The sequence below is a fragment of the Caballeronia temeraria genome, assembly GCF_001544795.2.
Classification (GTDB): domain Bacteria; phylum Pseudomonadota; class Gammaproteobacteria; order Burkholderiales; family Burkholderiaceae; genus Caballeronia; species Caballeronia temeraria.
Genome location: NZ_FCOI02000017.1, coordinates 1 through 114,503, shown reverse-complemented (window position 1 = coordinate 114,503; position 114,503 = coordinate 1). Strand labels below are relative to the sequence as shown.

The following is a 114,503-nucleotide window of genomic DNA, read 5'->3' as shown; positions in this document are numbered from 1 at the left end:
CGGGGCTGCGCCAATTCCGTGCTCCGAGGCCAAGGACGAGCAGAAGCGCACCGGTGATGATCGCGTAGGTGCCGATCATCCAGACGAGGGCGAGCGCTCCAGCACCCGGGACGGCCAGCACGAAGATGCCAAACAGAACCGACAGGCTACCGATGAACAACAGCAGCCACTGCGTGCGGCCGTGTCTTTTCAGGCGAACCCAGGTGAAGAGGTCGAGCGCTCCGGTGACGATGGCATTCGCGCCCATCACGGTGACCAGCACGAGCGCCGTGACGCCCGGCGCCGCGACGGCGATCACGCCCGAAGCGATCATGCACAGCCCAAGCAGCAACGGGAGCCACCAGTCGGTGCGAATCGAACGATTTCGTATCGCCGCGCTGACCGCAGCGACGCCTCCTATGAGTGCATACGCCGCGAACATCGCGACAAGGAGCAGCAGCGTAAGACCCGGCCAGCAAAGCGCGAGAACGCCGAACAGGATTCCCGCAGCGCCACGCAGCGCGAGCATCCACCATGCGCGACCAAGTAGTTCGTCCATCGTTTGAGCTCCCGAGGCGGATCGCCGATATCCGGCTGGCACAGCGCGTGCAATTTCATTTCATCAAGCGTACGTCCGCGAGGAGCGTTCTTCTTTCGAGTTCCTGCCCAAAGGTGTCGGCTTTCTGCGCTTGTTGCTTGTTCAGCGATCCAGTCGAGAAGGCCTCACGCCGGATCCTAAGGACGGAGATGCGCAAGGCGGAAAGCGCGTGGCGTACACCCTACATATCGATGAAATACCGCGGTGAAATGCTGCTGCGTCTGAAAGCCGACGCGCGCTGCAATATCGATCAGCGGGAGGCTCCCTTTCGAGAGCATCGACTGCGCTAACCTCAACCTTTCGGTTGTCAGGTAGAAGTGAGGCGGATGCCCTGTCGCGTTCTTAAACGCCCGCGCGAAATGCGACGGGCTCATGTGCAGGAGCGCAGCGAGGTCCTCGATCTGAATATTGTCTGCAACGTGCTCGTGTATGAAACGTTCCACGATGCTTAGCTTTGAGTGGGCGAGGCTTGTACCCGTGTCGCGCGTATCAGCCGCGAGTCCATACCGCCGCATGAGATGAAGTGCAAATACGTCGGCGAACGCTGCGACGCATCTAACATCCGGGCTGCTGCTGGCGTGCAACGCGGTAAGGGTGTCGCCCGCTTCGCGCAGGAAAGGATCCCACGCCTTGAACCAGCAAGGGATATCGCAAGGCGTGGTGCCGAGCGCGTTTCGAGCGGTCTCTTTCAGCCTGGCCCAATGGAGCGCGACGACAAGGCCGTGCGGATCGTCGTCATTGACGAGCGTGACACGAGCCCAGCCCGGCACGATAGCGATAAACGGCGCGCTGACGCTTAGATTCTGATAGGGGCGCGCGCTGCTGGGGACGGTGTTCGCGTGCGCGGTGGTCCGATCCGCCGGGATGATACAAAGGATCCATTGCGCCAAATTCCGTTCGGGGTCCGGGCATGACGCCCCGATCCCGTGGCAGGTAAGGTGGTGCAACTGTGGAGAACGCTGTAGCTGCTCCATTGCGCGCGTCCCCCGACGGGAGGCCTCGAAGTATCGGAGGTTGCATAGTAGTCCAGTTTCTGTCGATAGCAGCTTGTTTTGCGAGCTTGTTTCGTTGTTATACGCATGCCTTACGTACGCCACCAAAATGCAATTCTCGCCCGATGCGTGCGACGTGTGCAGGCCTGCTCGACGATCGAGCAAAACTTGCGAGCCTCGATGATCTTCGAGAAAAAGCAGGTAAATCAATCGCGCGTTTCGCGATCCCGCGCGGCGCGCTCTTCAATCGCCGCATCGACGGGATCGTCGCGTTGCCGCATGAGCCAGTAGACGCTGCCAAGCGCCAGCAGCGCGGCCGCGAGTGCGGCAATGCGACCAGGGTCGGTAGTTGGATCAAGGATGATGAACTTGCGTGCTATCGCGAGCATCGCGATAAGGATGACCGTCTTGACCTGCACGATGTGGTCGCGCCTCAACATGACGCGGGTGATCGAATGCTTGAATTCCATTGCGATCAACAACGTCATCACCATGCCGAAAACCGCTTGAAAGATCGCGTGATCCAGCGGATTGAGGGAGCCTGACAGCAATAGCGCCACGACCGCCCGAATCAACTGCCACAGCGATACGACGATGATCACCGAGATCACGACGCTCAGGATGTGGGCGATGATCTGCTCGAAGCGCTCGTAGAAGGTCAGTACGCGCCATTGCAGCCGAAATTCGTCGAGCTTCGCGCGAATTTGGGTTGGCTTGCTCATGGATCGGGTCGCAGGAAGATTTGGGCAGGCAGTGCGGCCGGTCAAGGCGTGGATGCGCCGTGACGGTCGCAACGAAAGCGACCCGCGCCTACAATCTTAGGCCATGCGCGCGGCCTTTTCTTTCGTCTTCCTGCTGTTTCTTTTCTCTTATCTGCTTGCTGAGCGCCCCCATGCAATCCCGTCACGGCTATAAAACAATGAAATCACGAGTGCGATCAACTCGGTGTAGTTCTCCTACGCCAGGACTTCGAGATCGGCGCTGTCCATTGACTTGCCTCCCCGCCATTCACCGCAACAGCGTGATATTTTCCGCAACACCGGCCGGCATGCAGATGTGCTTGATTTCCGTGAAGTCGGCGAGGGCATCGTAGCCGTGCAGGCGGCCGAGACCGCTTTGCCGGTAGCCACCCGTTTCCGCTTCGGCAAAGAGCTTGTTGTGATCGTTGATCCACACCGTGCCGTTGCGCAGCGCGCGCGCGATGCGAAACGCGCGCGCGCCGTCGTTGGTCCACACGCTCGCGGAGAGGCCAAATACGGTGTCGTTGGCTCTGTCGATTGCCTGTGCTTCAGTGTCAAACGTCTCCAGCGTGACCAACGGTCCGAAGATTTCCTCTTGACAGAAGAACGCTTTCGGGTCGCTGTGTTCGACGAGCGTCGGCGAGAGGAACGCGTGTCCTGAGCGCGTGCCGCGCAGCAGTACGCGATCGGCCTGGTCGCACGCGCGGGCAATGGTTCGATCAACCGCGTCACGCGTGTCCGCGTCGATGAGCGGACCGATGTCCATTGCCTCGTTGATGCCTTCGCCCACTTTCAGCGCTTCGAGCGCACGCGTCAGATGCTCACGCATCTCCGCCGCTCGCCGGGCATGTACGAGCACGCGGCGCGCAGCAGTGCATTGCTGACCTGAGATGATCGTCGCGGCTCGCGCGATACGCGGCGCGATCGCGGCGACGTCTGCATCTTCGAAGACGACACAGCACGACTTGCCGCCAAGTTCGAGCGAGAGCTTCTTCATGCTTTCGGCGGCGGCGGCCATGATCTTCTTGCCCGTCGCGGTTGATCCGGTGAAACTCACCACGTCGACGTCATGCGACTCGACCAGCCGTTTGCCCGCCGCATAGCCAATCTCGTTGACGAGATTCACTGCGCCCTTCGGCAGCGCGGTCTGCTCGAAGCAGCGCAGCATGGTTGCGATCACTAGCGGAGTCTGTGGGGCGGATTTGACGATTGCCGTGCAGCCAGCGGCGAGAGCGGGCGCGAGCGAGCGCACGAGCAATACCGCGGGCGCATTCCAGGGCACGAAGATGGCCGCGACGCCAGCGGCCTCACGCAGCATCGTCGAGATCGTTCCTGGTTCCGTTTCCAGCACGTGCCCCGCGATGTGCCGAGCGAGTCCCGCGTAATATCGGACTTCGGAAATCGCGGCTGCGATCTCGCCGCGCGACTGCGCGATTGCCTTGCCGTTTTCGCGCGTAAGCAGGATCGCAAGCGGCTCGCGTTGCGCATCGAGTGCGCCGGCCCACGCAAGCAGCACGTCCTGACGCAGGCGCGCGTCCTGTGCCCACGTCGTGCGGTCGAACACGTTGCGCGCCGCGGCGATGGCCGCATCGGCTTCGGCCGCCCCGCCGTCGGCGAACTGGCCGATGCTTTCGCCGGTAGCCGGATCGATGCTGTCGACCGACGGCACGCCGACCCATGCGCCGGCGATCCAGTGTAGTGCTTTCATGCAGTTTCCTTGGAGAGAAGAGGGGCGTTTGTGCCGGATGCGTTTGACACGCGATGCAGTTCGTCGGAGATGATCTCGATCAGCGCCTCGGCCGCAGCGGACAACGGCCTGCGCGGATGGCTCACGCGCACGATATGCCGCACGATGCGTGGCGCGAGAATCGGATAGGCCCGCAGTGTCCCACGCTGCACGGCCCGGCCAACGGCGATGCGCGGCAGGATCGTCGCAAAGCGGGTGCTCTCTACGAGCTTCACGATTGTGCTGAGCACGTCGATTTCGAAACGCGGCGCAAGCAGCACGTCTTCGTGCTGTGCGGCGGTATCGAGCACACCGCGCAGGCCGTGGCGTTTGGTCGGCAGCACGAGTTCGAGTTCGGGCAACTGCGCAAGCTCGATCGTGTGCGGTAGGTCAGGGCCGTGCTCGGCACTCGTCGCCAGCACCATTTCTTCATCGAGCAGCGTCTGCGAATCCAGCGATAGGCGCGCGCGGGGCTTGTTGATGAGGGCCGCATCGAGTTGGCCACCCGCGACCCAGTCGATGAAGGTCGCGCTGAAGCCGTCCGCCACTGTCACTTCGACATGCGGATAACGCGCATGAAAGCGCGAGAGCGAATCGGCAAGCACGCTCTCCGTCACCGATGCGATGAGCCCAATGCTCACATGCCCCGTCACCACTTCGTCGCGCTGCTGAAGCTGCTGCCGCGCGTGCGCAAGGTCGCGCATGATCGGCAGAAAAAGGCGATACATCAGGCGTCCAGCGGCGGTGGGGGCCATGCCGTGAGCGCCGCGCTCGAACAATTGCTGATGTAACTCTTCCTCCAGCTTCGCGATCTGCATGCTGAGTGCGGGTTGCACGATGTTGAGCCGTTTGGCCGCGCGCGTGACCGATCCGTCCTCGAAGAGCGCGATGAAGTACTGGATTTGCTTGAGGTCCATTTCTTGTTCAGCTCGGTATCAATAAGACTAATGACGTTCTACAACGGTATCAGCCCGATGGCCGCGGTCTGGCTTGCCGGCGGGTCTTGTAATCCCCTGCTGTGCGCCGAAGCGCCAACGGTGTATTGATATCGACTTGAAAGACCGGTGTCATCGGGGCTAACTCTGATATCAGCATTTATGATTCAAAACATCAAAAAACAGTATTAGAACTTATATCGCGACCTCGCTACGCTTCATTTCATCCCATGCCGCGGCGCTCGGCCGCAAACACGCAAGGGGACCGATGGAGACGCAGATGAATATTCGCGACGCCGCGACGCGCGGCACCTTTTCGACCTCAGCTCTTCCGTGGGCCTCGAATCGTTCAGAGACGTCAGCGCTCACGCTGCGCGACTGGCTCGCGCATCTCGCGAAGACCGGCCGCCTCGCAACCATCGAACGGCCGGTTGCGCTCGAGCACGAACTCGCCGCGATCGCCAAACGGCTCGACGGTACGCAGGCTGCTTTCTTCACGCAGCCCGGCGGCAAGGGCGTGCCGGTCGTCTCCGGCTTCATGTCGAAGCGCGGCTGGATCGCGGAGGCGCTGGGCGTCGAGGAGGCGGGCCTGCTCGCGCGCTTTTCGGCGGCGGTCGCGCAGCCGATCCCGTCCAGGGTGGTCGATCGAGCGGACGCGCCCTGTCAGGAGATCGTTCATACGAACGGCATCGATCTGCACGCATTGCTGCCGATTCCCACCCACAGCGAACACGACAACGGCCCGTACATCACCGCCGGCCTCGTGATTGCGCGCAATCCGCGTACCGGCGTGCAGAACGTCTCGATCAACCGCATTCAGGTGCACGGCCCCGATCGCATGGCGATCCTGCTGCTGCCGCGCCATCTCTACGCGTTCCAGCGCGACGCGCAAGCGGCGGGCGATGCGCTCGACGTAGCCATCGTGATTGGCGTCGATCCCCTGACGATGCTCGCGTCGCAAGCGATCACGCCGATCGATCACGACGAACTGGAAATCGCGGGCGCGCTGCACGGTGCGCCGCTGCCTGTCGCGCAATGCGTGACGAACGGCGTACACGTGCCGGCGTTTGCGGAGATCGTCATTGAAGGGCGCATTCTGCCGAACGTGCGCGAGCCGGAAGGTCCGTTCGGCGAATTTCCGAAGTACTACAGCGCGAAGGAAGCACGCGAAGTCATCCAGGTGACGGCCCTCACGCATCGGCGCGATCCGATCTTTCATACGATCGTGCCCGCCGAAATGGAGCATCTGCTGCTCGGCGCGATTCCGCGCGAAGCCACGTTGCTCGCGCATCTTCAGCGCAGCCATCCCGCCGTGAAGGACGTGCATCTGTCTGTGGGGGGCGTGTGCCGCTATCACCTGTGGGTGCAATTCGACAAGAAGCGCGAAGGCGAAGCGAAGAACGTCATCCTCTGCGCGTTTGGCGCGCATTACGACATCAAGCAGGTCGTCGTCGTCGATACCGATGTGGACCTGCACAATCCCGCCGAAATCGAATGGGCGATCGCCACGCGCTTTCAGGCCGATCGCGATCTCGTCGTGATCGAGGGGGCGCAGGGTTCGCCGCTCGATCCCTCCACGACGGTGGGCCAACCGGCGGACGCGCCGCCGCATCTGCAAGGCGTGAGCGCGAAGATGGGTCTCGACGCGACGCGACCCGTGGTCTATCCGGAACATGTGTTCACTCGCGTTCGCATTCCCGGGCAGGAGACGGTAGACCTCGACGCGCTTGTCGCCGGCGACAACGCCGCTTTCGAAGCCTACCTCGGCCGCGACCATGACTGAGCGAAACAAGCCGCGCGTCGTCGTCGGCATTTCGGGCGCAAGCGGCGCGGTGATCGGCGTGCGCCTGCTCGCCGCGTTGCGTCGGCTCGGCACGCACGAGACGCATCTCATCGTGTCGGCGTCGGGCGCGGTGACGGCCGCACAGGAACTCGGCCTCGCGCGCGGTGATCTCGAAGCCGTTGCCGATGTCGTGCACAACGTGCGCGATATCGGCGCGGCCGTGGCGAGCGGATCGTTTCTGACCGAAGGCATGGTGATTGCGCCCTGTTCGATGAAAACGCTTGCGGGCGTCGCGAACGGCTTCGCGGACAACCTGCTTACACGTGCCGCCGATGTGATGCTCAAGGAGCGCCGCCGCCTTGTGCTGGTCGCGCGCGAAACGCCGCTCAATCTCGCGCATCTTCGCAACATGACACTCGCCACCGAAATGGGAGCGATCGTGATGCCGCCGGTGCCCGCGTTCTACGCGCATCCGAAGACGATCGAAGACGTGGTCGATCACACGGTCGGGCGTATTCTCGACTTGTTCGGCATCGAGCATGGCGAGATTGCGCGCCGCTGGAGCGGTCTCGCCGATGAATTCGGCGGCCGCGCCGCAGGTGAGGAGTAAGGTCATGAATCAGCGCGAAACCGCATTTGCCAACATGGACGCGCGCGAAGCGACCGCGCCGCAGCGTCACGTCGGACGCCCGATGCAGCGCCTCGAAGACCCGGCGATCCTGACGGGCCGTGGCCGCTATGGCGATGACATCGCTGTCAAGCCGGGCACGCTGCACGCCGCGATTCTGCGTTCGCCGCACGCGCACGCGGATATCCTGTCGATCGATACGGAGGCCGCATCGAAACTCGCGGGCGTGCGCGCCGTACTCACGCGCGACGATTTGCGTCCGTGGTCGCGACCGTTCGTCGTCGGCGTGAAATCGCCGATGGAACAATGGGCGCTCGCGATGGACCGCGTGCGCTACGTCGGCGAGCCAGTCGCGGTCGTGATGGCCGAATCGCGTGCGCTCGCGGAAGACGCGCTCGATCTGATCAAGGTCGAGTACGCGATGCTCGATCCCGTGACGTCTATTGAACAAGCCGCGAAGGACGACGCCCCGGTGCTGCACGAGCGCGTCGGCAGTAACGTCATCAGCGACCGGCATTTCCGCTACGGCGAGCCGGAAGCGGTCTTCGAGCGCGCCCCGCACCGCGTGAAGCTGGTCGCGCATTATCCGCGCAACACCTGCGCGCCGATCGAGTGCGGCGTGGTCATCGCCGAGTATCTCTCGGGCGATGAAGGCTACGACGTCACGTCGAATTTCATGGGGCCGTTCTCGCTGCACGCCGTGATGGCGATGGCGTTGAACGTGCCTGCCAATCGGCTGCGTCATAAGGCCCCGCGCGATTCCGGCGGCAGCTTCGGCGTGAAGCAGGCCGTGTTTCCGTATGTCGTGCTGATGTGCCTCGCGTCGCGCAAGGCGGGCGCGCCGGTGAAGTGGGTCGAGGATCGTCTCGAACACTTGAGCGCGGCGACATCGGCGACGGCGCGCGTTTCAACGATCGAAGCGGCCGTCGAAGCCGATGGCCGCATCGTCGCGTTGTCCTACGATCAGATGGAAGACGTGGGCGGCTACGTGCGCGCGCCCGAGCCCGCCACGTTCTACCGGATGCACGGCTGTCTGACGGGCGCGTACGCGATCCCGAATCTGCTGGTGCGCAACCGGGTCGTGCTGACGAACAAGACGCCGACGGGGCTCGTGCGCGGCTTCGGCGGACCGCAGGTGTACTTCGCGCTGGAGCGGCTGATTCAGCGCATCGCGATCGAACTGAAGCTCGATGTGCTCGACGTGTATCGACGCAACTTCGTTCCCGCCGATGCGTTCCCGTATCGCGCGGCGGCGGGCGCGCTGCTCGATTCAGGCAATTATCAGGAAGCGCTGCGCCGTTCGCTCGACGAAGGCGGATACCGGGAACTCCTCGCGCGCCGCGACGCCGCGCGCAACGAAGGCCGGCTGTATGGCATCGGCTTCGCGGCGATCGTCGAGCCGTCGGTATCGAACATGGGCTACATCACGACCGTGATGCCCGCCGACGCGCGCAGGAAGGCCGGCCCGAAGAACGGCGCGATCGCAAGCGCGACCGTCAGCGTCGATCTGCTCGGCGGCGTGGTCGTCACGATCGCATCGACACCCGCGGGCCAGGGCCACATGACGGTGTGCGCGCAAGTCGTCGCCGACGTGCTCGGGCTCGATCCGAAGGACATCGTCGTCAACGTCGAATTCGATACGCACAAGGACGCCTGGTCTGTCGCGGCGGGCAATTATTCGAGCCGCTTCGCGGGCGCGGTGGCGGGCACGGTGCATCTCGCCGCGACGCGCGTGCGCGACAAGCTCTCGCGCGTGCTCGCGAAGCAGTTCGACTGCGCGCCCGGCGACGTGCGCTTCGAAGGCGCGCGCATCTTTCCGCACGACGCCGAAGACCGCGCGCTGCCGTTCGCGCGCGCCGCGAGCAATGCGCCGCACTGGGCGCCCGCGCTCCTGCCAGAGGGCGAAGAGCCGGGCCTGCGCGAAACCGTGTTCTGGTCGCCGCCGCACATGGACGCGCCTGACGAACAGGACCGCATCAATACATCGGCGGCGTATGGCTTCGCGTTCGACATGTGCGGCGTCGAAGTGGATCGCACGACGGGGCGCGTGCGCATCGACCGATATGTGACCGTGCACGACGCCGGCACCATCCTCAATCCCGCACTCGCCGATGGCCAGATTCGCGGCGCGTTCGCGCAAGGCGTCGGCGCGGCGCTGATGGAAGAGTTCCGCTACGGCGCGGACGGCAGCTTCCAGTCGGGCACGCTCGCCGACTATCTGATGCCGACGACCTGCGAAGTCCCCGATGCGCTGATCGTGCATCTGGAGACGCCTTCGCCTTTCACGCCGCTTGGCGCGAAAGGTCTCGGCGAGGGCAACAACATGAGCACGCCGGCATGCATCGCGAATGCGGTGGCGGACGCGCTCGGCGTCGAAGACATTCGCCTGCCGCTCACGCCGCCCAAAGTGATGGCGATGATCGGCATTGACGATCCCGAACCGTCGCGGCCGGAATATCGTGAAGCGCCCCCCACGAAGCCCGTGACGCCGGGCGGCGGACGCGCGCTGACGGCGCAAGGGACGGTGGATCTGCCCGCGACGCCCGAAGCTGTATTTGCCGTGCTGCTCGATCCGAAGGCGCTCGCGAACGTCATTCCGGGCTGTCATGCGCTCGAAGAAACCGCACCGAATCAGTATCGCGCGGACGTGACCGTCGGCGTCGGCATGATCAAGGCGCGTTTCGAGGCGCGCATTGGCTTGTCCGAGATCGATGCGCCGCACCGCCTCCGACTCGCTGGCGCGGGGATCTCGCCGCTCGGCAGCGCGCGCGGCAGCGGTCTCGTCGAACTGACGCCGCAAGGCAGCGGCACGCGGCTCACGTACGACTACGAAGCTCAGGTGTCAGGCAAGGTCGCGGCGGTCGGCGGCCGCATGCTCGAAGGCGCGGCGAAGGTCGTGCTGAAGCAGTTGTTCGAATCGCTCGGACGGCAGGCGGCGGGCAAGCCGGTGCAAGCGCACGGATCGTGGATCGCAAGACTCCTTGCACGTTTCAGGAGGCACGCATGAAGCCAGCACCGTTCGATTACCTGCGCGCGATGACCGCGCAGGACGCGCTCGACGCGCTCGCGCAATACGGCGAAGACGCCCGCGTGCTGGCGGGCGGCCAGTCGCTCATGGCCGTGCTCAATATGCGGCTCGCACAGCCGAAGGTGCTCGTCGATATCTCGCGCACCGCCGAACTCGATGCCGTACGCGTGGACAAGCAGGCGGGGCATCTCGTCGTCAACGCCGCAGCGACGCAAGGCAGCGTCGAATGGCGCAGCACGCTCGCCGGCGAGGCGCCGCTGCTCGCGATGACCTTCCCGCATATCTCGCACTTTCAGATTCGTAATCGCGGAACCGTGTGTGGATCGATCGCGCATGCGGATCCGAGCGCGGAGTTGCCGCTCGTGCTTTCGGCGCTCGGCGGAGACGTGATGCTGCGCTCGCGAAAGAGGCGCCGCACACTTGCCGCGCAAGACTTCTTTCAGGGAATGCTGATGACCGCGCGCGAGCCCGACGAACTCGTCGAAGCGGTGCGCTTCCCGCTACGCAAGGCAGGCGAGCGCTACGCGTTCGCGGAATTTTCCGCGCGACACGGCGATTTCGCGATCGCCGCGTGCGCGGCCGTCGTCACCGACGATTCGATCCGTATTGCAGTCGGCGGCGTCGCGGACCGGCCGGTGACGGAGCAATGGCCGCGTCTGCAGGGCGACGACCTGCGCGGCGCATTGAACGATTTGAGCTGGAAACTGAACGCGCAGGACGACGCGCACATCAGCGCGAAGTATCGCCGGAATCTGGTCCGGCAACTCGGATGGCGCGTGATCGAGGAGGCAAAGTGAGCAAGATGTCGGACACCATCATGCGGCACGGCAAAGCGCAGCGCATTGCGCTGACGCTGAACGGCCGCGAACGAAGCGGCTATTGCGAGCCGCGAGAACTGCTGTCGGACTTCATCCGGCACGAGCTCGGCGCGACCGGCACGCACGTCGGCTGCGAACACGGCGTGTGCGGCGCATGTACGGTGCAGGTCGATGGCGTCGCGGCGCGCTCGTGCCTGATGCTCGCGGTGCAGGCCGATGGGCGGCATATCGATACCGTGGAAGGCCTTGCGCCCGATCAGACGCTTGGCGACCTGCAGCAGGCCTTCCAGCGGCATCATGCGCTGCAATGCGGCTTCTGCACGGCGGGCATTCTGATGTCGTGCGCGGATTATCTGCGGCGCGTGCCGGATCCGTCAGAAGAACAAGTGCGCGAGATGCTCTCGGGTCATATCTGCCGCTGTACGGGCTACACGCCCATCGTGGCGGCGGTGCTCGACGTGGCCGCGCGCCGGCGGACCGACGCAAGCACGAAGGAGGTCGAACATGCTTGATCTCGGACGCACCTTTCTGCAAAGCGTCGAGCGTAGTCCGAACGCGCTGGCGCTGGTCGATGGCGATGTGCAACTGACGTACGCGCAGTGGCATCCCATTATCCTGAATGCCGCCGTTGGCCTGCGAGAGCTCGGTCTGCAGCGCGGCGACCGGCTGCTCGTCGTCTTGCAAAACCGCTGGGAAATGGCGACGCTGCATTGGGCCGGACAGTTTGCGGGCATCGTGATCGTCCCGCTCAACTGGCGCGCGAAGCCGGAAGAAGTCGACTACTGCGTGACCGACTCAGGGGCGAAGGCAATCGTCTACGAACCCGTCAGCGCCGATTCCGTCGCGCAGAGCGCCGCTGCGCAAAAAGTGCCGCGCGTCGGACTCGACGATGCGCCCGGGCGCACCAGCACCTTCGATGCGCTCATCGTCGAACGAACGCGCAGCGGCGACGTGACGGACACGATGCACGCCACCGCCGACGACATCTCGCTGATCCTTTACACGTCCGGCACGACGGGCAGGGGCAAGGGCGTGCCGCGCCGGCATCGGCATGAACGCGCGGGGGCGCTCGCGCACGTCGCGCAGAACCTTTACAGGCGTGGCGAGCGGACGCTCGGCGTGATGCCGCTCTATCACACGATGGGCGTGCGCTCGCTGCTCGCGATGGCGCTCGTCGATGGCCTTTTCGTCTGCGTGCGGCGCTGGAATGCGAAGCTCGCGCTCGAATGCATCTCGAGGCACGCGCTCACCTGCCTCTATCTCGTGCCGACGCTCTATCACGATCTGCTCGCCGACAGCGCGTTCGCGAGCACGGACACGTCGTCGGTCAGAAAGCTCGGCTTCGCGGGCGCACCAATGAACGACGGCCTGCTCAAGCGCCTCTCGGCCGCGTTCGAGCCGGAGCTGTTCGTCAATCACTACGGCTCGTCCGAGGTCTACACGTTCAGCATCGACCAGGACGCCACGAAGAAGCCCGGCAGTGCAGGCCGGGCAGGTATCAATACGCGGCTGCGCGTCGTGAAGCTGGATGCGCTCTCGCCCGATGAGATCGCCGCTGTGGGCGAGGAAGGCCAGATCATCGTGGACCTGCTCGGCGACGAAGCCTTCGAAGGCTACTGGAATCGCCCGGACGCCAATGCGAAGTGCCTGCGCGAGGGCTGGTACTTCATCGGGGATACGGGCTATTTCGACCGCGACGGCGATCTGTACGTCACGGGCCGCGTCGACGACATGATCATCAGCGGCGGAGAAAACATCTCGCCGGTGGATATCGAATCGGTGTTGTCGTTGCATCCAGCGGTCGATGAAGTCGCGGTTGCGGGCGTCAAGGACGAGCGCTGGGGCCAGCGCGTGGTTGCATTCATCAAGCGTCGCGAGTACGTCGATTCCGACTCGCTCGATGCATGGTGCCGCCAGTCCGACCTCGTCAATTTCAAGCGCCCGCGCGATTACGTTTTCGTCGACGACATCCCGAAGTCGCCGGTCGGCAAGATCCTGCGCCGCATGCTGCAAGCGGGCGAGTACACGCCCGATTCGAAAGCGCAGGCTGCGCAACCTACAGAAACCACCAAGGAGTAACCCACAATGAGTGATCTCAACCATCGCGGCCGGACGCTGCTGCAAGACCTTGACGGCTTTTCGGTCGAAATCGACGCGCAGCGCGAGCGCGCCGACATCATCCTGCATCGGCCACCGTTCAACGTCATTTCGATGCACGCACGCGATCAGTTGCGCGCCGTGTTCGAAGCCCTCGACGAGGACGACCGCGTGCGCGTGATCGTCGTGCGCGCGAAGGGCGAGCATTTTTCGAGCGGCGGCGACATCAAGGGCTTCCTGGAAGCCTCGCCGGAGCACGTATCGAAGCTCGCGTGGAACATCGCGGCGCCCGCGCGGTGCTCCAAGCCGGTGATCGCGGCCAATCGCGGCTTCTGCTTCGGCGTGGGCTTTGAGTTGTCGCTCGCGTGCGACTTCCGCATCGTCACCGATACGACGTTCTACGCGCTGCCGGAACAGAAGCTCGGCCAGATTCCCGGCTCGGGCGGCTCGGCGCGTTTGCAGTCGATGGTCGGCATCGGCCGCACGAAGGACATCGTGATGCGCTCGCGCCGCATTCCGGGCAAGCAGGCTTACGACTGGGGCATCGCGGTGGATTGCGTCGCGGACGCGGAACTCGAATCGGCAACCGACGCGCTCGTCGACGAACTGCGTGCGTTTTCGCCGCTCGCGCAGCGCACCGCGAAGAAGCTGCTGAACGATACGGAAGACTCGCCGCTCTCGATTGCAATCGAACTTGAAGGGCATTGCTACAGCCGTCTGCGCGCGTCGGACGACTTCCGCGAGGGTGTGGAAGCGTTCCACGGCAAGCGCAAGCCGGTGTTTCGAGGTTCCTGATACGCCGTGCGGCGAACATAAGGGGGAGACAGGTGATGGATCGCTTCGACTACGTGGTCGTGGGCGGTGGCTCGGCGGGATGCGTGCTCGCGCATCGGCTGTCGGCGACGCCGACTGTGCGCGTCGCGCTGATCGAGGCCGGCGCCGACACGCCGCCTGGCGCCGTGCCCGATGCCATTCTCGACAGCTATCCGATGCCGGTCTTCTGCGGCGACACGTACATCTGGCCCGATCTCAAGGCGACGGCCACCAAGGGCGCGGCGCTGCGCGTCTACGAACAGGGCCGCGTGATGGGCGGCGGGTCGAGCATCAACGTGCAGTCGGCCAATCGTGGCCTGCCGCGCGATTACGACGAATGGGCCGCGAGCGGCGCCAAAGGCTGGTCATGGCGCGACGTGCTGCCGTACTTCCGAAAGCTCGAACGCGACGTCGACTTCCCCGGCGGCGAACTGCACGGCAGCGATGGTCCGGTCCCAATCCGCCGCATCATGCCGAAAGATTGGCCCGCGTTCTGTCATGCGTTCGCCAACGGTCTGCGCGCCAATGGCCTCTCCGAATTGCAAGATCAGAACGGTGAGTTCGGCGAAGGCTTTTTTCCCGGCGCGTTCTCCAACATCGACGACAAGCGAGTGTCGACGGCCATCGCCTACCTCGACGCAGCCACGCGCCAACGCCCGAATCTCAGTATCCATTCGAATCTACGCGTGGAACGCATTGTGATGGAGGGCACGACGGCGCGCGGTGTCGTCGCGGTTGCGGCGAACGGCGAGCGCGTGCGTTTCGACGCGGGCGAAGTCGTAGTGAGCGCGGGCGCACTGCAGTCGCCGGCGATGTTGATGCGGGCCGGCATAGGCGATGCGCGCCAACTTGCGGCAATGGGTATCGCATGTACGGTGGATTTACCAGGCGTCGGACGCAATTTGCAGGATCATCCGTCGCTCACGTTCTGCCATTTTCTCGAGCCACGTTTTCGGATGCCGCTTGCACGACGCCGCGCAAGCATGATGGCCGCGCGCATGAGTTCGGGCGTCGCGGGCTGCGACGAGTCCGACCTGTATCTGTCGAGCGCGACGCGCGCGGCGTGGCATGCGCTCGGCAATCGGCTCGGTCTCTTCTTCCTGTGGTGCAACCGGCCGTACTCGCGTGGCCGCGTGCTGTTGGCCTCGCCCGATGCGGCCGTTGCGCCGCTCGTCGATCTGAATCTGCTCGACGACGAGCGCGATCTGCAACGGCTCGCCGCGGGTGTGCGGATGCTGGCCCGCATTGTTGATGCTTCGGGTCTGGGACGCGATGTGCGCGACTTCTTTCCGGCGGCTTTCTCGCCGCGCGTGAAGGCACTGAGCCAGGTCGGCGAAGGCAACGCGCTCCTGACGTCCGCACTCGGCATGCTGCTCGATACGCCGGCGCCGGTGCGCCGCTTCCTGATCGAACGCTTCTTCACGCGCGGTCTGAAGATGAGTGCGCTGCTCGCCGACGAGCGCGCGCTCGCAGATTTCATCCGCGCGAATGTCTTCGGGGTCTGGCATGCGAGCGGTACGTGCCGCATGGGCGACGCGCGCGAGCGCAGCGCCGTGACCGACACCGAGGGCCGAGTGCACGGCACGCGAGGCTTGCGAGTGGTCGATGCGTCGCTGATGCCACGATTGCCTTCGGCGAACACCAATATCCCGACCATCATGATTGCCGAGAAGATCGCCGACGCAATGGTCGCGAGACGCGCGGACAGCGCATCGGCTATGACGCCGCTCGGCGCCGCGCATTAACAAGTTTCTTTAACGGCAATAAGAGCACGCTATAACAACGTGCCTTCAACCCGGGTTCGATCGAGAGATGGCCCGGTGAATTCAAGGAGATGGAAATGTCCGTAGCAGCGCAAAATGGCGCCGCCGCACCCGCTGTCGATCAGCGACAGGTGATGGGCGCAGTGGTAGCTTCGTGTCTCGGCTGGGCACTGGATTTGTTTGACCTGTTTGTGTTGTTATATGTCGCGCCAGTGGTGGGGCGTCTTTTCTTCCCCTCCGAGCACGCGATGCTTTCTCTCGCCGCCGTCTATGCATCATTCGCCGTGACGCTGCTGATGCGCCCGCTCGGCTCCGCGCTCTTCGGTTCTTACGCCGATCGCCGTGGCCGTAAAGGCGCGATGATCATCGCGGTCGTTGGCGTCGGCCTGTCGACGGCCGCATTCGGCTTGCTGCCGACCGTCGCCCAAGTCGGCCTGCTCGCACCGATTCTCTTTCTCATTCTGCGCCTAATCCAGGGCGTGTTTGTCGGCGGCGTGGTTGCTTCCACGCACACCATCGGAACGGAATCCGTCGCGCCGAAATATCGCGGCGCGGTGTCGGGACTGATCGGCGGCGGCGGGGCGGGGCTCGGCGCGCTGCTCGCGTCAGTAACATTCCTCGCGATGTCTGCGCTGTTCCCCGGCGATGCCTTTGACGTGTGGGGCTGGCGCTGCATGTTCTTCACCGGCATCATCAGCTCGGTGCTCGGTCTCTTCGTGTTCAATAGCCTTGAAGAGTCGCCGTTATGGAAGAAGCTCGCCGCCGAAAAGGCCGCGAAGGCCGCCGCGCAGGTCAAGAGCGCGCCCGTCGAAGTCGTGCGCTCGCCCCTGAAGACGCTGTTCTCGCGCGACTATCGCAAGATCCTCTTCGTCAACCTGCTCCTGACGATCGGCGGCGGCAGCGGCTACTACCTGACATCGGGCTACCTGCCGACGTTCCTGAAGGTGGTTAGCCACGCACCCAACGGTGCGGCCGCGGCGATTCTGATGATCTGCAGCATCGCGGTAGTGATCGCATCGATCGCAGCAGGGCACCTCAGTACGTTCATCGGCCGCAAGAGTGCGTTCCTGTGGATCGGGCTGATCCGGCTCGTCGCGTTGCCCGCGCTGTTCCTGCTGCTACCTACCGCGGACAGCATCATGATGGTCGGCGTCTATGCAGTGCTTCTGAGCGCGCTCGGCAGCGCCGGTTATGCGCCGATCCTGATCTTTCTGAACGAACGCTTCCCCACCTCGATCCGCGCGACCGGGACGGGCCTCTCCTGGAATATCGGCTTCGCGATCGGCGGGATGATGCCGACGGCCGTATCGCTGGTGGCGAAGGACGCGAGCCAGTTGCCGATGACGCTAGCAATCTTCGTCGGCGTGATCAGCGTGATCTTCCTCGTGGGCGCATTCGTCGTGCCCGAGACGCTCGGCAAGCTCGAAGGCGGTTCCGCGCGCAGTCCTTCCTGAGTCATTGGGCATGATGGCGGGCGCCAACCGGAGCTCGCCTTACACAGCAGTCGGAGACATCGATGAAATACGACGAAGACGTTCGTGCGCGTTCCTACAAGTTTCGCGATGAGTATGTCAATGCCACGCCATGGTGGTATCGCGGTGAAATGCACCTCGGCTTCACATTGCTTTTCACCGGCGGCGTAATCGTGTATTGCCTGATGCAGCTTCATGCGCCGACGCTCGCCGAATGGCTCGCGGTCATTCCGCTCTTTCTGTTCGGCAACTGGGCGGAATGGGCGGCGCACCGCTATGTGCTGCATCGTCCGACAAAGTATTTCAGCATGATCTACAAGCGCCATTGCGCCGTCCATCACCGGTTCTTCACGCATGTGACGCTTGAATACAAGGGCCACCGTCACTGGCGCGCACTGCTGTTTCCGCCTTTTGCGCCGGTTGCGTTCGTGCTGGCGGCCGTGCCGTTCGCGCTCGTGATCGGGTTCGTATTCTCACGCAACGCAGGCTACATCGCGTTGTTCACGATGGCGGCGTACTTCCTGATGTACGAGGGCCTGCATACGCTCTCACACTTCACCGACAGCCCGTTCCTCGACCGAGTCCCGCTCGTCAACACCGTGCGGCGCTTGCACGCCACGCACCATGATCCCGAAGTGATGGCGACACAGAACTTCAACCTCACGTTCCCGATCTGCGACACGCTGTTCGGCACACGCAGCGACGTCCCGAGTAGTACGCGCGAACCGTTGGAACGCGGCCGCTAAGGCGCTTGTGTTCGCAAAACGCCCGTCGTCACGCGCTTTATCTCATCAGTGATAATCGTGATGAGCGCCTGTGCGGCGGGTCCGATCGGCCGCTTCGGGTGTGTGACCTGGATGATGTGCCGTACGATCGGCGGTGATTTGATCGTGTGAGCGCGCAGCACGCCTTCATCGACCTTGGGCTGGACAACCACGCGCGGCAGGATCGTCGCGATGTTTCCCTGCTCGACGAACTGGACGATTGAGCTGAGCAGATCAATTTCGAACTTCGGCTTGATGATGATATCGGCGGCCATTAGCGCGGCATCGAGCGCGCCGCGCAGGCCGTTGCGGCGCGTCGGCAGCACGAGTTCTATCCTGGACATATTCGCGAGGTCGATCTCCTGCGGCAACTCGACGCCATGTACGGCGCTCGTCACGAGCACCATTTCCTCGATCAGCAATGGCTCGACGTCGAGCGCGAGGCGACCGCGCGGCTTGTTGATGATCGCCGCATCGAGCCGGCCTGCCTCGACCGCATCGATGAGCTGTGCGCTGAAGCCGTCGGCCACCGACACCTCGACCTGGGGAAAGAGCGCGTCAAACCTCGCGAGCGACTCGGGTAAGACGCTTTCTGCTTCCGACGCCACCATGCCCAGCGAAACGCGACCTGTGACGATTACGTCCTGCCGGCTCAACTGCTCGCGAGCGTGCTCAATGTCTCGCATGATCGGCGTGTACAGGCGATACATAAGGCGCGCCGCATCGGTCGGCGCCATGCCGTGCGGACCTCGCTCGAAGAGGGTCTGTCGCAGTTCGGCTTCGAGCTTCGAGATCTGCATGCTGAGAGCGGGCTGCACGATATTGAGCCGCTTGGCCGCGCGCGTGGCGGAGCCATCCTCGAAGAGGGCGATGAAATACTGGATTTGCTTGAGGTCCATGACGCCCGATCGAGGTGGGAAAGCCGGAAACTGCAAGTGTACCCCTAGGTCGAAGCGTGCTTTCAACGCAGCGACGAGCCGCCAAAAACGCTCAAGACACGCCTGCGCCACACGGAAAGCGCCGAACGGATGCACGCACTATCGCCACTGAAGGAGGCTGCTGGAAGACGAGGGGGTGAAAACCGTGGGCGAACACCGATCGCCGTCGTACACGACTTCGCCGCCGTGCCGTGCGCGCTTCCGGCTGTGCGAAGGCCCGGCGTTTGCCAAAAATTTCAGCAGGTCGAGCGACGAGCTTTTGGCGAGAGCCGACGAATCGTCCCGTCCGGCGCTCCTCGCTCGAATCTAAGGGGGTAGTTAAGTGGCCTGATCCGCCTCGACTCAAGTGTTGCCCTTGGTTCACAGCATCTTAAAGGAACGTGCTATGCACTACTCCGGCTCGCAAAGCACGCTGCTTAAAAGCAAGCTGCCCTCGCGTCACCCCATGCGGTCAGAGGACGGTGCCCGCTGTCTCGATGGCTTGGCTTAACTGCTGTACATCGACCGGCTTTGTGAAGTGGAAGTCGAACCCGGCCTCCGCTGTACTTGCCCGATCCTGCGGCTGACCCCATCCGGTGATGGCAATGAGCGTCACGTCATTTGTCGAGGGCGTAGCCCGGACGCGGCGAGCAACATCGATTCCGCTCATTCCGGGCAAACCGAGATCAAGCAATATCACGTTCGCATTGTAGATTGCTAGGAGGTCGACCGCCTCCTCACCGGAATAGACTGTCCGGACTTCGTGCCCTTCCATTTCGAGGAATGCCGTCATTGCGTCAGCTGCATCGACATTGTCATCGACGACTAAGATGCGATGCTTCTGGACCGGCGAGCGACTGGCAGTTGCAGGGCGGGTTGGTGCCGGCGGCGGGAACACTCGCGATGATGCTGGCAGATGAACGGAGAAGCAGCTTCCCCGGTTTCTCCCGGTGCTCGAGGCGGTGAGTCGACCTCCATGTAACTCGATCAGCGATCTCGACAGAGCGAGCCCGATGCCCAGACCACCTTGCCGGTGCTGGTCGCTATTCAGTTGCGAAAACATCGCGAAGATAGCAGAGAGCTTATCGGGCTCAATGCCAATCCCATTGTCCGCGACAGACAGGACGATTTCGTGTTCATCTGCGGTCGCGGTTAGTTCAATGCGCCCACCCGGTGGCGTGTACTTCGCAGCGTTCATCAGCAGGTTGGCTAGCACCTGCGCCAGTCGGAGCCGGTCTGCTTCGATATGCAACGGCCGTGTGGGTGGTTTAACGACAAGCTCCTGAGCTTTGCCTACAAGGATCGGCCTGGCGACCTCGATCGCTTCTTCGACGACCTCTCGAAGTGCAACGGCCTCTTTACGCAGTTTCAGCGCCCCGCGTGTGATGCGCGAAACATCTAGCAAATCGTCAAGTAGAAGCGCCATCGCGGCCGACTGCCGGCGCAGGACGTTGATGCACCAGGCCCTGCGGTCTTCGCTCAAGCCTGGCTGTTCGAGTATCTCGGCGACCTGTCTGATCGGCGCCAACGGATTGCGTAGTTCGTGTGCAAGGGTTGCGAGAAACTCGTCTTTGCGGCGGTCGGCCTCCGAAAGAGCTTGTTCGGCGCGCACGCGCGGCGTTACGTCACCACACCAGGCGACGACCGAACCGCCCAGCGACGCCGCGACGACCTGAAACCACTGCTCGCCGTTTGCACCTTGCACTCGAACATCGAACGCCTCGCGACCTGGGCGTTCAGCAAGCGGCGCGAGTCGCGCGAGCAGCACGTTTGCATCCCAGCCGGTCGGACGCACATACATAGTCGAGCTGCCGATCACGACCGCCGCGGTTTGGTTGAAGAGTTGGGCGGCCGCCTCGTTCAGGTAGTCCCATCTAAGTTCTGCGATGCGGCCTTGGCGCACAACTGGCGTGAGGATGAAAAAAGGCACGCCGGCGCTGTTCAAGGCCACGTCGAACCGGTGCCGGGCGTCGCGCTCGACTTGCAAAAGGCGATCTGCGGCATTCTGTGTAGCCGCTTCGGCTCGTCCGGCGCGCTGGGCCACTTTAGCGAGTTGGTGGCCGGCCGCCACCAGAAATGCGCTGACCACCACGTAGGCCAGCAGCACGATCTGATCGTCTCGCTGCGGAACGGCCAGGCTGCCAACGGGCTGCATCCAAAGCGCGCCGAATATCATGCCGCTTAACAAGAGCAGTAATCCCGACCACGCGCCAAACAGCACGGTGATCAAAGGAAGGGTCGCACTCAAAAAGAGAAACGTCAGCCGTCCGTGTGCAAACAAAGTCAGCGCCTGCTGAGCCAACAATATTATTGCTGTGGACGCGATACCCAATAGCAGGCGTTGTTTCAGTGGATATTGCGCGATGCGAACGATCATGGCGTCGTCGGAGCCTGTCTAATTTCTTTTGTTTGCATGAGGTGTTCCCTCGTACATTTTTGCGACTCGGCCAGCGCTTTGCATGGCACGACTGGGTACGGGTCGGACCAGGAACGCGGTTGAGGACGAACCGCGGCTAGACCTAAGCAGCCAGGCTTCATTTATGAGCTGCCTAGCCGTGGACGTCGCCTATGGGCACTGCCACGTTAGCCGTGTTCCGATATGGCCGGCCATGCTCGTCGGCAATCCAGTGAAGCTCATTGTGCCGGGTGCAGATCGGATGACGCCGCGACCGGTACGCCCCAACGGACAACGGCATGCCACCGCGCGAGAAAACGCCGCCCCGTTCCAGAGCGGCGCTAAAAGGGTCATCACAAGTTGACGAACCTGAGAGTAGTCGGATTGTAATCCCGAGGGGAAAGTCACCTCTAATACTTTGTTCTGATGGCGTCCATCAATCATTCTGATATGTCGGTTTGCCGCAGTCGCCTTCAAATTTCAAATGCGGATACCTGAAATTGCTGGCCGCGTTAAAGCGGCGCGGCAAAGCACGGCGGCCCGCGTCGATAAAAGATGAGCGCATGTCTTGCGCAGTTAGCGTACGAGGCGTGCGGTCTCAGTTGTCGTTACGCTCTAATGATCCATACGTGGGCAGTCAGAGTTTTCGAGACAAAGGCGGATCAAGTATTTAAGACGCGAGCCGTTAAAGTATCAGTGAAACCGACGTATAAACAAAACCTGAACGCGAAGCAATGCAGAGAGTCCCCTCTCAAAGAAGCTGTGGCTTTCGGTCATCCGCAGCCAACGTTGAAGCCTTGCCGGCAAGGCGAGCCCTCGCTCCCAAGCTAGTCTCGACGACGCCCAACTAATCCGGGCTGATGCCAAGCCGTTCTCCAGTCAACTACATCACGAAGGCATGACGAAGCACAACGACAAACAATCCGTCCAGCGACGAGACGTGTCGCGCTTCTCTTGCGAACATGTCCACGCGAGCAGCGACATCGGCGGTTTCCACCTGCTGGACCACATTACAGACGGCGTAATGCTGCTTGACCGACAGTGGAGGTTTCGCAACGTCAACCGCACCGCTGCGCGGTTGTTCAAGCGTCCATCGGCCGAGTTGATCGGTCGCGAAATCTGGGCTGAGTATCCGGACCTCGTCGGGTCGGGCTATGAAAGGGCTTATCGGCAGGCGGCCGAGACTGGCTTGCCTATCACTGTGACCGAGTTTTACGCGCCGCTCGATACGTGGTTCGAAGCTCGGGCGTTCCCCTGTGAGGGCGGCGTCACCGTGCTGGTTCGCGATGTCAGCGAGGCACGCGCCATGTCGGAGCGCTTGTCGGATCAGGCCGCGCATGATGCGCTCACCGGCCTCATTAATCGGCGCGAACTGCTGAACCGCTTGAGCGATCTCGTCGATAGACGGATCGCCAGTTCCGTCGATCTACTCTTTATCGACCTTGACCGCTTCAAGGAGATAAACGATTCCGTTGGCCATGCGGCTGGAGATGAGGTTTTGCGCGTGATCAGCGAGCGTCTTACGGTGTCGATCGGTAAGCGCGCCCATGCTTCGCGCATCGGCGGTGACGAGTTTGTGGTTTTCCTCGTCGATGCGACAGAAGGCGAGGCTGAGCGCGTCGCAAAAGACATCATCGTGCGCATGCGCGAGCGCATTGAGACTCCGTGTGTCCGCGCGTCGGTGAGTGCAAGCATTGGACTGGCCCGCTACCCGGTGTCGGCGGCGAATGCAGACGAGTTGCTGCGCAATGCCGACACCGCGATGTATCACGCGAAGCGCCTCGGCGGATCGCGCGTATGGTCGTTCGGGAAGGAGGACGCACAGCGTCTCTCGAATCGTCTTCGGCTGCGCGCTGATCTGGAGAATGCCAGCGCGACAGGCCAGTTCGAACTGTATTTTCAGCCACAACTGAATTTGGTCACGGGCTATTTCTGTGGAGCGGAAGCGCTTGTGCGATGGAACCATCCCGAATTGGGACTTCTGGCGCCACCCGATTTCCTTGATGTACTGCTCGCGTCGCCAGTGCACGAGGCGACCGGGGAGTGGCTGATTCACCGTGCGTTACGCCAGGCGGCGCAATGGCAGGCGGCGTACCGGATGCGGTTTAAGGTCGCCGTCAATCTCTCCGCGGAAATCATTCAAGACTGCAATCTCGCTCCAATGGTCGAGAAGGCGGCCGAGGCTGCCGGCGTGTGTCCTTCAGCACTTGATATCGAAGTGACTGAGGCGGTGGTCGTAAGTGACTTCCTGGCCGCTTCGCGATCGCTTGAGGCGGTCCGAAAGCTCGGTGCGACTGTCTCTCTCGACGATTTCGGTACAGGCTATTCAAGCCTCTCGTATCTTACTGAGTTGCCGATCGACCGCATAAAGATCGATAAGTCGTTCGTGCAGCAGCTGACCGGTGACGAAACGGGTCGCCGGGCTCGCGCCATGATCGAAGCGATGGTGGCGCTGGCGCGCGCGCTCGGCATGAAAACGGTAGCCGAAGGCGTTGAGAGTGAGGAGCAGCTCGCGCTGGTGCAAAAGCTCGGGTGCGATGCTGCGCAAGGATACTTCATCGGCAGGCCGGTACCGGCTGCCGAGTTGGACCTTACACGCGTCTTCGCCACATGATGCCCTCGCTCTTCCTCGGATCTGATTGCTTTGAACTGACTGACCGTCACATCTTGAACGCGCGCAGGCTCACTCAAACCTGGAGGGCCCGAGGCACCGCGGGCGAGCGTTTATCAGCCTTTGCACTGGTCTGATCGAATGTCTCGTCTGGGACCGCCAAGCGGAGTTGTCGTTTGAGCGATAAGACTGGCGCAGGAATGGCGTCTCCTCTCGACGTGACGGCGTCTCCTTTTTATCGCGAAGTGCCTCCAGGTGGCAAAACAGCGCAACTAACCATCAATGCGGATTTTCTCAGCAATAAAGACCATCGTCCTGTTGGGGCAAATCTGGCGCAAGCAGACTTCCTAGCCGCCTGCGGAAGGTGTTACGAATGCCCGTGTTGCTACAGCTCGAGCGTCCTTGGACGCGGCGAAGCATCGTGACCGTCACCTTTGCTGACAACGTTGGCGCCCGATCTGATTGGGGACACACTTTCCGAGCGAGCGCCACACACCGTGACGTCGTTTGCTTCGCGCCCCGCGGCGTCGGCCCAAGGTCAACACGTTAGCGGCTACGATGAACGCGAGCTTGAGAGCGTGAGATCATATGCGCTATCGTCGTCGCTAGACCGCTTTGCAATGAGGGCGCGTGCGCGTTTGAGCCGATCCAAATCTGGCACTGAGAGACCATGAATAAAGGAAAGTCGAAACTGACCCGTCAGGACGCTGAGCGCCTCTTCGAGGGGTTGCCGCCGGCAAAGGCGAGCGTGTCGAGCCGCCCCGAGAATCCGTTCGGACCAGACGTCTCCGATGTCGGCAAGCGCGTTGAGGACGCATCCGTTCTCTGGAAAGACAACCTGATCACGCTGCCGGTGTCGATCGAACTGCCGCCGGGGTACCTGTCGGTGCCTCGCATGCGCGAAGCGATGACGCGGGCTTTGCGCGTGAAGTGGGTGCGAGAAGGCAAAGACGAGGTTGTCGCGGAGTTTCCTGAAGGGTGGACAGCGGTTCGCCCGGAAAGCGGCCCCACCGAATTGCGAGATGCCGCCGGCGTAATTCGCGGGTTATACGGATGGGCCAAGGATGCTGAACTCAGGCTCCTGCCACGCTACCTTGTCGAATCACAGGCAAACACTTCGAGCGGTCTCGGCAGCGTGCTTGTTCGCGATCGCGGGACGGGTCGAATTCTCGAGCGATCGTCGAACTGGTCGGCGCGAACAGGAACCCACCATCCAGACTGGGCGAAGCTCGCAGCGTGGCTTGATTCACGTTATCCAGACCATCGCGACCCACTGCGGTACTGGAACGATTGTGAGGAAAATCGTCGAATTTGAGCGAACCTTGGCGGTGCTGTTTTCGCAGGTAACTGACGCACTCACCATCGAACCCGTCTGTTGATTTGACCTCTGGGGTCGCCACCAAGCGTCACTCGGTTAAGCATCCACGGATGCAAGGGGTACGCTAGCCCCTTCCTTGCAAGCGAAGCGTCCGGGTCCTGTGATCATGGCGATCGTGGAGGCCGTTATGCTGAACATACCTTATGATGCGAGCCGCGTAGCGCTCGAATCGCCGCACCTGCGGGCCACCGTATTCGTGCCTGGCGCGGAGTACGACGAAGTGGCGTTGTCCGTCGAACTTGCACGACTCGCCTATATTCACTACGAGGATCACGACGCCGGACTTGCACGCCTGAAAGAAGCGCTCGGCCGCGTACGCTTCGATGACGTGACCATCTTCGAGGACGCCGCCACCGGCACGCAAGGCTTCGGCGCATCCCGATCGTCGGACGGCCTGTGCGTGCTCGCATTTCGCGGCACAGAACCGACTGAGCTTACCGACCTCGGTACTGATCTAGCTTTCACGCTGACAGATTGGACCGAAAAGGCGGGCCGGGTGCATAAGGGATTCGCGGGCGCGGCGCGCAGTGTCTTGCCCGAGGTCGAGCGGTGGCTGGAGCACACGCAAGCCGCCCGCAAGCGCTTGATACTGACCGGCCATAGCCTCGGCGCGGCCATCGCGACGCTGTATGCCAGTCTGATCGCGCCGGACAGGCTCATCACCATCGGCTCGCCGCGCGTGGGCGATGCGGCGTTCGTCGCGACGCTTGCCGGTAGCGACATGATGCGGCTGGTCGATTGCTGCGATGTCGTCACCGAATTGCCGCCGGAAGTCGGCGGTTATGTTCACGCCGGCGAGGCAGCTTATTTGACGCGCAAAGGCGTGCGGGCTTCCTCCAGCGATGAAGCCTTCGTACGCGGCGATCGCACCGCCGCGCGCGAGCATTACCTGCTGCATTACGCGTGGAAAGCCGGCAATGTGGTGGTGCGCGATCTCGCCGATCACGCGCCCATCAATTACGTGCGTTGCTTCATGCCATGACGCGTGCTGGCTCGACAGGTCCGAACGAATGCCGTACGCCCACGCCAATCAGAGCCTGATCAAGGTTGCTGGACGGCGAGCTTTGGTTATTGATCGAGGCCACCGCGTCACGGTTGGGGGCTTCGTTCGAACCGTGCAAAAAGTGGCGGTTAGTTCAGAAAATGGCTGAAGCATCACGGACCGGCGTTTTCACAGATTGCCTGACATTCCAACGGTGACGGTGCCTTGCTGGAGTCGGCCCTTACGCCGAGGTCGCCGTACTTAATACGTTCGGTTCAACCGTAAGAGTAGGTGTTTCGACCACGACCGACTCTTTTTGCGCAACACGCTTCGTCGGCGCTCTCCTCACTGTGGCCTCTTTCGCAGCCGTCTTCTTTGTGGCAGGCGTGGCCTTCTTTGCAGCCGAGGATGCTTTGCTCACGGCCTTCTTTGCTGACTTGGCGATTGACCCCTTCTTCACCGTCGCCGTCTTGGTTGCAGTCTTCTTCGCCGCTTTCTTCGCGGGGACCTTCTTCGTCGCTTTTTTGGCAGGTGCCGGTTCAGATTTTGCTGATGCAATCTCCGGCTTTTCGATCAGAAATTGCGTTCTGTCCCTGGCTGTGGCTAACCAGGCCGGCGCACGACCGCGACCGCTCCACGTCTCGCCGCTCATCGGATCTCGATACTTCGGCGCTTGCGGACCGCGAACATAGTTGCCCGCTTTCGGCTTCTTGTCAGCAACTGCCGCCGGGAGACTGTTCGCATTGGCGAGAAACTTGTCGCGATTCTTCGCATTGGCGAGAAACTTGTCGCGATTCTTCGCATTGGCGATCCATGCGGGCGCGCGTCCATGCCCCGTCCATGTCGCTCCGGTCTTCGGATCGACGTACTTGGCCACTCCCCGGATTGTTGATTTCGTTGCGACCGCGGATTGGCGACCTGCGCCCGGCTTACGGAAATGGGCCGCGATATCATCCGGCGTCAGACCGTGCTTCTCCATCAAGTCACGGATCTTGCCGAAAACTGCCGACGACTCTTTCTTCGCGATCGCTTCGGCTTGCGCCTGAAGCTTGGCGATCTTGTCTTGTAGTGCCTTGAGCGTAGGCATGGACTTCCCCTTAGTGGTCATCCGCGCACTATGCCACACCGGGCCTGCAAAATACATGTCGCGGCTCTTGGACTAGCGTCGCTGCCGAATGACTTTCTCATTAAGCCTCCCCACCGCGCGTGCAGGGTTGGTCAGCGCAAAAACGTCCGGTACCTTCTGCAACAACAGCCGACTCCGGTTCTCGTCGGTGCGATCGCTCGGTATGCAGATGGTCACGCCGTCCGGCAGGTCCGAGTACTTCCGGTAACGCTTCGAATACAATCCGACAGGCCTGATCGACGCGCGACCGATGCCGAGCAGCTTGTAGCACGCGAATCGGCGAGGAGAGGAAAGACCCGTGCTGGTAGCTGTTGGCATCGAGGTCGCCGCCGTCAAGGGCCGCGTCGGGTTGAATATAGTCGTTGAACGACACGATCTTGATGCGCAGGCCATAGTCGCGCTCCACGACCCTTTTCGGCGCCTCGAAGATCTCCTCATGAGGTCCGCTCGTCACCCCCGGGTCTTGAGCAACGGCGTTTCGGTACGCGCGGTCGCGCTCACGATCACGGCAAAAAAAGCGTATAGCAGCGCGCGCAGACAGGGACGCGAGAGTCGTTGCACGAACGCGGCGTCCTTATTGTGAGGTTGGCGAACCCGGTCACTCTCTGGACTCGATCCTGTTCCGATAACCAATCCGTTGACATGACTTTATGCGGCCCGCCTTCGCCTTCGGCGCTCGTCACGGCAGGATGTAGAGGTCCGCGAAATTGCCCCTCAGGCCTTCGCCCGTGGATGCATAGTTCTTCAATTTGGTCGATGCGATCGTGATGTTCGGATTCGCGCCGAACTCGATCGATGGAATATCGTCGTGCACGATTTGCAGGAACTGCCGGAACAGTTGGCGGCGCCTGTTTTCGTCCGTTTCGACCGAGGCTGCTTCGAGCAGCCGGTCCACTTCCGGATTCGAATAGTGCGCGGCGTTGGAAAACGGCAGGCCGATCTTGAAGTTCTTCGACCAGAACACCCGCTGCACGCCCACAGTCGGATCGAACACGTTGGAAAGCGCTTCGAGCGTAATGTCGAACGCGCGATCGGTGTAGGCCTTGACGACATAAGCACCGAAGTCGTAGCTCTGCACCTGCGCGTCGATGCCGATGCGGGCCAGCGACTGGCGCACGAAATCGGCGGCGCGCGCGTCCTGGAACGGGTTGTAGAGGAGCCGCAGTGCAAAGCGCTTGCCGTCGGGGCCGCGCTTCAAGCCCAGACTGTCGAGCGTTGCGTTGGCCTGCGCGGGATCGTAGGGAAAGTAGTGAATGTCCGGATCGTGATAGCGCGAATTCGCCACGCCGATCGCAGCGGCGGAGACGGTGCCGTAGCCGTACCAGACGACGCGGTTCAGCGCGTTGACGTCGATGGCCTGCGAGATGACCCGGCGCACGGAGGAAGGAAGCGCACGATGATCCGGTCGACGTAGGGCTTGGGCTTGTCCCAGTAGTCCGGGTTGCGCTCCAGCAGAATGTGGTCACCGCGCACGAACTCCTTGAAGACGAACGGCCCGGTGCCGATCGGCGCGCTGTTGTGCGGGTTCGATACGACGTCCGTGCCTTGATAGAGGTGCTTCGGGACGATCGGCGACTCCGAGCCCGACAGGGCGGTCAGCAGGAACGGCGCCGGCTTCGACAAGTCGATGACCACGGTGTAGCGATCGGGCGTTTTGACATCGGTCACGTTGGCGAAGGTGCTGCGGCCGCGCGGATGGGCCTGCTTCAGCGTCAGAATGGAATAGGCGACGTCATCGGACGTGAAACTCGTGCCGTCATGCCACTTCACGCCGCGACGCAGGGTGAAGCGGTATTGAAGCCCGTCCCGAGGCGAGCGTGCTGAAGCGCAACGGCGTCGTCGCGTGCCAGGGCGACGTCGTCGAACAGCACGTCCTGGCTCGCGCTCGCGCGCATGCCGATCGGGTCCCATGTGCCGACGATGCGCACGCCCGGCGCGTCGCGCGGCACGAGAAAATGCCCGAGGCGCGGCTCGTCCTCGTCGGTGCGCGCGAGCACGTTGATCCATGCGAGCAGCGGCGCGCCGGTCACATAGACCTTATGGCCGGAGATGCTCCAGCCGCCGCGCGTGCGATGCGCGATCGTATCGGGCAATCCGCCGAACGATGGCGAGCCGAGCGCCGGTTCCACCTGCGCCGCGTTGAGCAGCGCGCGGCCTTCGACGGAAGCCCGCCGCAGGCGTCTCGCGAGCGCGGGCGGCCAGTCGTCCGAAGCCGTGCGTTCGGCGCGCGTGATGATTGCGTGCTGGCAATAGTGCATCGACAGAATCAGCGCGACGGACGGATCGCCGCGCGCGATCTCGCTCACGATCGCGCACGACACGGCCAGTCCGGCGCCGTGTCCGCCTTCGTCGGCCGGAATGTTGGCACGCAACAGGCCTGCCCGTTCGAGCGCTTGAACTGCGCGACGGGCGCCGCGCCGGTGCGGTCGTGCTCGGCGGCTTGCGCGGCGAAGGCGCGCCCGAGTTCGCCTGCGGCGTCGATCAGCGTTCGATGTGCGTTCATCGTGTCACCGTATCGTCGTGCGCGCCATGCCGCGCGATGCGGCCAAAAAAAGGATGGCCCGGATCGTTGAATCCCGGCGTCGACGGATGGCCGGTCGCGACGAGCGTATCGACGAAGGCCTCGTCACGCGCATCGAGCCGGAAGTCGAGCGCGGGCGGATAGTCCCGCCACTGCGCTTCGGTGCGCGGCCCCGCGATGGTCGATGTCACGTAACGGCTGTTCAGCACCCACGCGAGCGCGAACTGGCCGGCCGTCACGCCGCGCGACGCGGCATGTTCGTGCACGCGACGCGCGAGTTCGATCGACTCGGGACGCCATTCGGTCTGTTGCAGCCGGCGGTCGTTGCGTCCCGCGCGGGTGTCGGCGGCGGGCGTCGCGCCCGGCTGGTACTTGCCTGTCAGCACGCCGCGCGCGAGCGGGCTATACGAAATCACGCCGAGTCCGTAGCGGTGCGCGGCCGTGAGCTGCTCGGCCTCGGGCCTGACGATTGGCGATGTTGTAGAGCGGCTGGCTGGCGACTGGACGCGGCACGCCGAGCGCATCGGCGACATGCGCGAACTCCGCGATGCGCCATGCGCGATGATTCGACAATCCGTAATAGCGGATCTTGCCCGCCGCGATCAGATCGCCGAGCGCGCGCACGGCTTCCTCGACGGGCGTCGCGTGATCCTCGCGATGCAGATAGAAGAGATCGATGTAATCGGTGCCCAAACGCGCGAGGCTCGCGTCGACCGCTCGCAGCACGTGCTTGCGTGAGGCGCCGGCCGCGTTCACATCTGCATCCGCGTGGCCCGATGGGTCGCGCAGCGGATTGCCGAACTTCGTCGCGAGCACCCAACGATCCCGCTGTCTCGCGATATGGCGTCCGACGACGCGTTCGGATTCGCCGCCGTTGTAGACGTCCGCGGTGTCGATCGAGTTGACGCCCTGTTCCGCCGCCTGATCGATGACGCGCGCTGACGTCGCATCGTCGGTCGCACCGCCGAACATCATCGTGCCGAGCGTAAGAGTGGAGAGTTTCAGGCCGCTTTGGCCGAGCTGGCGATGTTCCATGTCGTTCGTGTCGTTGAAGATAAAGGTGTCAGCGTTGCAGCCAGACATCGGCGAAACTCGCAGCCGTCCCATCGGGCGATATCGTGTGATTGCGCACGCCGCGTGAATAAACCGTCACGTATTGAGGCGAGACCAGGTTGAGATCGGCCAGGTCTTTTTCGAGAATGCGCTGGATCTGCGCGAAATACTGCGTGCGTTTCGTTTCGTCGGTTTCCTGCGCGGCGTCGGCGAACAGCCGGTCAATCTCCGGATTGCTGTAGTGCGAGCCGTTCGTAAACGGCACGCCGGGCCTGAAGTTGTCGGTGGTATAGAGACGGGCCACGCCGACCACCGGATCGAAGAGATTGCTCATGCCGTTGATGCTGAAATCGAAATCGCGATCCGTATAGATTCGCTTGAGATACGCGGGCAGATCCTGCGTGCGGATCGTCACGGTGATGCCCACGCGGTTCAGCGCAGACCTCGCGTACTCCGCTGCGCGCGACGGCAGATCGCCGATTGGGAGCGGATCGGCCGTCAGCGCGAAGCGCGTGCCGTCCGCCCGGCGCGGATACCCAGCCTCGTCGAGCAGCGCGTTGGCGCGCGCGAGGTCGAACGGATTGCCACGGGCCGTACAGCACGTGGCTGGTGGCCGCGAGAATGATGCGCTCAGTACGTGCGGTGAGCGCGGCGAGCGTCATGAAAGAATCGAGCGCCTGGCCATTGAAGACGCCGCCGTAACCGCCTTTGGGCAGCCATTGCGACAGCGCGAACACGAGGTCGAAGCCGAGCGATTCGGCCTTCAGCACAAGATCGGCGTTGTAGTCGAAGGACCAGTCGGTCGTGCGCGGCAGCGTGGATGCGCTCCAGCCGCCTGCCTGGATCGGCAGGAAGAGTCCCAGCATGAGCGGCTGCGCGAACACGCGCGACACCGGACTGTCGGGGAACTGCGCGGGCGAAGGGACATGGACGAATGCGCTGGGACGCGGCTGCGTAGCCCGTGCTTCAGCGTGCGGGGGATGCGTGGTCTCGCTCATGTTGCTTGTCCATAAGATTGGCCTTTCGGCGCTCATGCATCGGAGCGCGAAAGTTAAGCACGCGTGTACGCGAGCGGACAACGAATTATTTGTGGATTGTTTTCGACGCGCGGCATTGCAGTCAGCGTCACATGCTTTCGACGCCGCGCCTCGTCGACGGCGATCTGCCGGATGAAGGAGCTGGTTGAAGGCGGCCGCCATCGGACACTTCGAGATAGCGTGTGTCGCGGAGTTGGCCGGGAATCAGATCACATCGACACTCATCATGCACTCCGAAACAGCATTCGCGCGGAGTCTAGTGTTCGCGCGCGGCGTCGCTTTCACGCCAATGAGCACGTAGGCGCCTATCACCTTGGCCTTGTGATGCAGCGGCTTGTGGCTGAAGTTCGCGCGCAGATTGCGCTAGTGGCCGCGCGCCATGGCGAAAGTGCATGGCGCGGCGCGTCGCCTCACGAATAGAACGACGGCTTCGGAATGCGTCCGTTGAGCGCCCAGTCGCCCAGCTCGCGCACCTTGTAATCGAGTGGATCGTGCAGCGTGTGCACGCGCACATTGCGCCAGAAGCGGTCGAGCCGCAACGCCGCCGTCGTCGAGCGCGCGCCCGTCACTTCGAACATGCGATGCGCGACGTCGAGCCCCGCGCGCGCAGCCGCCACCTTCGCCGTCGCGACTGCGACGGCCACTTCGCCGCGCTCGTTCTCGGTAAGGGCAAGGCCGCGCTCCCACGCGCGATCGAGGGCCTGCATCGAACGCTCGACGAGCAGACGCGCCCCTTCAAGCGCGACCCAGAAGTCGCCGTAGTGCGCGATCACATACGGATCCTCGGCGGGACGCTCGGCCTGCGAGGCAATCCACGGCCGCGTCTGCGCGAGCGTCGCGTCGCGCGCCGCCTGCAATGCGCCTTCGCCGATGCCGAGATAGATATGACACAGGATCGACTGCGCGAGCAGAGGCCGCAGCGTGGCGAGTGGGCTGGAAAGCGGTCCCGGATGAAGCAGCAATTCGTCCGCCGCGATGGGCACGCGCTCGAAGATCACCGTGCCGCTGTCGGTCTGGCGCTGCCCCATGTTGTCCCAGTCGTCGAGCACGGTGATGCCCGCGCGATTCGTCGGTGTGACGCCGATCAGCAGCCGCCCGTCGCCATCGAATGCGGACGCGAGCAACTGGTCCGAATCGCGGGCGCCGGAACAAAAGCTCTTGCGGCCATCGAAGACATACCCGCCGGCGTCGCCTGGCAAGGCGCGCGTGCTCTTGTCGAGCGGATTGAGCGCGTTGCCCCAGAACCAGCCCTGCGCGACGGTCTCACGCGACCAATGGCGAATCTGCGCATCGCTGCCGAAGAGGCGAATCGTCGCGAGTTGCAAATGATGAAACGCGAAAAGATGCGCAAGCGAGCTGTCGACCTGCGCCATGCGTCTGACGACATCGAGCGTTGTCGACCACGGGGCGCCGTCGCCGCCGTGTTCCACCGGCAACGACAGGCGCAGCAGGCCGCTTTCGCGCAACAGGCGGCGCTCGTGAAAGGCGGTGCCGCCGGCCTTGTCGCGCGCCGCGGCGGTTTTCGCCCATTCGCGCAGCACCGCTTCCAGATGCTCGGCCCACGGAGTGTCTTGAGTGCGACTCATTGCAGCGTCTCCTGTCGGTGAGGGGTACTCCGTGTTCGATGGCCGGCTTTGCCGTCAAACCGGAAAACCATAGAAAAATACATTGGTTTGGCTCGGATGGGCCGATTTGTAAGCTTATTGCGCAGCATCGACCATAACCGCTTCGCTGCCTCGCGCGCGCGAAGCAAGAGGAGAACCCAATGAAGAAGTTTCATCCGTTGCGGGCCGGCGTACTGGCTATCGCATTGAGCGCAACGATCGCATCGCTCGCGCAGGCCGCCGATCCGAACAAGCCCGAGATCCGGTTCGGCGCGACGGCCGGACCTTACTCCGACCAGATTCGCTACGGTATCAAGCCACAGCTGGAGAAGGAAGGTTACAAGGTGACGATCGTCGAGTTCAGCGACTACGTGCAGCCGAACCTCGCGCTCGCCGACGGCGCGCTCGACGCCAATGCATTCCAGCACGAGGTGTATCTCAAGAAGTTCTCGGCGGATCACAAACTCGCGCTCTCGGAGCTCGTGAAGGTGCCGACCGCGCCGATCGGACTCTACAGCCACAAGCACAAGCGCCTCGACGAACTGAAGGACGGCGCCACCGTGTCGCTGCCCAACGACGTCACCAATCAGGCGCGCGCGATCATTCTGTTGCAGCAACTCGGCTGGGTGACGCTCAAGCCGGGCGTCGATCCGGTGAAGTCGTCGGAGCGGGATATCGCCTCGAATCCGCACAGGATAAAGCTCGTGCCGCTCGAAGCCGCGCAATTGCCGCGCTCGCTCGATGACGTCGACTATGCCTTCGTGAACGGCAACTTTGCGCTGGCAGCGGGCCTCAAGCTCAATGACGCGCTCCTGCTCGAAAAGATTCCGCCGTACTACCTGAATCTCGTTGCGGTGCGCACGGCCGATCTGAATAAGCCGTATGTGACGGACATCGCGAACGCATACCGGTCGGCGGATTTCGCGCGCGTGATCGAGCAGCGCTTCGCGGGATTCTCGAAACCGGCGCAGTAAGACGGAACGCTGCGGCGCAACGCTCAAGGCTGCAGCCCTTCGACGGCTTCGCGGCGCGACGCCGCATCGTCGCGGCGGCTTCTCGACAGACGCGGATTGAACGCGGCGTGCAGCGCATCGCTCAGCAGATTGAGCGCGAGCACGGTCAGCGCGATGGCCGAGCCGGGCACCGCGATCATGTACCACGCGGTGCGCAGCGCTTCGCGTCCCGTGCCGACCATTGAGCCCCAGCTCACCACGTTCGGATCGCCAAGCCCGAGAAACGACAGCGCCGCTTCTGACAAAATCGCGTTCGCGACGAGCAGCGCGGTCGAAACGAGGATTGGCGTGAGCGCGTTGGGCAGGATCTCGATGAAGATCAGATGCGCATCGCTTGCGCCGAGCGCAATGCTCGCGCGAACGAACTCGCGCTCGCGCAGCACGATGAACTCGCCACGCGTGAGCCGCGCGATGCCCGGCCACGCCGTTACGCCGAGCGCGAACACGATCGTCGAAAGTGACGGCGTGAGAATCGCCACGAGGATGATCGCGAGCAGAAACGGCGGCACGGTCTGGAAGAACTCGGTAATCGCCATGAGCACCCGGTCGACCACGCCGCCGAAGTAACCCGCGAGGCCGCCTATCAGCACGCCCAGCACGAGCGCGATAACGGCGACCGTCCCGCCGACGTACAGCGAAACGCGCGCGCCGTGAAAAAGACCGGCGAGCAGGTCGCGGCCCATCAGGTCGGTGCCGAGCGGATACGCGCGGTCGGCACCGGGCCATTGATAGGGCGCGGCGACCGTGTCGAGCGGATCGCCGGGAAAGAGCCAGTTGGCCGAAAGCGCCGCGAAAAGCGCCAGTGCGAGCAGGATCACGCCGACGAGCGCGGAGGGCTGGCGCAGAAGAGTAAGCGGCTTCATCGGTTCGACCTCGTGCGTGGATCGACGAGTCCGTAGAGCAGATCGACGATCAGATTGAGCAGGACCACGAGACATGCCGAGAGCAGCAGCACCCCGACTAGCAGGTTGACATCGCGGCTTTTGATGGCCTCGAACGACAGTTGCCCGAGCCCCGGCCAGCCGAACACCGTCTCGACGATCACGGAGCCGCCGATCAGCGCGCTGCCCTGCAGGCCGAGCATCGTGAGCACGGGCAGCACCGCATGGCGCAGCGCATGATGCGTCGTCACGTACCACGGCCGGCCGCCTTTCGCGCGCGCGGTGCGGATGAAATCCTCCTGCAGCGTCTCGATCATCGAAGCCCGCGCGAGCCGCGCGAAAATGGCCACGTAGTACAGCACGAGCGTCGCGGCAGGCAGCACGAGATGGCGCAGATGATCGAGCAGGCGCGCCACGCCGCGATGCGCAACGTTGGTATCGGCGACTCCACCGATCGGCAGCCAGTCGAGATGCACGCCGAAGACCACGATCAAGAGCAGCGCGGTCCAGAACATCGGCGCGGAATAGCCGATGGTCGCGAGCGTGGAGACGAGCGTATCGACGACACCGTGCGGGCGCCGCGCGGCGAGCACGCCGAGCACGAGCCCGAGGCTCACGGAGACGACGAGCGCCGTGCCGATCAGCGCGAGCGTGGCGGGCAGGCGCGCGAAGATCAGCGACGCGACCGGTTCGCCGAAGCGAAACGAAAAGCCGAGATCGAGCCGCAGCGCGTGTTCGACGTAATGCAGCAGTTGCCACCCGACGCCGTGATTCAGGCCATACGCTTCGCGCAGCTGCGCGACATATTGCGGCGACACGTTTCCGCTCTCGCTCGCGATGACATCGACGAGATCGCCGGGCATCAGCTTGAGCAGCACGAAGTTGAGCATGGTTGTGCCGAGCAGCACGAGCACGAGCTGAATCAGCCTGTGCCCGATCCTGCGTCCCGCGAGCGCCGATGTGAGCCGCATGACGGTCACGCCTTGTCGAACCAGACGCGCGCGAAGTTGGCGCGCGAATGGCTGGCGGTGTCGGTGACGTTGCGCAAGTCCTTCGCCCATACGCCGAACCAGCGGAACTCGAACAGGTTGATGAGTGACAGGTCGCGCTGCGCGATCTTCTGCAATTCGACGTAGAGATCGCGCCGTTTGGCAGGATCGGTTTCCGTCTGCGCCGCTTCGATCACGCGGTCCATCTCGGGGCTCGCATAGCCGGATGCGTTGAACCACGGCGTGCCGTTCGAGGCCGCCTTCGACCAGTAATGCTGCTCGATGCCGATCTGCGGATCGAGGCCGTCCGTGCCCCAGCTGCTGATGAGCTGAAAGTTGTAATCGGTGAAGACATTCTTGATCCACGTTGGCAAGTCCTGCCCGCGCAGATTCACGTCGATGCCCACGCGTCGCAGCGCCTGACGCACGAATTCGCCGGTACGCCGGTAGTCGTCGCCGTATGGAATGAAATCGTGATCGAGCTTGAACCGCCAGCCGTCCGCCTTCTTCGGGAAGCCGGCCTGGTCGAGCAAGGCCTCGGCGCGCTTCGGATCGTACGGATACTGCTGCGTGTCCGCCGTATAGAACGACTTCACCAGCGACGACTCCGGCCCGGTCGCGGGCACGGCGTAGCCGCCCCAGACGGTCTTGACCAGCACGTCGCGGTTGATTGCGTGCGCGATCGCCTGACGCACTTCGAGCTTGCCGAGGATCGGATCGCGCAGATTCGGTTCCAGCCAGAGCCACGCCGCGTAGCCGTTATAGCCTTCGCGCGAGACGACGAGATTCGGCAGCTTCGCGAGCCGGTCGGCATCGGCGAAAGTCACCGGATTGCGTTCGCCATATTGCGCCGCACCGGTTTCCAGCGCGGTCGCGCGGCCGGAAACGTCGGGCGTGATCTTCCATGTGATGCGGTCGAGATACGGCTGACCCGGCGCCCAATACTTGTCGAAGCGGTCGAGCACGATGCGATCGCCGCGCGCCCATTCCGTGAACTTGAACGGACCCGTGCCGACCGGCTTGTTGTTGTACGGATTGTTGCGGATGTCCGTATTCTCATAGAGATGCTTCGGCAGGATCGGCGTGCCGAGCGAATCGAGAATGCCGAACGTCGCCGGTGTCGATTTCGACAGATGCAGCACGACCGTGTGCGCATCCGGCGTATCGATCTTCGTCAAGTACTGCAACACGCGCCGCGATGCCGGGCTGATCTTCAGCCAGACTTCCTCCGCGGAGAATTTGACGTCGGCGGACGTGAAAGGCTGGCCGTCGTGCCAAAGCGCATTGCGGCGCAGCTTGAAGGTCCATGCAAGGCCGTCGGGCGAGACGGTCCAGCTCTCCGCGAGCTGCGGGCGCGGCTTCAGATCCGGGCCGTATTCGACGAGGCCGTCGAAGATCTTGCTCGCGACCGCGCCGATCATCGTTGCGGAGTTGACGAAGAAGGCGAGCGTTGGCGGTTCCGGATGGATGACCGCTGTTAGCGTGCCGCCGCGCTTCGCGCCGTTCAGCGTGATCGGCGTCGTTTCGGTCGTGGACCAGGCGTTGCCCGTGAACGTGAACGGCGTCGCCGCGCCCGCGACGAGCGCGCCCGCGCCCTTGAGCAACCGGCGCCGCTTCAGATCGGCCACCGCGGCGCCCAGCGGATCATCGCGGAACAGGAGCGTCGAGGTCGAGGTCGGCTGCGGCTTGCGCTTGAAAGTCACGATCAATTTTCCTTGTATCGAATAAGAATGAGGCATGCGATGACGGCACCGCGTCGATCAATGCGCGCGTGTAGGTGTGGTGCGGCGAGGTCCAGATCGAAGCGTGATCTCCGCTCTCGACGATGCGTCCCGCCTGCATCACGAGCACGCGGTCGGCGATGTAGCGAACGACCGACAGGTCGTGCGAAATGAAGAGCAGCGCGAGGCCGAGCTCGTGCTTGAGGTCGGCGAGCAAGTCGAGAATCTGCGCCTGAACGGAGACGTCGAGCGCGGACACGGGTTCGTCGCAGATGACGAGTTCCGGGCGCAGCACGAGCGCCCGCGCGATGCCAATGCGCTGACGCTGCCCGCCGGAGAACTCGTGCGGATAGCGCCGCAGCGCCGATTCCGGCAGGCCGACTGCGTCGACGATGCGGCGAATCCTGTCATGCCGTTCGCGCCGGTTCGAGACGCCGTGAATGGCGAGCGCGTGACCGAGTGTGCCTTCGACGGTATGACGCGGATTGAGCGAGCCGTACGGGTCCTGAAAGATCATCTGCACGCGGCGCCGATAGGGCCGCAACGCACGCCGTCCACGATGCGTGACGTCGTCGCCGTCGAAGACGATGCGCCCGCCCGTGGGCTCCGCGAGCCGCGTCAGCGCCCGCGACAGCGATGACTTGCCGCACCCCGATTCGCCGACGAGGCCCACTGTCTCGCCCGCGCGAATCTCGAAGCTGACGCCGTCCACGGCGCGCACGCCGTCGTAGTCGACGCGCACGTCGCGGGCGTCCAGCAGAATGCGCGCGGGCGTCTCGGCGATGGCGCGCGGCGTAGCATGCGGCGCGTCGGTGAGCCGCGCGTCGCGATAATGCAGTCCCGCGCCGAAATGCAGCGATGCGCCGAGCAGCGCGCGCGTGTACGGTTGCGCGGGCTGCGTGAACAGTTGCCGGTTCGATGCTTCCTCGACCTTCGCGCCGTCCTTCATCACGACCACGCGATCCGCCCAGCGCCCGACCACGCCGAGATCGTGCGTAATGAGCAGCACGGCCATCGACAGTTCGCGCCGCAGGCGGTCGATCAGCGCCAGAATCTGCGCCTGGATGGTGACGTCGAGCGCGGTGGTCGGCTCGTCGGCGATCAGGAGGCCGGGGCGGCACGCGACCGCGATGGCGATCATCACGCGTTGCCGCTGTCCGCCCGACAGTTGATGCGGATAGTGCGCGAAGCGCCGGCGTGGCTCGGGCAGGTGGACGAGTTCGAGCAGCTCGAGCGCTTCCTCGCGCGCGGCCTGAGCGGACAGCGGGCGGTGCAGCGTGAGCGCTTCGGCGACCTGCTTGCCGATGGGCTGAAGCGGGTTCAGCGAGGTCATCGGCTCCTGAAAGATCATGCTGATTCGATTGCCCCGCAGCGCGCTCCATTCACGCTCGCTTTGCGCGAAGAGCGGCTTTTCCTCGAAGCGGACCGCGCCCTGCACCCGGGCACGTTCCGGCAACAGTCCCATCGTCGCGAGGGCGACGGTGGATTTGCCACTGCCCGATTCGCCGACGAGCGCGACGATCTCGCCGCGCGCCATCGTCAGATCGAACGGGCGAACCGCCGCATGGCCGCCGAAGGACACGCTCAATCCGTCGATCTGGAGCAGTGGCGTCGCGGCGTTCATGTCGCCTGCCTGTCGGCCGGCCCGGACAAGCCGCGGAACCCGGCGGCCGTGTGACGCGTGCCGAGCCGTGCGCCGCCGCCGAAGAGCTTCTCGCGCAGCGTGCCTCGGGCATACGCCGTCTTGTAGATGCCGCGCGACTGCAATTCGGGAATGACGAGATCGATGAAGTCCTCGTAGCTTTCCGGCGTCACGGTCCGCGTGAGATTGAAGCCGTCGATGCCGGCTTCGTCGACCCAGGATTGCAGCGCGTCGGCCACCTGAACCGGGTCGCCGACGATGGTCGTGTAGCGGCCGCCCAACTGCATCTGTTCGAGCAGATGCCGCACCGTGACGCCGCGCTTGCCGTCGGTCACGCGCTGCACCGACGATTCGATGCCGCGTCCCTTGTGACCGCCGGGTGGCGCGAGTTCGTCATTGGGCGCGTAAGTCGAGTAGTCGATGCCGCTGCCCGCCGCGAAGTGCGCGAGACCCGCTTCTGGACTCGCATACCGCGCGTACTCGGCGAGCTTCTCTTCGGCTTCGCGCTGCGTGCGGCCGACCACCACGGTGATGCCCATGATGATCTTCAGATCGCCTGCGTCGCGTCCGGCTTCGACGGCTTGCGCGCGCAGCGCGCTCACGAGCTTGCGCGTGCCCTCCTTGCTCTGGCTCGACACGAACACGCACTCGGCATGACGCACGGCGAAAGCCTGGCCGCGCCCCGACGATCCGGCCTGGAACAGCACCGGCGTGCGTTGCGGCGACGGCTCGCACAGGTGATAACCGTCGACGTCGTAATAGCGGCCGCGATGCCGCACCTTGCGCACCTTCGCGGGATCGGCGAACACGCGCGCCTCGCGGTCGCGCGGCACCGCGTCGTCCTGCCAGCTTCCTTCCCACAGCTTGTAGAGCACGTCCAGATACTCGTCGGCGCGATCGTAGCGCTCGTCGTGCGCGATCATCTCGGTTGCGCACATCGCGCGGGCGGCGCTGTCGAGATAGCCGGTCACGATATTCCAGCCGATGCGGCCCTCGGTCAGATGATCGAGCGTCGAGAAGCGCCGCGCGAGCAGATACGGCGCTTCGTAGGTGAGATTGACGGTGATGCCGAAGCCGAGGTTCTGCGTCGCGGCGGCCATCGCCGAGACGAGCATCATCGGATCGTTGACGGGCAACTGCACCGACTCCTTCAGGGTGACATCGACCGATTGCTGATAAACGTCGTACACGCCGACGATATCCGCGATGAACAGCCCGTCGAAGAGGCCGCGCTCCAGTAGCTTCGCCAGATCGGTCCAGTAGGAGAGCTTGCGATAGTCCGTCGAACGGTCGCGCGGATGGGTCCAGAGGCCATGATTGATATGGCCGACGCAGTTCATGTTGAACGCGTTCAGAATGATGTGCTTCTTGCTCATGAAAGGGCGTGGGGCGAACGAAGGAAGAGTCAGGCCACGCCGATGCGCCATTGGCCCGGCGGCAGCGTGCCGTTCACGGCGAAATCGCCGACGATCCGGTCCTTGTAGATGCGCGGATTGTGCGACGCGATGGTGCGCGCGTTGCGCCAGTAGCGGTCGAGTCCGGCGGTGCGCAGCGTCGCGGATGCGCCGAGCGCGTCGAACACGCTCGCGCTCGCGTCGAGAACGAGTTGCGACGCGACCGTCTGCGCCTGCCAGATCTCGATCTCCGTTTCGGCGATGACGGCGAGCGCATCCGGCCGGTCGAACGATGCCACCGCGCGTTCGAGCGCGCGCGCCGCTTGCGCGACGATCGCGCCGGCGGTCCAGGCATGCGCGCGGGCGCGGCCGACCACTTGCAGCAATTGCGGATCGTCCGCGGCGCGCGTGCTGACCGCATGGCTGTAACTGCGCTTGCGCGCGGCGATGGCGGCGGCCGCATCGCTCGCGACGGCGCGGCCGATGCCCGCGAGCGTCGCCAGATGCACGAGTTGATAGAACGCTTCGGAATAGGGAAACGGCGCGCGGCCTGCGACGATCTCGTGTTCGTCGACCTTCACGTTGTTGAAGCGGCTCGTGCCGCTCGCGGTGAGGCGCTGGCCCATGCCGTCCCAGTCGTCGATCACTTCGACGCCGTCCGCGCGACGGTCGACCGTGACGGATAACGCCTCGTCGTCCGCGTCGGTTGCGCCGACGTGGATCCAGTCGGCGAAGATCGAGCCGGTCGTATAGAACTTCGTGCCGTTCAGATGCCAGCCCTTCGCGTCGCGCGTGAGACGCGTCGCGAAATGGCTGCGCGGGGCTTCGCCGGTCTCGGACCACGCCGCCCCGACGATGACGCCCGTCGCGAGCCGGGCGAGCCATCGCTCGCGCCGTTCGACGGGGCTGTCGAGCGCGTGCTCGATGAACCCGAAATGCGCGCGCAGCGCCTGCGTGATGTTGGAATCCGCTTCGGATAACTCGATCAGCAACTCGAACAATTCGACGAGGCGGATGCCCTGGCCGCCGTAGTCGGCCGGCACGCGCAAGGACGTGAAGCCGGCGTCGCGCAGCCAGGCGATTTCGTCGGCGGGGAGACGGCGTTCGAGCTCGCGCTCGACGCTCTGCGCGCGGATGCGCGCGAACACCGGCCGAAAGCGTGCGGCGAGCGCGGCGTACTGCTCCGTGGGGCCGGGGCCCCACGCAGCGCCGACGGCGACGCCGGCAGGCAGGGGAGCATTGCGATCGAAAGGCATGGCGCTCCGATGTAACTCGTGAAAGCGTCGATTATCTGTAACCCGTGCGCCAACGCTAAACGATGAATCATCAGAAGCTAAGCGCGATCGTCGCTATTCGTTATTAGGCGACGCTATCCGACGCCGCGCAGCCTCGGGCATGATCGATCATGCCGCCGCAATGGACGATTTCATGCTGACGCGCCACGCGTGCACAAAGGGGAGAGCGATGAGCGACAGATCGATTGCCCGCGAACGCACCGGCGCAAGCGCGGTGACGGCGACCGACGCGCACCGGCTGTTCGGCACGGAGGACTAGCCGGCGGTCGCGATCGCCTTGCTGGGGTTCGTGCTCGCGTGCGCGCTCTTCGTAGCGGGCAGCTCGCGGGTGATCCCGGCAAGCATACGAACGGCTACGTGGCGCTGTTCATCGCGTTCGTCGCGTGCAATGCATTGCAGAAAAGCTTCGTTGTGGAACCGTTCCCGCGAGCCTAGATTCAGTCTGTCGAACCTAGCCAGCGGGACGTGCAATCATGAGCGATGTCGTGATCGAGCAGCCGGTCGAAGTCGAGGCCGGGCTGAACTACCTCGTGCCTACGGGCGTGAAGCCCGCGTCGTACGCCTACGATCCGCCGCCCGGCGTGCCGCGCCGCACCGGCGAATATCGCACGCGTGCGGTGAAGATTTCGAATGCGCGGCTGCGACCGCCGCCGGGCGGCCTGTCGCTCGACCGGAATGGTTTCGAGTTGCATCGCGAAGCAAGCGTGCTCAGCGATTTCTCCGACGATGCCGCGATTCGTTCGGTCTACTACCCGCGATCCGAGCGACTGCTGAAGCAATGGACGGGGGCGAAGCGCGTCGTCATCTTCGATCACACGCTGCGGGATGGCGCGGCCGCGCGCGCGAACGGCGTTAAGGAGCCGGTGCATCTGATCCACAACGATCAGACCTTCGTTTCCGGGCCGCGCCGCGTGCGCGATCATCTACCCGGCGAGGAAGCCGCGCGACTGCTGCAAGGACGCTTTGCGATCGTCAATCTCTGGCGACCGGTGGGCGAGGTGGTCGAATCGTCACCGCTCGCACTGTGCGATTCGCGCAGCATCGACGAACGCGATGCCGTCGCGCAGGACTTCATCTATCCGACGATGACGGGCGAAACCTATGCGTTCGTGCATAACCCACTACATCGCTGGTACTACTTCCCGCTGATGTCGCCCGACGAGGCGCTGCTCATCAAGATCTACGACTCGGCAGGCGACGGCGTCGCGCGTTTCACCGCGCACACGGCCTTCGACGATCCGACTTCGCCGCCCGATGCACGGCCACGCCGCAGCATCGAGTTGCGCAGCCTGCTGTTCTTCTGAGCAAGCCCAGTACGTGCTGCAAGTACGTACCTGTTGCACACACTCAGGCAGCTACCGCATCGTCGACCCGACGCCGACGTAACGGAGCTCGTTCCATTCAACTACACGCAGCAGCAAGCGGCTGCAGCACAGCACTGCTGGCACAGCGATCCATCGGGCAGTGCTCCCGCGTTCGTCCCTCGATTGCACGAACCCCCATTCGGCAAGCTCAATCTACCGAAGCGAATAACCACGCCTTGAGTGTTAGAGGGTCGATGAACTTTTCCCGTTAAACAGTCAGCGAGGCTCCGAAAAGCCGCCGCCCGACGCGAGACGCCGTTCCAGCATGTCGATATCGTCGCGCAGGAATCGAATCACTTTGGCGACGCTCGGCTCTCGCAACTGCCTTTCGTTTTCCGTTTGCACCGAGTGCAAGGCCATGTCGGCAATCTGCTCCGAGACCTGTTCGAGAGAGCGCGGGCCAGTGGGCGAAAACCACCATGCGCTCCAGTTGCACATGCCGATGATCGAGAACGCCGCGACCTTCGCGTCCAGCTCGCGAAACTCTCCCTGCTCGATGCCGAATTCGATTGCGTGCTCAAACTGTTCGAGCACCGCGCGGCGCGCCTGTTCCGCCAGCTCGCGTTGCTTCGGAGGCAGGTTGCCTTCATTTCTTTCCACGACCCGAAACTGCAGCGGATGCGTGAGGATCAACTGTGCGTGGCGCAGCACCAGATGCCGCAGCATGCCGGCCGGATGTTTCATGTCCTCGGGCACTGCTTCCGAGGCTAGTTGTCCGGCCGCGCGCGTGACCGTCTCCGTCAGCACTTCGAGAATCGCTTCCTTGCTCTTGAAATAGTAGTAGAGCGCGGGCCGGCTCACACCGATCGCGTCGGCGATGTCGTTGAAGCTCGTGCCGTCGAAGCCGCGCTCGATAAAAAGGCGCGTCGCCACTTCGAGGATGTTTTCGCGCAAGGCGTCGCTTTTGGTCTGGGTTCGGGTCATGCGGCGTTTTCGACGAATGTGTCAGAACGACCAACACGATACCTCAAACCGGCGTCGCGTCGGGAGCCCGCGCCCGTGCTGACCGGCCGCGCGGCAAGCCGGGCTGGCCGATAATCGACACATCCGTAAAAACCACTAGCCAAAATCTACTAAAACGTAAAATAATTCGACTAAGATGTAAAAAAAGGAGATGACCTTGATGAATCGCTCTGAACAAATGCGCGCCGGCGCTGACGGCGCCACGGCAGGATTCCTCAACACCGACTGGAATCCCCGCGATCTGCCGGCGGGTGTTAGCACGCGCAATGTCGTGCTGCGCACGCAGGACGGCGCGGCGACGAGCGGCTCGCTCTATTCGCCCGGCGCGTCGGATACGGTCGTGTGCATCATGCATCCGCGCGAATTCATGGCCTGCCATTACCTGATCCCGGATATCGTCGGCACGGGGTACGCGGCGTGGACGCAAGCACCGCGTTCCGTGGGTAACGACATGCGTCTCGAGCACGAGTTTGCGCTCTATGACGTGGCGGCCGGCATGCGTTTTCTGCGCGAAGCCGGGTTCAAGCGCGTGGTGCTGCTCGGCAACTCGGGCGGAAGCGGCCTCTACGCGCTTTATGCACAGCAATCGAATCTCGCGCCGGAAAACCGCATCGAACGTACGCCGGGCGGACGGCCTACGAAACTTGCGACGCTCGACATGCCGCCGGCCGATGGCGTGATCTTCGTCGCACCGCATCCGGGGCAGGGCGCGTTGCTGCAAGGCTGCATCGATCCTTCAGTCACGGACGAAAACGATGCGCTCAGCGTCGACGAGGCGCTCGATCCGTTCGCGCCGTCCAATGGTTTCGACCAGCCGCCCCGTTCGTCCCGCCATGACGCCGCCTTCGTCACACGCTATCGCGCGGCGCAAATCGCGCGCGTGAAACGCCTCGACGCCATCGCGCGCGATCTGATCGCCGAGCGTCTCGACGCCCGCGCGCGCGTCAAGTCCGGCGGCGGCCACGCCGATGCCCGCACGCGCCGCGTGGCCGCGCATACGCCGTTGATGACCGTCTGGCGCACCGATGCCGATCTGCGCTGCTTCGATCTGTCGCTCGATCCGTCCGATCGCCGCTACGGTTCGCTGTGGGGCGCGGACCCGTTCGCTTCGAATTACGGCTCGGTCGGCTTCGCCCGATGCTGCTCGCCGGAAGCGTGGCTGTCGACGTGGTCGGGCGTGTCGTCGAACGCGCTGCTTTCGAAGACTGCATCCGCGATCACGCAACCCTCGCTCGTCGTCGAATACACCGGCGATCAGGCGTGCTTTCCAAGTGTCGTCGCGGACATTTACGCGAGCCTCGGTTCGTCGGCGAAATCGCATCGCCGGGTGCGTGGCGACCATCACGGCCGAGCGCTTGCCGAAGGCGAGGAAGCGGGCCGCTATATCGCCGGCCGCATCGTGCGCGACTGGCTGCGCGAAACCTTTCCTCAATGAATCCGCTTGACCAGACACGGAGTATCGACATGAAGATGAGCGACATGCCCGCCGCGGATCACGCGCTTTGCCTGCGCGGCGTGGATCACACGGCACGCCCGACCTGGAAGCTCAGGGAGACCGTCGAGTTTTATCGCGATGTGCTCGGCCTGCCCTTGATCCATACGATTTCCGCGCGTGGCTGGGGACCCGCCACGCATCCGGATTTCCTTCACTTTTTTTTCGATAGCGGCAACGGCAGCACGATCGCGTTCTTCTATTACCTCGGAAGCGGCGAGCCCGAAACGCTGAAGGGAAGGGCGGCGCATCCGCCGCGTCCCGACGATCACGTTTTCGATGCCACGCACACGGCCTGGCTCGTCGACACGCAAGAGGAATTGCAAGCGTGGAAGTCGCGGCTGGAGTCGCGCGGCGTGGAGGTGTCGGTGGAGACGGCGCACGAGGTGATCGAGTCGATCTATTTTCGCGATCCGAACGGCTATTTCATCGAGATCACGCGCAAGCTGCGCGCGTTGGAGCCGCTCGACGCGCACGACGCCGCCGCGACGCTCGAAGCGGCCATCGAACTGGAGGCGCGCGAGCGCGGCCTTGCCCGCATCGATGACGTCTGGGCGCGCAAGGCCGCACGCATCGTCAAACAATTCGAGGCCGACTCGCCGCAACTGCAGATCTTCGTGCTGAACGTGCCGGAGTTCGCATCGCTGATCGACGCGGCGCGCAAGCTGGCTATCTGCCGCGTTGAGGAACGCGGCGAATACACGGAAATCAGCGCAACCGAGCCGGTTTCATTCGAGCGCCGTGCGCTGGGGCTGAAGCCCGCCGTCTGGTATGGGCTCTTCACCGGCGGACTGAACGGACGGATCGAGTGTTTTGACCGCGATGTCGTGCGCATTGCGCCACGCGGATGACTCAGCACATGGACATGCAGGAGACAGAACACATGAGCGGTATCTTTCATCCGATCGAAGGCGTGGTCTACTGTGCGCCCGGGCTTGCGCAAGGCTATCTCGCATCGGGCGCGTGGGTCGACGTGACGCTCGGCGACGCGCTGCGCGCCACGGCCGCACGGGTGCCCGAGCGGCCCGCCTATATCTCAGACGAGGCGACGATCACGTTCGCCGAATTCGACGAGCGCAGCGAACGGCTCGGCGCCGCGCTGCTCGAAACCGGCCTTCGTCCCGGCGACCGCGCGATCTTCCAGATGGGCACGACGGTCGACACGGCCATCGCGCTCATGGGCGCATACAAGGCGGGCGTCGTGCCCGTGTGCGCGGTGCCGCAGTATCGTGAAGTCGAAATCGGCCAGCTCGCGGCGCAGTCCCAACCGCGCGGCTACTTCGTGCAGGCGGATTTCTCGACATTCGATCTCGTCGGCTTCGCGCGGAAGATGTTCGGGCAGATCGCATCGCTCGAACATGTCGTCGTCGCGGGCGGAGAGAACGGTGCAGGGCATCAGACGGTCGACGCGCTCATCGACGCCATGCCGCTTTCACGTGCGCGCGCCGTGCTGAGTGACATCCGCATCGGCAGCGAGGACGTGCTAAGTTTCCAGCTTTCCGGCGGCACGACCGGCGTGCCGAAGATCATCCCGCGTTTTCACGCGGAGTACATCGGTCACGCGCTCGCCTGGATGCGTCACATCGGCATGACCGAGACAAGCCGCATGATCTGGTCGTTGCCGCTGCTGCACAACGCCGGTCAGTTATACGCGTTCGTCTCGACGGTGGCCGCCGGGGTGACGACCGTGCTGATGCCACGCGTGGACATCGCGCGGATGCTGGAGCTGATCGAGACGCATCGTGTCACGCACGGCCTTTCGATCGGACCGGTCGCGCCGCAGATGATCGCGTATCGGGAGATTGCCCGGCACGATCTGTCGTCGCTGCAACTGTTCGGCACGATGAGCCGCGCCGATTCGCTCGAAGCGCATCTCGGCGTGCCATGCTTCAACCTGTACGGCACGACGGAAGGGCTGCTGATGGGCGCGGGACCGGCGCATTCCGGCCCGTTGCGGCACTTCACGCAAGGTCTCTCGGGCTGCCCGGCGGACGAAATCCGCGTGCTCGTGCCGGGCACCGACGATCCCGCGCCGGAGGGCGAAGCAGGCGAGTTGTGCTTTCGCGGACCATCGAGCCTGCGCGGCTACTTTCGTGCGCCCGAGGCGACCGCTCAGACGCTGACGACCGATGGCTTCGTGCGCACCGGCGACATGGTGACGCGAAGGCTGATCGACGGCGTGCGCTGCTTCGCCTTCGAAGGGCGGCTGCGCGACAACATCAATCGCGGCGGCGAGAAGATCGGCTGCGAGGAAGTCGAGGCGTACGTGAGCCATCATCCGGCGGTCGCGGATGCGAAGCTCGTCGCCATGCCCGATGCGCTGTACGGCGAAAAGGCCTGTGTCTATCTGATCCTGCGCACGGGTCATGCTGCGCCGACCGTGCGGCAGCTTGCCGATTTCCTCGTCGCTCAGGGGCTGGCCAAGTTCAAGTGTCCCGAGCGCATCGAGATAGTCGATGAGTTTCCGGTGACGCGCGTCGGCAAGGTCGACAAGACGGCGCTGCGCCGCGACGTGGCCGCGCGGATGTCGGAAGAGCAAGCCGCGCGTGCCACTACGCCGGGCATCGCGAAGGAGGGCGCATGATCGCCACCGAGTACGTCGCGCTCACGCAGCCATTCGTCGTGCGCCGCCGCGTGCGCTGGGGGGAATGCGATCCGGCGGGCGTCGTCTACACCGCATCGTTTTCCGATTACGTGATCTCGTTCGCCGAGCTCTTCTACGGCTTCCTTTTTGAGGGCACGCCGCAGGCAGTCAAGAACCATCACGGTTTCGGCACGCCGACACGTGCGCTCGGATTCGATTTTCGCCGCTCGCTCAAACCCGACGAAACCTTCGACGCGACCGTGGAAGTCGATTCGATCCGCACACGCACGTTCACGCTCGTCATCACCGCGCGCATGACCGATGGCGAGATCGCCTTCATCGCGCGCCTCACGCCGGTATGCATCCGCCGCGGCGCGCGCGAATCGATCGAGCTGCCCGCTGTGTTGCGCGACGCGCTGGAACAGTATCAGGCGCGCTGCGCCGAACACCCCGACGCAGGAGAAACCGAATGACGCAGGCGACACCCCGCACGTATCGGATCGGCCAGATCGTGCCGAGCTCGAACACGACCATGGAGACCGAAATTCCCGCGATGCTGCGCGCACGCGAGAGCATCCTGCCGGAGCGTTTCACGTTCCATTCGAGCCGCATGCGCATGCATCGCGTCGTCAAGGAAGAGCTGGAGGCGATGAACCGCGAGGGCTTGCGCTGCGCGGCCGAGCTCGCCGATGCGCGCGTCGATGTAATGAGCACCGCGTGCCTCGTCGCCATCATGGCGATGGGGCCGGGCTATCACCGGCAGGTCGAGCAGGACTTGCGGCGCATCGCACGCGAGAACCACTGCGAAGCGCCCGTGATGACGTCGGCGGGTGCGCTCGTCGCCGGTCTGAAGGCGATGGGCGCGCGCAAGATCGCGCTCATGGCGCCTTACATGAAGCCGCTGACGGCCGCCGTCGTCGCGTATATCGAGGCAGAGGGCATCGAAGTGCTGGATGCGCTGTCATTCGAGATTCCTGACAACCTCGAAGTCGGTCGCCGCGATCCGCTGCAACTGCTCGACGATGTCCGACGGCTTCGTCTCGCCGACGCCGATGCGGTCGTGCTGTCGGCCTGCGTGCAGATGCCCTCGCTCGCCGCGATCCAGACCGCGCAGGACCGGCTCGGCGTGCCGGTTACGTCCACGGCCGTCTGCACGGTGCGGCAGATGCTCGATCATCTCGGCCTTGCGCCGGTCGTGCCGGATGCCGGAGCGCTGCTTGGCGAGTCCGCGCGTCATCTCACGGAATGATGAGGATAACTTCATGAAGATCGCGGTGATTGGCGGCGGCCCCGCCGGACTGTATTTCTCGATGCTGATGAAACAGCGTCATCCCAGCGACGAGATCGTCGTATTCGAGCGCAACGATGCAGGTGCGACGTATGGTTGGGGCGTCGTGTTCTCCGACGTCGCGCTGAGCTTTCTGAAGGAAGCGGACGAAGCGTTCTTCCGCAGGTTCACGGCGCATCACGAGCGCTGCGACTATATGGAAATCGTGCATCGCGGCGTGGCGGTGCGTCTGTCGAACAACCATTTCTCGCGTACGTCGCGCATCGATCTGCTGAGCGTGCTGCAGCAGGCGTGCCGCGACACGGGCGTCGACGTGCGCTACAACAGTTGCATGAACGATCCGGCCGCGCTCGAAGACTACGATGTCGTCGTCGCCGCCGACGGCGTGAACAGCGAGGTGCGCACGCGTCTTGCCGAGCACTTCCAGCCGAGCTTCGACGAACGTCGCAACAAGTTCGCGTGGTACGGCACGACGCGTCTGTTTCATCCCGTGTCGCTGATCTTCCGCGAGACGCCGCAGGGCGTGTTCATCGCGCATGCCTACCAGTACAGCAAAACGCATTCGACCTTTCTCGTCGAGGTCGATCCAGAGACATGGCAGCGTTGCGGGCTGGACACGGCCACCGAGAACGAGAGCCGCGCGTTCTGCGAGCAGGTCTTCGCGGAAGACCTGCAGGGCGAGCCGCTCCTGACGAACCGTTCGCAATGGTTTCAGGCGAAAGTGGTGAGCAATGCGCGCTGGTCGCACGACAACGTGGTCCTGCTCGGCGACGCGCTGCGCAGCGTGCATTTCTCGCTCGGCTCGGGCACGCGCATGGCGATGCAGGACGCCATCGCGCTGTGCGAGGCGCTGTCGATTCATCGCGCTGACGTTCCCGCCGCCTTTGCCGCGTTCGAGGCAAGCCGCAAGGAAGCATCGAATCGCTTTCAGGACGCGGCGCGCAAGAGTCTCGACTGGTACGAATCCGTCGATACGCGCATGAATCTCGATCCCGTCAGCTTCGCGTACGACTACATGCGGCGCACCGGGCGCGTCAGTCACGACGACTTGCGCGAGCGCGATCCGGCGTTCATCGAACAGGTGGAAGCCGTCGCCGCTACCAAATCGCAAATCGCGCATATCTGAGCATCACGTTCAAGGAGCCTTCATGGACACCAGCGAATCACGGCGCGAGCCTGTGAATGTGCGCGACATCATCGACGGAGCGCGCGTGTCGCGCTTCCAGATCATGATCGGGCTGCTGTGCTTTCTGATCGTGGCGCTGGATGGATTCGACATCGCCATCATCGGCTTTATCGCGCCGCATGTACGGAGTGACTGGAGCCTGTCGATGATCGCGCTCGGACCGCTGTTCAGCGCCGGCCTGCTCGGTCTGATGATGGGCGCGTTCCTGAGCGGACCGCTGGCGGACCGCATCGGGCGGCGTGGCGTGCTGATCCTGTCGGTCACGTGGTTCGGCGCGGCGTGCCTTGCATCGGCAGCGGCGCCGGATATCGTGTGGCTCGTCGCGCTGCGCTTCCTGACCGGCTTCGGACTGGGCGGCGCGATGCCGAATGCAATCACGCTCACCTCGGAATTCAGTCCGGCGCGGCGGCGCGGCACCTTGCTGACCTTGATGTTCTGCGGCTTCTCGCTGGGCTCCGCGCTCGGCGGCGTGGCCACGGCCTATTTCGTCGCGGAGTTCGGCTGGCGCGGCGTGTTGGTCATCGGCGGATTGCTCCCGCTGATGCTGGTGCCGGTCTTGTGGTTCGCGCTGCCCGAATCGGTTCGCTTTCTCGCGCTCGGTAAGGGAAACGACGCGCGCATCGCGGCGATCCTGACCCGCGTTGCGCCGGATAGCGCGGCCGCCGGGCAACGCTACTTCGCTTCCGACGAGCGGGCCGGCGTGTCCCCGGTCAGGCGCCTGTTCGATTCCGAATACCGGCGTGGCACGCTGCTGCTGTGGCTCGCGTTCTTCATGAGCCTGATGCTGCTGTACATGCTGATCAACTGGCTCCCGATTCTCGGCGCGCGCTCGGGCTTGTCCCTCAAACAGGCGTCGGTGTTCGCGGGCTTGCTGCAGGGCGGCGGCGTGCTCGGTGCAGTCGTGCTGGGCGTGATGATCGACCGGTTCGATGCCTTCAAGGTCGTTAGCGCGGCTTATCTCATCGGCGGAGCGGCCGTCGCATCGCTCGCGCTCGCGGATTCGGCGTGGTGGCTTGCTGCGGGCATCTTCGTGACCGGTTTTTGCGTGAGCGGTTCGCAGGTTTGCGCGAATGTCATCGCGTCGGGTTTCTATCCGACATCGAGCCGGGCGACGGGCGTGGCATGGGCGCTCGGCGTCGGGCGGATCGGTGCGATCGCCGGATCGTTCGGCGGTGCGTTGATGCTGTCCGCGGGCTGGCCCAATGCAGCGCTCTATCTCATCCTCGCAGTCCCCGCGGCACTATCCGGCGCGGGTATCTTCCTCGCCGGCGCCTGTCGAGCGCCGGCAGCGACTGTTTCGTCCGAGGCGGTGCGCCGCCGCTTTTCGTGGCCGTCGAGGGTCGCGCGGAGCTTATTCGCGAGAAGCCAGCGATGAAGGATCACTGGAACGAGGACATCGAGAAGTGGTTCGCGGAAGGCTTCGAGACGCCGCGCATCGTGCTCATCAAAGGTGGGTGAGCAGCGGGTTCACTACTGGGCGGGGGACGAGGATGGCAGGATCGTGCCTGAATAAGCGCTGCCGGCGCGACCGATCTTCCGACGCCCCGGCAGTATCGCGATCGTTACCTGCTGGTCGGTGTTCACGACACGGATGCGGCCGATCGACGGCGAGTTTGCGCGAACACCTTTCGGAAAGACGTGTGTGAGTTCCCATCGAGCAAGGGTGGGCACGACGGGTGCTGCACTGCTTCGGTGTTACTCAGAGGCGCAGGGGTTCACGAATCGCCGCGGCTCGTCGTCGGACATGCCGGATGCAGGACGAGCGGGGGCCACGGACACCGCTCTGCTCGAACGTCGAGCGAGTGTGGCCGGTGCGCCTTGTCAGAAGTGGAGTTCGTGATGAATATTTTCAGCGCACTGGGTCACGCCCTGTGGATGTCGTTCACCATGTTATGGCAAATATTCTGGGGACTTAGCCTGGGCTTCCTGTTTTCTGCCGTAATCGAGGTGACGGTCTCGAAAGCTGAGATGTCGAGGCTGTTACCCGACGCGTCCTTCCGTTCGCTGACGCGAGCGAGTCTCTTCGGTGCGGCGTCATCGTCCTGCTCTTACGCGGCGGTCGCCATGGCGCGCTCCATGGTTCGTAAAGGGGCCGACTTCACGGCAGCGATGGTATTTCAATTCGCCGCCACCAACTTGGTACTTGAGTTGGGCGTGTTGATGTGGGTATTGATTGCCTGGCAATTCGCCGCCGCCGAGTTCCTTGGGGGCGCTATCATGATCTGCGTGCTCGTTTTGCTGTTTCGATTGCTCTTGCGAGACTCGTTGAAAAAACAGGCCATTGACCAGGCGAACCAAGGCATCGCAGGCAGTATGGAGGGGCATGCCGCCATGTCGATGGATGAACAAAGCGGTACGTGGAGAGAGCGACTCGCATCGAGGGACGGCTGGAAGACCATCAGCCATAGCTACGTAATGAACTGGACCATGCTGTGGCGGGATATCGGTGTCGGGCTACTGGTTGCCGGTGCCATGGCCGCGTGGGTGCCGGCCGGCTTTTGGCAAAACTTCTTCATGGTGAATCATCCAACCGTCGCCATGATCTGGGGCGCTTTCATTGGCCCGCTCATTGCGGTCGCCTCATTCACCTGCTCCGTAGGAAACGTGCCATTGGCGGCCGTACTGTGGAAGGGAGGTATCAGCTTCGGAGGCGTTGCCTCGTTCATATTCGGCGACCTCATCATCCTTCCCATCCTGAATATCTACAGGAAGTACTACGGCGGCAAGATGACCGCGTTCATGGCCGCGACTTTTTACGTCGCGATGGTCGCAGCTGCGCTAATCGTCGAGGCGGTGTTTCAGCTAGCGGGCTGGGTTCCGCGTGAACATCGCACGGCTATGGTTGACGCAACGATTTCATTCAACTACACGACGATACTCAACATCATCTTCGGTGCTGTCTTCGCCATACTCACGATCGTCTTCTTTAGAACGGGCGGCCCTGCGATGATGCGAATGATGGAAGGCGAGAAGCGTGACCGTCGCAATCACGAACCTGATGCGAAGGCGCGCCGGCCGGCTTCGAATCATCACGTTCATTGAGTCGTTTCGGCCGGATGCCGAAGCAAGCGCCTGGCACGGCCAATGCGCTACGCGGCTCAGCTTTTCGTGCTGCCACGATCATGTCCCTCCGGAAACAGGCCCGCCTCGGTGGCATGTGCAATGCGGCCCCGATCAGCTTTTGCCCAACGCGGCGCCCGCCGAACGGGAAGCGGGCCGCCGTTCGGGCTGCACAACTCTCGCGTGCTCGACGAGGTGTGTTTGCGCACGGAGATCGAGCGCGTGCGCGCGCAGGGTTGCGCAGGCCGCAACAGCGCGCTGATCGATGGCATGGCGGGCGTGGCGGTGCGCTCAGCGCTTTGAGCGTAGACACGCTGGCGACGCGCCTGGGGCGAAGACCGCCTGCCGACGGTGGTCGAATTCCCGAAGTGCTAGGCGCAGGCCCGCGGCCCGCAAATCAATGCGTTCGATGTCGCCGTGCGCCCTCCGGGTCATGGCTTGACGCGCGCGATGGCGACCAGGCCGCTGTTGGGGCCGCCGGAATGAGCAGCTTAAGGAGGTCGCCCGCACGAGCGACCCCGCGCGCGCCGAGCAACCGGCGTTACTTCCCGTACATGTCGAAATCGAAGTACCGTGCTTCGATCTTGCGATAGGTCCCGTCGCGCAGCATTTCGGCGAGGGCGCCATTCAACGCCTCACGCAGTTCCGGATCCGACTTGCGCACGCCGGCGGCGTCGCCGTCGCCCATGATCTTCGCGTCATAGACGACATCGCCCGCGAATGCGAAACCTTTGCCCGCGGGCGTCGCCAGAAAACCCAGCTTGCCCTGCACGGCATCCATCAGCACCGCATCGACGCGGCCCGCGGTCAGATCGGCATACGCCTGGTCGTAGCTCGGATACGCGACCACTTCGACGCCGGACGATGCCCACTTTTCCCGCGCATACGTTTCCTGCACCGTGCCTTGTTCGACGGCCACCCGCTTGCCGGCGAGCTTCGACGCGTCGGGCAGCAGATGCGCGCTCTCCTTGGCGATCAGGCGCGTCTGGTTGCGGTACAGCCGGTCCGTGAAATCGATCTGCTCGCGGCGCTTCGCGTTCGCGGCCATCGATGACAGGATCACGTCGAACTTGCGCGCCTGCAGGCCGGGAATCAGGCCGTCGAAGCTGCTTTGCACCCAGACGCACTTTGCTTTGAGTTTCGCGCACAGCGCATTGCCGAGATCGACGTCGAAGCCCACGACCTGACCGTCCTTCGCGACCGATTCGAACGGCGGATAGGTCGGGTCGACGCCGACGCGGATCGTGCTCCATTCCTTGGCCGATGCCATCGTGCTGGCGGCCATTAGGGCGAGCGCGGCGGCGGTCAACATCGTCTTTGCGCGTATGGTTTTCATTCGGGGCTCCGTGTGTGGGGTGTCGTTTCGTCTGTGTGGATGGATTCAACTGGGAAATTCGCCGCGTGTGAAGCCGTCGTCGAGCGCGATGGAGTCGGCGATTTCATCGACCGTGACCGGCTTGATCGGCGCGCGGATGCGGTAGTAACCGACATCGGCGACGGCGCGCTCCTGCACCTGCGCGATCAGTTCGCCGACCGTCGTGCCGCACCATCGGCCCTGACACGGGCCCATGCCGCAGCGTGAGAATGCTTTCATCTGGTTGGGTCCCTGGCAGCCCAGCGCGGCGATCGCGCGGATCTCACCCGCGGTGATTTCCTCACACCGGCACACGATCACGTCGTCGGCGGGACGGCGCAGCGCGGCGGGCGGCGTGTAGAGCGCATCGAGCAGCGGACGCACGGCGAGATGGCGTTTCATCGCAAGCCGCGCAGGACGGCTGCGTGCATCGCGCGCTGGCGCATCGAGCGCGCCGAGTTCGCGCGCGATATCGAGCGCCGCAAGCGTGCCCGCGTACGCGGCGGCCCTCGCCCCGCCGATACCCGCGCCATCGCCGGCAATCCACACGTTCTCGACGCTGCTGCGTCCGCGCGCATCGGTGCGAGGCCGCCAGCACGCTGACGACGCATCCCATTCGTGCTCGCAACCGAGCGAGCGGGACAGTTGCGTCGACGGAATCACGCCCTGATGCAGTAGTACGAGCGAGGTGTCGATCGATCGGGACGCCCCGTGTTCATCGACGAAGCGCACGCGTTCGGCGCATCCTTCGCCTTCGATCGAAAACGCGCCAGCGCGGCGATGCACCGGGATGCCCGCGCGCTTGACCGCGCGCATCATGCGCAGACCCTTGAGCAGATAGTCGGCGCCGGCGAGTGCGGGGAGGGCATGAGGCAGCGCGGCGCGCCAGGCATCGCGCGGCGTCGTGTCGACGATGGCCCGCACTCGGCGTCCCGCATTCAGCAATTGCGATGCGAACAGCCACAGGAGCGGTCCGCAGCCGGCGAGCACGGCGTCTTGCGAGGGCGCCAATCCGGACGACTTCAGCAGCGTCTGCGCCGCGCCGATGCCCATCACGCCCGGCAACGTCCAGCCGCGCGCGGGCCACGGACGCTCCTGCGCGCCGGTCGCGACGAGGACCGCGCGCGCCGATACGTCGAGCGTGCCGCTGGCTTCACCGGCGTGCGCGCGGCGCGTCAGCATCGCGACGGCGCGTCGGCTTTCGGACTCGATCTGCCATCCCACGCAGTTCGCGAGATGTGTCGCGCCACTGGCGTCGAAAGCGTCGATCAGCGCGCGTCCCGCGAGATAGTCGTCGCCGAGCACGGATGCATCCGCGAGCGGAGACCGCGACGCGTTGCGATAGATCTGTCCGCCGGGCGCTTCGCCTTCGTCCGCGACGATCACCTCGAGGCCCGCGCGGCGCGCCACGATCGCCGCCGACATGCCCGCCGGACCGGCGCCGATGATCAGCAGATCGCACTTCGACTGTGCCGGATGCCGTGTCATGCGAGTTTCGCCTTGCCGGACATCGGACGCACGCGCATGCCTTCGCACACGCGCGTCATGCACGCCTGTACGTTGAGCACGCCGTCGATTTCGACCAGACAGTCGAAGCACACGCCCATCATGCAGAACGGTCCGCGCGGCGCGCCGCTGACCGGCGTGCTCCGGCACGCGAGCGTGCCGCTTTCGAGCAGCGCCGCCGCGACCGTGTAATGCGGCGGTACGTGCCGATGCGCGCCGTCGATCTCGATGCGTACCAGCGGCGTCGACAGGGTGGCGAGGGATTCGAAGTGCGTGGGCATGTCTAATTCGAGAGGCGCGTGGCGACGAAAGGATGAAGAATCGCGGGCCGTGCGCCGCCCGCGATCCACGGCGCGATGATGTCCGCATGTGCGGCAGCGAGCGTCACCCCGCTATGACAAATGGCGAGAAACGCGCCGGGATGCGCCGCCGATTCCTCGTAGACCGGTAGTCCGTCCGGCGTCATGATGCGCAACGCACCCCATGCCCGCACGATGCGCGCATGCGCGAGTGCCGGAAACGCGGTGCGTGCGCGCCGCGCGATATCGGCCATGACGGCGCGCGTCTGGCCGTCGTCGAAGCCGACTTGCTCGGCCGAGTCGCCGAGGAGCACGGAGCCTTCGCGCGTCTGCCGCACGACCAGCGTCGGATAGTCGAGAAATGGCGCGAGTCGTTCGGTCACCATGATCTGACCGCGCAGAGGCGTGATTGGCGCGTTCATGCCGACCATCGGCGCAAGACGCTTGTTGTCGAGACCGGCGGCGAGCACGACGCGTCCGGCTTCGAGCGGGCCGTGCGTCGTGTCGATTTCGAAGCGGCCCGCGCGAGGGCGAATCTCGCGCACTTCGTTGTGCGGAAGATACGTGCCGCCGTGCGAGGCAAAGGCCTGCTGCATGGCGCGCAGCGTGTAGAGCGGGCTTGCGTGACCATCGTGCGGCGAATAGAGCGCGCCCGCAAGTTTATCCGATGCCGAGGGCACACGCGCCTTCAGTGCGTCGATGTCGAGCACTTCGTAATCGAGCGATGCGTCCTGCGCATGGATCGATTCGAGCAGCTGGCGGCCGGCTTCGAGCTGCTCGGCCGTCTCGCACAACTCGATGCCGCCGGGCCGTTCGAATCCGGCGTCGATGCCCGTTTCGCGCTTCAACTGCGCGGCGAAAGCGCTCCAGCGCTCCGACGACTCGCGCGACCACTGCGCATAGGGGAGGCAACGTCCGCCTTTGCCCTGCACCCAGACGAGGCCGAAATTGCCGCGCGCCGCGCGATGCGCGGAGTCGGCTCCGTCGCACACGGCTACGCGCTGGCCCGCGCGAGCGAGCCCGTAGGCGATGGCCATGCCGACGAGTCCGCCGCCCGCGACCACGATATCGAAGTGCCGGCATGTGTTATGGGCGAGATCGACGTGCATGAATTGCGATTTCTGCCTGCGTTAATGTGTCGAGACGCAACTTTGGGCGGAGAAAAAAAGCCCGTCAAATGCCGAATGATCGATCGTCTATAATCCAATGTTATGGATATGTCCGAGCTCAAAATCCGGCAGATCGAAGCGTTCCGCGCGGTCATGCTTCGACACACCGTCACGCGCGCCGCCGAGTCGCTGCATATCTCGCAGCCTGCGGTGAGCCGTCTTATCGCAGATCTCGAAAGCCGCGTCGGCTTCGTGCTGTTCGAACGGCAGCAGGGGAGGCTTGCGCCCACCGCGGAAGCGCGTGTGCTGTTCGAGGAAGTAGAGCGTGCATTCGTCGGGCTGGACCGTATCACGCAGGCGGCCCACCAGATTCGCGCGATGCGACGCGGTTCGCTGCGCGTGGCAGGGTCGCCCGCCGTCGCGCTCGACCTGCTGCCGGCGGTGATCGCGCGTTTCGTCGAGCAGCATCCGGGCATCGACGTGAGTCTGCTCGCGCACAGTGCGACGACGGTGGTCGATAAGGTGGCGTCCGGTCAGTGCGACGTGGGCCTGACCGCCGAGGCTATCCCGCATCCAGCCGTGAAGAGCGAGCGGCTTCCAAACGCGGTGATGCGATGTATCGTGCCGCGCGGGCATCGCCTGGCGCGCCGTGCGTCGTTGAGTCCGGACGACCTGCGCGGCGAGCCCTTCGTTTCGTTCCCGCAGAGCTTCGACGCCCGCGCTGCGATCGACCGCGTCTTCGTGGAAGCGGGCGTTACACGCAATCTCGTGATCGAAGCACAGTTATCGCAAGCGATCGTGGCGCTGGTCGCAAATCGTGCGGGAGTCGCGCTGATCGACCCCGTGACGGCGGCCTACGCACGGCAACGTGTGGCGGTGAAGCGTTTCGCGCCTGCCGTGCACGATCATTTTTATATCGTGACGAATGCATCCCGGCCCATTCCGGTTGTGGCCGATGCGTTTTGCGGCGCCGTGCGGGAGGCCTTCGGACGGATCGTCGGTGAGGTCTGAGTGCGTGCGGAAGTCGCCTCGGTCCAGGCTGGATCCGGAGGCGGTCAATCGCACGGGGCTCAGCCCATCACAACCTCTTCACGAGCTGCGGCACCGCCTCGAACAGATCGCCTACGAGCCCGTAATCCGCGACGCTGAAGATCGGCGCTTCCGCGTCCTTGTTCACGGCGACGATGACCTTCGCGTCCCTCATGCCGGCCAGATGCTGAATCGCGCCCGATATGCCGACCGCGACATACAACTGCGGCGCGACGATCTTGCCCGTCTGTCCGACCTGCCAGTCGTTGGGCGCGAAACCCGCATCGACCGCTGCGCGCGACGCGCCAACCGCCGCGCCGAGTTTTTGCGCGAGCGGATCGAGCAGCGCGAAGTTCTCCGCGCTTCCCATGCCGCGGCCGCCCGAGACGACGACGCGCGCCGACGTAAGCTCGGGCCGCTCACTCACCGCCACCTCGCGACGTACGAAACGCGCGCGCTGTGTCCCCGCGACGGCCTCTTTCGTGTCGACGGGAGCGCAAGCGTCGGACAACGGCGCGGCATCGAATGCGGTGGCGCGGATCGTCAGGACCTTGATCGCGTCATCGCATTGCACGGTGGCGATGGCGTTGCCCGCATAGATCGGGCGGTCGAAGGTATCGGCGTCGTGAATGGCGATGACATCGGAAATCTGCGAGGCATCGAGCTTAGCGGCGACGCGCGGCGCGACGTTCTTCCCCGACGCCGTCGCCGGAAAGAGCACATGCGTATGTGACGGCGCAAGCATCAGCACCTGTGCGGCGATGTTCTCCGCGAGACCATCGGCGAGATGCGATGCATCGACGAGCACGACGCGATCCACGCCTTCGATACGGCTAGCGGCATCGGCCGCGCGGCGCGCATCGTGACCCGCGATCAGCAGGTGCACAGGCGCGTTCAACTGGCGCGCGGCGCCGATCGTATTGCGCGTGGCCGCGCTGATGCTCGCGCCGTCGTGCTCGGCTAGGACGAGTGTGCTCATTCAGATGACCTTGGCTTCGTTCTTGAGTTTGTCGACGAGCCCGGCGACGTCGCTCACGCGCACGCCCGCTTTGCGCGCCGCCGGTTCGGCAACCTTCAGCGTCTTCAGGCGCGGTGAAGGATCGACGCCGAGATCGGCGGGACTCAGCGTATCGATCGGCTTCTTCTTTGCCTTCATGATGTTGGGCAGCGTCACGTAACGCGGCTCGTTCAGGCGCAAATCCGTCGTCACGATGGCGGGCAACACAACCTGGATGACTTCGAGACCGCCATCCACTTCGCGCGTGACCGTGGCGGTATCCGCGCCCATCTCGATGTGACTCGCGAAGGTCGCCTGCGGCCAGTCGAGCAATGCGGCAAGCAACTGGCCCGTCTGACCGGCGTCGTCGTCGATGGCCTGCTTGCCGAGGATCACGAGTCGCGGCTGTTCGCGCTCGACCGCGGCCTTCAGCAACTTCGCGACGGCCAGCGGCTGCAATTCCGCGTCCGTCTGAATGAGCACGCCGCGATCCGCGCCGATGGCTAGCGCCGTGCGCAGCGTCTCCGTGGTTTGCGCCGGACCGCACGTCACGGCGATCACTTCTCTCGCGTGCCCAGCTTCCTTCAGGCGAGTGGCCGCTTCGACGGCGATCTCGTCGAACGGATTCATCGACATCTTCACGTTGCTCGTTTCAACGCCGCTTTGATCCGCCTTCACGCGGACCTTCACGTTGTAATCGACGACACGTTTCACTGCTGCCATGACCTTCATGGTTGCATTTCCTGGTTCGAATCCGATGAGAAAAGCGCGACGCCGCGGGCATCAGGACACCGCGCCGATGCCGTATTTACCCGTCAACAACGCGCCGGTCGCAAAGCGTTCGACGGAGTACGGCGCGAGCGACACATCGCTCGGCAAGCCGAGCGCGGCCTGCGCGAGCACCTTGCCGACGGTCGGCGACAGCTTGAAGCCGTGGCCCGAAAACCCATAACCGACGACGAGACCTTCTATGCCCGGCAACGCACCGAGCACGGGGTTCCAGTCGGGCGTGACGTCGTACACGCCCGTCCACGACGACGCGATGCCCGCCGCCTCGTATGCCGGAAAGCGTTCGGCGACCTGCGCGCCGACTTCGACGACATAGTCCATCGAGATATCGCCTTGTTCGATGTCCGCTTTGTCGAGCTTCTCGCCGGCGGTTCCTTCGCTGACGAGCATCTGATTGCCGCCGTAGCTGCGGCAATACAGCATGCCCGGCGAAGCGAGGTCCTTGAACACCGGCATTGTGTACGTATAGGCCGCGCCTTCGCACTCGAGCGCGAGCACCGCGTGACGCTCGGGCGACACCGGCAGCGTCGCGCCGGTCCAGCCCGCGAGCTCGGGCGTCCAGATGTTCTGCGTGCTGACGACCATCGATGCCGCGAAATCGCCCGCGCTCGTCGATACGCCAAGCACCCGGCCGTTCTCGATCAGCAAGCGATTCACCGTGACGTTCTCGCGGATCGTCACCCCGCCGCGCCGCGCCGCGCGCGCGAAACTCGTCGCCGTGAGATAGGCATCGGCAAAACCGGCTTCGGGCTCGAAGCCGATCAGTGCGGCATCGTCGAAACGTGCGATCGGCATGAGTTCGTGCGCCTGTTGCGCGCTCAGCAATTCGAGCGCAATGCCCTGGCTCTTCTGCTGTTCGAGCGATGCGCGCAACGGCTCGACCTTGTCGCCATCGGCAGCGACGATCATATAGCCGCTCTTGACGATGCCGCACGATGCTTCGTCATCGCCGAGATAGGCCGCGAAGTCGTTGAACACGGCCCACGACTTGCGCGCGAGTTCGACGTTCTCCTTCACCGAATAATGCGTGCGCAGAATGCCCGACGATTGCGACGTTGTGCCCGCTCCGATAGTCGCGCGATCCAGCACGAGCACGCTTTTCGCGCCCAGCTTCTGAAGATGAAACGCGACGGAACTGCCGACCACGCCGGCCCCGATTACAACCACGTCATAGGTATTCACTGTTGCGCGTCCTTTCTCATGCGGATGATGTGCAGTGTGCCGCTTCGCTGATGCAATGCCGCATCCATAAGCGAAAACGATGCTAGGCAGAAGCGATATCAAGAAGCGCCTTCAAGTCCCTTCATGACTTCGGCCTGCACCGTTTCCCAGATCGATTTCTTCATCTCCAGATACGCGGGCGAGAGCTGCACTTCGGCGCTGCGCGGCAGCGGCAGATCGTTGCGGATATCCTGCACGATGCGCCCCGGCTTCGCACCCATCACGATCATGCGAGTGGAAAGCATCAGCGCTTCGTCGATGGAATGCGTGATGAAGACGATGGTCTTGCCGCTCTTTTCATAGAGCGACAGCAGTTGTTCCTGCAGCACTTGCCGCGTCATCGCGTCAAGCGCGGCGAAGGGTTCGTCGAGCAGCATGACGTCCGGGTCGTTGGCGAGCACGCGCGCAATCGATACGCGCTGCTTCATGCCGCCCGACAACTTGCCGGGATAGCTGTCCTCGAAGCCCTTCAGGCCGACGGCTTCAATATGACGCCGCGCCGCCTCGCGCCTTTCCGCCTTGCCGACGCCGCGCATCTTCAGCCCGAACGCGACGTTCTCGCTCACCGTCTTCCATGGAAAGAGTGCGTATTGCTGAAATACCATGCCGCATGCGGGTTCGACATCCTTCACGGTCTTGCCGTTGACGAGGACGCGGCCCTGCGTCGGATGCTCGAAGCCGGAGATCATGTTGAGCATCGTCGATTTGCCGCAGCCCGACGCGCCGAGCAGCACGACGAACTCGCCCTTAGCGATATCGAGATCGACTTCCTTCAACACCTGCAACGCGCCATAACTCTTCGCGACGCCTTCGAGCCGGATCATCGGATGATTCATCGTTGCCATGACAGCACTCCGCGTTCGATGAGCCGGAACACGGCATCCGTCACGAGCACCGTGATGCTGATGAGCACCATGCCGAGCACGACGGTATCGGTCTGGAAGAACTCGCGTCCGTTCATGATCATGAATCCGAGACCTTGTTGCGCGGCGACGAGTTCGGCCGAGATCACGCAAGTCCACGAGAGTCCGAGAATCACCTTCATGCCCGAGAGAATCTGCGGAATGCAGCCGGGCAGAATGACTTCGAACATGACCTGCCAGCGGTTCGCGCCGAGATTGCGTGCCGCCCGGATGAAGATCGGATCGATGCTGCGCGTCGCGTCGATCACATACAGCAGCGCGGGCGCGAACGAGCCCATGAACACGATGCTGTACTTCTGCGTTTCAGTGATGCCGAACCACAGCAGCGAAAGCGGAATCCAGCTCATCGACGGCAGCGGTCGCAGGAACGACAGCAGCGGATCGAATACCGCGCGCGCCACGCGCGACGTGCCGAGCATGATTCCGAGCGGTATCGATACGACCGCCGCCGCGAGAAAGCCAACCATCACGCGGCGCGTGGACGCGAGCACGTTGTCGACGAGCGAATGCTGATTCCACATGCGGATGCCGCGCGCCAGCACTTGCGATGGCGCGGGCAGAAAGACCGCATCGACGAGACCCGCGCGGCACACGAGTTCCCACAGCAGCAAAAACCCGATTAGCGAGCACGCGCTGACGACGAGCAGGCCACCGCCCGCCCATTTGCGATTCGATGCCATCCGTCGAGGCTCACAGATAAGTTGCGTTGATCCAGTCCGCCACCTTCGGCGACTGATCGATCTGCTTGAGATCGACGAGCATGTCGGAGAGCTTCTGCACGCCATCGACGAACGGTCCCGGCTTGCCGCCGCTGCTCACGAAAAGCGCTTTCTGCTGCGCGTGCGAATACCACTGCGTCTGCTTGAGGATCGCCAGTTGCTCGTCTTCGGACAGATTCGTGAGCGTCATCAGAATGGGCGCCGCCTTTTCGGGGCTTTGCGTCATCATGTCGCTGGCCTGCGCGATGCCTTGCAGAAAGGCCTTCGGCACCTCGGGATGCGCGCTCGCGAACGCCGTGCGCACCAGCAGCACGTCCGGTCCCGGCGTCAATTGATACTGCTTGTAGAGCGAGAACGACGAATCGTCGAGCAGGAGCTTGGTGTCGGGCAGCGCCTTGATGCGGTCGAAGGTCGGCGTCCATGCGGCGGCGGCATCGATCTGATTGCCGCGATAAGCGGTGAGCAGTTCGTTCGCGGGCAGATTGATGATGCTCACGTCCTTGGCCGGGTCCATGTTGGCCTGACGCAGCACGTCGAGCAGCAGCACATGCGAGCTCGATGCATACGTGACGCCGATCTTCTTGCCCTTGAGATCCGCGAGCGATTTCACATTGCTGCGCACGAGCAGCCCTTCGGACTTGCCGAAGTTATTGGGTGTGGAGATGAGTTGAAATTGCTTCGCGCCGTTGGCCATCAGCGCGAGCGCCGAGACGACGCCCGTGCCCGCGATATCGATATTGCCCGCCATCACCGCGCCCATGCGCGCCGAGGACGTCGAGAACGATTGCCAGCGGCAGTCAATGCCGAGCTTCGTGAAGATATCGGTCTTCATCGCGACATACGCCGCGTAGTGCCCGAGCCACGCCGAGCCGCCGTAGTTCAAGGTCGTTGCCGCGCGCGCGAGCGGCGCGAATCCCGCGCTGAAACCCGCCGTGGCCGCAGCCGCGCCGATCCAGGATGCCTGCTTTAGAAATGTACGGCGATTGCTTGTCATCGTTATGCCCTGTCTGAATGAGAGGTGGGGGGCCGGCGGTCTGTTTGCGATGGTAGTAGCGAACGTCGCCCCGTCATTAAGCTATCTGACCAAATCAGAAACTCTTATGTTTTGAAGCAGTTCCGCTAATTTCATGCTGCGCCTTGCGCATCGAAGTCATGCGCGTAGACGTCGAAGAGTTCAGCGGGCATGCCGGGCAGGGCGGCGAGCAATCCCGGCGCGATCACGTCGCGCGCGACCGCGATGGACTCGCGCGACACGGCATCGGCCATCGCGGACCATTCGGAGCGGCGCGTGAGAATGTAGAAGTGTCGATGCCCGATGCGCGTGGCGGGCAGCGGCACGACCGTCACGTCCGGCAGATGCGCGCGCGATTGCCACAGACACAGCGGCGATGTGATCGCGCAGCCGAAACCGGACGCAACGAGGCTGAGCAGCGGATCGGTGTCGTCGAACTCGTAGCGGTTGGGCGCATGGAAGTTCATGTGCTTGACGAGCCGCTCGACCTGTTGGCCGATCAGCGAGCGTCCCGTGTAACGCAACAGCGGCAGTTCGCGCACGACGTCGTGAAAGTCGCACGGCTTGCGGCCCGCGCCGAACGTTTTCGGCGCAACGGCGACGAACGTCTCCGAGAACAGCGGACGCAATTCGACGCGGCGCGGATCGAGCGTCGCTTCGGTGCAGATGGCGAGATCGAGTTCGCGATTGGCAAGTTGTTCGCTGAGCGTCGGCGTGAGGCCGGACCACATCGAAAGCGTCTTCATGCGATCGGACAGGCGCTGCACGAGATGCGGCCCGACGCTCGCCGCGAACGAATCCACGCAGCCGATGCGCAGGCTCGGCACGCCTTCGCTTGTCGCGTTGCGCACGTTATGCGAAACCGCCTGCGCATGTTCGAGCAGCCCGCCCGCCTGTTCGAGCAGAATGCGGCCCGCCGCGTTGGGCCGCACCGGCCTGAACTCGCGATCGAACAGCGCCACCCCCTGTTCGCGTTCAAGTGCCGCGATGAGTTGGCTCACCGCGCTTTGCGTGACGCCCAGCACGCGCGCGGCCTCGGTCATCGAACGCGTTTCGCAGACCGCGACGAACGCCTGCAATGCACGCAGGTCTACCCCGACGAAAGTGTTTCGCATGGTTTCCTCCCGCGCCCATTCTGCCGTATAAGCCTCGCCGCGCTCTGTTCGCATGGGTATTTTCGCGGCGATAATGACGCGCACACGCATTGAACAAGGCGCCTTCGCTTACGCGGAGGTTTTCATCGTCCATCTCACGCGCCGCGCTTTGATCTCTCACTCTCGTTCGTCCGATGCCGGGCCGCGCCGGATCGTGTTTCTGCTCGCGGACGGCTTGTCGATGATGAGCCTCTCGTCCGCCATCGAGCCGCTGCGCTCGGCCAATCGCCTCGCGGGCGACACGCTTTACGACTGGACGCTCGCGAGTCTCGACGGCGAGCCGGTGCATTCGTCGAGCGGCATTGCGCTCGCGGCGCGCACGTTCGACGACGTGTACAAGGACGCCGATTACGTGTTCGTCTGCGGCGGCTTGCGTCTCGCGCCCGCTCTCGAACCGGCCTTCGTCGCGGCGTTGAAGCGCGCGGCGCGTACGCAGGCGGTCATCGGTTCGCTTTCGACGGCGACCTATCTGCTCGCGCTCGCGGGCTTGCTCGGCGGCTACCATTGCACGATCCACTGGGAAAATCTCCCCGCCTTCACGGAGGCGTTTCCCGATCTGCTATGCAGCAGCAAGCTGTTCGAGATCGATCGCGACCGCATGACGTGCTCGGGCGGCATCGCCGCGATGGACATGATGCTGCATCTCATCAAGACGCAGCACGGCAGCGATCTCGCGGTGCGCGTCGCCAATCAGTTTCACCACGAACGCATGCGCGATACCGCCGACGATCAGCGCGGCTGGCGCGATCAGAACCACGCGAGTTTGCCTCGCGGCATCCGCCGGGCCATTGAAATGATGCGCGCGCATGTCGAGACGCCGTTGCAGATCAACGATATCGGCTCGGCCATCGGCATGACGTCGCGGCAGATGGAGCGTCTGTTCCTGCGGCATCTGAATGCGACGCCCGCGCGCTATTACGTGCAGTTGCGGCTGGAGCGCGCGCACGACATGCTGACCTATTCGAGCGTGCCCGTCGCTGATGTCGCCGTGGCGACGGGATTCGCGTCGCCGTCGCATCTGGCGCGCTGGGTGCGCCGCGCGTACGGCATCAGTCCGACGGAGTTGCGCGCGGCGCAGCCGAGATCGTGACGCGCCTATGCGGTTTCGAGCACCGGCGCCGTGGCTCGCAGCGGCAGCCAGCCTTGAAGTTCACGCCAGTCCGGTTCCAGATGCGCGAAGCGCGCAAGCGACAGCGACGAAAGATCGGCGAATCCGCATCGCCCGTCGACGACCAGATCGCGGATCGCGTGCCCGCTCGCCGGCGACAGGCCGAAGCCCACGCTCGATAGCGTCGCGACCGTCACGTTATCTTGCGCAACCGGACGATCGATCACGGGCCGTCCATCCGGCGTGTTCTCGATATAGCCCGCCCAACTGCGGATGACCTTCGCGTGCGCGGCCTTCGGCAGCAGCGCCGCGAGCCGTGCGGCGATGCTGCATTGAAGCGGCGTCGAATGCGCACGCACGTTGCGCACGTCATCGAGTCCGATCCATTCGTGCGGACCGCCGCCGAACGCGAGATTGCCGCGCAGCGTCTGCCGTCCGTAGAGGCCGTTACCGTCGACGCCGCCTAGCGGCATCAGCGGAAGCGGCTCGGTAACGATCATCTCCGCGCGCGCCGCCGCCAGCGGCACGTCGATGCCGAGTTGCGCCGCAAGCACGCCCGTATGCGGCCCGGCCGCGATCACGAGATGATCGCAGGCGAAGTCTCCGTTCGGTGTCTGCACGGCGCTCACGCGCCCGCCTTGCATGACGAAGCCTGTCGCCGGCGTATGTTGCAGGATGCGCGCGCCGTGATCTTCCATGGCCCACGCATAAGCCTGCAACGTGCGATGCGGATTCGCATGTCCGCCGAAGTGATAGAAATATCCCGCATGCACGTTATCGCCCGCGAGCGGCACGAGTTCGCGCACCTGTTTTGCATCGAGGACTTCGGAGCGCAGGCCGTGATGCTCGCCGTTTTCGAGCGCCCGGCGATACAGCCTGAACTGATGCTCGTCGAGCGCAATGCGGATGCGCTCGCGGCAAAACTCCGTCGGATAGCCGAGCAGGTCGTCCATCATCGGCCAGAGTCGTTGCTCTTCCATGAAGAGCGGGCTGTGATGATGCGAGCAGCCGCCGCCGTTACGTCCCGACGCGCCCCAGCCGATCATGCCCGCTTCGAGCACGAGCACGTCGATGCCCTCGCGCGCGAGCCACCATCCCGCGGAGAGCCCCGTCACGCCGCCGCCGACGATGACCACCGATGCGCCCTTGAGTTTGCCTGCTGCCGATGTGTTCATGCTTGCGTGCCTTCGATTGCGTGATTGGCCTGGTTATGTCGACGTAAAAACGATGCCGCTATTCGCTCGCCACCGGTTCTCCGTTCTGCCGCGTGCCCGCTCGATACAGCGGATCGACGCGCCAGAACGGCACCCACTGCGACGCCATGCCGAACCAGCTGTCCCAATGCGGACCCGTCGACGAGGCTTCGGCCACGTCTGCGAGTTGCCGCAGCGCGAGCGGACGCACCGGCGCGCGGAACGTCGCGAGCGGAATGCGCGGCAGCGCGCAGCCGGAGCCGATCGCGAGCAGCGCCGCCACTTGTTCGCGGCATCGACGGCCCTGACACGGACCCATGCAGGCGCGCGTGAGCCGCTTGACCGCATCGGGATTCGGCGGGCCGCTGAGTGCGAGTCCGGCGACGCCGCGCGTGTCATGCGCCGCGTCGGCGGGATGCCAGTCGAGATAACGCGGCGGTCGCACGTCGAGGATTTCGCGCGCGGTGACTTCCTCGCACTGGCACACGAACGGCTCGCCCGCCGCGCCGAGCACGCTCGCGCGCACCCACGCCACGCGCGAAGCGGCGATGTCGTGCGCGGGCGCGTCGGGCTGCGTGACGCGTGCGGTGCCGCAAACGCCCGGAGCGTCGAGCGCCGAACGCGCCGCGCGCCGGCCTTCTTCCCGCGCGACGCCGTCATCGCGGCTCTTCGATGCCCACACGCCCGCGCAGTCGCCCGCCGCATACGCGAACGGCAGCGACGTGCGCTGCATCGCATCGACATTGGCGACGTGACCGCCGCGCGCGGCATCGAATGTCGTGGCGCAACCGGCCGCTTCGAGCAGTTCGATCGCGGGCAGCGCGGCGATGCCGAGAAGCACGGTATCGCATTCGAACGTGACCGATGTGTCCGCATGTGGCGATGCCGCCTCGACCGAGGTGACGCCGTACGCATCGCCGCGCGCGTGCCGCACGACGTGCCGCGTGAGCAAGCGCGCGCCGCCCGCTTCGAGTTGCGACGCCAGCGCGGCGTCGCCGACGATCGCATCGGACTGTTCGATCACCGCTAGGATCCGCACGCCGCGCGCCATCAGATCGACAGCGATGTTCAGCGCGTCCGTGTCGCTGCCGACCAGTACGGCGCGGCGCGCATCGAGTGCGCCGTAGAGCACGGCGAGCCGCCACGCGGCGCTCGCGCCCATCACGCCGGGACGCTGCCAGCCCTCGAAGGCGAGGCCCATGTCGCGCCGTCCGGAGGCGACGATCACCTGTTTGAAGGCGATGAGCCACGTACGCGATGCATCGGCGAGACCGGCAACGTGCGTGTCCATCCACGCGCTCGCCGGGCCGTGCGGAAAGAGGCCCCAGACCGCCGTGCCGAGCTTCACGTCGACGCCCGCTTCCAGCGCATCGCCGAGTTCGGGGCGCGCGTCGAGCATGGCTTCGAGCATCGCGTTTGCGTTGCCGGCCACAGCGCCCATGCGGCCGCCGAAATGCAGCGGCACGTCCTCGCCCATCGTGTCGAGCGGCACCGGGTTTTCATCGACGAGCGTCACGCTGACGCCGCGTCCGGCCGCTTCGAGCGCAGCCGCGATGCCCGCCGGACCCGCGCCGACGATCAGCAGATCGGTCGATTCATCGACGGGCGGCGCCTTGCCCGCGACGGATGCGGGATCGTAGAACGGCGTTTGCATGGCTTCGTTGTCCATCGAGACCCTTATTGCGTAAGGTTGGGCGCGTTCAGCACGAGTTCGCATAGCGTCGATGCGCTCGCGTGAGGTTCCGCGAGCGCATCGACGGCGGCTTCGAGTTCGCTTGCGAAGCGTGCGCCGAAGCGCGCTCCGGTCAACGCGCGGAACTTGCCGCGTTCGGCTTCGGGCGTCATCGGGCGCGCGGGATCGCCGCTCGCCTGCATCGCGCCGGAATCGAGGCGCCGGCCATCGCGCAGTTCGACCGTCACGCGCGCCCAGCGCTCGGCGGGAAACGCCGCGTTGAAGTCCGCGCGCTCGTACGTGACGAGGCGCGGCAGCAGCGCGTGCACCGCCGGATCGATCAGTCCTTCTTCGCCGATGGTGTCCGCATCCACGCGGCCATGCAGCAACGCGGCGGCGACGGGAAACAGCACACCGTATTGCGCTTCCTCGGTGGTGCGCGGCGCGTCGGACCAGAGGCGCTTCGCTTCGTGAAAAGTTTCGATTTCCACACGTTCGATGTTGGTCGCGTCGAAGGCAGCCTGCGCGCGCACCGCGAGCGCAGCCGCAATCGACGGATGCGCCCAGCGGCATACCGGATACGGCTTCACATACTGTTCGAGGATCAGCCAGCGCTCGCCGAGATCGGCAAAGATCGCGGGCGCGTCGCGTTCGACGGTCGTCGCCGGCGCGCCGGTGAAGCCCCGCGAGGCGAGCAGCGCCGCGCTGATGCCCGCGAGCGCGCCCCAGCACGAGCCGTCCTTCAGCATCGTCGGATGATCGATGCAGCGCATCATGTCCGAGCGCGGCCCGTGATACTCCGCGATGCCGAGCGCATGACGTGTCATCGGCACGTCGAAACCGAGCGCGCGGCTCGCGATGGCCGCCGCCGCGAGCGCATTCCACGCGCCCGACGTGTGATATTCGCGGCTCGTCGCATGCAGCGAGATGCCCGCGCGCGTGCCGAGTTCGTAGCCGAGCACCGTCTGCACGATGAACTCGCGCCCGCCCATGCCGGGCACGCGTTCGGTCATCGCGAGCAGCGCGGGTAACACGGTGACGCCCACGTGCCCCTTGGTGAGCGCGTGGCCGTCGTGACCGTCGAAACTGTCGATGGTTGCCGCGCCCGCGAAGGCCGCTCCCGCCGCGCTCGCGATGCGTCCGTCGAACAATATGCGCGCGGGCGTGCGGCCCGCCGCGAAGCAATCGAGCGCGTGCTCGCGCGCAATCGACGACATGCGCGTCGATGTGCCCGCCGCCGCGACGGCGAAGAGGTCGAGGAGACGGCGCTGCGCATCGCGCACGACCGCATCGGGCAGCATGTCGAAGCGCAACGCGTGCGTGAAGCGGCTGGCGTCGTCCTGCAGCGGAGGAGTTGGATTCATCATCGGAAAGCGATTTCGACGTCGGTGGATGGACGGCTGGAGCACGCGAGAATGACGCCCTGCGCTTCCTCGGCGGCCGATAGACCGCCCGCGTGCTGCATCGATACGACGCCGGACACGCGGCGCACCTTGCACGTGCCGCACAAGCCGCTCGCGCAGCCGCACGGAATCACGACTTGCTGACGCGTCGCGGCGGCGAGCAGCGTTTCGCCCGCGCGCACGTCGAAGCGTTTATCGCCCAATGTCGCGTGATAGACGGCATCCGGCGATGGCGCGACATCGTGTTGCGACGCCTCGACGGGCGCGGGCCCGAAATGTTCGATATGAAACGCCGCGCGTCGTGCGCCTTCGGCCGCGTGAATCTGCCGGATGCTCTGCATGAAGCCCGCCGGTCCGCAGCAATACACCGTGCGGCGTCCGAAGTCGGGCGCGACCGCCCAGAGCGTGCCGCGCGCGATGCGTCCGCGCAAGCCGAACCAGCCCGGCGCGGGCGCGCTCAGCCACACGATGACCTTCAGATTCGGCATGCGCGACTGAAGCGCCGCGAGTTCATCGGCGAAAAGAATGTCGGCGGCGTTGCGCGCGCTATGCAGCCACGCGACATCCGCATCCGGCTGACTATGCGCGAGCGTGCGCAACATCGACATCAGCGGCGATGCGCCCGATCCCGCCGATACAAACGCAAGCGGCGCCGCGTTCGCTACGTCGAGCGTGAAGCGGCCGAGCGGATAGCGCGCGTCGATGCGCGTTCCCGGTGACAGACGGTCGTGCAGCCAGCGCGTGACGATGCCGTCCGCTTGCGCCTTGATGGTGAGTTCGAGCACGTCGCGCTCGACGGGCGACGACGCGATCGAAAACGTGCGGTCGTGACGCACGCCGTCGATATCGAGCGTGAGCAGCATCGCCTGACCGGGCGCGAAGCGGCGCGCGCCGTCCGCGTGCGGATCGCGCAGGCGAAACGTCTTGACGCCCGGCGCTTCATCGCGCACGGCAATGCATTCGAGTGTGCGCGCCTGCGCTTCGTCGGACACGATTAGCGTTTGCGCTTCGATCAGCACGTCAGCCATTCGACACCTTCAGTTCGATCGAACGATGCGCATGCGTGCCGTCGAGATATGAGGCGAGCTTGTTCGCATACCAGTTGGTGAAGTTGCGCAGCATGAATTCGGACGGCGCATACGGACCCGGTGTGTAAGCGATGGACCCGACGCCGAGCTGATTGTTTGCCGCGAGCCGCGCGTCCTGCGTGTTGGTCGCGTTCCATACCGAGGTCAGATTGTCGATGTCGTAGTCGACGCCTTCGACCGCGTCCTCATGCACGAGCCAGGTCGTGCGCAGCATCGTGCGCGACGCCGACAGCGGCAGTAGCCGGAAGTGAATGATGTGATCCGCGAGAAAGTGATTCCAGTTGTTCGGCACGCGGAACATGCGCACCGAACCGAGATCGGGGTCGGTGAGATCGCCGAGCAGCTTCGCGCACGCGGGCGATCCGTCCGGCGTGAACGACACCGCGCCGCGATGAAATGGCAGCCGGATGCAGCGGAACTCGTCGCCGCCATCGGCGGGCAGATGCGGCAGGCCGTGACGTTCCCACTTCGCGGCTTGCGCATCCATCAGCAAACGGAAGTCGCGCGAGCCGGCGGGATCGTCGGGCAGGGCGAATTCGATGAGCGTCGCGAGCAGTTCCGGATGATTGCCGGCGCAGTGATAGCACTCGCGATTATTCTCGATGACGAGCTTCCAGTTCGCGTCCTCGATCATCGTCGAGACGGCGGCGACTTTCGTGCGCCACGGCTGATGCGGCGCGATGTACGGCGTCACGGCGTCGCGAAAGCGCGCGATGTCGGGCGGCGTGTCGGCGAGGCAGATATAGACCATGCCGCACACGATTTCGACATGCACGGGCCGCAAGCCATACGCGTCGCGCTCGAAGCCCGCGGGCATCTGCCGCGCATGGAGCAGCGAGCCGTCGAGTTCGTAGACCCACTGGTGATACGCGCATGTCAGGCGATGCGTGTGGCCTTTTTCATCGAGACAAATGCGCGAGCCGCGATGCCGGCACGTGTTGAAGAACGCGCGAATCTCGCCGTCGTGATCGCGCAGCACGATTACCGAAGTCGGACCGATTTCGAGCGTCAGATAATCGCCCGGCTCGCGCAACTCGCAGCCATTGCACGCGAAGAGCCATTCATCGTTGAAGACCGCGTCGATATCGAGCTGGTGAAAGGCGTCGTCGGCATAGAACGGCTGCGGCAGCGAGAAATTGTCGCGGCGTTGCGCGAGGGCGGCACGCACGCGCGTCAGGTCGATCATCGTCATGCTCTCCGTGCGAACGATCAGTTGAATCGATTGTCTGCCGCCGATTTAGCCGGTGCCAACAGGCAGACGACCAACCCGATCACGAAAGCGACACGATGTCGTTTCCGGGCGCACGCTGCGCGAGAATCGTATCGATGGCGCGGGCGTCGCGCACCGTCGGCAGATCGAAACGCGCGTGGCGCACGGCGTCGTAGTCAAGCGATGCAACGACGAGTTCCTCGCGCGGCGACTCGCTTTGCGCGAGGATTTCGCCGCGCGGACCGACGATGCGCGAGCCGCCCCAGAAATGCAGCGCGCCTTCCTGGCCGACGCGATTCGCGAACACGACCGGCAAGCCGTAGACGAGCGCGTGCGCGCGCAACACGGTGTCCCAGCCGCGCGGGTTGTCGAAGTCGGTGCCGACGGCTTCGACGGCGGAACTCACCGGCGCGGCGCACAACGTGGCGCCGTCGCGCGCGAGTCGATGCATCAGCGCGGGACTCCACAAGTCGGCGCAGATCGGCGTTGCGACGCGCCAGCGCGGATCTCCGGGCAACGCGAACTGATCGAGACGTTCTCCGTGTCCGTAGAACTTGCCGTCGTCGAGCCGGCCATATGTCGCCAGCGCAATTTTTCGATGTACGTGCACGACGCGTCCCGCGTGCAGTGTCGCGACGCTGTTGTAGAACAACGCGCCCGGCGCTTCCTCGATGAAGCCGACGACCGCGCACAGCGACGTGCAGTCGCGCGCGAGTTCGAGCAGCGCGCGGTCGTCGCGCGTGATGGCGAGCTTCAGCGCGTGCTCGCCCGCCGCGTGCCCGGCGAGCGACAACTCGGGAAACACGAGCAGACGCACGCCGCGCGCGGCCGCCTTCTCAATCATCCGCCGATGCGATGCGAGGTTCGCCGCGAGATTGCCGGCGACCGTTTCGACCTGCGCCGCCGCGACGAGCAAGGGCTCCAACGCGCGCATCGGTCAGAGCAGGCCGGCGGACTTGAGGAAGGCGCCCGAGACATCGCTGAGCGACTTCTTCTGCACGTCGACTTCGGCGTTCAGGCGCGCCATCGTCGCGTCGTCGAGCTTGGCGGAGAGCGAGTTGAGGATGTCGGCGAGCTTCGGATTGGCGTCGAGCGTCGCCTTGCGCGCGACCGGCGTGAGCGCGTAGGCGGGGAAGAAGTTCTTGTCGTCGCGCAGCACGATGAAGTTGAACGCGGGCACGCGGCCATCGGTCGTGAAGACGAGCGCGGTGTCGACCTGGCGATCCTTCAGCGCCTGATACGTGAGGCCCGAATCCATCCGCTTGATCTGCGACGGCCCGAAGTGAAAGCCGTATTCCTTCTCCAGCGGACGCAGGCCGTCGGGCCGCGCGTAGAACTCGGAATTGCACGCGAAGGTCAGTTCCTTGCCGCTGTTGAGCACCTTCGCGAGATCGCTGAGCGTCGCGATGCCGAGCTTCTGCGCGACGTCGCGGTTCATCGCGAGGCCGTAGGTATCGTTCGCCTTCGAAGGATCGAGCCAGACGAGACCCTTCTGTGCATCGAGTTCCTTCACGCGGGCGTAGGTCTGCTGCGGATCGAGCTTGTCGGTGACCTTGTTGTACGTGATGAGCGACGTGCCGGTATATTCCCAGTACACGTCGACTTGTCCGTTCTCCTGCGCCTGGCGCAGCACCGTGCTGCCCATGCCGTCCTTCTTCACGACATCGAAGCCCTTCGCCTTCAGCAGTTCCGTGGTCATTTCGGCGAGCAGCACCTGCTCCGTGAAGTTCTTCCCGCCGACGGTGATGGTCGATGCCGCCCGCGCGGACTGGCTCGCGCCGAACGCGCCGAGGGCGAGCGCGAAGAGTGTTGCGCCGACGAGGCGCGACCACGGCTTGCGTGGCAAAAGCGGCTTGAACATGGGCTTCGGTTCCGGGAGAAGGATCAACGTTGAGGACTGACGCCGCGCGGCACGAGCCAGTGCTGAAGCTGCGCGATGAACAGGTCGGTGGCGACCGCGAGCAGGGCGGTCGGAATGGCGCCGGCAAGCAGCATCGAAAAATCGTTCAGGTCGATGCCGGTGAAGATGAGTTCGCCGAGCCCGCCCCCGCCGACAAGAAACGCGAGCGGCGCGGTGCCGACGGTGATCGCGAGCGCGGTGCGCACGCCCGCGAGAATCACGAACATCGCGTTGGGCAGTTCGACCTTGCGCAGAATCTGCCATTGCGTCATGCCGATGCCGTTGGCCGCCTCGATCATCGCGGGCGGCACGGCGCGGATGCCTTCGTAGGTGTTCATCGCGATGGGCAGCAGCGTGGCGAGCCACAGCGCGAGAATCGCGGGCTTCGCGCCGATGCCGAGCACGCTCATCGCGAGCGCGAGGATCGCGAGTTTCGGCACGGCCTGGCCCGCATTGAGCGTGAACATCACGAAATGCGCGGCGCGGCCGTTGCCGGGGCGGCTCAGCCAGATGCCCACCGGAACCGCGACGAGAATCGCCGCGACGCCCGCGATCAGCACCATGAGCATTTGCTGGCCCGCCTGATACACGATGTCCGCGCGATACTGTGCGATCGATGCGAACCAGTTGTCCGCACGCGCCGATGCGCTGAACAGCGCGATCGACGCGCCGGCCACGATGCGCGCGCAGCGGGCATTCATCGCGCCGCTCCGGTTGCGAGCTCGGGTGCGTCGGGCGCGGCCGCGATCGCGTGCGGCGACGCCTCGCCCGACGCGCACGCACCGCGCGCCATCGACGCGATGCGTTCGTGCGTCACGTAACCGATGAAGCGTCCGTCCGCGTCGACGCCCGGCAGCCAGCTTGCGCCGTGCGCGAGGAGCATCGACATGACCGAGCGCAGATCGTCGCTCGCGCGCACGACGGCGGGCAGCACGCGCACTTGCGCGGCGTCGAGCGTCGCGCCGCCGGCGGCGAGTTCCATCGGACCGACATGGCCGACGGGCTTGTCCTGCGCATCGAGCACGACGAGCGTATCGGCAAGATGGTTGCGCAACAGCGCACGCGCATCCGCGCTCGGAAAACCGCAGCGGGCGACGCGCGCCGGTTCCAGCGCCGCGTCGGCCGCGCGCATCAGGCGCAGACGCTTCAACGCGCGGTCGGCGCCGACGAAATCCGCGACGAACGCGCTCGCCGGACGCGCGAGCAGTTCGTCCGGACTCGCCATCTGCTCAATCTTGCCGTCGCGGAAAATTGCGACCTTGTCGCCCATTTTCATGGCCTCGTCGATGTCGTGGCTTACGAACATCACGGTCTTCCTGAGGCTCTTCTGAATGTGGCGGAACTCGTCCTGAATCGAGGTGCGGTTGATCGGATCGATCGCGCCGAACGGCTCGTCCATCAGCATGACCGGCGGATCGGCGGCGAGCGCGCGCGCCACGCCGACGCGCTGCTGCTGCCCGCCCGACAGATCGCGCGGATACGCGGGCATGTAGGTCGCCGGATCGAGCGAGACCATCGCGAGCAGCGTTTCCGTGCGCGCACGGATGCGCGGCTTGTCCCAGCCGAGCATCTGCGGCACGAGCCCGATGTTCTCCGCCACCGTCATGTTCGGAAACAGGCCGACCTGCTGGATCGCGTAGCCGATGCGCCGCCGCAGCTCGACGATGTCGAAGCGCGCCGTATCGGCGCCGCCGATCAGGATCTGGCCCGAGGTCGGCTGCACGAGGCGGTTGATCATCTTGAGCGTCGTGGTCTTGCCGCAGCCGGAAGGCCCGAGCAGCACGCACAGTTCGCCTTCCTCGACGGTCATCGAAATATCGTCGACGACCGGCTTCGCGCCGCGCGACTCGAAGCGCTTCGTCAGGTTCCGAAGATCGATCATCGTGCCTCCGCCGATTGGACCGCCGTGCTGGTGAAGGGCGCGCCACGCCGCCAGAGAAAACGCGCGCGGCGCGGCCGCATGCCTTGCGGCGTGAGACGCCATTGCAGCGTGGCGAGGCCGAGATCGGCGAGGATCGCGAGCAGCGCGACGATCACCGCGCCGGCCACGAGCTGACGCGGGTCCGACTGCGAAAGGCCGCGGCTGATGAGCCGCCCGAGCCCGCCCGCGCCGATATACGTCGCGATCGCCGCGATGCCGATGTTCATCACCACGGCCATGCGCACGCCCGCCATGATGATCGGCACGGCGATCGGCATTTCGACGCGATACAGCCGCTGCCACGGCGTCATGCCCATGCCGAGCGCGGCTTCGCGCAGCGCGGGATCGAGATTGCGGATCGCCGCGTAGGTGTTGCGCAGGATCGGCAACTGGGAGTAGAGAAAGAGCGCGATGGCTGCGGGCAGAAAGCCGATGCCCTGGCCGATCAGCGACAGCACCGGAATCAGCAGGCCGAAGAGCGCGATCGACGGAATCGTCATCAGCATCGCGGCGGTATAGAGCACGACGCGCGCGAGCCGCTCGTTGAGCGTGATGACGATGCCGAGTGCGACGCCCGTGACGATCGCGCAGCCGACCCCGGCCAGCACGAGCAGCACGTGATCGACCAGCATGTGCCCGATCGATGCCGCGTTATTCCAGACGAAAACCAGCGTATCCACTGCGGCCTCCCGCGCATACCGATGCCAGCGTTGGTCGAATGTACCGGGCCAAAATCGGTTGAACCAATACAAACTCGACATCTGTTGTCACGAATCCGACGCGGCCAAGATATGTCGGACATCCCGTAACCGTTTTGCATAAGGCAAACTGATGCTCGTTCCCGCCGGTTCGCTGATGAAGCGATCGCGCGCATCCGGTGGATGCATGATGGGCGCCGCCCATGCCCGCCAAGAATAGGCAGAATCACGGAGCTTTGATGAGACGCATCCCAACTCCGCTCGACCTGCGCGCGCTGCAGGCGTTCGTCGCGGTCTGCGAGACCGGCTCGATGACAGCAGCGGCGCGCCGCCTCGGTCTGAGCCAGAGCGCGGTCAGCCAGTCGATCGCGGCGCTGGAGCGCGAGCAGGGCGCGGGCCTTTTCGATCGCGACAGCCGTCCACCGCGTCCGAATCGCGCGGGGCTCGCGCTGCGCGAACTCGCCGGTCCGCTGCTCGATCACGCGCAGCGGGTGAGCGCGCGCATCGGCGATGCGTCGCTCGCGCTCGCGTTGCCCTTGCGGCTCGGCTGCGTGGATTCGTTCGCGGCGACCGTCGGCCCCGAACTGATCCGCGCGATGTCAGGCCCCGCACGTCAGATCGCGTTGTGGTCGGGTCTGACTCCCGGTTTATCGGCGCAGATGCACGCGCGCGAAGTCGATGTCGTCGTGTGTACGCAGACCGCGCTGAACGACTCGCGCATCGTCGAGGTGCCGTTGTTCTCGGAGGCGTTCGTCGCCGTGGTGTCGCGCGGCTGGCTCGAGGAACACGAAGCGCTTTCGCACGATGCCTCGGCGTGGCGCGCGCTCGCCAGTGAACTGCCGCTGATCCGCTATACGGCGCGCTCGGTCATCGGCCAGCAGGTCGATCGCTTCGCGCGGCATCTGGGCATCGACAGTCCGCGCCGATACGAGTTCGATGCTACCGATCCGCTGCTCAGTCTCGTCAGCGCGAAACTCGGCTTCGCCATTTCGACGCCCTTGTGCCTGTGGCAGGCGCGGCATTATCTCGACGAGATCGCCGTCTTGCCGCTGCCCGAAGGGCGCCTCGCGCGGCGCGAGTTCTTCGTGCTGCATCGGCAAGGCGAGTGGAACGATTTCGTCGATGAAACCGTCACGCTCACGCGCCGCGTGCTCGATCACCTGATTCGCCCGGCACTCATGCGCGCCGTGCCGACGCTGCCGGACCATGCGCTGTTATGACTTCCCTTCTTTACTGACGACTTTTCTCATGGACGATCTCTACACGCTACAGCGCGGCGACGCGCCGCTCCTGCTTTCGATCCCGCACCTCGGCACGACGATTCCCGGCGATCTGCGCGGGCAATACACGGATATCGCGCTGACGGTCGCCGATACCGACTGGCATTTGGACCGGCTCTACGCGTTCGCGCGGGAACTTGGCGCCACGATTCTAGGCGCGCGCGTGTCGCGTTATGTGATCGACCTGAACCGGCCATCGTCGGATGAAAGTCTGTATCCGGGACAGACGACGACCGGCCTGTGCCCCGATCTGACGTTTCGCGGCGAGCCGCTGTATCGCGAAGGCTGCGCGCCCGATGCCGCCGAAAAGCAGCGTCGCGTCGCGGCGTACTGGCAGCCATATCACGATGCGATCGCCGCCGAGCTTACGCGTCTGCGCGAGCGGCATGCGAACGTGCTGCTGTGGGAAGCACACTCGATCGCGAGCGTGTTGCCGCGTCTTTTTGACGGCAAGCTGCCAGACCTGAACATCGGCACGCAGGATGGGAGGACGGCGGCGGAATCGGTGACGAAGGCCGTGACGGATGCGGCCGCGCAAAGCGATTACACATGGATCGCGAACGGGCGCTTCAAGGGCGGCTTCATCACGCGCCATTACGGCGCGCCGCAGGACGGGATTCACGCGGTCCAACTGGAAATGTGCCAGTCCGCGTATATGGACGAAACGCCGCCGTTCGCGTATCTGCCGCAAAAAGCCGAGGCTATCGAGCCGACGCTGCGCGCGATGGTCGGCGGCGCGCTCGATGCAGTCGTGGCGTTGAATTGACCGGCCGATCGATCCGAGGCTCAGTGGCCATGGCGCGCGCCGCCGCTCCGGCGCGCGCACGCCCAAGTCGAAGATCCACGCGATCGCGCTGGTCTGCTCGGCACGGTAAAGCTTCCGATCGGCGAGTGCAGGCCGATCGCCCAAGCGTCATATCGTTCGGCCGCGCGCCCGGTGGAATGCTTTGCGACGCTCACGATTCGATGATTTGGTAACGGCCTTCGACAGGCCGCGGCCGATCCGCCGAGACGATCGACCGCATCGAAACGTGTCCGTCGGCTTGTTGGACGGTTCGCGCACGGAGGGCCGTTCCGCCTTTGATGAGGCGGATTGGCTGCTCTCGCATGTGTCGACGAGCATGCTCGAGCGACGTTCAGAGGCCCGGCAGGCGACGCAGCGCATTTGACCGGCCATAGGTGGTCAGCGGACGCTCATCATCGTGCAAGGACTGCGGCATCAGCCGCCAAGACGTCCGTAGCAAATCGCAACGTCAAGAATCTTTACGCTTTACCGTGTCAATGTCCTTCAGAAAAGCCCGAAGCCCCGCCGGACGGGGCTTTGTCGCATATGGCCCGGACCTTGCCTTGATGGCGGCTACACAACCCGGAGCCGCACATGATCGAACGAGGCCGAGCCGCAACGCTCACCCACACCGTCACATCCGCGGACCTCGCAGCCGCCCACGCGCGCGAGGCGGAGGAGCGCTACCCCGATGTACTGTCTACGCCCGCGCTCCTGTCGCTGATTGAGCGCGCTTGCGCCAATGTGCTGCGCGACGCCGTCGGCGACGGGCAACTGTCCGTCGGCGTGACGACACATCTCAGTCATCTCGCGCCGACGCCGCTTGGCGCCGAAGTATCCGCGACCGCGACCTTCCGGGACATCGACGGCGCGCTGTACTGGTTCGACATCGTCGCCACCGATGCGGGCGGGCCGATCGGCACCGCGAGCCACGCGCGGGCGATCGTCGAGCGGTCCGCGATCGAAGCACGCGCCGCGAAACGCCGCCGCGCCCAATAACGCCGACACGACAGAGGACCACACATGAACATAGCAGTTCATTCGCCGACGCACGGCGTCTACTTCGATGAAGCGTTCGAGACGCTGCCGCTCGACGAAGTGCGGCGTCATCAGGATGCGCTATGGGCAGCTCACTGGCCGTATCTGCGCGCGATGTCCGCGTTCTATCGAACGAAACTCGCGCGCTGGGCCGGCCGCGACGACATCACGCTCGACACGCTGCAGGAGATGCCCTTTACCGAGAAGGACGACTTGCGCGTAAGCCAGGAGAACGCGTCGCCATATGGCGATTACGTCGCGTGCACGGAGAGCGGCATCGCGCGGCTGCATCGCACGTCGGGGACGACGGGTCGGCCGCTGATCCTCGCCAACAGCGCGCGCGATGCTGCGGATATCGCCCGCGTCGGCGCGCGATCGATGTGGGCGGCGGGACTGCGCCCGGAGCATCGCGTCGTGCACTGCCTCAACTACTGCATGTGGACGGGCGGCTTCACCGATCACACGATTCTCGAGGCCGCCGGCGCGACCGTCGTGCCGTTCGGCGTCGGCAACACGCGGCTTCTGATCGATTCGATCCTGAATCTCGGCATCGACGCGATTTCATGCACGCCGTCCTATCCGGCGCTGATCGAGCAGGTGCTGCGCGAGAGCGGCGGCCCCGCGCCGCGCGACCTCGGGCTGAAGCTCGGGCTTTTCGGCGGCGAGGCCGGTCTCGACAATCCGGAGTTACGCGCCGCAATGGAGGAGAAGTGGGGCTTCGCGGTGCGCAATGCGAACTTCGGCCTCTCGGAAGTGCTGAGCATTCTCGGCGGCCAGACGGACTGGACGACCGATCTGCTGTATCACGCAGCGGACGTGGTGTTCGCCGAGATCATCGATCCGCATACGCTCGCGCGTCTGCCGATCGAAGCCGGCACGACAGGCGAACTCGTCTGCACGCATTTGCGCAAGCAGTGCCAGCCGCTCGTGCGCTATCGCACACGCGATGTCGTCACGGTGACGGGCACGGATGCCGGCCCCGATGGCCGCAGCGCCTGGCGCTTTCGCGTGACGGGCCGCACCGACGACATGTTCAACGTGCGCGGCGTCAACGTGTTCCCGGGCGCGGTACGGCTCGCGGTCGAGGCGTTGCCGCAATGGGCATCGGGCATGTTCCGCATCGTGCTGAAAGGGCCGGGGCCCTACGACCGCATCGCGATGAGGGTCGAGGCCGCGAACGGCTTGCCCGTCGCACGCTGGAACGATGCCGCCGCGCGTATCGAGGCGGCCGTGCGCGAACGCATCGGCGCGAGCGCGGCTGTGACCATCGTCCCGTTCGAGCACTTTCCGCGCACCGAAGGCAAGACACGCTGGATCGACAGGGAGCCCGCATGAACTACGTCAAGACACACACGGATGGACTGCTTCGGGTGGTGACGCTTGACCGCCCGGAGCGCATGAACGCGATCGGCGGCGCGCTGCTCGACGGTCTGCACGAGGCGCTGCAAGGCGCGAACGACGACGCCTCGTGCCGCGTCATCGTGCTGACGGGCGCGGGCCGTGCGTTCTGCGCGGGCGACGATCTCAAGGAGTTCGGCGAGCAGAGCGCGACCCACGCAAGCATTCGTCTGCATATCGAACGCATCCAGCGCATCACGCGCGATCTGATGTTCAACGCGAAGCCCGTCATTGGCGCTGTGCATGGCTTTGCCGTCGGCGGCGGCTTCGAGTGGATGCTCAATTGCGACATGGTCGTGGCGTCGGACGATCTCGTCGCGTTCTTTCCGGAGATGGCGTGGGGCCAGTTCGTCACGGGCGGCGTCACGCATTTGCTCCCGCAGGCGCTCGGCCATCAACGCGCAATGGAATTGTGGCTGCTCGGCGAGCGGCAAAGCGCGCAATCGCTGATGTCGATGGGACTCGTCAATCGCGTCGTGCCGCGCGACGCGATGCTCGATACGGCGATCGCGCTCGCCGCGCGCATCGCGGAGCAATCGCCCGGTTCGATCGCGCGCCTGAAGCGTCTCGTCACGACGCAATTGAGCGAATCGCTCGCACGGAGTCTCGAACTCGAGTTCGACGCGACGATCGACGCCTTCGCCGATCCCGAGGCCGCCGAACGCGTCAAGCAGTTCGCCACGAGAAAAGAGCGCGCGCAATGAACCCCAAAGCCCTGACTTTCGATTACTTCGGCACGCTCGTCGATGTGGATCACGGCGGCACGCTCGGCATCGCGGAAGTGTTGCGGCGGCTGTCGATCGAGACCGGCGACGCGATGTTCGACATCTATCTCGACTGGGATATCCGCAATGTGCGGCTGTATCGCGGGCAGGCGTACGCTCGTTACCGCGACGTGGCGGGCGAGGCGCTCGCCGCCGTGCTCGATGCGCGCTGGCCCGGCGCGCGCAACGGCCACGCGCTGGACGAGCTGACCGACCTGTTCCTCGCGCATCTCGTCGAGGCCTCGCCCGCGCATGCGGACGCCGAGCCGTTTCTCGACTGGGCGGCGTCGCGCTATCCGCTGATGCCGATCACCAACATGGACAGCGACTTGTGGCGGCGCACGCAGCTCACGCGCTATTTCGAGCATGTGACGACGGCCGAGATGGCGCAGGCGTACAAGCCTTCCGAGGCGATCTTCAAGCTCGCGCTCGACCGCCTCGCGCTGCCGGCGCAAGACGTGTTGCACTGCTCGCTCGCGAGCTGGGCCGACATCGACGGCGCGAAGCCGCTCGGCATGGCGGTCGCATGGATCAATCGCGGCGCGGACACGCTCGGCGCGTGGCAGCCGCGCCCGGATTTCGAGTTCGACACCTTGTCGCCGGTACGGGACCTTCTTGAGAATCTGACACTCATTGCGACGGGAGAATCACGATGAAACCGATGAATACGGCAATCACGTTCATTGCATGCGCGGCGATGCTATGCGGCGCGGCGCGTGCGCAGGAAGTCGTTAAGATCGGCGTGGCCGGCCCGCTGACCGGCAGTGCGGCGTCGAGCGGCAAGGACGACGAGCGCGGCGTGCGGCTCGCCATCGACGAATTGAACGCGAAGGGCTTCGCGATCGCGGGCAAGCCGGTGAAATTCGAGCTGATTTCGATGGACGATCAGGGCGACCCGAAAGTCGGCGTCAACGTCGCGCAGAAGCTCGTCGACGACGGCGTGTCGGCGGTCATCGGTCACTACAACTCGGGCGTGAGCATTCCGGCCGCGCGTATTTACAACGACGCCAAAGTCGTGATGATGACGGGCGCCTCGTCGAACCCGGACCTCACGCATCTCGGCTATCCGTACGTGTTCCGCCTCGCCACCAACGATAACGTGATGGGCGGACGCATGGCGGTCTACGCGACGAAGGTGCTGGGCGCGCAACGCGCCGCCGTCATCGACGACCGCACCGCCTACGGCACGGGCGTCGCGGACGTGTTCATCAAGACCGCGCAGAAGGAAGGCTTGCAGATCGTCGCGCGCGAGTACAGCACGGACAAGGCGACCGACTTCAAGGCCATTCTCACGCAGATCAAATCGCGCAATCCGCAGGTGGTGTTCTACGGCGGCTACTACGCGCAGGCCGCGACGCTCGCGCGGCAAATGGGCGAGCTGGGCCTGAGCGCGACGCTCGTCGGCGGCGACGGCATCTGTTCGCCCGAATTCGACAAGCTCTCGGCAGGCGTCGCAGACAAGCGCATGTTCTGCGCGCAAGGCGGCGCGCCGCTCGACACGCTGCCCGACGGCAAGGCCTTCCGCGCTAAGTTCAGGGATGCGTTCAGCGCCGATGTCGATACCTACGCGCCCGCGTTCTATGCGGCGACGCTCGTCGTCGCGGATGCGATGCGCAAGGCGGGATCGGCGAAACCGGAGATATTCGTGAAGGCGCTGCGCGATCAGTCGTTCGACAGTATTCTCGGCCCCGTCAAGTTCGATTCCAACGGCGACTGGATCGATGCGCCCGTCACGGTGTATCGGCTGAACGGCGGCGCGCTCACGGCGATCGCGCAGAAGGACTGAGCGCGCGGTGCCGCGATGCGCGGGGCGGCGGGATTTTGTCCTGTTACATTCGAAGCCGTTGACCCACCGCATCGCAGGTAGATATGGCCACCGTCGCGCTCGATCCCAACATCGCCACACTCGAGAGCGCGCTCGCGTCGCTCAGATGGCGCGATGCGCGCCGCCTGGCCGCGCGCGAGGCCAGGGCGTGCATCTTCACGCTGGATCGCAGCGGCCATGTGCTCGAACCGCTCGCGCAAATAGGCGATGCCGCGCTCGATTCCTTTTTCGCGCGCTGTCCTTCAGCCGGCCTCGCCGCGCTCGCCGAAGCGGCCACGGTTTCATCGGGCGGCCGCTGCGTGACGCTGGCGCTGCGGGACGCCGGTGCATCGATAGCGCAGGCGTTTGCGCTGCGTGTCGATGCGCATGGCCGCCGGGTGTTTCTCGTCGCGTTGCGCTGGCGGGAGGCGGCGAATGAAGCGGCGAATGACGCGACGCCCGCGCCGTGGATCACGCTGCTCGGCGCGACGCTCGACGTGCTGCTGCAAAGCGCGTTCGACCTGGCCGCCTACGACACGCTCGTCGAGGAACAGCGCGCGATCATCGACCATATTGGCGATGGGCTGATGGTGATTGGACAGGGTCAGGTGTTGCGCCACGTCAATTCGGTCGCGGGACGCATTCTGGGCATCGATCCGCGGACGAGCATCGGCAAGACGCTCAACGAAGTGATCGATTTCGAGCCGATCGTCGGGCCGATCTATCGGACAGGTGTGGGTTACGTCGATCGCGAGCTCATCATCGATTCGCCCGCGCGCCACTTGCACCTGCTCGATACCGCTATCCCGATCAAGAACCGTTGCGGCGAGGTGGTGTCGGTCGTCAACACGTTTCGCGAGATGCGGCGCGTGCGCAAGATGGCGGGGCGCTACGCGGGCAATCACGCACGCTTTACATTCGACAACGTGATCGGCTCCAATACGGGCCTCAAGCGCGCGGTCGATGCGGCGAAAAAGGCGGCCCGCGGCGCGTCGAACGTGTTGTTGTCTGGCGAGAGCGGCGTCGGCAAGGAAGTGTTCGCGCAGGCGATCCACAATGCAAGCGCGCGCGCCACGCTGCCGTTCATCGCGATCAATTGCGCGGCGCTGCCGCATGCGCTGATCGAAAGCGAGCTTTTCGGCCATGCGCCCGGCAGTTTTACCGGGGCGGCGCGGGAAGGCCGTCCGGGCAAGTTCGAATCCGCGGACGGCGGCACGGTGTTTCTGGACGAAATCTCGGAGTTGCCCATCGACGTGCAGGCGAAGCTCTTGCGCGTACTGCAGGAGCGCGAAGTCACGCGCATCGGCGACACGCGCGGCATTCCTGTCGACGTGCGCATCATTTGCGCGAGCAATCGCGATCTCGCTTCGATGGTGCTCGCGAAGACGTTTCGCGAGGATTTGTACTATCGCTGCAACGTGATCGAGATCATGATTGCGCCGCTGCGCGAGCGTCGCGAGGATATCCGCGCGATGGCCGCGTTCTTCCTCGATCGATACTGCGCGCGCATGCACAAGCCGAGGCCCGACATCGCGGAGCGGGCACTGCGGCAACTCGAAGCGCATGACTGGCCGGGTAATGTGCGCGAAATCGAGAATCTCGTAGAGAAGATCGTCAACTTCAACGAAGGCGAGCCTGTGGCGGATGTATCGGCGTTTTTGGGCGGCGCATCGGTTTCGCCGGCGCGGGATGGGCCGGCGGAGCGTCATGGCGAGCCGGTGTCGCTGAAGGAGGCGGAGCGCCTCGCCATCGAAAGTGCGTTGAAGGCGTGCCATCTCAATGTGACGCATTGCGCGAAGCTCCTGCAAGTGTCGAAGCCCGCGCTCTACGCGAAGATGAAGCGGCATGGCATCCGCGTCGAACGGTCGATTCGTCAAGTGGAGTGAGCGGGTAGTCTGGTCGGCTGCGCCGGTTGACTGCGTGTCACCGAGCTGCACACCCGGCGTGCCGAGGACACTGCGCGTGGGATGAGCGCCGGATGTTTGCGTCGGTTCTAATCGTTGCTCCTTACCGGTTGATTGCTAGACTAGCCCGCGCATGCCGAATGCGCCCAGCGCCACACGAATCGATCCGTCCTACCGCGGGCCGACGTGCATCTCTTCCATCCGCCTGCGCAGTTATTGCGTAATGCTGCTTCGCCTTTCGGGATGCGGCTTGTCAAATCATTGCCTGCGCCACACCATCAAATGCTTGCTTCCGGCCGTCGAGTGTCTCGAATCAATTCAGGATGCGTTGCTTGGTCACGCGGCCCGGGCATAGGCGATTCCACCGCACCGCGATCGCACGGTATTCCCGCCTGCGCGCCGGTCCCTTCTCGCGGGGTGGGCACCGTATGGAACCGAAGGCGGGGGCGTTGGGAGATGCGGGAGAGTTCGAAAACGTCGCTAAATGAACGGCGTCGACGCCTTCCCGCTGGCCTAGGATGGAGGTGACGTCGCCATTGCGTCCGAAGTGCTCCTCTCGTAACGTCAGCCCGTCGCTGGACGGCGGCCGTTCTTTTTTCATGCACGATCAGCACTAGAAACAGTTTTCGAACACAACCTGAGCCGTGCAAGCCGCGCCTCTGCATGCTTTTCGAGCAGCCGATCTCGGCGCTCGTGGCGATTTTCAGTGCGGCAAACGTCGCCAGTATTTTTTGGCCGAAAGCTCACCGCCCATCCCGTAAGTCTGCAAGGTGCGGACGCGGTATCGCTGCCTGGCAACCCGGACTCCTGTTTCGCAATCTCGGCGCGTCTTTGCCAAGCTCCATGGTTGCCACTTGCTGACGATTGCTCCGCGATTGATTGATGCGACTACTATCATGCGTACCGTTCAGATCCTGCTTCAAACAACTATCCCGCCGAATGCCGACGACTGGTCGATTGCGCGGTTCAGCCGCTTGGCGGAACTACTGAGGGCCTATCGGGGTCCTCAAGGACACGTGGCCTTCGACGTCGTTGCGCGGGACCGTGAGCCGCTCGGACGGCCAGACTCAACCCTCTCCCGGCTCGATGAAACCGACTTCGACGAGTTGTGGCTGTTCGGCGTCGACGAAGGGGATGGACTGACCGCCGAGGACTGCGCAGGCATCACGCGATTCCGGCAGTCGGGTCGCGGCCTGATGGTCACGAGGGATCACATGGATGTGGGCAGTTCGGTTTGGAGTTTGGACGGAGTGGGGAAGGCGCATCATTTTCATACGCGCAATGTGGATCCCGACCCGTCCCGGTGCGTGTGTGACGACCCGTTCACGCCACACATCTCTTGGCCCAATTTTCACTCCGGCGCAAACGGAGACGCTCAGGAAATCGCGATTGTCGAACCCGCGCATCCGGTACTGGCGGATCATGACTCTTCGACCGGCGCAATCCGGTTCCTGCCGGCACATCCCCATGAGGGTGACGTTGCCGCGCCTGGCGGTGAATATGCTCGAGTGATCGCACAAGGCAGAAGCAAGGCAACAGGGAGGCGTTTCAACCTTGCAGTCGCGTTCGAACCGTCGATCCGAGGAGGGCCTGCAATCGCTCAAAGCACCTTTCACCATTTTGCTGACTACAACTGGGACGCGCGACTTGGTGCTCCCAGCTTCGTTGACGAGCCTCCGGGAAACGGGATGCAGACTGAGCAGCAGGCCCTGCAGAACACTCAGGTCTATTGCGTTAACGTCGCGCTGTGGCTAGCGCGAGTGATGTGACAGATCGTACTCAGAATCGCCTGTTTCGCGCGTTGGAATGCGTCAAGCCCGACACCACGGCGTGACGAAGCTGCGGCTTGTTGCGCGCCTGCCTGGCGCAGGGCACCACCTAACGAGTAACTTGGGCACGCGATGGACGTACTTCAGCACCTGGCGGCGGGTTCAGTGATGGGACGCGCCGCGCCGGCGACGCCCGGGTCGCTGGCACGTTAGACAGTCCTGAACTTTCAGGTGGGTAGACATTCGAATACGCGTGGTGGCGGGATCGATGGCCATCTATCCCAATGGTTGCGTAGGCCAGCGGATGCTGACTCATGTTAGTCTCCGAAGACGAAAGGGAGACTTTCATGCACCGAACGATCGCGTACCGCGGCTTCGACATTCACATCGAACTGACTTCGGCTGCTGACGACAACACCTTCGACGTGACCTTTCAGATAAAAGGCGCCACAAACCTCAAGGTGCTCGGGGCGCGGGGAGGCCGCATCCCGTTGCGCAACGGACCGTTTACCGAGCGATGGGGGTATCTGGTGGGCGAAATCGCCGGCCAAGCCGCAATCCGACCTGTTACTCGGTCCTGTCGACTGATTGCATGTTTCTTTCCCGACCCAATACACTCAGTAATTGCCTGGGACGGCTCCCAACGGGGTTCGGCGGTACGGCTAGGTGACGATCAGCCGCGAACGGCATTGAACGTCGATCAGCGATTTCTGCCGCCAGGTCGAACAAGGGCAGGCTTTGCTCGGCCGATCGTGGACGTTTGATCCGGGAAGTGGCGTGGCGCTGCCACCGAAGCATGTCAGGGTACCGGCGCGACGGCATTCGCCGCGCATGTCGTCGGGATGTCGCAGGGAATCGTCACGCGGACCGCGAAGGCTTCGAGCGGCGTTGTGCGTGATTAAGGCTTGTGTCCTGCGGAAACCGCAATGCCTTCGTCGGGGGCGCGTCGTGGCGAGCCCGTCCCTGACCCAAAACGCATACCCGTGGAACTCCCGATATAGAAGCGCGCAGCCGCTGGCTAAGATGCCTGGCTAATCATCGCTTACACCGCACCGCGTACATGAAGGACGAACGCCTCGTCGAAATGAGGATTTTCAAGGCCGTCGCGGAAACCGGCGGATTCACCGCCGCGGCGCTCATGCTCAACCTCCAGCAGCCGTACGTTAGCCGTGCGGTCTCGGCTCTCGAAAAGCGCCTTGGCGTCGCGCTGCTCAGGCGCTCGACGCGCAGCCTGCAGATCACGGAGGAAGGCAGCGAATATCTCGCGCTGTGCAAGCGCATTCTCGACGACATCGACACCGGCGAAGCGCAACTCGCGCGCGCGGGTCAGCACATGACCGGCAGTATCCGCGTGACGGTGGCGACTTCGTTTGGCATGGACCAGATCGTGCCGCTCATTCCGGGCTTTCTCGAGCGCTATCCCGGCCTGCGGGTGCGCCTGTCGCTGTCGGACACGCTCGCGGACGTCATCGGAGAAGGATTCGATGTCGCGATCCGCATGGGAAGCCTGCAGGACTCGAATCTGGTCAGCCGCAAACTGTGTCATCTGCAACGCGTCGTGACCGCGTCGCCTTCGTATATCGCACGGCACGGCGTGCCCTCGGTGCCGGCGGATCTCGTCAGCCACAATTGCCTGATGTGGGAGCCGCCGATGGATCATCTGAACCATTGGCCATTCGTGGTCAATGGCGAGCGCACGTCCATGCTCATCAACGGCAACTTTCAGACGAGCAGCGGCGTGAGTTCGGTGTATATGTGTCTGGCTGGCGTCGGCATTACGCGCATGGCCGAGCATATGGTGCTTCCCTCGATTCGCAGCAACATGCTCGTACCGCTTTTGACTGACTTCCAGCCGAAGGACGAAACCGCAATCTATGCGCTGTATCCGCGCGATTCGTCACTGCATCCGCGCGTGCGGGCGTTCATCGATCACGTGACGGAAAGGCTCAGGCGGCCGCCGTGGGCCGCCTGAGCGCTCGCTTCACTTGTCGTCGAGCGTCTTCGGCAGAAGCATGGTCATCGCCGCACCGAGCACGAGAAACGCGGAGATCACGTACATACCCACTTCGGCGTGACCGACCATCACATTGAGCATGCCGACGAGATAGGGCGAGACGAATCCGGCGATATTCCCGACGGAATTGATGAACGCGAGTGCCGCAGCGACCGATGCGCCGACGAAGAGGCTTGTCGGCAGCGCCCAGAAGAGCGCGACGCACGAGTAGACGCCCGCCGCCGCGACCGAGAGACATAGCGTCGTCATGATCGGGCCTGCCGAAAGCCACATGCTCGTCGCAAGACCCACCGCGCCGATCAGCATGAAGAGAGCGAAGTGCGCGCGGCGTCCGCCGGTGCGGTCGGCGCTGCGATTCGACACAAACAGCGCGATCGCCGCCACGACGTTCGGCACCGCCGAATATAGGCCGATGGACAACGGATCGGTCACGCCGCTGCGCTTGATGAGCGAGGGCATCCAGAAGCCGAGCGCGTAGAGTCCCATGATCAGGCAGAAGAAGATCGCGCAGAACCACCACAGCTTCCGGTTTGCGAGAAACGCGCGCACGCTCGGATGATCGATCTTGCCCGCGTTCTCCGCGCGGATCTCGGCCAGGACGTTCGAGCGCTCGTCATCGCTGATCCATCTCGAGTGCGCGGGATCGTCATCGAGAAAGGCAAGTACGACGAACGCGAGCACGACGGCCGGGATCGCTTCGATCAGAAAGAGCCATTGCCACGCCGCCATATGCGCGTTGCCGGAGAACGCATGCAGGATGTAGCCGGAGATCGGCCCGCCGACGACGAACGCGAGCGGCGCGCCCATCACGTAGATGGACATCGCGCGGCCGCGATAGCGGGCCGGAAACCAGAGCGTGAGCAGATACATGATCGCGGGTGCGAAACCGGCTTCGGCCGCGCCGAGCAGGAAGCGTGCGACGTAGAACTGCATCGGCGTCTGCACGAAGATCATCGCCGCCGAGATGACGCCCCATGTCAGCATGATGCGGGCAATCCACTTGCGCGCGCCGACACGGCGCATGACGAGATTGCTGGGGACCTCGAAGAAGAAGTAGCCCGCGAAGAATATGCCCGAGCCGAGTCCGTAGATCGCGTCATCGAAACGCAGTGCGTCGAGCATTTGCAGTTTCGCGAAGCCCACGTTGACGCGATCGAGATAAGCGACGAGATAACAGATGAGCAAAAGGGGCAACAGCCGCCAGTAGGCCCGGTAGTAAGTGCGGCTCATGTCCGTCTGTCTGACGGCTTCTTCGCCATATAACGCGTCCATGCGTGTCTCCAATATAGATATTCTTGAGCGCCTTCGCGGCATGCGCGGGTAAGTCGCGACATCGCGCATGCCGCCGCCGTACCTCGAAACACCGATGTATCAGTCGAGGTAATCGGGCTCCTGCTCGTTGATTTCGTAGAGCATGGTCTGGAAGTGCAACCAGCTGATGAACGAATTGCCCAGATGCCGATGCGAATACTCGGCGAATTCCGGATCGATCTCGATCGGGCGCGATTCGGTCGCGTCCATCAGCAACTGCATCTTGCAGCAATGATCGAGTGCGATGAAGGTCCACACGGCATCGTCGATACTGTGACGGCTCGCGGTCAGCAGACCGTGATTCTGATGAATGATGGCCTTGTGATCGTTGAAGGCGCGCGCGATCGGATTGCCCGATTCATTGGCGACCGGGACCTTGCCCGCGCCATCGCGCACGACGGTGTGGCTGCCGTAGAACATGCACGCGTCCTGCGTCACGTAATCGAGCGGCTTGCCCATCGCGGCCCAGGCGTCGCCGTTCACGGTATGAGCATGGCACGAGCCGATGATGTCGGGATTTTCGGCGTGAATCGCCGAGTGCAGCACATAACCCGCGCGATTCACGGCGTACTTGCCTTCGATCACGGTGCCGGAATGATCGACGAGCACCAGTTGCGATGTCTTCGTGCGGGACCACGGCACGCACATCGGATTGGTCCAGAAGAGTTCCGGATGCTCGGGATCGCGCACGGTCAGATGGCCTCCGAAGCCAAAGCTGAAGCCGTGCCGGGCGAAGATCCGGCATGCCGCCGCGAGATGCTCCTTGCGATAGCGGCGTTCCTCGGCCGAGCTCGAAAATGTCGGTTCTTGCGGAAAAATCAGATCGTCCTGTGTCGGGCTGTAGATCGAGTCCTTGGCGTCCATCAACATCGATGTATCTCCTCGTGAAGGTATGGAGTGCCAGTATAGAAGTGGACTTTCAGCGGATTCAGGGGTCGCCCGGAATAGGATTTATGCAGCCGTCAGGACTGCGCGATGCGTCTTCGGGCCGCCGCTTCAACGGCGTCTCTGACGATCGTGCGATTTCGCCCATCGGCGAATTTTGAGCGCTGTTGTCTGATGTGTCGCGCTTGGACGCAAGCGCTCGGTGAAAGACCGGCAAGGAGATTAGCCCCGCAGCGACGCGCCGGGCCAGAAATGGATATCCGCGACCGAGCGCGACGCGGGCCTTAATCGCGCCGCCTGAAGATCTCCTCGAGATCGACCTCTTCTTCGACGACATCGAGATTGAGCGAGCCTTCGATGTGGTCGAGATGATGAAGCATGAGTTCGACCGCGCGTTCGCCTTTACCATCCGCGATCGCGTCCACGACAGCGGCATGCTCGTCCGCCCGGCAACTCGCGCTGATCGGTGCGTCGTAGAGCAGGATCACCAGGCAGGTGAGCGTCGTCAGCTCACGCATGCTGCGCGTGAAGGCTGAATTGCCCGATAACGTCGCGACGAGGTTGTGGAATTCCCCGGAAAGCCGAATGACCGCGCGCTTGTCGGAGCGCTCGCGGGCATCCATCTCGAGGCGTAAGTGGTTGCGCAGTTGCGCGAGCTTGTCCGGCGTCGTCGCACGCGTGAGCCGACGTATGACGGCCGGTTCGATGACTCTGCGCGCCTCGAAGACATCGCGCGCCTGATCGACGGACGGCTTTGCGACGAACCAGCCTTTTTTCGGATAGACCTCGACGATCTGCTCGTAGGCGAGACGACTGAGGGCATCGCGCACGCGCGCGCGATTCACGCCGAAGATGCTTGCAAGCCGCTCTTCGGCGAGTTTCGTGCCGGGCAACAGGCGGTGTTCGAGCAGCGCGACGTAGATCTGCTCGTAGATGTCTTCGCTGGTATTGTCGCCCTCGCGCGTCTTGCGGGGTTTGCCTGTCTGCTTTTCGCCGACTGTTTTTAGCATGTGCTGCACTTCGAGTAATAGCGCATGTCGAGGTCGACATGCCGTTGAGTTGGTGTTCGCGAGCGCTGGTCGGTGTTACGCCATGAACGGGTGTTCCGCGATCCAGTGACGCGCAATGTCGAGACGCCGCGTAATCCATACGTCTTCGTGCTTCATTACGTGGTCGAGGAATCGCTCGAGCCCGGCCGCGCGCGCCGGATGACCGATCAGACGCATATGCAGTCCGACCGACATCATCTTCGGCTGCCTCGCGCCTTCGCGATACAACATGTCGAAAGTATCGCGCATGAATTCGAACCACTGACTGCCGGTGCCGACCGAACCCGCGTACTGTCCATCGTTCGTGGTGAGCGAGTAGGGTATCACCAAATGCGGACGGTTCTCGACGACCTTCCAGAACGGCAGTTCGTCGCCGTAATAGTCGGAATCGTAAAGGAAACCACCTTCTTCGGCGAGCAGGCGGCGCGTGTTTACCGACGGCGAATAACGGCAGTACCAGCCATAAGGGCGTTCGCCGATGGTGCGGGTCAGCGACTCGATGGCGCGGCGAATATGCTCGCGTTCGGTGGCTTCGTCCAGTTCGTAGTGCTTGATCCATCGCCAGCCGTGACTGCATACGTCATGGCGTGCCTGGCGGATCGCTTCGGCGGCTTGCGGATTACGCTCCAGCGCGAGCGCGCAGCCGTAGACGGTGAGCGGCAGGCCGCGCTCTTCGAAAAGCCGCATCAGGCGCCAGAAGCCGACGCGGCTGCCGTATTCGAACAGACCTTCTGCGGCGAGATCGCGGCCGCGCACGCCCGAGTTCAACCCGTGGGATTCCGTGAACCACGTCTCGGTCGCACTTTCGCCATCGGCAATGGAAGGCTCCGAGCCTTCCTCATAGTTCATCACGAAGTTGATCGCGATACGGGCGTTGCCCGGCCATCGCGGATTGGGCGGCGTCGCCCCATAGCCGATGAAGTCGCGCTCCAGTTCCATACGTCGCTCCCGTTCAGTTCAATGAGTCGTTAGAGCATCACGTCGCCGCCGTTGGGCGAGAGCGTCTGGCCGATGAAATATGCGCCGCCCGTCTCGGACGCGAGCAGCAGCGCGGTGGGCGCGATTTCGTCGCTTTCGCCGAAACGGCCGGCGGGAAGTTGCGCGAATTTCATTGCGCGCCAGGCATCCGTGAAGCTCGCCAGCATTGCGGTTTCGACGGGTCCCGGTGCGATCGCGTTGACGGTTACGCCGTGCGGCGCGCCTTCATACGACAGCGCGCGCGTGAACCCGACGACGCCCGCCTTCGATGCGCAGTAGTGCGCCATGTCGTGCGTGCCCTTGTAGGCAAGCTGCGATGCAATGTTGATGATGCGGCCATACTTGCGCGCGATCATGGCGGCGAAGAACTGCTTCGTCACAAGGAACGTGCCGCGCAGGTTCACGGCCATCATGCGGTCCCATTCGTCGATGGACAGGTCCACGAACGATGTCTCGCCGCTGATGCCGGCCGCGTTCACGAGGATATCGACGGCGCCGAGCTTTTCGCGGGCCCATGCGCCGAGGCGCGCGACGGACGCCGCATCCGTCACGTCGCATTCGGTCGTCGCGACACGCGTGCCGTTCGCGCCGAGTTCATCGGCGAGCGCCTGGGCGCCGGCTGCATCGCCGATATGCGAAATGCCGATGCTCGCCCCCTGTGCCGCGAAAAGCCGCACGATGGCACGGCCGATGCCGCTGTTGCCGCCCGTCACGAGCGCGGTACGGCCTTCCAACGAAAACGATTCCATGAACACTCCCTGTCAAGAGGAAACCGGCGCCGCGTCAGCGGGCGGCTGTTTCGGCAAGCCATTGCGCATACGCCCGAATGCCGGTCTCGATGTCGTGGCGCGGGCGAAAACCCAAATCGGTGGCTGCGGCCGAAATGTCGAACTGCTCCTGAAGTTCGTCGAGCGGATCGGGCCCGCGTTCGAGTTCGATATCGGCGTCGGGCATCACACGGCGCACGACCTCCGCGACTTCGCCGAGCGTGAGGCGGGTGCCGCCGGTGATGTTGTAGACGCGTCGGCGAAGCAAGGGCGCGTCGAGGGCCGCAAGCAGCGCGGCGGCGGCGTCATCGACATGGATGTACTGGCGATGAAAGTCCGCGCCGAACGGCACGCGCGTCGGCTGCCCGCGCATTGCGTCGGTGAGCATGCGGCGGATCATGCAGTCGGTGGTGCGATGCGGACCGTAAACCCACGACAGACGCAGACTCACGCCGTCCACGCCGTATTGCTTCGCGTAGGCGCTGACCAGTTGCTCGCCGCAGACCTTGCTCGCACCATAGAGGCTTCCCGGCGCCATCGGCACGTCCTCCTTCACTGGGCCGGGCGGCGTATCGCCGTAAGCGCTTGTCGACGAGCAATAGACGAAGCGCCGCGCGCCATGGATGCGTGCCAGTTCCAGCATGTTCGCAGTACCGCCGATGTTGACATCGAACATGGCGACAGGATCGTCGCGCGCAACCATCGGCCCGGAAAACGCGCCGCAATGAATGACGGCATCCAGCCCGTCGCGCGCGAGCGCATGCAGCCGATGTACGTTGCGCAAGTCGCCTTCCAGTACGGTCATCTGGCCGATGCGCAGTCCGCCCTCGCGATCCACTGGAATCACCGCGTCACCGCGTGCGTGCAGCAAGCGCGACACGGCGCGTCCGAGCAGACCGGCCGCGCCGGTCACCATGATCTTTTGCGGCTGGCTCATTGTCGTGCTCCCGCGACGTCGAGATGATGAACGGTTCTCGCCACTTCCTCGATCGGAAGCTCGGCCTGCAACAGCTTGCGCGTGTATTCCTCGACGGGCCGCTCGAACACGGTGTCGGCGGTGCCCGTCTCGATGATCTTTCCGTGCCGCATCACCGCGACATAGTGCGCGAGCGAGCGCACCGAGTTCAGGTCGTGCGTGATGAAAAGCGCGGACAGCCCCATCTCGCGCTGAAGATTGCGCACGAGGTCGATGATCTGTGCGCGCACGCGAATGTCGAGCGCGGTCGTGCACTCGTCGAAGACGACGAAATCGGGGTTCGCGGCGAGTGCGCGCGCAATGCCCACGCGCTTCTGCTCGCCGGCCGTGAGGTCGTGCGGATACGCGCTCGCGCGGCGCCGCGAAAGATTCACGAGATCGAGCAAATGCAGAATGCGCGCCTCCCGATCGGCGCGGCTCAGCTTGTCGCCGAGTGCGAACGGCTCGGCGATCAGATCGCGCACCTGCCAGCGCGGATTCAGCGACACATACGGTTCCTGAAACACCATCTGCATCCGTCGCCGCACGCTGCGAAACGCACCACGCGTCATGTCGAGCGTGCTCATGCCGTCGAAGCGCACGACGCCCGAGTCCGCGTCGAGCAGACGCAGAAGGCATTGCCCGGTCGTCGTCTTGCCCGAACCGCTTTCGCCGACGAGCGCGAGCGTCTCGCCCCGCCCGATGGAAAACGAGACGTCGTCGATCGCGCGCACCACGGCGTGATTGCGATCGGAAACGAAGGTCTTGACCAGATGCTCGACTTCCAGCAGTGGACGCGGCGTCTGCGCCGCCTCCTCTCCGGCGGCTTGCGCGCCGCGCGGCGCGGGACGCACTTTCGCGGCATCGAGCAATTCGCGGCTGTAAGAGCGGGACGGAGCTCGAATGAACGGGCCGACGTCCGCGAGTTCGATCAGTTGCCCGTCCTTCATGATGGCAACGCGGTCGCAGTAGTTGGCAACGATGCCAAGGTCGTGCGTCACCATCACGACGCTCAGACCCAGTTCGCGCGCCTTGCTCGCGAGCAGGTCGAGCACCTGCAACTGAATGGTCGCGTCGAGGCCGAGCGTCGCGTCGTCGGCGAGGAGAACCCTCGGCTGCGCGATCAGCGCCATCGCGATCACCACGCGCTGCGCCATGCCGCCCGAAAGTTCGTGAGGATACGCGTGGGCTCGCGCTTCCGGATTGACGATGCCCACTTGCCGGAACAGTTCGATGGCTTCGCGCCACGCCGCCTTCCGGCCGATGCGCCTGTGGACGCGCAGTACGCGCACGATCTGCGCACCGACCGTCTCGACGGGATCGAGCAGCATTTTCGCGTTCGTGCCGATCAGCGCGACATCGCCGCCGCGATATCCGCGCTTTTCACGCGCGGACATGTCCAGCACGGACTTGCCGTCGAGCACGATGCGGCCGCCAACGACGCGGCCGCCCTCCGGCAACAGGTCGATGATGGAACGGGCCAGCACCGACTTGCCCGCGCCGGTTTCGCCGACGATGCCGAGAATTTCGCCCTTGCGCAGCGCGAAGCTGACGCCGTCGAGCACGTGCCGAGACGGCGCGTCGTCGAAGGCGACGCAGAGGTCGTGTACTTCGAGCAATGAAGATGAGGGCGCGCTGCTCATGACTTGCCTCGCGTGACGGGATCGGAGAGACGCTTGACGGCATCGCCGAGAATCGCGAAGGTCAGCACCGAGACGATGATGGCGAGGCCCGGAAAGAGCGCTGCCCACCAGACGCCGAGAATCATCTGCTGCGCGCCATTGGCGACCATCAGGCCCCACTCGGGCGTCGGCATGCGTACGCCCGCGCCGACGAACGAGAGCCCCGCCGTCAGCAGAATGGCCATGCCGATGCTAATGGAGATCTGCACGATGGCGGGCGTGATGGCGTTGGGCAAGATGTGACGGAACATGATGGCTGTGTCGGTGGCGCCGCTGCACACCGCCGCGCTGATGAACGGCCGGTCGCGCAACGACAGCACTTCCGCCCGAATCAGGCGCGCGAACATCGGGATGAAGAGGACGGCCAGCACGATCGCCACGTTCCAGATTTCCTGACCCATGACGGATACGAGCGCCATGCCGATGACGAAAACCGGAAACGACTGGATGAAGTCGAACACTCGCATCACGAGCGTGCTCAGCAGGTTCCGGTAGTAGCCGATAAAAAGCCCGATCGGCACGCCGATCGCGAAGGCGATGGCCACAGCCGTTACGCTGATGAGCAAGTTGATGCGGGTCGCGTAGATCACGCGCGAAAGAATGTCCATGCCCGAAACGTCCGTGCCGAACCAGTAATGCCACGACGGCGGCTTCAGGATGTTGGATGGATCGGCGTCGATCGGCGAGTGCGGCGCGATGACGGGCGCGAAGACGATCAGCACGATCTGCAGCGCGAGCAGCGCGAGTCCGACGATGAGCGTTGCATTCGCGCGGCCCCGCAGGGAAAAGAGCGGTTTCATATTTCGATCCTCGGGTCGGCGAGGCCGTAGAGCACGTCCACGGCGGTATAGACGAGCAGGATGAATGCGGCGGCCACGAGCACGAAGCCCTGTAGCGCGGGATAGTCGCTGTTCATCACCGCCTGGACCGCGTACTGGCCGAGCCCGCCCCACGCGAAGATCGTCTCCACCAGTACCGCCGCGCCCAGCAGGAAGCCGAACAGAAAGCCGATCATCGTGATGATCGGAGGCAGGCTGTTGCGCAGCGCACTCAGCACAAGCGTGCGTTCGGATAGACCGGATGCGCGTCCGTGACGGATGAATTCGCTCTTGTAAAGGCCCTCGAACGTGGCGCGCGTCAGCTTCATCAGGCCGCCCATGTTGACGATGGTGAGCGTGAGCACCGGCAGCCAAAGATGCGATACCGACGAGCGCCATGCTTCCCAGTCGCCGGCGATGACGGCGTCGATGGTGTAGAAGCCCGTGACCGTCGGCGGCGGCGTGACGAACGAATCGACTCGTCCGAACGGTGCGGGCGCAATGCCGGCGAGATGAAACAGCGTGTAGATCAGCAGCAGGCCGACCCAGAAATCGGGGATGGCGCCCGCAGCGAGCCCATACACGCGGCTCGCCCGATCGACGATGCCCCCGGGACGCACCGCCGATGTCACCGCGATGCCGACGCCCAGCACCACGGTCAGGATCATCGAATACACGATGAGTTCGAGCGTCGCGGGCACGCGTTGCAGCAGGTCGACCGTCACGGGGTTCGACGTGAACATCGAGGTGCCGAGATCGCCGTGCATCAGCGCAGACACATAGCCGCCGAACTGCGACCAGACGCTGCCGTTCAGATGCAGCCGCTCGCGCAACGAGGCGATGGCTTCGGGCGTCGCCATGTTGCCGAGCATCAGCAGGGCGGGATCGCCGGGCAACAGTCGAATCAGCAGAAACGTCGCGAACATCACGCCGAACATCTGCGGAACGAGAATGCCGATCCGCGCGATGACGATGCGTAGCGGGCGCGGAACGGATCGCCATGCAATGAAGAGAGACATCGCGCTGGTCCTCGAAAAGGGATGAACCGCGCGCGCCCGAGGAGGCCGGTGCGCGCGCGCCGGTTCTGCTTAGTTCTTGGAGAAGTCGTACCAGGTGTTGCCGTTGGTCGTGTTCCAGCTATAGCCCTTGACGTTCGCGCGCGTGGCGAGCTGGTAGCCCGGGTTGATCAGGAAGACCCAGGGCGCTTCGTTCATCACGAGTTCCTGGACGCGATGCATCGAAGTCGTGCGCTTCGCTTCGTCGGTAATGGAAAGACTTTCGTTGATGAGAGAATCGACTTCGGCGTTCTTGTAATGCGAGTAGTTGATGAGCGACGCGCTATTGAGCCACAGGTTCGTCACGTAGGCCGCGTCCGGGACGATTGCCATGTCGCGGAAGAAGTACATCGGGATCGTGCCCTTCGAATAGCGCTCGACGAGCGTCGATGCCGGCAGCTTCTGCAACTCGACATCCACGCCGATCTTCGAGAACGCGGTCTTCAGGATGATCGCGAGCTCTTCTTCGGTCTGGTCGCCGGTCGGGTAGCCGAGCTGCGTCTTGAAGCCCTTTTCGTAGCCGGCTTCCTTCAGCAGCGCACGTGCTTTTTCCAGGTCTTCGGTGTAGTGATAGTACTGATCGGTATAGGCCGGATAGATCTCCGACACCGGGCTTTTCGTCGGCCGCGCCGTGCCATAAAACACCGACTTGAGAATCTGCTCGCGCGGCACCGCGTAGTTCAGCGCCTGACGCACCTTCTCGTTGTTGAACGGCGCGGTGTTGTTGTTCATCTCCACGCGCTGGATGTAGTTGCCGTACACCTTCCAGACCTTCACGCCCGGCATCTTGTCGAGCGTGGCCTGCTCGCGCGGCGCGAGCCATTCCGCGACGTCGACCGCGCCCGCCTGCAGCGCGGCAAGGCGGTTCGCGGACGTCGGCATTTCGCGGAACATGATGCGCGTGAGCTTAGGCGCACCGCGATAGTAGCTCTTGTTCGCGTCGTAGACGACTTCCTGGCCCGGCGCGTACTTGGTGACCTGATACGGCGCGAAAGATGCCGAGTGGCTCGCGAGCCAGCGCGAACCCCACGGATCGTCGGAGGTGACGTGCTTTTTGATCTCGACCGAATCGATGATCCCGAGATCGTTGTTCACCCAGATGCGCTCGATCAGCGGCGAAGGCTTCGGCAGCGTGACCTTGACCGTCTGATCGTCGATCTTCTGGAATGCGGCCTTGAAGTCGCTGATCTTCAGCACCTGCGTCATGTACCAGCGGAAAGTCGCCTTGAGGTTCCAGCCGCGCTCGAAGGTCCACATGACGTCGTCGGCGGTGAGCGTGTTGCCCGCATAGCTTTTCACGCCGCGGCGCAGATGGAACGTGATCGACGTCTTGTCCGGCGACGTCTCCCAGCTCTCCGCGAGCGCGCCGCGGAACTTGCTGAAATCCTCCACCGTGACGCCGTTCTCGCCGGGCTTCGTCTCGTACGAAAGCAGCCGTTCGTAGATGTTGCGGCGCGCTTCGTGGCCTGCTTCAGTCGGCGGATATTCCTGATCGAGCGACTCCGGCGTGCGCGGACCGGCAACGACGAGGACTGCGTTGTTGCCTTGCGCATGCACGGGCGTCGAACCCGCAGCGATGCCGATTGCGGCGGCGGCCGCGACGATCCGTCCAAGCCCGAGGGAACCCGCTCGCGCCGATGCTGACGCGCAGGCTGCTGCATACGATTGCGACATGACACGCTCCTTGCGTGAAGAGTGAGACGAATGACGTTGGAGGCTTGAAGATCAGCGCGCCGCGCGTTCGGCGGGCCTGCCTGGGACAATGGTCGGCAGCCCGCGCGCGAGAAAGCGTCCGCGTCCGGGCGTTCCGAGAAAACGCTCGCCGTCCCACACGATTTCGCCGCCGGCCACCGTGTAAGCCGGCCACGCTGAGAGCGCGCGGCCTTCGTACGGCGTGTAATCCACCGCGTGATGCAGCATCGCGTTGGTGAGCGCAACCGGGTCGCCGGGTCGCTCGGTCCAGATCACGAAGTCGGCGTCCGAGCCAATCGCGATCGTCCCTTTGCGCGGATGCAGGCCGTAGGTCTTTGCCGGATTCGTCGCGGTCAGCTCGACGAAACGGTTGACGGAAATGCGCCCGGTCATCACGCCTTCCGAATACAGCAGCGGCAAACGCGTCTCGATGCCCGGAATGCCGTTGGGAATGTGCGGGAACGCGACCTCTTTTCCGTCGGGCTTTTTGCCGTGTGGATCGTCGAAGGAAAACGGCGCGTGGTCCGACGAGAAAATCGTGAAGGTGCCGTCCGCGAGCGCGGCCCAGATGGCCTGCTGACTCGCGGTGTCACGCGGCGGCGGGCTGCATACGCAACGCGCGCCTTCGTAGCTGTCGTCGATGCCGAGATCCTCGGCGGTCAGAAAGAGATATTGCGGACAGGTCTCGGATAGCACCTTGAGGCCACGGTTGCGCGCCCACTGAATCTGCTCGACGGCTTCCCGCGCGGATACGTGCACGAGCAGCATCGGAACGTTGACGAGTTCGGCCAGACTGATGGCGCGATGCGTCGCCTCCCGTTCGACGAGCATCGGCCGCGATGCCGCGTGATAGCGCGGCGCGCTGAGGCCCGCATCGAGCAGGTTTTGCGTGAGCCAGGCGATGCAGTCGCTGTTTTCCGCGTGGATCATCGCCATTGCGCCGTGCGCGCGGGCGAGGGCAAGCAGACGCAGGATCTGGCCGTCGTCGAGCTTCAGATCGTCGTACGTCATGTAGATCTTGAACGACGTATAGCCCTCGGCGATGAGTTGCGGCAATTCATTCGCGATGATGTCCGGCGTCGGGTCCGAAACGATCAGATGAAAACCATAGTCGATGCTCGCACGCCCCTTCGCCCGCCGGTGATAGTCGTCCACGGCCGCGCGCAGCGTCCCGCCTTTGTGCTGCGCGGCGAACGGGATGATCGTCGTGGTCCCGCCGCATGCCGCGGACCGCGTGCCCGATTCGAAGTCGTCGGTCATGCGGGCGGGCGGCGCGATGGGCTGATCGAGGTGGCAATGCGCGTCGATGCCGCCCGGCGTCGTGACCCGGCCGTCCGCTTCGATCTCACGTCTGCCGGGGCCGAGCGAGAGCCCCATTTGAGCGATGCGGCCCTCGCGCACGCCGATGTCGGTCAGGAAGGTATCGCTTGCCGTCGCGACTTTTGCCTTGCGCACGACGAGGTCGAAATCTGCATTCATGGAAGCTCGTTGTCATTTTCGTTGTTGACATGTGAGCGTAGGCTAATGCGTCAAAATAAAAGTCAAAAATAGATTTGTTGTTGACATTGATGTTGACTAAACGCGCGTTGGCTCCGCGTGGACGACGGACGCTCGCCGCCACGGCGCCGCAGCGAGCACCCGTAGACCTCGATCATGCAACGTCAACTAAGGGTAATCCCTCAGTTGCCGGTTTATTTTGGCGTTTGCATCGTAAACGGATGTTGTTGACGAAATACATTTTATGAGGAGCTTCGATTGCCGAGCCAGCCCGCCCACAGAGCGTCCGCCGTCACGCTTGCCGCCACGTATGCGAACGGAAGCGCGAATGTCGAAGACGTCGTGCGCCAGTCGCTTGCCGCCGCGCGCGACGCGAACAGCTGCTTCGTCTCCATCGACGAAGTCCGCGCACTGAATGAAGCCCGCGCCGCAGCCGCCCGCTGGCGCGACGGACGCCCCGCGAGCGCGCTCGACGGCGTGCCGGTCGCGTGGAAGGACCTGTTCGATATCGCGGGCAGCGTCACGACGGCGGGGTCGGCGCTGTTCCGCGCCCGCGCCCCGGCAAGTGCCGATGCGCCGTTCGTCGCGGCAAGCGTGCGCGCGGGACTGGTCGGAATCGGCAAGACGAACCTCAGTGAATTCGCGTACTCGGGCCTCGGGTTGAACCCGCACTTCGGCACGCCCTTCAATCCCGTTTTCGATGCAACCGTCGCAGATGGCGGACATCGCGCGCCGGGCGGCTCCTCGTCGGGCTCGGCGATCGCCGTGGCGATGGGCGTCGTGCCGATCGCCGTCGGCACCGATACCGCCGGCTCCATCCGCGTGCCCGCCGCGCTGAACGGCGTCGTCGGCTACCGCGCGAGCCGGGCGCGCTACCCGCGGCAGGGCATGACCGGCCTGTCGCGGTCGGCCGACACCATCGGCCCGCTCGCCCGCACAGCCGCCGACTGCGCTGCATTCGACGCGGTCGTGCGTGGCCGCGAAGCCATCGGCGCGCTGCCCGACCTGCGCGGCCAGCGTTTTGTCGTTCCGACCGGATGGCAGACGCGTTTCGCGGTGACCGACCCAGTCGCGGGCAACTTCATGCGCTTCCTGTCTCGACTGGCGAAAGCCGGCGCGCGCATCGACGCTACGCCGGTCGTCGCCTTCGACGCCGCCTGCGATCTCATCCGCGAGCGCGGCTGGTTCGGATCGCTCGAAGCCTTCGAGTCGTATCGCGGCGTGCTGGATTCCGCCGATGCCGAGCGCATCGACCAGCGCGTGCGCACGCGGCTCGAACTGAGCCGCGGTGTGCCTGCATCGCGTCTTGGCGAGTTGCTCGCGGACCGGGAGCGTCTCATCGCCCAGTTCGGCGACGAACTCGCGGGCGCCACGCTGCTGCTCCCGACGGTGCCGCACGTTGCACCGGAGTGCGCGCCGCTCGAAGCCGATCCGGATCGCTTCGCCCGCGTGAACCTCGAGACGCTATCGATGACGATGCCCGGCAGCTTGCTCGATACACCCGCCTTCGCGATGCCCACGGGCGTCGACGCAGCGGGCCTGCCCACCAGCGTGCAACTCATGCGCGCACGAAACGACGACGATGCGCTCATCGCGCTCGCGCTGGCCGTCGAGCAGACGGTCGGTCCGAACTGAAACGCTCAATCGCTCAAAGGAGAACATCAAGATGGCTAAGGAAATTCTGGTTGCATTCGGCATCGACGTGGATGCGGTGGCGGGCTGGCTCGGCTCATACGGCGGCGAGGACTCGCCCGACGACATCTCGCGCGGCCTGTTCGCGGGCGAAGTCGGGTCGCTGCGCCTCCTCAAGCTCTTCGAACGCGAAAAGATCAGGACGACATGGTTCATTCCCGGACATTCGATCGAAACGTTCCCCGAGCAGATGAAGGCCGTCGCCGACGCGGGTCATGAGATCGGCATCCACGGCTACAGCCACGAAAACCCGATTGCGATGACGCCCGAGCAGGAAGAAGCAGTGCTCGACCGCAGCATCGAACTCGTGACGAAGCTGAGCGGCAAGCGGCCCACGGGCTATGTCGCGCCCTGGTGGGAGTTCAGCAATGTGACCAACGAATTGCTGGTGAAGAAAGGCATCAAGTACGACCACAGTCTGATGCACAACGACTATCACCCGTACTACGTGCGCGTCGGCGATTCGTGGACGAAGATCGACTACAGCAAGCATCCCGACACATGGATGAAGCCGCTGCAACGCGGCCGCGAAACCAGTCTCGTCGAGGTACCCGCCAACTGGTATCTCGACGACCTGCCGCCGATGATGTTCATCAAGAAAGCGCCCAATAGCCACGGCTTCGTCAATCCGCGGGATATCGAGGAAATGTGGCGCGACCAGTTCGACTGGGTGTACCGCGAACACGATTACGCGGTGTTCCCGATCACCATCCATCCCGACGTCTCCGGCCGCCCGCAGGTGCTGCTGATGCTCGAACGCCTGATTGCGCACTTCCGCAAGCACGAAGGCGTGCGCTTTTGCACCTGCGACGAAATCGCCGATGACTTCCTGCGGCGTCATCCCCGCCAGTCCTGACCTCGACCCGACAACCGACCGACGCGAGCCCCGACCATGTCCACTCCCGAGCTCCAGAGGAGCAACACGATGAAAGAGAATCCGTTATCTGCTTCGGGCTTCAGGCTCGAGCAGATCCTGCCGTCCGATGTGAAGCGGGCGACGGTCGTCGCGTTCTTCGCCTGGGTTTTTGCCGTCTACGACTTCATTCTGTTCGGCACGCTGTTGCCGGAAATCGGCAAGCACTATAACTGGGACGCGGCGGCGCAGGCGGAGATCGCCACGCTGGTCGCCATCGGCACGGCGGTGATCGCGTTCGCCATCGGGCCGTTACTCGACCGGCTGGGCCGCAAGGCGGGACTCCTGTGGACGGTGGCGGGAGCGGCCGTGTGCTCGGGCCTGACGGTCGTCGGTGGGGCGATGGGACAGGTGCCGCTGGTGCTGATCCGCTCGCTCTCGGGTCTCGGTTACGCCGAGGAAACCGTCAACGCGACGTATCTCAACGAACTGTATTCGGCCGCCAACGATCCGAAGCTCAATCGCAACAAGGGCTTCATCTATAGCCTCGTGCAGGGCGGCTGGCCAATCGGCGCGCTGATAGCCTCCGGCCTGACGGCGCTGCTGCTGCCGCGCATCGGCTGGCAGGGCTGCTTCATCTTCGCGACGTTTCCGGCCATCGTCATTTTCTTCATGACGCGGCGGCTCAAGGAAAGCCCGCAATTCCTGCTGCACAAGCGCATCAAGCAGTTGCGCGAAGCAGGGCAGGACGGCGAGGCGCGCTCGCTCGCGAACACCCATTCCGTCGATTACGAAGAACACGCCCGCGCCGGTCTCGCCGAAGCTTTCCGCGGCAGCGCGCTGCGCGCGACGCTCGTGCTCGGCGGCGGCATTCTGCTGAACTGGTCGGCCATTCAGGTGTTCAGCGTGCTCGGCACCACGGTGCTGACGCGCGTGCACAACGTGTCCTTCGAGAACTCGCTGCTGATTCTCGTGCTGTCGAACGTGATCGGCTATTGCGGGTATTTGAGCCACGGTTTCATCGGCGACAAGATCGGGCGGCGCAATACGCTCGCCATCGGCTGGATGTGCGGGGGGCTCGCTTTCGCGGGCATGCTGTTCGGGCCGAGCAGCGCGGGCGTGGTGGTCGCGCTGTATAGCCTCGGGCTGTTTTTCCTGATCGGGCCGTATTCGGCGGCGCTGTTTTTCATCGGCGAGAGCTACCACACGGCGATTCGCGGCACGGGCAGTTCGATCGTCCATGCGATGGGCCCCATCGGCGCGATTCTCGCGGGCGTCGGCGTCACCTCCATGCTGAACCACGGCGGCGACTGGCTGCACGCGGCGCTCTGGTTCGGCGCGGTGCCGTGTTTCCTGTCCGGCGTGCTGATCCTGTTCGCGCGGCACGTCGATCCCGCCGAAAACAAATAATCCGACCGGAGGAATGCTGTGAAAGTAGCCTTGATTACGGGTGCGGCGAGCGGTATCGGGCAGGCGCTGGCGGTGGCGTACGCGCAGGTTGGCGTGGCCGTCGTGGGCGGCTATTTCCCCGGCGATCCGCACGATCCACAGTCCACCGCGCATGCCGTGGAGCAAGCGGGAGGCGAGTGCCTGATGCATGCGGTCGACGTCACGCAGGCCGAGCAGGTCGAAGCCTTCGCGAACGCCGCGATGGAGCGCTTCGGGCGGATCGACTATGCGGTGGCGAATGCGGGACTGCTGCGCGCGTCGCCGCTGACGGAAATGAGCGACGCGCAATGGCATCAGATGCTCGATGTCGATCTGTCCGGCGTCATGCGTACGTTCCGCGCGGCGGCGCGTCACATGCCGGACGGCGGCGCGATGGTGGCGGTGTCGTCCATCGCGGGCGGCGTGTACGGATGGGAGAACCATGCGCACTATTCGGCGGCGAAAGCCGGCGTGCCCGGCCTGTGCCGCGCGATCGCGATGGAACTCGCGCCCCGCAGCATCCGCTGCAATGCAGTGATTCCGGGGCTCATCGAAACGCCGCAATCGCTCGATGCCGTGAACTCGCTCGGCCCGGACGGCTTGCGCGACGCCGCGAAGGGCATTCCGCTCGGGCGCGTGGGCAGACCGCAGGAAATCGCTTCGCTGGTTCGCTATCTCACGAGCGACGACGCGTCATACATCACCGGCCAGTCGATCATCGCGGACGGCGGGCTGACGGTCCGCTGGCCAGGCTGATTCATCGCATACAGGACGCTCAACGATATGGCATCGGCATTCTCACTCGATGGCCGCCGCGCGGTCGTCACCGGCGCGGCCAGCGGCATCGGCGCGGCGATCGCGCTGGCGTACGCCCAGGCGGGCGCGCGCCTCGTGCTCGCGGATCTCAGCGAAGCGCGCTTGGCCGCGCACGCGCAAACGTGCCGCTCGAGCGGCGCGCAAGTGGACATCGTCATCGCCGATGTGGGCGATGAAGCGGGCGCGCACGGCATCGTCGACCGATGCGTCGCGGTGTATGGCGGCATCGACATTCTGGTGAACAACGCGGGCATGCTGACGCAGGCGCGCTGCACGGACCTCACCACGCAAATGTGGGACGACATGCTGCGCGTCGATCTGCGCAGCGTGTTCCTGTGCTCGCGCCGCGCGTTGCCGTCGATGACGGCGCAACGCTGGGGGCGCATCATCAACGTGGCGTCGCAGCTCGGCATCAAGGGCGGCGCGGAACTCACGCATTATTCGGCGGCGAAGGCGGGCGTGATCGGCTTCACCAAGTCGCTCGCGCTCGAAGCCGCGCCGGACAATGTGCTCGTGAATGCCATTGCGCCGGGTCCCATAGAGACACCGCTCGTGGATGGCATCAGCGCAGCGTGGAAGGAAGCGAAATCGAAGGAATTGCCGTTGCGGCGCTTCGGCCGCGCGGAGGAGGTCGCGCCGACGGCCGTGCTGCTCGCGTCCGATCCCGGCGGCAACCTGTTCGTCGGCCAGACACTCGGCCCCAATTCCGGCGATGTCATGCCCTGAAGAAAGGAGTCAGCAAAATGTGCGGCATGTGCGGATTGCTCGGGGGCGGACGCCACTGGTCGAACACGGTGGCGGCGGGCGAAGGCGCGAGCGCGCGGCAGCAGCGGTATGTGCAGGTCGCCCATGCGAACCGCGTGCTTGAAGGCTTCCGGCTGAAGCTCGTGGATTTTCACGGACAGTCCTTCGTGCTGTCGTCGCCGACGGGCGCGCAGGTCATCGTCGAGGATTTCATGCAGGTGTGGAAGGCAGCCGAAGGCATGCTGGGGCGTCCGCTCGATCCCTTGACCCTGTTCGATGACAACGCTCACGAGAATGGGGAGGCGCACGCATGAGCCTCGCCTACGACGTGATTCCGGTCACCATCGTGACGGGCTTTCTTGGCAGCGGCAAATCCACCTTGCTCGCCGATGTCCTGAAGGGCGACGCCGCGCGCGACACCGCCGTGCTTGTCAACGAATTCGGCGAGGTCGGGCTCGACCATCTGCTGATCGGCGAAGTGGATGCGCAGACCGTGTTGCTGGACAACGGCTGCGTCTGCTGCGCCATTCGGGGCGAACTGAAGGATGCGCTCGCCGCCCTGTTCTCGCGCCGCGCGCGCGGGGAAGTGCCGCCGTTCTCGCGCGTCGTGCTGGAAACGACGGGATTGGCGACGCCCGCGCCGATCGTCGCGACGCTGCTGGGCGACCGTCTCGTGTCGAGCCATTATTCGATTGCCGCGATCGTCACGGTCGTCGATGCCGTGAACGCGGGGCCGCAACGCATGCGGCACGCGGAATGGCTCGCGCAGGTGACGGCGGCGGATCGCATCGTCATCAGCAAAACGGATCTCGCGGGCGATGCATCCGAGCTCGAAAAGACGCTCGCGCAACTGAATCCGGCAGCGCGGATTGTGTGGCGAACGAAGAAGGACGATGCATCGATTGTCCTCGACGAAGCGGCGAACACGCACGACTTCGCGGATTTCGTGCGCCGCACCGGCATGCGCGGGCACGACGCGCGCAGCGACGCCGGCAATCCGCTAGCGCGATTGAACGCGACGTCTGGGCACCGCGAAGGCCTGGACGCGCTAAACGCCTTCTGCATCGAGTTCGATGCGCCGCTCGACTGGCCCGTGTTCACGCTCTGGCTCACGCTGCTGCTGAACCGCCACGGTGATAACATTCTGCGCGTCAAGGGTATGCTCGCGCTGACCGGCGTGGCACAACCGGTCGTCGTGCATGCCGTGCATCATCTCGTGCATCCCGTTTTGCATCTCGATGCGTGGCCCGATGAAGCCGCGCACCGTTCGCGGCTCGTTTTCATCGCGCAGGGTCTCACGCGCGAGGCCGTGGCCGATTCCTACCGGCGTTTGTGCCGGCATCTCCGAACAGCCGAATCAGTCGATTGAAACCCGTCCGTCCGAGTCCGTCCGCGCCTGCCGTGCATCCGTCCAAAGTGGAGTTGCGCGTGCTCGGCACGACCGTGACGCTGCAGGAACACATCCGCAAGCGCGCGGAGCGGGATCTCGGCATCCGGCTGCGTTTCATCGTGCAGGACGGCGGCTCGGTCCAGCGCGACGGCGCGATGCATCCCGACCGCTACGAGCTTTACGACCAGTGGTTCCATAGCCTGGACTGCGTGTGGCCGACGCACGCGCTGCAACCCATCGAACTGGCGCGTATCCGGCGCTGGAACGAAGTCAACGCGCTGCCGCGCACGGGGCACATCGATCCCGCGCATCGAGCCACGAACGCAGGCTGTACGCCCGCCGACCGGCTGTATGTGCAACCGGACGGATCGCTCGGGCGCGAGGCGAGCGAGCGCATCAGCATGCTGCCGCTTACCCATAACGCGGACAGCTTCGTCTATCTCGAAGACGCCATGCCCGCCTCGCTGACCGGCACGGAAGAGAGCTGGGCATGGCTGCTTGCGCCGGAGTTGTCGGGACGCGTCGCGTTGCAGGCGGATGCCGCCATTGGCGCGATCGATGCCGCGCTGGCCGTCGAAGCGAGCGGGCTCATGCGTTTCGGCGACATCGGCAATCTGAGCATCGAGGAAATCGACGCGCTGATCGGCATTCTCATCGACTACAAGCGGCGAGGGCACTTTGCGGGCTTCTGGTCGAGCTTCGCCGAAGCCGCGCAACTGATGATCGCGAACAAGGTGGCGATACAAAGCATCTGGTCGCCGGCGACAATCGAACTGGAGCGTGCCGGACTGAAGTTCCGGCTGGCCCGGCCACGCGAGGGATACCGCGCATGGTTCGGGGGTATCGGCATATCGCGGCTCGCGCATGGCCGTTTGCTGGATGCGGCGTACGATTATCTGAACTGGTGGCAGGAAGGCTGGGCCGGCGCGACGGTGGCGCGGCAGGGCTTCTATATCTCCAATCCGGAGCGCTCGCGCGCGCATATGGACGCCGCCGAATGGTCCTACTGGTACGATGGTGCCCGCGCGAGCGCGGACCTTCCCGGCCCCACAAGCAAGCATCTCGTGCCCGTGGGCCAGATGAGGGACGGCGGCAGCTACCTCGCGCGCATGAGCCGGATCGCGGTCTGGGATTCGGTGATGGATGAGCACAATTACCTCGTGCGCCGCTGGACCGAGTTCATGCGGTCCTGAAGGCGAAGTTCGTTCGACGATGACAAGACGCGCAGGCGCCCCCCGATCTTCACGACCCGACGCGGAAACCCGCCGGCTGCCCAACATCGAATCGGCCGATGTCTCTTCCGACGTCGACAGCCGCCTGCGTTACCGCGTGATTCACGATCAACTGAAATCGGCGATTGCGCTCGGCAAAATCGCGCCGGGACTTGTGCTGCTGGAAGGGCCGGTCGCACGCATTTTTGGCACGAGCCGCGTGCCGGTGCGAAAGGCGTTCGAGATGCTTCACGCGGGCGGCTTGCTTATCACCTTCGAAGGGCGCGGCTATCTGGTCGCGCGTGCGGACGGCAGCGCGCCCGAACCGCTGCGCGCACCCATCTCCGAAGAAGCGCTGGGGTTCGACCGTCCGCCCGAGCCGCTCGATATTCCGACCAACGCCGAGCGCATTTACGACTCGTTGGAAGCTGCGATTTCGTTGGGCATCGTGTTCGGGCATTTTCGTATCGACGAGAGCAACGCCGCCGAAACATTCGGCGTAAGCCGCGGCACCGTTCGCGAAGTGCTCAACCGTCTGCGCGACCGTGGACTGGTCGAAAAATCAGCGTATTCGCACTGGCTTTGCGGGCCGCTCACCGCGCGCGCCGTGCGGCAGGATTACGAATTGCGCACGCTGCTTGAACCTGCCGCGTTGCGGGCTAGTGCCCCGACGCTGCCGCGCGAGAAGCTCGAAGCCGCGCTGCGCGATATCGAACGCGCCATCGAGGATCCGGGTTCTATTCATGCCGCGGCGCTGCATCACCTCGAAACCACGCTACACGATACGTTTCTCGCGGGCGCTTCCAACCGCAAACTGCTCGCGACGATCAGCCATGCGCACATGCCGCTGATCGTCAATCACGCCTTCTATGATGCGTTTCGCTTGCATCCCGAAATGGGCACGCTAACTGAGCACCGAACGGTCATTGAGCTGTTGCTGAAAGGAAAGTTCGACGCAGCGTCCGAAGCGCTTGCGGCGCACCTCAGGAATGGGGAGACACGCACGCGGCAGCGATTGAAAGTGCTTGCGGTGCTGCCTGATCCGAGCCTGCCGGCCTACATGCAGCGAATCGCCTAATGACGGAACGGGCAAATTTCTGACGGTAGGGCGGACTAGAGCTGACATTCGAGCGGCGGCCTCATCTCGCACTTGGCCTCGGGGTCAACGTGGGATTATCGGCCAAAGCAGTCGCTGGTACGACGGTCAGCTAATGGCCGCTGTTACCAGCAATGCCGACCTCGGCTTAAGCCACGCCGCAAAATGCTAGCAGCGAGGTCTGCCATGGGGCAACGCTGCCGAAGCGGAGGAGTCGAGCAATGAAGGCGGATCGGGTCACCGCTTGAGCATCGGAACTTGCACACTGGAGACGCGACGCGTCGATGTATGCCTTGGCTCGTGACGGTAGCCGAGGACCGTGCGCATGAGTTGAGGCGCTACCGCCGCGAAGAACCCGATTACGATAAATCCAGCGAAGCCCGACAGCGCGGCAGGGATGAAGACCCTGCGCACGCTTTGCGGCAAGGCGACGCGCTGTGGCCGAAGCACCAGGCGTGGCGCAGCCCGAACGGTTTCCGGAACGGAACGCATCAACACGGCGGCGAGCGCGATAAGCCCCAAGTGCGCGCCGTACGGCAGGCGCGTCGGCCACGGTAAATACTCGACGAGCGCCCCGCTTAGCACGGGTCCCAGCCCGAGCCCCAGCATGTTGGACGCCGTGGCCGTCAGCGTTGACCTTCCGCGCGACTGTGCCGGGCTCAAATCGAGGAAGGTCAGTGCCGAGACGGTCGAAGCCCACAGGCCGTATCGAAGCATCCTTTTGCGCCCGACCTGATCGGACCAGTTGCCCATCACGAGTAACCCACCGAGCACGCCGAGCGCAAAGGTCGCGTAGATGACGGTGAGGATCGACGGTACGCGATCCACGAACGACGCCCCTCGGAGTAAGGTTGAGTAAGGTGGAGAGCGCGTGATGTATGTCAGCAATGCG

General features: G+C 64.2%; 100 protein-coding genes and 6 pseudogenes (1 of these 106 running past the window's edge). 48 read left to right on the top strand and 58 right to left on the bottom strand.

Annotation, left to right across the window (positions count from 1 at the left end):
• The 5 genes from AWB76_RS23440 to AWB76_RS23420 form a co-directional block, all read right to left on the bottom strand.
• On the bottom strand, positions 1–538 hold the 5' portion of the coding sequence (locus AWB76_RS23440) for an HdeD family acid-resistance protein (protein WP_061162521.1). 38 nt of this gene lie to the left of the window's left edge; 538 of the gene's 576 nt are visible here — the first part of the coding sequence; its start codon is at positions 536–538; the stop codon falls past the left edge of the window.
• Between the two features lie 176 nt (positions 539–714).
• The gene (locus tag AWB76_RS23435) at positions 715–1,467 is read right to left on the bottom strand and encodes a helix-turn-helix transcriptional regulator (RefSeq protein WP_244173427.1); all 753 of its coding nucleotides are present in this window, start codon (positions 1,465–1,467) and stop codon (positions 715–717) included.
• Between the two features lie 308 nt (positions 1,468–1,775).
• The gene (locus tag AWB76_RS23430) at positions 1,776–2,291 is read right to left on the bottom strand and encodes a phosphate-starvation-inducible PsiE family protein (protein WP_061162519.1); all 516 of its coding nucleotides are present in this window, start codon (positions 2,289–2,291) and stop codon (positions 1,776–1,778) included.
• A gap of 286 nt (positions 2,292–2,577) precedes the next feature.
• On the bottom strand, positions 2,578–4,017 hold the full coding sequence (locus AWB76_RS23425; RefSeq protein ID WP_061162518.1) for an aldehyde dehydrogenase family protein: 1,440 nt from the start codon (positions 4,015–4,017) through the stop codon (positions 2,578–2,580).
• Positions 4,014–4,952 carry a LysR family transcriptional regulator gene (locus AWB76_RS23420; protein WP_061162517.1) on the bottom strand — a complete coding sequence of 313 codons (939 nt, stop codon included), beginning with the start codon at positions 4,950–4,952 and terminating at the stop codon, positions 4,014–4,016. The genes AWB76_RS23425 and AWB76_RS23420 overlap by 4 nt, the downstream gene beginning before the upstream one ends.
• A 298-nt stretch (positions 4,953–5,250) precedes the next feature.
• On the opposite strand from AWB76_RS23420, the gene AWB76_RS23415 reads away from it, so the two are divergent.
• The 10 genes from AWB76_RS23415 to AWB76_RS23370 all read left to right on the top strand — a co-directional run bounded on the left by AWB76_RS23415 (position 5,251) and on the right by AWB76_RS23370 (position 18,118).
• Positions 5,251–6,753 (top strand): UbiD family decarboxylase, encoded by a 1,503-nt coding sequence (locus AWB76_RS23415; protein WP_061162569.1) that lies wholly within the window; start codon positions 5,251–5,253, stop codon positions 6,751–6,753.
• A complete protein-coding gene (locus AWB76_RS23410; RefSeq protein WP_061162516.1) occupies positions 6,746–7,363 on the top strand; it encodes a UbiX family flavin prenyltransferase in 618 nt (205 codons plus the stop codon). The genes AWB76_RS23415 and AWB76_RS23410 overlap by 8 nt, the downstream gene beginning before the upstream one ends.
• Positions 7,364–7,367: 4 nt before the next feature.
• The gene (locus tag AWB76_RS23405) at positions 7,368–10,388 is read left to right on the top strand and encodes a xanthine dehydrogenase family protein molybdopterin-binding subunit (protein WP_061162515.1); all 3,021 of its coding nucleotides are present in this window, start codon (positions 7,368–7,370) and stop codon (positions 10,386–10,388) included.
• Complete coding sequence (locus AWB76_RS23400; protein ID WP_061162514.1) at positions 10,385–11,206, top strand: FAD binding domain-containing protein; 822 nt, start codon at positions 10,385–10,387, stop codon at positions 11,204–11,206. Before AWB76_RS23405 ends, AWB76_RS23400 begins: the two co-directional genes overlap by 4 nt.
• Positions 11,203–11,739 carry a (2Fe-2S)-binding protein gene (locus AWB76_RS23395; protein WP_061162513.1) on the top strand — a complete coding sequence of 179 codons (537 nt, stop codon included), beginning with the start codon at positions 11,203–11,205 and terminating at the stop codon, positions 11,737–11,739. Before AWB76_RS23400 ends, AWB76_RS23395 begins: the two co-directional genes overlap by 4 nt.
• Positions 11,732–13,306, top strand: coding sequence for an AMP-binding protein (locus tag AWB76_RS23390; protein WP_061162512.1), 1,575 nt, complete (start codon positions 11,732–11,734; stop codon positions 13,304–13,306). The genes AWB76_RS23395 and AWB76_RS23390 overlap by 8 nt, the downstream gene beginning before the upstream one ends.
• 6 nt (positions 13,307–13,312) lie before the next feature.
• A complete protein-coding gene (locus tag AWB76_RS23385) occupies positions 13,313–14,119 on the top strand; it encodes an enoyl-CoA hydratase/isomerase family protein (RefSeq protein ID WP_061162511.1) in 807 nt (268 codons plus the stop codon).
• A gap of 35 nt (positions 14,120–14,154) precedes the next feature.
• Positions 14,155–15,882, top strand: a complete 1,728-nt coding sequence (locus AWB76_RS23380; RefSeq protein WP_061162510.1) for a GMC family oxidoreductase — start codon at positions 14,155–14,157, stop codon at positions 15,880–15,882.
• 95 nt (positions 15,883–15,977) lie between these two features.
• Entirely contained in the window at positions 15,978–17,354 is a 1,377-nt protein-coding gene (locus AWB76_RS23375) for an MFS transporter (RefSeq protein ID WP_061162568.1), read from the top strand.
• A 62-nt stretch (positions 17,355–17,416) separates the two neighbouring features.
• Positions 17,417–18,118, top strand: a complete 702-nt coding sequence (locus tag AWB76_RS23370) for a sterol desaturase family protein (protein WP_061162509.1) — start codon at positions 17,417–17,419, stop codon at positions 18,116–18,118.
• On the opposite strand, the gene AWB76_RS23365 is transcribed toward AWB76_RS23370, so the two are convergent.
• Both AWB76_RS23365 and AWB76_RS23360 read right to left on the bottom strand, forming a co-directional pair.
• The gene (locus AWB76_RS23365) at positions 18,115–19,035 is read right to left on the bottom strand and encodes a LysR family transcriptional regulator (protein ID WP_061162508.1); all 921 of its coding nucleotides are present in this window, start codon (positions 19,033–19,035) and stop codon (positions 18,115–18,117) included. The genes AWB76_RS23370 and AWB76_RS23365 overlap by 4 nt on opposite strands.
• 490 nt (positions 19,036–19,525) lie before the next feature.
• A complete protein-coding gene (locus AWB76_RS23360; RefSeq protein WP_061162507.1) occupies positions 19,526–21,430 on the bottom strand; it encodes a hybrid sensor histidine kinase/response regulator in 1,905 nt (634 codons plus the stop codon).
• A 916-nt stretch (positions 21,431–22,346) separates the two neighbouring features.
• On the opposite strand from AWB76_RS23360, the gene AWB76_RS23355 reads away from it, so the two are divergent.
• The 3 genes from AWB76_RS23355 to AWB76_RS23345 all read left to right on the top strand — a co-directional run bounded on the left by AWB76_RS23355 (position 22,347) and on the right by AWB76_RS23345 (position 26,419).
• On the top strand, positions 22,347–24,062 hold the full coding sequence (locus tag AWB76_RS23355; protein WP_061162506.1) for a putative bifunctional diguanylate cyclase/phosphodiesterase: 1,716 nt from the start codon (positions 22,347–22,349) through the stop codon (positions 24,060–24,062).
• Between the two features lie 667 nt (positions 24,063–24,729).
• Complete coding sequence (locus AWB76_RS23350; RefSeq protein ID WP_061162505.1) at positions 24,730–25,374, top strand: hypothetical protein; 645 nt, start codon at positions 24,730–24,732, stop codon at positions 25,372–25,374.
• Positions 25,375–25,564: 190 nt separating this feature from the next.
• Entirely contained in the window at positions 25,565–26,419 is an 855-nt protein-coding gene (locus AWB76_RS23345; protein WP_074171395.1) for a lipase family protein, read from the top strand.
• Positions 26,420–26,660: 241 nt separating this feature from the next.
• On the opposite strand, the gene AWB76_RS42755 is transcribed toward AWB76_RS23345, so the two are convergent.
• The 11 genes and pseudogenes from AWB76_RS42755 to AWB76_RS23300 form a co-directional block, all read right to left on the bottom strand.
• Complete coding sequence (locus AWB76_RS42755; protein WP_061162567.1) at positions 26,661–27,506, bottom strand: H-NS family nucleoid-associated regulatory protein; 846 nt, start codon at positions 27,504–27,506, stop codon at positions 26,661–26,663.
• Positions 27,507–27,578: 72 nt separating this feature from the next.
• Positions 27,579–27,863: a MetQ/NlpA family ABC transporter substrate-binding protein gene (locus AWB76_RS40175; protein WP_074171390.1), complete on the bottom strand. Its 285-nt coding sequence runs from the start codon at positions 27,861–27,863 to the stop codon at positions 27,579–27,581.
• A gap of 22 nt (positions 27,864–27,885) precedes the next feature.
• A pseudogene (locus AWB76_RS42750) lies at positions 27,886–27,951 on the bottom strand (hypothetical protein); the annotation flags it as partial.
• Between the two features lie 273 nt (positions 27,952–28,224).
• A complete protein-coding gene (locus tag AWB76_RS42910) occupies positions 28,225–28,923 on the bottom strand; it encodes an ABC transporter substrate-binding protein (protein ID WP_341845304.1) in 699 nt (232 codons plus the stop codon).
• On the bottom strand, positions 28,881–29,315 hold the full coding sequence (locus AWB76_RS42905) for an ABC transporter substrate-binding protein (protein WP_341845303.1): 435 nt from the start codon (positions 29,313–29,315) through the stop codon (positions 28,881–28,883). Before AWB76_RS42905 ends, AWB76_RS42910 begins: the two co-directional genes overlap by 43 nt.
• Positions 29,312–29,803, bottom strand: coding sequence for an acyl-CoA dehydrogenase family protein (locus AWB76_RS23320; RefSeq protein ID WP_244173432.1), 492 nt, complete (start codon positions 29,801–29,803; stop codon positions 29,312–29,314). The genes AWB76_RS42905 and AWB76_RS23320 overlap by 4 nt, the downstream gene beginning before the upstream one ends.
• Positions 29,786–29,947, bottom strand: a pseudogene (locus tag AWB76_RS42235) (acyl-CoA dehydrogenase family protein); the annotation flags it as partial. The pseudogene AWB76_RS42235 and the gene AWB76_RS23320, both read right to left, overlap by 18 nt.
• Before the next feature lie 97 nt (positions 29,948–30,044).
• Positions 30,045–31,101, bottom strand: a pseudogene (locus AWB76_RS23310) (aldo/keto reductase).
• Positions 31,102–31,129: 28 nt separating this feature from the next.
• Positions 31,130–31,672 (bottom strand): periplasmic substrate-binding domain-containing protein, encoded by a 543-nt coding sequence (locus AWB76_RS23305; protein ID WP_244173431.1) that lies wholly within the window; start codon positions 31,670–31,672, stop codon positions 31,130–31,132.
• Positions 31,664–32,117, bottom strand: a pseudogene (locus AWB76_RS39280) (LLM class flavin-dependent oxidoreductase); the annotation flags it as partial. The gene AWB76_RS23305 and the pseudogene AWB76_RS39280, both read right to left, overlap by 9 nt.
• 449 nt (positions 32,118–32,566) lie before the next feature.
• A complete protein-coding gene (locus AWB76_RS23300; RefSeq protein ID WP_061162499.1) occupies positions 32,567–33,742 on the bottom strand; it encodes an acyl-CoA dehydrogenase family protein in 1,176 nt (391 codons plus the stop codon).
• A 179-nt stretch (positions 33,743–33,921) separates the two neighbouring features.
• On the opposite strand from AWB76_RS23300, the gene AWB76_RS23295 reads away from it, so the two are divergent.
• Positions 33,922–34,734, top strand: a complete 813-nt coding sequence (locus tag AWB76_RS23295; protein ID WP_061162498.1) for a MetQ/NlpA family ABC transporter substrate-binding protein — start codon at positions 33,922–33,924, stop codon at positions 34,732–34,734.
• A 23-nt stretch (positions 34,735–34,757) separates the two neighbouring features.
• On the opposite strand, the gene AWB76_RS23290 is transcribed toward AWB76_RS23295, so the two are convergent.
• Genes AWB76_RS23290 through AWB76_RS23265 form a run of 6 tightly spaced genes read right to left on the bottom strand, consistent with a single transcriptional unit; the run spans position 34,758 to position 42,656 of the window.
• Positions 34,758–35,636 (bottom strand): ABC transporter permease, encoded by an 879-nt coding sequence (locus AWB76_RS23290; protein ID WP_061162497.1) that lies wholly within the window; start codon positions 35,634–35,636, stop codon positions 34,758–34,760.
• On the bottom strand, positions 35,633–36,625 hold the full coding sequence (locus AWB76_RS23285; RefSeq protein ID WP_061162566.1) for an ABC transporter permease: 993 nt from the start codon (positions 36,623–36,625) through the stop codon (positions 35,633–35,635). The genes AWB76_RS23290 and AWB76_RS23285 overlap by 4 nt, the downstream gene beginning before the upstream one ends.
• Before the next feature lie 5 nt (positions 36,626–36,630).
• Complete coding sequence (locus AWB76_RS23280; protein ID WP_061162565.1) at positions 36,631–38,346, bottom strand: ABC transporter substrate-binding protein; 1,716 nt, start codon at positions 38,344–38,346, stop codon at positions 36,631–36,633.
• Positions 38,288–39,988, bottom strand: coding sequence for an ABC transporter ATP-binding protein (locus AWB76_RS23275; protein ID WP_061162496.1), 1,701 nt, complete (start codon positions 39,986–39,988; stop codon positions 38,288–38,290). Before AWB76_RS23275 ends, AWB76_RS23280 begins: the two co-directional genes overlap by 59 nt.
• Positions 39,985–41,382: an LLM class flavin-dependent oxidoreductase gene (locus tag AWB76_RS23270; RefSeq protein ID WP_061162495.1), complete on the bottom strand. Its 1,398-nt coding sequence runs from the start codon at positions 41,380–41,382 to the stop codon at positions 39,985–39,987. Before AWB76_RS23270 ends, AWB76_RS23275 begins: the two co-directional genes overlap by 4 nt.
• 29 nt (positions 41,383–41,411) lie before the next feature.
• Positions 41,412–42,656 carry an acyl-CoA dehydrogenase family protein gene (locus AWB76_RS23265; RefSeq protein WP_061162494.1) on the bottom strand — a complete coding sequence of 415 codons (1,245 nt, stop codon included), beginning with the start codon at positions 42,654–42,656 and terminating at the stop codon, positions 41,412–41,414.
• A gap of 512 nt (positions 42,657–43,168) precedes the next feature.
• Here AWB76_RS23265 and AWB76_RS23255 point away from each other — a divergent pair.
• Positions 43,169–43,999 carry a CmcJ/NvfI family oxidoreductase gene (locus tag AWB76_RS23255; protein WP_061162492.1) on the top strand — a complete coding sequence of 277 codons (831 nt, stop codon included), beginning with the start codon at positions 43,169–43,171 and terminating at the stop codon, positions 43,997–43,999.
• 276 nt (positions 44,000–44,275) lie between these two features.
• Here AWB76_RS23255 and AWB76_RS23250 read toward each other — a convergent pair whose 3' ends face one another.
• Positions 44,276–44,983, bottom strand: coding sequence for a TetR/AcrR family transcriptional regulator (locus AWB76_RS23250; RefSeq protein ID WP_061162491.1), 708 nt, complete (start codon positions 44,981–44,983; stop codon positions 44,276–44,278).
• Between the two features lie 199 nt (positions 44,984–45,182).
• Here AWB76_RS23250 and AWB76_RS23245 point away from each other — a divergent pair, with 199 nt between their 5' ends.
• The 10 genes and pseudogenes from AWB76_RS23245 to AWB76_RS42230 all read left to right on the top strand — a co-directional run.
• Positions 45,183–46,457 (top strand): alpha/beta fold hydrolase, encoded by a 1,275-nt coding sequence (locus AWB76_RS23245; protein WP_061162564.1) that lies wholly within the window; start codon positions 45,183–45,185, stop codon positions 46,455–46,457.
• A 35-nt stretch (positions 46,458–46,492) separates the two neighbouring features.
• Positions 46,493–47,365 carry a VOC family protein gene (locus tag AWB76_RS23240; protein ID WP_082864509.1) on the top strand — a complete coding sequence of 291 codons (873 nt, stop codon included), beginning with the start codon at positions 46,493–46,495 and terminating at the stop codon, positions 47,363–47,365.
• 32 nt (positions 47,366–47,397) lie between these two features.
• Complete coding sequence (locus AWB76_RS23235; RefSeq protein ID WP_061162562.1) at positions 47,398–49,098, top strand: AMP-binding protein; 1,701 nt, start codon at positions 47,398–47,400, stop codon at positions 49,096–49,098.
• The gene (locus AWB76_RS23230; RefSeq protein WP_061162490.1) at positions 49,095–49,571 is read left to right on the top strand and encodes an acyl-CoA thioesterase; all 477 of its coding nucleotides are present in this window, start codon (positions 49,095–49,097) and stop codon (positions 49,569–49,571) included. Before AWB76_RS23235 ends, AWB76_RS23230 begins: the two co-directional genes overlap by 4 nt.
• Positions 49,568–50,347: a maleate cis-trans isomerase family protein gene (locus tag AWB76_RS23225; protein ID WP_061162489.1), complete on the top strand. Its 780-nt coding sequence runs from the start codon at positions 49,568–49,570 to the stop codon at positions 50,345–50,347. The genes AWB76_RS23230 and AWB76_RS23225 overlap by 4 nt, the downstream gene beginning before the upstream one ends.
• A gap of 13 nt (positions 50,348–50,360) precedes the next feature.
• Positions 50,361–51,512: an FAD-dependent monooxygenase gene (locus AWB76_RS23220; RefSeq protein WP_061162488.1), complete on the top strand. Its 1,152-nt coding sequence runs from the start codon at positions 50,361–50,363 to the stop codon at positions 51,510–51,512.
• Between the two features lie 22 nt (positions 51,513–51,534).
• Positions 51,535–52,947: an MFS transporter gene (locus AWB76_RS41065; protein ID WP_157696183.1), complete on the top strand. Its 1,413-nt coding sequence runs from the start codon at positions 51,535–51,537 to the stop codon at positions 52,945–52,947.
• Positions 52,944–53,030 carry a hypothetical protein gene (locus AWB76_RS43070; RefSeq protein ID WP_374729945.1) on the top strand — a complete coding sequence of 29 codons (87 nt, stop codon included), beginning with the start codon at positions 52,944–52,946 and terminating at the stop codon, positions 53,028–53,030. Before AWB76_RS41065 ends, AWB76_RS43070 begins: the two co-directional genes overlap by 4 nt.
• A gap of 381 nt (positions 53,031–53,411) precedes the next feature.
• Positions 53,412–54,614 (top strand): permease, encoded by a 1,203-nt coding sequence (locus AWB76_RS23210; protein ID WP_061162561.1) that lies wholly within the window; start codon positions 53,412–53,414, stop codon positions 54,612–54,614.
• A gap of 201 nt (positions 54,615–54,815) precedes the next feature.
• Positions 54,816–55,118 (top strand): annotated as a pseudogene (locus tag AWB76_RS42230) (IclR family transcriptional regulator); the annotation flags it as partial.
• 55 nt (positions 55,119–55,173) lie between these two features.
• On the opposite strand, the gene AWB76_RS23205 reads toward AWB76_RS42230, so the two are convergent.
• The 4 genes from AWB76_RS23205 to AWB76_RS23190 are packed head-to-tail and all read right to left on the bottom strand — an operon-like array spanning position 55,174 to position 58,900.
• Positions 55,174–55,968 (bottom strand): ABC transporter substrate-binding protein, encoded by a 795-nt coding sequence (locus tag AWB76_RS23205; RefSeq protein ID WP_061162487.1) that lies wholly within the window; start codon positions 55,966–55,968, stop codon positions 55,174–55,176.
• A gap of 45 nt (positions 55,969–56,013) precedes the next feature.
• A complete protein-coding gene (locus AWB76_RS23200) occupies positions 56,014–57,474 on the bottom strand; it encodes an NAD(P)/FAD-dependent oxidoreductase (RefSeq protein WP_061162486.1) in 1,461 nt (486 codons plus the stop codon).
• Positions 57,471–57,773 (bottom strand): (2Fe-2S)-binding protein, encoded by a 303-nt coding sequence (locus AWB76_RS23195; RefSeq protein ID WP_061162485.1) that lies wholly within the window; start codon positions 57,771–57,773, stop codon positions 57,471–57,473. Before AWB76_RS23195 ends, AWB76_RS23200 begins: the two co-directional genes overlap by 4 nt.
• Before the next feature lie 2 nt (positions 57,774–57,775).
• Positions 57,776–58,900 (bottom strand): NAD(P)/FAD-dependent oxidoreductase, encoded by a 1,125-nt coding sequence (locus AWB76_RS23190; protein WP_061162484.1) that lies wholly within the window; start codon positions 58,898–58,900, stop codon positions 57,776–57,778.
• Between the two features lie 102 nt (positions 58,901–59,002).
• Here AWB76_RS23190 and AWB76_RS23185 point away from each other — a divergent pair, with 102 nt between their 5' ends.
• Positions 59,003–59,911 (top strand): LysR substrate-binding domain-containing protein, encoded by a 909-nt coding sequence (locus tag AWB76_RS23185; protein WP_061162483.1) that lies wholly within the window; start codon positions 59,003–59,005, stop codon positions 59,909–59,911.
• A 67-nt stretch (positions 59,912–59,978) separates the two neighbouring features.
• Here AWB76_RS23185 and AWB76_RS23180 read toward each other — a convergent pair whose 3' ends face one another.
• The 7 genes from AWB76_RS23180 to AWB76_RS23150 form a co-directional block, all read right to left on the bottom strand.
• Positions 59,979–60,908: an electron transfer flavoprotein subunit alpha/FixB family protein gene (locus tag AWB76_RS23180; RefSeq protein WP_061162482.1), complete on the bottom strand. Its 930-nt coding sequence runs from the start codon at positions 60,906–60,908 to the stop codon at positions 59,979–59,981.
• A complete protein-coding gene (locus tag AWB76_RS23175; protein WP_061162481.1) occupies positions 60,909–61,658 on the bottom strand; it encodes an electron transfer flavoprotein subunit beta/FixA family protein in 750 nt (249 codons plus the stop codon).
• 51 nt (positions 61,659–61,709) lie between these two features.
• A complete protein-coding gene (locus AWB76_RS23170; RefSeq protein WP_061162480.1) occupies positions 61,710–62,897 on the bottom strand; it encodes an NAD(P)/FAD-dependent oxidoreductase in 1,188 nt (395 codons plus the stop codon).
• Between the two features lie 98 nt (positions 62,898–62,995).
• Positions 62,996–63,781, bottom strand: a complete 786-nt coding sequence (locus AWB76_RS23165) for an ABC transporter ATP-binding protein (RefSeq protein ID WP_061162479.1) — start codon at positions 63,779–63,781, stop codon at positions 62,996–62,998.
• Positions 63,769–64,539, bottom strand: a complete 771-nt coding sequence (locus AWB76_RS23160; RefSeq protein ID WP_061162478.1) for an ABC transporter permease — start codon at positions 64,537–64,539, stop codon at positions 63,769–63,771. The genes AWB76_RS23165 and AWB76_RS23160 overlap by 13 nt, the downstream gene beginning before the upstream one ends.
• Positions 64,540–64,549: 10 nt before the next feature.
• Positions 64,550–65,572, bottom strand: coding sequence for an ABC transporter substrate-binding protein (locus AWB76_RS23155; protein WP_061162477.1), 1,023 nt, complete (start codon positions 65,570–65,572; stop codon positions 64,550–64,552).
• Positions 65,573–65,703: 131 nt separating this feature from the next.
• Complete coding sequence (locus tag AWB76_RS23150) at positions 65,704–66,705, bottom strand: LysR family transcriptional regulator (RefSeq protein WP_061162560.1); 1,002 nt, start codon at positions 66,703–66,705, stop codon at positions 65,704–65,706.
• Between the two features lie 148 nt (positions 66,706–66,853).
• On the opposite strand from AWB76_RS23150, the gene AWB76_RS23145 reads away from it, so the two are divergent.
• On the top strand, positions 66,854–67,834 hold the full coding sequence (locus tag AWB76_RS23145; RefSeq protein ID WP_167357778.1) for a GlxA family transcriptional regulator: 981 nt from the start codon (positions 66,854–66,856) through the stop codon (positions 67,832–67,834).
• 5 nt (positions 67,835–67,839) lie between these two features.
• Here the strand turns inward: AWB76_RS23145 and AWB76_RS23140 are convergent, their stop codons facing one another.
• The 10 genes from AWB76_RS23140 to AWB76_RS23095 all read right to left on the bottom strand — a co-directional run bounded on the left by AWB76_RS23140 (position 67,840) and on the right by AWB76_RS23095 (position 78,919).
• Positions 67,840–69,027: an NAD(P)/FAD-dependent oxidoreductase gene (locus AWB76_RS23140; protein WP_061162475.1), complete on the bottom strand. Its 1,188-nt coding sequence runs from the start codon at positions 69,025–69,027 to the stop codon at positions 67,840–67,842.
• Between the two features lie 58 nt (positions 69,028–69,085).
• Positions 69,086–70,714 (bottom strand): FAD/NAD(P)-dependent oxidoreductase, encoded by a 1,629-nt coding sequence (locus tag AWB76_RS23135; RefSeq protein ID WP_061162474.1) that lies wholly within the window; start codon positions 70,712–70,714, stop codon positions 69,086–69,088.
• Positions 70,715–70,722: 8 nt separating this feature from the next.
• Positions 70,723–72,084 carry an MmgE/PrpD family protein gene (locus AWB76_RS23130; RefSeq protein ID WP_244173426.1) on the bottom strand — a complete coding sequence of 454 codons (1,362 nt, stop codon included), beginning with the start codon at positions 72,082–72,084 and terminating at the stop codon, positions 70,723–70,725.
• Positions 72,081–73,148, bottom strand: a complete 1,068-nt coding sequence (locus AWB76_RS23125) for an FAD-binding oxidoreductase (protein WP_061162473.1) — start codon at positions 73,146–73,148, stop codon at positions 72,081–72,083. The genes AWB76_RS23130 and AWB76_RS23125 overlap by 4 nt, the downstream gene beginning before the upstream one ends.
• A complete protein-coding gene (locus AWB76_RS23120) occupies positions 73,141–74,400 on the bottom strand; it encodes an aromatic ring-hydroxylating oxygenase subunit alpha (RefSeq protein ID WP_063936380.1) in 1,260 nt (419 codons plus the stop codon). The genes AWB76_RS23125 and AWB76_RS23120 overlap by 8 nt, the downstream gene beginning before the upstream one ends.
• Before the next feature lie 79 nt (positions 74,401–74,479).
• Complete coding sequence (locus tag AWB76_RS23115; protein WP_244173425.1) at positions 74,480–75,343, bottom strand: nitrilase-related carbon-nitrogen hydrolase; 864 nt, start codon at positions 75,341–75,343, stop codon at positions 74,480–74,482.
• 12 nt (positions 75,344–75,355) lie between these two features.
• Positions 75,356–76,279 (bottom strand): glycine betaine ABC transporter substrate-binding protein, encoded by a 924-nt coding sequence (locus tag AWB76_RS23110; protein WP_061162471.1) that lies wholly within the window; start codon positions 76,277–76,279, stop codon positions 75,356–75,358.
• A 23-nt stretch (positions 76,280–76,302) separates the two neighbouring features.
• Positions 76,303–77,019 carry an ABC transporter permease gene (locus tag AWB76_RS23105; RefSeq protein WP_082864501.1) on the bottom strand — a complete coding sequence of 239 codons (717 nt, stop codon included), beginning with the start codon at positions 77,017–77,019 and terminating at the stop codon, positions 76,303–76,305.
• On the bottom strand, positions 77,016–78,200 hold the full coding sequence (locus AWB76_RS23100) for an ABC transporter ATP-binding protein (RefSeq protein WP_063936379.1): 1,185 nt from the start codon (positions 78,198–78,200) through the stop codon (positions 77,016–77,018). The genes AWB76_RS23105 and AWB76_RS23100 overlap by 4 nt, the downstream gene beginning before the upstream one ends.
• Positions 78,197–78,919, bottom strand: a complete 723-nt coding sequence (locus tag AWB76_RS23095) for an ABC transporter permease (RefSeq protein WP_082864500.1) — start codon at positions 78,917–78,919, stop codon at positions 78,197–78,199. The genes AWB76_RS23100 and AWB76_RS23095 overlap by 4 nt, the downstream gene beginning before the upstream one ends.
• Positions 78,920–79,176: 257 nt before the next feature.
• Between AWB76_RS23095 and AWB76_RS23090 the strand changes: the two genes are divergently transcribed.
• From AWB76_RS23090 to AWB76_RS23040, 11 genes are all read left to right on the top strand, one after another.
• Positions 79,177–80,157, top strand: a complete 981-nt coding sequence (locus AWB76_RS23090) for a LysR family transcriptional regulator (protein ID WP_061162470.1) — start codon at positions 79,177–79,179, stop codon at positions 80,155–80,157.
• Positions 80,158–80,185: 28 nt separating this feature from the next.
• Entirely contained in the window at positions 80,186–80,983 is a 798-nt protein-coding gene (gene hutG / locus AWB76_RS23085; RefSeq protein WP_061162469.1) for an N-formylglutamate deformylase, read from the top strand.
• A gap of 612 nt (positions 80,984–81,595) precedes the next feature.
• Complete coding sequence (locus tag AWB76_RS23080; protein ID WP_061162468.1) at positions 81,596–82,000, top strand: thioesterase family protein; 405 nt, start codon at positions 81,596–81,598, stop codon at positions 81,998–82,000.
• Between the two features lie 24 nt (positions 82,001–82,024).
• Positions 82,025–83,374 (top strand): phenylacetate--CoA ligase family protein, encoded by a 1,350-nt coding sequence (locus tag AWB76_RS23075; RefSeq protein ID WP_061162467.1) that lies wholly within the window; start codon positions 82,025–82,027, stop codon positions 83,372–83,374.
• Entirely contained in the window at positions 83,371–84,141 is a 771-nt protein-coding gene (locus AWB76_RS23070) for an enoyl-CoA hydratase/isomerase family protein (protein WP_061162466.1), read from the top strand. The genes AWB76_RS23075 and AWB76_RS23070 overlap by 4 nt, the downstream gene beginning before the upstream one ends.
• A complete protein-coding gene (locus AWB76_RS23065; RefSeq protein ID WP_061162465.1) occupies positions 84,138–84,857 on the top strand; it encodes an HAD family hydrolase in 720 nt (239 codons plus the stop codon). The genes AWB76_RS23070 and AWB76_RS23065 overlap by 4 nt, the downstream gene beginning before the upstream one ends.
• On the top strand, positions 84,854–85,987 hold the full coding sequence (locus tag AWB76_RS23060; protein ID WP_061162464.1) for a branched-chain amino acid ABC transporter substrate-binding protein: 1,134 nt from the start codon (positions 84,854–84,856) through the stop codon (positions 85,985–85,987). Before AWB76_RS23065 ends, AWB76_RS23060 begins: the two co-directional genes overlap by 4 nt.
• 83 nt (positions 85,988–86,070) lie before the next feature.
• Positions 86,071–87,891 carry a sigma-54 interaction domain-containing protein gene (locus tag AWB76_RS23055; RefSeq protein ID WP_061162463.1) on the top strand — a complete coding sequence of 607 codons (1,821 nt, stop codon included), beginning with the start codon at positions 86,071–86,073 and terminating at the stop codon, positions 87,889–87,891.
• Positions 87,892–88,805: 914 nt separating this feature from the next.
• Entirely contained in the window at positions 88,806–89,678 is an 873-nt protein-coding gene (locus AWB76_RS23050) for a hypothetical protein (RefSeq protein ID WP_061162462.1), read from the top strand.
• A 347-nt stretch (positions 89,679–90,025) separates the two neighbouring features.
• Positions 90,026–90,442 (top strand): hypothetical protein, encoded by a 417-nt coding sequence (locus AWB76_RS43065; RefSeq protein WP_374729944.1) that lies wholly within the window; start codon positions 90,026–90,028, stop codon positions 90,440–90,442.
• A gap of 296 nt (positions 90,443–90,738) precedes the next feature.
• Positions 90,739–91,650, top strand: coding sequence for a LysR family transcriptional regulator (locus tag AWB76_RS23040; protein ID WP_061162461.1), 912 nt, complete (start codon positions 90,739–90,741; stop codon positions 91,648–91,650).
• A gap of 9 nt (positions 91,651–91,659) precedes the next feature.
• Here AWB76_RS23040 and AWB76_RS23035 read toward each other — a convergent pair whose 3' ends face one another.
• From AWB76_RS23035 to hydA, 11 genes are all read right to left on the bottom strand, one after another.
• Positions 91,660–92,964 carry an MFS transporter gene (locus tag AWB76_RS23035; protein WP_061162460.1) on the bottom strand — a complete coding sequence of 435 codons (1,305 nt, stop codon included), beginning with the start codon at positions 92,962–92,964 and terminating at the stop codon, positions 91,660–91,662.
• A gap of 99 nt (positions 92,965–93,063) precedes the next feature.
• Positions 93,064–93,873, bottom strand: coding sequence for a class II aldolase/adducin family protein (locus AWB76_RS23030; protein WP_061162459.1), 810 nt, complete (start codon positions 93,871–93,873; stop codon positions 93,064–93,066).
• A gap of 299 nt (positions 93,874–94,172) precedes the next feature.
• The gene (locus AWB76_RS23025; RefSeq protein ID WP_082864499.1) at positions 94,173–94,898 is read right to left on the bottom strand and encodes a GntR family transcriptional regulator; all 726 of its coding nucleotides are present in this window, start codon (positions 94,896–94,898) and stop codon (positions 94,173–94,175) included.
• 75 nt (positions 94,899–94,973) lie between these two features.
• Positions 94,974–95,876: an allantoinase PuuE gene (locus AWB76_RS23020; protein ID WP_061162458.1), complete on the bottom strand. Its 903-nt coding sequence runs from the start codon at positions 95,874–95,876 to the stop codon at positions 94,974–94,976.
• A gap of 29 nt (positions 95,877–95,905) precedes the next feature.
• Positions 95,906–96,664, bottom strand: a complete 759-nt coding sequence (locus AWB76_RS23015) for an SDR family NAD(P)-dependent oxidoreductase (RefSeq protein WP_061162457.1) — start codon at positions 96,662–96,664, stop codon at positions 95,906–95,908.
• 34 nt (positions 96,665–96,698) lie between these two features.
• Positions 96,699–97,619, bottom strand: a complete 921-nt coding sequence (locus AWB76_RS23010) for an NAD-dependent epimerase/dehydratase family protein (protein ID WP_061162456.1) — start codon at positions 97,617–97,619, stop codon at positions 96,699–96,701.
• Complete coding sequence (locus tag AWB76_RS23005) at positions 97,616–99,280, bottom strand: ATP-binding cassette domain-containing protein (RefSeq protein ID WP_061162455.1); 1,665 nt, start codon at positions 99,278–99,280, stop codon at positions 97,616–97,618. Before AWB76_RS23005 ends, AWB76_RS23010 begins: the two co-directional genes overlap by 4 nt.
• The gene (locus tag AWB76_RS23000; protein WP_061162454.1) at positions 99,277–100,119 is read right to left on the bottom strand and encodes an ABC transporter permease; all 843 of its coding nucleotides are present in this window, start codon (positions 100,117–100,119) and stop codon (positions 99,277–99,279) included. Before AWB76_RS23000 ends, AWB76_RS23005 begins: the two co-directional genes overlap by 4 nt.
• Complete coding sequence (locus AWB76_RS22995) at positions 100,116–101,156, bottom strand: ABC transporter permease (protein WP_061162453.1); 1,041 nt, start codon at positions 101,154–101,156, stop codon at positions 100,116–100,118. The genes AWB76_RS23000 and AWB76_RS22995 overlap by 4 nt, the downstream gene beginning before the upstream one ends.
• 69 nt (positions 101,157–101,225) lie before the next feature.
• The gene (locus AWB76_RS22990; protein WP_082864498.1) at positions 101,226–102,866 is read right to left on the bottom strand and encodes an ABC transporter substrate-binding protein; all 1,641 of its coding nucleotides are present in this window, start codon (positions 102,864–102,866) and stop codon (positions 101,226–101,228) included.
• A gap of 51 nt (positions 102,867–102,917) precedes the next feature.
• Complete coding sequence (hydA, locus tag AWB76_RS22985) at positions 102,918–104,363, bottom strand: dihydropyrimidinase (protein WP_061162452.1); 1,446 nt, start codon at positions 104,361–104,363, stop codon at positions 102,918–102,920.
• Between the two features lie 276 nt (positions 104,364–104,639).
• On the opposite strand from hydA, the gene AWB76_RS22980 reads away from it, so the two are divergent.
• The 10 genes and pseudogenes from AWB76_RS22980 to AWB76_RS42220 all read left to right on the top strand — a co-directional run bounded on the left by AWB76_RS22980 (position 104,640) and on the right by AWB76_RS42220 (position 113,593).
• Positions 104,640–106,016: an amidase family protein gene (locus tag AWB76_RS22980; protein ID WP_061162451.1), complete on the top strand. Its 1,377-nt coding sequence runs from the start codon at positions 104,640–104,642 to the stop codon at positions 106,014–106,016.
• 31 nt (positions 106,017–106,047) lie between these two features.
• The gene (locus AWB76_RS22975) at positions 106,048–106,929 is read left to right on the top strand and encodes a polysaccharide deacetylase family protein (protein WP_061162450.1); all 882 of its coding nucleotides are present in this window, start codon (positions 106,048–106,050) and stop codon (positions 106,927–106,929) included.
• A gap of 69 nt (positions 106,930–106,998) precedes the next feature.
• Positions 106,999–108,336 (top strand): MFS transporter, encoded by a 1,338-nt coding sequence (locus tag AWB76_RS22970; protein WP_061162449.1) that lies wholly within the window; start codon positions 106,999–107,001, stop codon positions 108,334–108,336.
• A gap of 18 nt (positions 108,337–108,354) precedes the next feature.
• Positions 108,355–109,110, top strand: a complete 756-nt coding sequence (locus tag AWB76_RS22965) for an SDR family NAD(P)-dependent oxidoreductase (RefSeq protein WP_061162448.1) — start codon at positions 108,355–108,357, stop codon at positions 109,108–109,110.
• 27 nt (positions 109,111–109,137) lie between these two features.
• Positions 109,138–109,896 carry an SDR family NAD(P)-dependent oxidoreductase gene (locus AWB76_RS22960; RefSeq protein WP_061162447.1) on the top strand — a complete coding sequence of 253 codons (759 nt, stop codon included), beginning with the start codon at positions 109,138–109,140 and terminating at the stop codon, positions 109,894–109,896.
• Between the two features lie 17 nt (positions 109,897–109,913).
• The gene (locus AWB76_RS22955) at positions 109,914–110,228 is read left to right on the top strand and encodes a hypothetical protein (RefSeq protein ID WP_061162446.1); all 315 of its coding nucleotides are present in this window, start codon (positions 109,914–109,916) and stop codon (positions 110,226–110,228) included.
• Positions 110,225–111,283, top strand: a complete 1,059-nt coding sequence (locus AWB76_RS22950) for a CobW family GTP-binding protein (protein ID WP_061162445.1) — start codon at positions 110,225–110,227, stop codon at positions 111,281–111,283. The genes AWB76_RS22955 and AWB76_RS22950 overlap by 4 nt, the downstream gene beginning before the upstream one ends.
• Before the next feature lie 32 nt (positions 111,284–111,315).
• The gene (locus AWB76_RS22945) at positions 111,316–112,497 is read left to right on the top strand and encodes an ABC transporter substrate-binding protein (RefSeq protein ID WP_061162444.1); all 1,182 of its coding nucleotides are present in this window, start codon (positions 111,316–111,318) and stop codon (positions 112,495–112,497) included.
• Positions 112,448–112,753, top strand: a pseudogene (locus tag AWB76_RS42225) (hypothetical protein); the annotation flags it as partial. The gene AWB76_RS22945 and the pseudogene AWB76_RS42225, both read left to right, overlap by 50 nt.
• A gap of 210 nt (positions 112,754–112,963) precedes the next feature.
• On the top strand, positions 112,964–113,593 hold the full coding sequence (locus AWB76_RS42220; protein WP_244173430.1) for a GntR family transcriptional regulator: 630 nt from the start codon (positions 112,964–112,966) through the stop codon (positions 113,591–113,593).
• A 255-nt stretch (positions 113,594–113,848) separates the two neighbouring features.
• Here AWB76_RS42220 and AWB76_RS22935 read toward each other — a convergent pair.
• Positions 113,849–114,503: MFS transporter (locus AWB76_RS22935; RefSeq protein WP_510183483.1), on the bottom strand; the 655-nt coding region annotated here is incomplete at its 5' end.

What these genes read in the sequence shown, in the direction of transcription:
- AWB76_RS23015 (WP_061162457.1), bottom strand. Translation starts at nt 96,664, where the DNA reads ATGGAATCGTTTTCGTTGGAAGGCCGTACCGCGCTCGTGACGGGCGGC.
- AWB76_RS23025 (WP_082864499.1), bottom strand. Translation starts at nt 94,898, where the DNA reads ATGCTAAAAACAGTCGGCGAAAAGCAGACAGGCAAACCCCGCAAGACG.
- AWB76_RS23345 (WP_074171395.1), top strand. Translation starts at nt 25,565, where the DNA reads ATGCTGAACATACCTTATGATGCGAGCCGCGTAGCGCTCGAATCGCCG.
- AWB76_RS23165 (WP_061162479.1), bottom strand. Translation starts at nt 63,781, where the DNA reads ATGGCAACGATGAATCATCCGATGATCCGGCTCGAAGGCGTCGCGAAG.
- AWB76_RS23105 (WP_082864501.1), bottom strand. Translation starts at nt 77,019, where the DNA reads ATGAATGCCCGCTGCGCGCGCATCGTGGCCGGCGCGTCGATCGCGCTG.
- AWB76_RS23035 (WP_061162460.1), bottom strand. Translation starts at nt 92,964, where the DNA reads ATGGACGCGTTATATGGCGAAGAAGCCGTCAGACAGACGGACATGAGC.
- AWB76_RS23205 (WP_061162487.1), bottom strand. Translation starts at nt 55,968, where the DNA reads ATGAAAACCATACGCGCAAAGACGATGTTGACCGCCGCCGCGCTCGCC.
- AWB76_RS23230 (WP_061162490.1), top strand. Translation starts at nt 49,095, where the DNA reads ATGATCGCCACCGAGTACGTCGCGCTCACGCAGCCATTCGTCGTGCGC.
- AWB76_RS23420 (WP_061162517.1), bottom strand. Translation starts at nt 4,952, where the DNA reads ATGGACCTCAAGCAAATCCAGTACTTCATCGCGCTCTTCGAGGACGGA.
- AWB76_RS23285 (WP_061162566.1), bottom strand. Translation starts at nt 36,625, where the DNA reads ATGCGGCTCACATCGGCGCTCGCGGGACGCAGGATCGGGCACAGGCTG.
- AWB76_RS23290 (WP_061162497.1), bottom strand. Translation starts at nt 35,636, where the DNA reads ATGAAGCCGCTTACTCTTCTGCGCCAGCCCTCCGCGCTCGTCGGCGTG.
- AWB76_RS22995 (WP_061162453.1), bottom strand. Translation starts at nt 101,156, where the DNA reads ATGTCTCTCTTCATTGCATGGCGATCCGTTCCGCGCCCGCTACGCATC.
- AWB76_RS23375 (WP_061162568.1), top strand. Translation starts at nt 15,978, where the DNA reads ATGTCCGTAGCAGCGCAAAATGGCGCCGCCGCACCCGCTGTCGATCAG.
- AWB76_RS42755 (WP_061162567.1), bottom strand. Translation starts at nt 27,506, where the DNA reads ATGCCTACGCTCAAGGCACTACAAGACAAGATCGCCAAGCTTCAGGCG.
- AWB76_RS23355 (WP_061162506.1), top strand. Translation starts at nt 22,347, where the DNA reads ATGACGAAGCACAACGACAAACAATCCGTCCAGCGACGAGACGTGTCG.
- AWB76_RS23380 (WP_061162510.1), top strand. Translation starts at nt 14,155, where the DNA reads ATGGATCGCTTCGACTACGTGGTCGTGGGCGGTGGCTCGGCGGGATGC.
- AWB76_RS23160 (WP_061162478.1), bottom strand. Translation starts at nt 64,539, where the DNA reads ATGGCATCGAATCGCAAATGGGCGGGCGGTGGCCTGCTCGTCGTCAGC.
- AWB76_RS23360 (WP_061162507.1), bottom strand. Translation starts at nt 21,430, where the DNA reads ATGATCGTTCGCATCGCGCAATATCCACTGAAACAACGCCTGCTATTG.
- AWB76_RS23125 (WP_061162473.1), bottom strand. Translation starts at nt 73,148, where the DNA reads ATGGCTGACGTGCTGATCGAAGCGCAAACGCTAATCGTGTCCGACGAA.
- AWB76_RS43065 (WP_374729944.1), top strand. Translation starts at nt 90,026, where the DNA reads ATGCACCGAACGATCGCGTACCGCGGCTTCGACATTCACATCGAACTG.
- AWB76_RS23080 (WP_061162468.1), top strand. Translation starts at nt 81,596, where the DNA reads ATGATCGAACGAGGCCGAGCCGCAACGCTCACCCACACCGTCACATCC.
- AWB76_RS23120 (WP_063936380.1), bottom strand. Translation starts at nt 74,400, where the DNA reads ATGACGATGATCGACCTGACGCGCGTGCGTGCCGCCCTCGCGCAACGC.
- AWB76_RS23195 (WP_061162485.1), bottom strand. Translation starts at nt 57,773, where the DNA reads ATGCCCACGCACTTCGAATCCCTCGCCACCCTGTCGACGCCGCTGGTA.
- AWB76_RS23350 (WP_061162505.1), top strand. Translation starts at nt 24,730, where the DNA reads ATGAATAAAGGAAAGTCGAAACTGACCCGTCAGGACGCTGAGCGCCTC.
- AWB76_RS23210 (WP_061162561.1), top strand. Translation starts at nt 53,412, where the DNA reads ATGAATATTTTCAGCGCACTGGGTCACGCCCTGTGGATGTCGTTCACC.
- hutG (WP_061162469.1), top strand. Translation starts at nt 80,186, where the DNA reads ATGGACGATCTCTACACGCTACAGCGCGGCGACGCGCCGCTCCTGCTT.
- AWB76_RS23135 (WP_061162474.1), bottom strand. Translation starts at nt 70,714, where the DNA reads ATGGACAACGAAGCCATGCAAACGCCGTTCTACGATCCCGCATCCGTC.
- AWB76_RS23200 (WP_061162486.1), bottom strand. Translation starts at nt 57,474, where the DNA reads ATGACACGGCATCCGGCACAGTCGAAGTGCGATCTGCTGATCATCGGC.
- AWB76_RS23140 (WP_061162475.1), bottom strand. Translation starts at nt 69,027, where the DNA reads ATGAACACATCGGCAGCAGGCAAACTCAAGGGCGCATCGGTGGTCATC.
- AWB76_RS23405 (WP_061162515.1), top strand. Translation starts at nt 7,368, where the DNA reads ATGAATCAGCGCGAAACCGCATTTGCCAACATGGACGCGCGCGAAGCG.
- AWB76_RS23075 (WP_061162467.1), top strand. Translation starts at nt 82,025, where the DNA reads ATGAACATAGCAGTTCATTCGCCGACGCACGGCGTCTACTTCGATGAA.
- AWB76_RS22955 (WP_061162446.1), top strand. Translation starts at nt 109,914, where the DNA reads ATGTGCGGCATGTGCGGATTGCTCGGGGGCGGACGCCACTGGTCGAAC.
- AWB76_RS23320 (WP_244173432.1), bottom strand. Translation starts at nt 29,803, where the DNA reads ATGCACTATTGCCAGCACGCAATCATCACGCGCGCCGAACGCACGGCT.
- AWB76_RS23055 (WP_061162463.1), top strand. Translation starts at nt 86,071, where the DNA reads ATGGCCACCGTCGCGCTCGATCCCAACATCGCCACACTCGAGAGCGCG.
- AWB76_RS22960 (WP_061162447.1), top strand. Translation starts at nt 109,138, where the DNA reads ATGGCATCGGCATTCTCACTCGATGGCCGCCGCGCGGTCGTCACCGGC.
- AWB76_RS22975 (WP_061162450.1), top strand. Translation starts at nt 106,048, where the DNA reads ATGGCTAAGGAAATTCTGGTTGCATTCGGCATCGACGTGGATGCGGTG.
- AWB76_RS23235 (WP_061162562.1), top strand. Translation starts at nt 47,398, where the DNA reads ATGAGCGGTATCTTTCATCCGATCGAAGGCGTGGTCTACTGTGCGCCC.
- AWB76_RS23225 (WP_061162489.1), top strand. Translation starts at nt 49,568, where the DNA reads ATGACGCAGGCGACACCCCGCACGTATCGGATCGGCCAGATCGTGCCG.
- AWB76_RS23005 (WP_061162455.1), bottom strand. Translation starts at nt 99,280, where the DNA reads ATGAGCAGCGCGCCCTCATCTTCATTGCTCGAAGTACACGACCTCTGC.
- AWB76_RS23385 (WP_061162511.1), top strand. Translation starts at nt 13,313, where the DNA reads ATGAGTGATCTCAACCATCGCGGCCGGACGCTGCTGCAAGACCTTGAC.
- AWB76_RS23150 (WP_061162560.1), bottom strand. Translation starts at nt 66,705, where the DNA reads ATGCGAAACACTTTCGTCGGGGTAGACCTGCGTGCATTGCAGGCGTTC.
- AWB76_RS23180 (WP_061162482.1), bottom strand. Translation starts at nt 60,908, where the DNA reads ATGAGCACACTCGTCCTAGCCGAGCACGACGGCGCGAGCATCAGCGCG.
- AWB76_RS23185 (WP_061162483.1), top strand. Translation starts at nt 59,003, where the DNA reads ATGGATATGTCCGAGCTCAAAATCCGGCAGATCGAAGCGTTCCGCGCG.
- AWB76_RS23000 (WP_061162454.1), bottom strand. Translation starts at nt 100,119, where the DNA reads ATGAAACCGCTCTTTTCCCTGCGGGGCCGCGCGAATGCAACGCTCATC.
- AWB76_RS22970 (WP_061162449.1), top strand. Translation starts at nt 106,999, where the DNA reads ATGAAAGAGAATCCGTTATCTGCTTCGGGCTTCAGGCTCGAGCAGATC.
- AWB76_RS23245 (WP_061162564.1), top strand. Translation starts at nt 45,183, where the DNA reads ATGAATCGCTCTGAACAAATGCGCGCCGGCGCTGACGGCGCCACGGCA.
- AWB76_RS23175 (WP_061162481.1), bottom strand. Translation starts at nt 61,658, where the DNA reads ATGAAGGTCATGGCAGCAGTGAAACGTGTCGTCGATTACAACGTGAAG.
- AWB76_RS23430 (WP_061162519.1), bottom strand. Translation starts at nt 2,291, where the DNA reads ATGAGCAAGCCAACCCAAATTCGCGCGAAGCTCGACGAATTTCGGCTG.
- AWB76_RS23050 (WP_061162462.1), top strand. Translation starts at nt 88,806, where the DNA reads ATGCGTACCGTTCAGATCCTGCTTCAAACAACTATCCCGCCGAATGCC.
- AWB76_RS23155 (WP_061162477.1), bottom strand. Translation starts at nt 65,572, where the DNA reads ATGACAAGCAATCGCCGTACATTTCTAAAGCAGGCATCCTGGATCGGC.
- AWB76_RS23020 (WP_061162458.1), bottom strand. Translation starts at nt 95,876, where the DNA reads ATGGAACTGGAGCGCGACTTCATCGGCTATGGGGCGACGCCGCCCAAT.
- AWB76_RS23300 (WP_061162499.1), bottom strand. Translation starts at nt 33,742, where the DNA reads ATGAGTCGCACTCAAGACACTCCGTGGGCCGAGCATCTGGAAGCGGTG.
- hydA (WP_061162452.1), bottom strand. Translation starts at nt 104,363, where the DNA reads ATGAATGCAGATTTCGACCTCGTCGTGCGCAAGGCAAAAGTCGCGACG.
- AWB76_RS23040 (WP_061162461.1), top strand. Translation starts at nt 90,739, where the DNA reads ATGAAGGACGAACGCCTCGTCGAAATGAGGATTTTCAAGGCCGTCGCG.
- AWB76_RS40175 (WP_074171390.1), bottom strand. Translation starts at nt 27,863, where the DNA reads ATGCCAACAGCTACCAGCACGGGTCTTTCCTCTCCTCGCCGATTCGCG.
- AWB76_RS23370 (WP_061162509.1), top strand. Translation starts at nt 17,417, where the DNA reads ATGAAATACGACGAAGACGTTCGTGCGCGTTCCTACAAGTTTCGCGAT.
- AWB76_RS22950 (WP_061162445.1), top strand. Translation starts at nt 110,225, where the DNA reads ATGAGCCTCGCCTACGACGTGATTCCGGTCACCATCGTGACGGGCTTT.
- AWB76_RS23010 (WP_061162456.1), bottom strand. Translation starts at nt 97,619, where the DNA reads ATGAGCCAGCCGCAAAAGATCATGGTGACCGGCGCGGCCGGTCTGCTC.
- AWB76_RS23240 (WP_082864509.1), top strand. Translation starts at nt 46,493, where the DNA reads ATGAGCGACATGCCCGCCGCGGATCACGCGCTTTGCCTGCGCGGCGTG.
- AWB76_RS23070 (WP_061162466.1), top strand. Translation starts at nt 83,371, where the DNA reads ATGAACTACGTCAAGACACACACGGATGGACTGCTTCGGGTGGTGACG.
- AWB76_RS23220 (WP_061162488.1), top strand. Translation starts at nt 50,361, where the DNA reads ATGAAGATCGCGGTGATTGGCGGCGGCCCCGCCGGACTGTATTTCTCG.
- AWB76_RS23400 (WP_061162514.1), top strand. Translation starts at nt 10,385, where the DNA reads ATGAAGCCAGCACCGTTCGATTACCTGCGCGCGATGACCGCGCAGGAC.
- AWB76_RS23295 (WP_061162498.1), top strand. Translation starts at nt 33,922, where the DNA reads ATGAAGAAGTTTCATCCGTTGCGGGCCGGCGTACTGGCTATCGCATTG.
- AWB76_RS23410 (WP_061162516.1), top strand. Translation starts at nt 6,746, where the DNA reads ATGACTGAGCGAAACAAGCCGCGCGTCGTCGTCGGCATTTCGGGCGCA.
- AWB76_RS23065 (WP_061162465.1), top strand. Translation starts at nt 84,138, where the DNA reads ATGAACCCCAAAGCCCTGACTTTCGATTACTTCGGCACGCTCGTCGAT.
- AWB76_RS23270 (WP_061162495.1), bottom strand. Translation starts at nt 41,382, where the DNA reads ATGAGCAAGAAGCACATCATTCTGAACGCGTTCAACATGAACTGCGTC.
- AWB76_RS23275 (WP_061162496.1), bottom strand. Translation starts at nt 39,988, where the DNA reads ATGAACGCCGCGACGCCACTGCTCCAGATCGACGGATTGAGCGTGTCC.
- AWB76_RS23390 (WP_061162512.1), top strand. Translation starts at nt 11,732, where the DNA reads ATGCTTGATCTCGGACGCACCTTTCTGCAAAGCGTCGAGCGTAGTCCG.
- AWB76_RS43070 (WP_374729945.1), top strand. Translation starts at nt 52,944, where the DNA reads ATGAAGGATCACTGGAACGAGGACATCGAGAAGTGGTTCGCGGAAGGC.
- AWB76_RS23130 (WP_244173426.1), bottom strand. Translation starts at nt 72,084, where the DNA reads ATGATGAATCCAACTCCTCCGCTGCAGGACGACGCCAGCCGCTTCACG.
- AWB76_RS23090 (WP_061162470.1), top strand. Translation starts at nt 79,177, where the DNA reads ATGAGACGCATCCCAACTCCGCTCGACCTGCGCGCGCTGCAGGCGTTC.
- AWB76_RS23425 (WP_061162518.1), bottom strand. Translation starts at nt 4,017, where the DNA reads ATGAAAGCACTACACTGGATCGCCGGCGCATGGGTCGGCGTGCCGTCG.
- AWB76_RS23060 (WP_061162464.1), top strand. Translation starts at nt 84,854, where the DNA reads ATGAAACCGATGAATACGGCAATCACGTTCATTGCATGCGCGGCGATG.
- AWB76_RS23030 (WP_061162459.1), bottom strand. Translation starts at nt 93,873, where the DNA reads ATGTTGATGGACGCCAAGGACTCGATCTACAGCCCGACACAGGACGAT.
- AWB76_RS23415 (WP_061162569.1), top strand. Translation starts at nt 5,251, where the DNA reads ATGAATATTCGCGACGCCGCGACGCGCGGCACCTTTTCGACCTCAGCT.
- AWB76_RS23365 (WP_061162508.1), bottom strand. Translation starts at nt 19,035, where the DNA reads ATGGACCTCAAGCAAATCCAGTATTTCATCGCCCTCTTCGAGGATGGC.
- AWB76_RS23100 (WP_063936379.1), bottom strand. Translation starts at nt 78,200, where the DNA reads ATGATCGATCTTCGGAACCTGACGAAGCGCTTCGAGTCGCGCGGCGCG.
- AWB76_RS23265 (WP_061162494.1), bottom strand. Translation starts at nt 42,656, where the DNA reads ATGCCTTTCGATCGCAATGCTCCCCTGCCTGCCGGCGTCGCCGTCGGC.
- AWB76_RS23250 (WP_061162491.1), bottom strand. Translation starts at nt 44,983, where the DNA reads ATGACCCGAACCCAGACCAAAAGCGACGCCTTGCGCGAAAACATCCTC.
- AWB76_RS23110 (WP_061162471.1), bottom strand. Translation starts at nt 76,279, where the DNA reads ATGTTCAAGCCGCTTTTGCCACGCAAGCCGTGGTCGCGCCTCGTCGGC.
- AWB76_RS22990 (WP_082864498.1), bottom strand. Translation starts at nt 102,866, where the DNA reads ATGTCGCAATCGTATGCAGCAGCCTGCGCGTCAGCATCGGCGCGAGCG.
- AWB76_RS41065 (WP_157696183.1), top strand. Translation starts at nt 51,535, where the DNA reads ATGGACACCAGCGAATCACGGCGCGAGCCTGTGAATGTGCGCGACATC.
- AWB76_RS23255 (WP_061162492.1), top strand. Translation starts at nt 43,169, where the DNA reads ATGAGCGATGTCGTGATCGAGCAGCCGGTCGAAGTCGAGGCCGGGCTG.
- AWB76_RS23190 (WP_061162484.1), bottom strand. Translation starts at nt 58,900, where the DNA reads ATGCACGTCGATCTCGCCCATAACACATGCCGGCACTTCGATATCGTG.